97 protein-coding genes, 1 pseudogene and 1 riboswitch (2 of these 99 cut by a window edge) are annotated in these 113,592 nt (G+C 74.1%); of the genes and pseudogenes, 58 read left to right on the top strand and 40 right to left on the bottom strand.

Annotation, left to right across the window (positions count from 1 at the left end; all coding sequences use genetic code 11):
* Both narH and ACH4PY_RS12685 read right to left on the bottom strand, forming a co-directional pair.
* Positions 1-778, bottom strand: the 5' end (the start) of a protein-coding gene (narH, locus tag ACH4PY_RS12690) for a nitrate reductase subunit beta (protein WP_398179926.1). The gene continues 893 nt to the left of window position 1, outside the view; 778 of the gene's 1,671 nt are visible here — the first part of the coding sequence; the start codon lies at positions 776-778; its stop codon lies off the left edge, out of view.
* Complete coding sequence (locus ACH4PY_RS12685) at positions 778-4,509, bottom strand: nitrate reductase subunit alpha (protein WP_398179923.1); 3,732 nt, start codon at positions 4,507-4,509, stop codon at positions 778-780. Before ACH4PY_RS12685 ends, narH begins: the two co-directional genes overlap by 1 nt.
* 186 nt (positions 4,510-4,695) lie before the next feature.
* Between ACH4PY_RS12685 and ACH4PY_RS12680 the strand changes: the two genes are divergently transcribed.
* Positions 4,696-5,688: a tellurite resistance/C4-dicarboxylate transporter family protein gene (locus tag ACH4PY_RS12680; RefSeq protein WP_398179920.1), complete on the top strand. Its 993-nt coding sequence runs from the start codon at positions 4,696-4,698 to the stop codon at positions 5,686-5,688.
* Positions 5,689-5,691: 3 nt separating this feature from the next.
* Here ACH4PY_RS12680 and ACH4PY_RS12675 read toward each other — a convergent pair whose 3' ends face one another.
* Positions 5,692-6,222, bottom strand: coding sequence for a GNAT family N-acetyltransferase (locus tag ACH4PY_RS12675; protein ID WP_398179917.1), 531 nt, complete (start codon positions 6,220-6,222; stop codon positions 5,692-5,694).
* A gap of 31 nt (positions 6,223-6,253) precedes the next feature.
* Positions 6,254-6,643: a VOC family protein gene (locus tag ACH4PY_RS12670; RefSeq protein ID WP_398179914.1), complete on the bottom strand. Its 390-nt coding sequence runs from the start codon at positions 6,641-6,643 to the stop codon at positions 6,254-6,256.
* 61 nt (positions 6,644-6,704) lie between these two features.
* Between ACH4PY_RS12670 and ACH4PY_RS12665 the strand changes: the two genes are divergently transcribed.
* The 4 genes from ACH4PY_RS12665 to ACH4PY_RS12650 all read left to right on the top strand — a co-directional run bounded on the left by ACH4PY_RS12665 (position 6,705) and on the right by ACH4PY_RS12650 (position 10,095).
* A complete protein-coding gene (locus ACH4PY_RS12665) occupies positions 6,705-7,142 on the top strand; it encodes a MarR family winged helix-turn-helix transcriptional regulator (RefSeq protein ID WP_398179911.1) in 438 nt (145 codons plus the stop codon).
* 105 nt (positions 7,143-7,247) lie between these two features.
* Positions 7,248-8,435, top strand: a complete 1,188-nt coding sequence (locus ACH4PY_RS12660; RefSeq protein WP_398179907.1) for an acetyl-CoA C-acyltransferase — start codon at positions 7,248-7,250, stop codon at positions 8,433-8,435.
* Positions 8,436-8,548: 113 nt separating this feature from the next.
* Entirely contained in the window at positions 8,549-9,412 is an 864-nt protein-coding gene (locus ACH4PY_RS12655) for a metallophosphoesterase family protein (RefSeq protein ID WP_398179904.1), read from the top strand.
* A complete protein-coding gene (locus ACH4PY_RS12650; RefSeq protein ID WP_398179901.1) occupies positions 9,409-10,095 on the top strand; it encodes a 4'-phosphopantetheinyl transferase in 687 nt (228 codons plus the stop codon). Before ACH4PY_RS12655 ends, ACH4PY_RS12650 begins: the two co-directional genes overlap by 4 nt.
* Before the next feature lie 34 nt (positions 10,096-10,129).
* Here ACH4PY_RS12650 and ACH4PY_RS12645 read toward each other — a convergent pair whose 3' ends face one another.
* Together ACH4PY_RS12645 and ACH4PY_RS12640 are read right to left on the bottom strand one after the other, a co-directional pair.
* Complete coding sequence (locus ACH4PY_RS12645; RefSeq protein WP_398179898.1) at positions 10,130-11,182, bottom strand: LacI family DNA-binding transcriptional regulator; 1,053 nt, start codon at positions 11,180-11,182, stop codon at positions 10,130-10,132.
* Positions 11,183-11,334: 152 nt separating this feature from the next.
* Complete coding sequence (locus ACH4PY_RS12640) at positions 11,335-14,418, bottom strand: discoidin domain-containing protein (protein WP_398179895.1); 3,084 nt, start codon at positions 14,416-14,418, stop codon at positions 11,335-11,337.
* A 444-nt stretch (positions 14,419-14,862) separates the two neighbouring features.
* On the opposite strand from ACH4PY_RS12640, the gene ACH4PY_RS12635 reads away from it, so the two are divergent.
* From ACH4PY_RS12635 to ACH4PY_RS12570, 14 genes are all read left to right on the top strand, one after another.
* Entirely contained in the window at positions 14,863-17,634 is a 2,772-nt protein-coding gene (locus tag ACH4PY_RS12635) for a glycoside hydrolase family 3 C-terminal domain-containing protein (protein WP_398179892.1), read from the top strand.
* A gap of 205 nt (positions 17,635-17,839) precedes the next feature.
* Positions 17,840-18,355: a hypothetical protein gene (locus tag ACH4PY_RS12630; protein WP_398179888.1), complete on the top strand. Its 516-nt coding sequence runs from the start codon at positions 17,840-17,842 to the stop codon at positions 18,353-18,355.
* On the top strand, positions 18,355-19,746 hold the full coding sequence (locus ACH4PY_RS12625; protein WP_398180822.1) for a hypothetical protein: 1,392 nt from the start codon (positions 18,355-18,357) through the stop codon (positions 19,744-19,746). The genes ACH4PY_RS12630 and ACH4PY_RS12625 overlap by 1 nt, the downstream gene beginning before the upstream one ends.
* Positions 19,743-21,203 (top strand): VWA domain-containing protein, encoded by a 1,461-nt coding sequence (locus ACH4PY_RS12620; protein ID WP_398179885.1) that lies wholly within the window; start codon positions 19,743-19,745, stop codon positions 21,201-21,203. Before ACH4PY_RS12625 ends, ACH4PY_RS12620 begins: the two co-directional genes overlap by 4 nt.
* An 82-nt stretch (positions 21,204-21,285) precedes the next feature.
* Positions 21,286-22,431, top strand: a complete 1,146-nt coding sequence (locus ACH4PY_RS12615) for an AAA family ATPase (RefSeq protein ID WP_398179882.1) — start codon at positions 21,286-21,288, stop codon at positions 22,429-22,431.
* Positions 22,428-25,232, top strand: a complete 2,805-nt coding sequence (locus tag ACH4PY_RS12610) for a DUF5682 family protein (protein WP_398179880.1) — start codon at positions 22,428-22,430, stop codon at positions 25,230-25,232. Before ACH4PY_RS12615 ends, ACH4PY_RS12610 begins: the two co-directional genes overlap by 4 nt.
* A gap of 261 nt (positions 25,233-25,493) precedes the next feature.
* The gene (locus ACH4PY_RS12605; protein ID WP_398179877.1) at positions 25,494-26,705 is read left to right on the top strand and encodes an ROK family protein; all 1,212 of its coding nucleotides are present in this window, start codon (positions 25,494-25,496) and stop codon (positions 26,703-26,705) included.
* A gap of 246 nt (positions 26,706-26,951) precedes the next feature.
* A complete protein-coding gene (locus tag ACH4PY_RS12600; RefSeq protein ID WP_398179874.1) occupies positions 26,952-28,388 on the top strand; it encodes an aldehyde dehydrogenase family protein in 1,437 nt (478 codons plus the stop codon).
* Between the two features lie 9 nt (positions 28,389-28,397).
* Positions 28,398-29,741, top strand: a complete 1,344-nt coding sequence (locus ACH4PY_RS12595; protein ID WP_398179870.1) for an ABC transporter substrate-binding protein — start codon at positions 28,398-28,400, stop codon at positions 29,739-29,741.
* Positions 29,741-30,637, top strand: coding sequence for a carbohydrate ABC transporter permease (locus ACH4PY_RS12590; protein WP_398179867.1), 897 nt, complete (start codon positions 29,741-29,743; stop codon positions 30,635-30,637). The genes ACH4PY_RS12595 and ACH4PY_RS12590 overlap by 1 nt, the downstream gene beginning before the upstream one ends.
* The gene (locus ACH4PY_RS12585; RefSeq protein WP_398179864.1) at positions 30,634-31,536 is read left to right on the top strand and encodes a carbohydrate ABC transporter permease; all 903 of its coding nucleotides are present in this window, start codon (positions 30,634-30,636) and stop codon (positions 31,534-31,536) included. Before ACH4PY_RS12590 ends, ACH4PY_RS12585 begins: the two co-directional genes overlap by 4 nt.
* A gap of 211 nt (positions 31,537-31,747) precedes the next feature.
* Complete coding sequence (locus ACH4PY_RS12580) at positions 31,748-32,947, top strand: glycoside hydrolase family 6 protein (protein ID WP_398179861.1); 1,200 nt, start codon at positions 31,748-31,750, stop codon at positions 32,945-32,947.
* Positions 32,948-33,189: 242 nt separating this feature from the next.
* Positions 33,190-33,720, top strand: coding sequence for a hypothetical protein (locus ACH4PY_RS12575; RefSeq protein ID WP_398179858.1), 531 nt, complete (start codon positions 33,190-33,192; stop codon positions 33,718-33,720).
* Between the two features lie 152 nt (positions 33,721-33,872).
* On the top strand, positions 33,873-34,817 hold the full coding sequence (locus tag ACH4PY_RS12570; protein ID WP_398179855.1) for a carbohydrate kinase family protein: 945 nt from the start codon (positions 33,873-33,875) through the stop codon (positions 34,815-34,817).
* A gap of 117 nt (positions 34,818-34,934) precedes the next feature.
* Here ACH4PY_RS12570 and ACH4PY_RS12565 read toward each other — a convergent pair whose 3' ends face one another.
* The 4 genes from ACH4PY_RS12565 to ACH4PY_RS12550 all read right to left on the bottom strand — a co-directional run bounded on the left by ACH4PY_RS12565 (position 34,935) and on the right by ACH4PY_RS12550 (position 38,308).
* The gene (locus ACH4PY_RS12565) at positions 34,935-35,786 is read right to left on the bottom strand and encodes a DUF6227 family protein (protein ID WP_398179852.1); all 852 of its coding nucleotides are present in this window, start codon (positions 35,784-35,786) and stop codon (positions 34,935-34,937) included.
* Between the two features lie 246 nt (positions 35,787-36,032).
* Complete coding sequence (locus ACH4PY_RS12560) at positions 36,033-36,218, bottom strand: hypothetical protein (RefSeq protein WP_398179850.1); 186 nt, start codon at positions 36,216-36,218, stop codon at positions 36,033-36,035.
* Positions 36,215-37,324, bottom strand: a complete 1,110-nt coding sequence (locus tag ACH4PY_RS12555) for an AraC family transcriptional regulator ligand-binding domain-containing protein (RefSeq protein ID WP_398179848.1) — start codon at positions 37,322-37,324, stop codon at positions 36,215-36,217. The genes ACH4PY_RS12560 and ACH4PY_RS12555 overlap by 4 nt, the downstream gene beginning before the upstream one ends.
* 294 nt (positions 37,325-37,618) lie before the next feature.
* Entirely contained in the window at positions 37,619-38,308 is a 690-nt protein-coding gene (locus ACH4PY_RS12550; protein ID WP_398179846.1) for a TetR family transcriptional regulator, read from the bottom strand.
* Positions 38,309-38,411: 103 nt separating this feature from the next.
* Between ACH4PY_RS12550 and ACH4PY_RS12545 the strand changes: the two genes are divergently transcribed.
* Positions 38,412-38,564 (top strand): hypothetical protein, encoded by a 153-nt coding sequence (locus ACH4PY_RS12545; RefSeq protein ID WP_398179843.1) that lies wholly within the window; start codon positions 38,412-38,414, stop codon positions 38,562-38,564.
* 73 nt (positions 38,565-38,637) lie between these two features.
* Positions 38,638-38,919 (top strand): DUF4190 domain-containing protein, encoded by a 282-nt coding sequence (locus ACH4PY_RS12540; RefSeq protein ID WP_398179841.1) that lies wholly within the window; start codon positions 38,638-38,640, stop codon positions 38,917-38,919.
* A 103-nt stretch (positions 38,920-39,022) separates the two neighbouring features.
* On the opposite strand, the gene ACH4PY_RS12535 is transcribed toward ACH4PY_RS12540, so the two are convergent.
* A complete protein-coding gene (locus ACH4PY_RS12535; protein WP_398179838.1) occupies positions 39,023-40,474 on the bottom strand; it encodes a glycine hydroxymethyltransferase in 1,452 nt (483 codons plus the stop codon).
* A gap of 21 nt (positions 40,475-40,495) precedes the next feature.
* Positions 40,496-40,598, bottom strand: a riboswitch (ZMP/ZTP riboswitch).
* Between the two features lie 134 nt (positions 40,599-40,732).
* On the opposite strand from ACH4PY_RS12535, the gene ACH4PY_RS12530 reads away from it, so the two are divergent.
* The 10 genes from ACH4PY_RS12530 to ACH4PY_RS12485 all read left to right on the top strand — a co-directional run bounded on the left by ACH4PY_RS12530 (position 40,733) and on the right by ACH4PY_RS12485 (position 52,002).
* Positions 40,733-41,731, top strand: a complete 999-nt coding sequence (locus ACH4PY_RS12530) for an enoyl-CoA hydratase/isomerase family protein (protein WP_398179835.1) — start codon at positions 40,733-40,735, stop codon at positions 41,729-41,731.
* A gap of 89 nt (positions 41,732-41,820) precedes the next feature.
* A complete protein-coding gene (locus tag ACH4PY_RS12525) occupies positions 41,821-42,561 on the top strand; it encodes a class I SAM-dependent methyltransferase (RefSeq protein WP_398179832.1) in 741 nt (246 codons plus the stop codon).
* A 185-nt stretch (positions 42,562-42,746) separates the two neighbouring features.
* A complete protein-coding gene (locus ACH4PY_RS12520; protein WP_398179829.1) occupies positions 42,747-43,772 on the top strand; it encodes a LacI family DNA-binding transcriptional regulator in 1,026 nt (341 codons plus the stop codon).
* Between the two features lie 257 nt (positions 43,773-44,029).
* Positions 44,030-45,949 carry a ricin-type beta-trefoil lectin domain protein gene (locus tag ACH4PY_RS12515; RefSeq protein WP_398179826.1) on the top strand — a complete coding sequence of 640 codons (1,920 nt, stop codon included), beginning with the start codon at positions 44,030-44,032 and terminating at the stop codon, positions 45,947-45,949.
* A 370-nt stretch (positions 45,950-46,319) separates the two neighbouring features.
* Positions 46,320-47,297: a YbhN family protein gene (locus tag ACH4PY_RS12510; RefSeq protein ID WP_398179823.1), complete on the top strand. Its 978-nt coding sequence runs from the start codon at positions 46,320-46,322 to the stop codon at positions 47,295-47,297.
* A 232-nt stretch (positions 47,298-47,529) separates the two neighbouring features.
* Positions 47,530-48,849, top strand: coding sequence for a ricin-type beta-trefoil lectin domain protein (locus tag ACH4PY_RS12505; protein ID WP_398179820.1), 1,320 nt, complete (start codon positions 47,530-47,532; stop codon positions 48,847-48,849).
* 172 nt (positions 48,850-49,021) lie between these two features.
* On the top strand, positions 49,022-49,798 hold the full coding sequence (locus ACH4PY_RS12500) for a response regulator transcription factor (RefSeq protein WP_398179817.1): 777 nt from the start codon (positions 49,022-49,024) through the stop codon (positions 49,796-49,798).
* Positions 49,795-51,285, top strand: a complete 1,491-nt coding sequence (locus ACH4PY_RS12495) for a sensor histidine kinase (RefSeq protein ID WP_398179814.1) — start codon at positions 49,795-49,797, stop codon at positions 51,283-51,285. Before ACH4PY_RS12500 ends, ACH4PY_RS12495 begins: the two co-directional genes overlap by 4 nt.
* A gap of 55 nt (positions 51,286-51,340) precedes the next feature.
* A complete protein-coding gene (locus ACH4PY_RS12490; RefSeq protein WP_398179812.1) occupies positions 51,341-51,790 on the top strand; it encodes a hypothetical protein in 450 nt (149 codons plus the stop codon).
* Positions 51,787-52,002 carry a hypothetical protein gene (locus tag ACH4PY_RS12485; RefSeq protein WP_398179809.1) on the top strand — a complete coding sequence of 72 codons (216 nt, stop codon included), beginning with the start codon at positions 51,787-51,789 and terminating at the stop codon, positions 52,000-52,002. Before ACH4PY_RS12490 ends, ACH4PY_RS12485 begins: the two co-directional genes overlap by 4 nt.
* A gap of 25 nt (positions 52,003-52,027) precedes the next feature.
* Here the strand turns inward: ACH4PY_RS12485 and ACH4PY_RS12480 are convergent, their stop codons facing one another.
* Positions 52,028-53,728: a bifunctional 3'-5' exonuclease/DNA polymerase gene (locus tag ACH4PY_RS12480; protein WP_398179806.1), complete on the bottom strand. Its 1,701-nt coding sequence runs from the start codon at positions 53,726-53,728 to the stop codon at positions 52,028-52,030.
* A gap of 118 nt (positions 53,729-53,846) precedes the next feature.
* Positions 53,847-54,221 (bottom strand): thioredoxin, encoded by a 375-nt coding sequence (gene trxA, locus ACH4PY_RS12475; protein WP_398179803.1) that lies wholly within the window; start codon positions 54,219-54,221, stop codon positions 53,847-53,849.
* A gap of 120 nt (positions 54,222-54,341) precedes the next feature.
* On the opposite strand from trxA, the gene ACH4PY_RS12470 reads away from it, so the two are divergent.
* Positions 54,342-54,551 carry a hypothetical protein gene (locus ACH4PY_RS12470; protein WP_398179800.1) on the top strand — a complete coding sequence of 70 codons (210 nt, stop codon included), beginning with the start codon at positions 54,342-54,344 and terminating at the stop codon, positions 54,549-54,551.
* 266 nt (positions 54,552-54,817) lie between these two features.
* On the opposite strand, the gene ACH4PY_RS12465 is transcribed toward ACH4PY_RS12470, so the two are convergent.
* On the bottom strand, positions 54,818-56,143 hold the full coding sequence (locus ACH4PY_RS12465; RefSeq protein WP_398179797.1) for a citrate/2-methylcitrate synthase: 1,326 nt from the start codon (positions 56,141-56,143) through the stop codon (positions 54,818-54,820).
* Between the two features lie 112 nt (positions 56,144-56,255).
* Between ACH4PY_RS12465 and ACH4PY_RS12460 the strand changes: the two genes are divergently transcribed.
* The 5 genes from ACH4PY_RS12460 (at position 56,256) to ACH4PY_RS12440 (ending at position 60,564) form a co-directional block, all read left to right on the top strand.
* Entirely contained in the window at positions 56,256-57,425 is a 1,170-nt protein-coding gene (locus ACH4PY_RS12460) for a citrate synthase (protein WP_398179794.1), read from the top strand.
* Positions 57,426-57,502: 77 nt separating this feature from the next.
* Positions 57,503-58,456 (top strand): zinc-binding alcohol dehydrogenase family protein, encoded by a 954-nt coding sequence (locus ACH4PY_RS12455; protein ID WP_398179791.1) that lies wholly within the window; start codon positions 57,503-57,505, stop codon positions 58,454-58,456.
* 128 nt (positions 58,457-58,584) lie between these two features.
* The gene (gene htpX / locus ACH4PY_RS12450; protein WP_398179788.1) at positions 58,585-59,484 is read left to right on the top strand and encodes a zinc metalloprotease HtpX; all 900 of its coding nucleotides are present in this window, start codon (positions 58,585-58,587) and stop codon (positions 59,482-59,484) included.
* Positions 59,484-60,050 (top strand): hypothetical protein, encoded by a 567-nt coding sequence (locus tag ACH4PY_RS12445; RefSeq protein WP_398179785.1) that lies wholly within the window; start codon positions 59,484-59,486, stop codon positions 60,048-60,050. The genes htpX and ACH4PY_RS12445 overlap by 1 nt, the downstream gene beginning before the upstream one ends.
* Before the next feature lie 73 nt (positions 60,051-60,123).
* Entirely contained in the window at positions 60,124-60,564 is a 441-nt protein-coding gene (locus ACH4PY_RS12440; RefSeq protein WP_398179782.1) for a nitroreductase family deazaflavin-dependent oxidoreductase, read from the top strand.
* A gap of 87 nt (positions 60,565-60,651) precedes the next feature.
* Here ACH4PY_RS12440 and ACH4PY_RS12435 read toward each other — a convergent pair whose 3' ends face one another.
* Positions 60,652-62,109 (bottom strand): MFS transporter, encoded by a 1,458-nt coding sequence (locus ACH4PY_RS12435; RefSeq protein WP_398179779.1) that lies wholly within the window; start codon positions 62,107-62,109, stop codon positions 60,652-60,654.
* A 45-nt stretch (positions 62,110-62,154) separates the two neighbouring features.
* Positions 62,155-62,520: a nuclear transport factor 2 family protein gene (locus ACH4PY_RS12430; RefSeq protein ID WP_398179776.1), complete on the bottom strand. Its 366-nt coding sequence runs from the start codon at positions 62,518-62,520 to the stop codon at positions 62,155-62,157.
* 349 nt (positions 62,521-62,869) lie between these two features.
* On the opposite strand from ACH4PY_RS12430, the gene ACH4PY_RS12425 reads away from it, so the two are divergent.
* The 3 genes from ACH4PY_RS12425 (at position 62,870) to ACH4PY_RS12415 (ending at position 67,608) form a co-directional block, all read left to right on the top strand.
* Positions 62,870-64,069, top strand: a complete 1,200-nt coding sequence (locus ACH4PY_RS12425) for a CaiB/BaiF CoA transferase family protein (RefSeq protein ID WP_398179773.1) — start codon at positions 62,870-62,872, stop codon at positions 64,067-64,069.
* A gap of 94 nt (positions 64,070-64,163) precedes the next feature.
* A complete protein-coding gene (locus ACH4PY_RS12420; protein WP_398179770.1) occupies positions 64,164-65,378 on the top strand; it encodes an acetyl-CoA C-acetyltransferase in 1,215 nt (404 codons plus the stop codon).
* Between the two features lie 46 nt (positions 65,379-65,424).
* Positions 65,425-67,608: a 3-hydroxyacyl-CoA dehydrogenase NAD-binding domain-containing protein gene (locus tag ACH4PY_RS12415; RefSeq protein WP_398179767.1), complete on the top strand. Its 2,184-nt coding sequence runs from the start codon at positions 65,425-65,427 to the stop codon at positions 67,606-67,608.
* A 30-nt stretch (positions 67,609-67,638) separates the two neighbouring features.
* On the opposite strand, the gene ACH4PY_RS12410 is transcribed toward ACH4PY_RS12415, so the two are convergent.
* The gene (locus ACH4PY_RS12410; protein ID WP_398179764.1) at positions 67,639-68,424 is read right to left on the bottom strand and encodes a MerR family transcriptional regulator; all 786 of its coding nucleotides are present in this window, start codon (positions 68,422-68,424) and stop codon (positions 67,639-67,641) included.
* 167 nt (positions 68,425-68,591) lie between these two features.
* Here ACH4PY_RS12410 and ACH4PY_RS12405 point away from each other — a divergent pair, with 167 nt between their 5' ends.
* The gene (locus ACH4PY_RS12405; protein ID WP_398179761.1) at positions 68,592-70,016 is read left to right on the top strand and encodes a M1 family metallopeptidase; all 1,425 of its coding nucleotides are present in this window, start codon (positions 68,592-68,594) and stop codon (positions 70,014-70,016) included.
* A gap of 19 nt (positions 70,017-70,035) precedes the next feature.
* Here the strand turns inward: ACH4PY_RS12405 and ACH4PY_RS12400 are convergent, their stop codons facing one another.
* Positions 70,036-71,079, bottom strand: a complete 1,044-nt coding sequence (locus ACH4PY_RS12400) for an acyl-CoA desaturase (protein WP_398179758.1) — start codon at positions 71,077-71,079, stop codon at positions 70,036-70,038.
* Between the two features lie 357 nt (positions 71,080-71,436).
* Here ACH4PY_RS12400 and ACH4PY_RS12395 point away from each other — a divergent pair, with 357 nt between their 5' ends.
* The 3 genes from ACH4PY_RS12395 to ACH4PY_RS12385 all read left to right on the top strand — a co-directional run bounded on the left by ACH4PY_RS12395 (position 71,437) and on the right by ACH4PY_RS12385 (position 74,822).
* Positions 71,437-73,842, top strand: a complete 2,406-nt coding sequence (locus ACH4PY_RS12395) for a Tex family protein (protein ID WP_398179755.1) — start codon at positions 71,437-71,439, stop codon at positions 73,840-73,842.
* Positions 73,843-73,995: 153 nt separating this feature from the next.
* A complete protein-coding gene (locus ACH4PY_RS12390; RefSeq protein WP_398179750.1) occupies positions 73,996-74,178 on the top strand; it encodes a hypothetical protein in 183 nt (60 codons plus the stop codon).
* 80 nt (positions 74,179-74,258) lie between these two features.
* Positions 74,259-74,822 carry an NADAR family protein gene (locus ACH4PY_RS12385; protein WP_398179747.1) on the top strand — a complete coding sequence of 188 codons (564 nt, stop codon included), beginning with the start codon at positions 74,259-74,261 and terminating at the stop codon, positions 74,820-74,822.
* Positions 74,823-74,879: 57 nt separating this feature from the next.
* On the opposite strand, the gene ACH4PY_RS12380 is transcribed toward ACH4PY_RS12385, so the two are convergent.
* Positions 74,880-77,816 (bottom strand): carbohydrate binding domain-containing protein, encoded by a 2,937-nt coding sequence (locus ACH4PY_RS12380; RefSeq protein WP_398180820.1) that lies wholly within the window; start codon positions 77,814-77,816, stop codon positions 74,880-74,882.
* A 314-nt stretch (positions 77,817-78,130) separates the two neighbouring features.
* On the opposite strand from ACH4PY_RS12380, the gene ACH4PY_RS12375 reads away from it, so the two are divergent.
* Entirely contained in the window at positions 78,131-79,510 is a 1,380-nt protein-coding gene (locus ACH4PY_RS12375; protein WP_398179744.1) for an FAD-dependent oxidoreductase, read from the top strand.
* A 159-nt stretch (positions 79,511-79,669) separates the two neighbouring features.
* Here the strand turns inward: ACH4PY_RS12375 and ACH4PY_RS12370 are convergent, their stop codons facing one another.
* Complete coding sequence (locus ACH4PY_RS12370) at positions 79,670-80,671, bottom strand: hypothetical protein (protein WP_398179741.1); 1,002 nt, start codon at positions 80,669-80,671, stop codon at positions 79,670-79,672.
* A gap of 121 nt (positions 80,672-80,792) precedes the next feature.
* Here ACH4PY_RS12370 and ACH4PY_RS12365 point away from each other — a divergent pair, with 121 nt between their 5' ends.
* The 4 genes from ACH4PY_RS12365 to ACH4PY_RS12350 all read left to right on the top strand — a co-directional run bounded on the left by ACH4PY_RS12365 (position 80,793) and on the right by ACH4PY_RS12350 (position 83,456).
* Positions 80,793-81,167: a deoxyxylulose-5-phosphate synthase gene (locus ACH4PY_RS12365; protein WP_398179738.1), complete on the top strand. Its 375-nt coding sequence runs from the start codon at positions 80,793-80,795 to the stop codon at positions 81,165-81,167.
* A gap of 87 nt (positions 81,168-81,254) precedes the next feature.
* The gene (locus ACH4PY_RS12360; protein ID WP_398179735.1) at positions 81,255-81,590 is read left to right on the top strand and encodes a YnfA family protein; all 336 of its coding nucleotides are present in this window, start codon (positions 81,255-81,257) and stop codon (positions 81,588-81,590) included.
* Between the two features lie 119 nt (positions 81,591-81,709).
* Positions 81,710-82,111, top strand: coding sequence for a roadblock/LC7 domain-containing protein (locus tag ACH4PY_RS12355; protein WP_398179732.1), 402 nt, complete (start codon positions 81,710-81,712; stop codon positions 82,109-82,111).
* 328 nt (positions 82,112-82,439) lie between these two features.
* Positions 82,440-83,456 (top strand): DUF6397 family protein, encoded by a 1,017-nt coding sequence (locus ACH4PY_RS12350; RefSeq protein WP_398179729.1) that lies wholly within the window; start codon positions 82,440-82,442, stop codon positions 83,454-83,456.
* A 22-nt stretch (positions 83,457-83,478) separates the two neighbouring features.
* On the opposite strand, the gene ACH4PY_RS12345 is transcribed toward ACH4PY_RS12350, so the two are convergent.
* Positions 83,479-85,992: a DEAD/DEAH box helicase gene (locus tag ACH4PY_RS12345; RefSeq protein ID WP_398179726.1), complete on the bottom strand. Its 2,514-nt coding sequence runs from the start codon at positions 85,990-85,992 to the stop codon at positions 83,479-83,481.
* 136 nt (positions 85,993-86,128) lie between these two features.
* On the opposite strand from ACH4PY_RS12345, the gene ACH4PY_RS12340 reads away from it, so the two are divergent.
* Positions 86,129-86,932, top strand: coding sequence for a metal-dependent hydrolase (locus ACH4PY_RS12340; RefSeq protein WP_398179723.1), 804 nt, complete (start codon positions 86,129-86,131; stop codon positions 86,930-86,932).
* Between the two features lie 56 nt (positions 86,933-86,988).
* Here ACH4PY_RS12340 and ACH4PY_RS12335 read toward each other — a convergent pair whose 3' ends face one another.
* Positions 86,989-88,770 carry an ABC transporter ATP-binding protein gene (locus tag ACH4PY_RS12335; protein ID WP_398179719.1) on the bottom strand — a complete coding sequence of 594 codons (1,782 nt, stop codon included), beginning with the start codon at positions 88,768-88,770 and terminating at the stop codon, positions 86,989-86,991.
* Complete coding sequence (locus ACH4PY_RS12330; RefSeq protein WP_398179716.1) at positions 88,767-90,599, bottom strand: ABC transporter transmembrane domain-containing protein; 1,833 nt, start codon at positions 90,597-90,599, stop codon at positions 88,767-88,769. The genes ACH4PY_RS12335 and ACH4PY_RS12330 overlap by 4 nt, the downstream gene beginning before the upstream one ends.
* A gap of 397 nt (positions 90,600-90,996) precedes the next feature.
* Between ACH4PY_RS12330 and mscL the strand changes: the two genes are divergently transcribed.
* Positions 90,997-91,440 carry a large conductance mechanosensitive channel protein MscL gene (gene mscL, locus ACH4PY_RS12325; RefSeq protein ID WP_398179713.1) on the top strand — a complete coding sequence of 148 codons (444 nt, stop codon included), beginning with the start codon at positions 90,997-90,999 and terminating at the stop codon, positions 91,438-91,440.
* 110 nt (positions 91,441-91,550) lie between these two features.
* On the opposite strand, the gene ACH4PY_RS12320 is transcribed toward mscL, so the two are convergent.
* Complete coding sequence (locus tag ACH4PY_RS12320) at positions 91,551-92,126, bottom strand: MarR family winged helix-turn-helix transcriptional regulator (RefSeq protein WP_398179710.1); 576 nt, start codon at positions 92,124-92,126, stop codon at positions 91,551-91,553.
* A 97-nt stretch (positions 92,127-92,223) separates the two neighbouring features.
* Between ACH4PY_RS12320 and ACH4PY_RS12315 the strand changes: the two genes are divergently transcribed.
* Positions 92,224-94,038, top strand: coding sequence for an ABC transporter ATP-binding protein (locus ACH4PY_RS12315; protein WP_398179707.1), 1,815 nt, complete (start codon positions 92,224-92,226; stop codon positions 94,036-94,038).
* Between the two features lie 60 nt (positions 94,039-94,098).
* Here the strand turns inward: ACH4PY_RS12315 and ACH4PY_RS12310 are convergent, their stop codons facing one another.
* From ACH4PY_RS12310 to ACH4PY_RS12290, 5 genes are all read right to left on the bottom strand, one after another.
* Positions 94,099-94,758 carry a lactate utilization protein C gene (locus ACH4PY_RS12310; protein ID WP_398179704.1) on the bottom strand — a complete coding sequence of 220 codons (660 nt, stop codon included), beginning with the start codon at positions 94,756-94,758 and terminating at the stop codon, positions 94,099-94,101.
* On the bottom strand, positions 94,755-96,278 hold the full coding sequence (locus tag ACH4PY_RS12305; RefSeq protein WP_398179701.1) for a lactate utilization protein B: 1,524 nt from the start codon (positions 96,276-96,278) through the stop codon (positions 94,755-94,757). The genes ACH4PY_RS12310 and ACH4PY_RS12305 overlap by 4 nt, the downstream gene beginning before the upstream one ends.
* The gene (locus ACH4PY_RS12300; RefSeq protein WP_398179698.1) at positions 96,275-97,096 is read right to left on the bottom strand and encodes a (Fe-S)-binding protein; all 822 of its coding nucleotides are present in this window, start codon (positions 97,094-97,096) and stop codon (positions 96,275-96,277) included. Before ACH4PY_RS12300 ends, ACH4PY_RS12305 begins: the two co-directional genes overlap by 4 nt.
* Positions 97,097-97,243: 147 nt before the next feature.
* On the bottom strand, positions 97,244-98,350 hold the full coding sequence (locus tag ACH4PY_RS12295; RefSeq protein ID WP_398179695.1) for an NAD(P)-binding domain-containing protein: 1,107 nt from the start codon (positions 98,348-98,350) through the stop codon (positions 97,244-97,246).
* A gap of 66 nt (positions 98,351-98,416) precedes the next feature.
* Positions 98,417-99,229, bottom strand: a complete 813-nt coding sequence (locus tag ACH4PY_RS12290) for a glycoside hydrolase family 3 N-terminal domain-containing protein (RefSeq protein WP_398179692.1) — start codon at positions 99,227-99,229, stop codon at positions 98,417-98,419.
* A gap of 218 nt (positions 99,230-99,447) precedes the next feature.
* On the opposite strand from ACH4PY_RS12290, the gene ACH4PY_RS12285 reads away from it, so the two are divergent.
* On the top strand, positions 99,448-99,870 hold the full coding sequence (locus tag ACH4PY_RS12285; protein ID WP_398179689.1) for a YjbQ family protein: 423 nt from the start codon (positions 99,448-99,450) through the stop codon (positions 99,868-99,870).
* Between the two features lie 43 nt (positions 99,871-99,913).
* On the opposite strand, the gene ACH4PY_RS12280 is transcribed toward ACH4PY_RS12285, so the two are convergent.
* Entirely contained in the window at positions 99,914-100,990 is a 1,077-nt protein-coding gene (locus tag ACH4PY_RS12280; RefSeq protein WP_398179686.1) for an ATP-dependent DNA ligase, read from the bottom strand.
* Positions 100,991-101,057: 67 nt separating this feature from the next.
* On the opposite strand from ACH4PY_RS12280, the gene ligD reads away from it, so the two are divergent.
* The 3 genes from ligD to ACH4PY_RS12265 all read left to right on the top strand — a co-directional run bounded on the left by ligD (position 101,058) and on the right by ACH4PY_RS12265 (position 103,825).
* Positions 101,058-102,071: a non-homologous end-joining DNA ligase gene (gene ligD, locus ACH4PY_RS12275; RefSeq protein ID WP_398179682.1), complete on the top strand. Its 1,014-nt coding sequence runs from the start codon at positions 101,058-101,060 to the stop codon at positions 102,069-102,071.
* Positions 102,072-102,164: 93 nt separating this feature from the next.
* Complete coding sequence (locus ACH4PY_RS12270; protein ID WP_398179679.1) at positions 102,165-103,148, top strand: GlxA family transcriptional regulator; 984 nt, start codon at positions 102,165-102,167, stop codon at positions 103,146-103,148.
* A 59-nt stretch (positions 103,149-103,207) separates the two neighbouring features.
* Positions 103,208-103,825 (top strand): DJ-1/PfpI family protein, encoded by a 618-nt coding sequence (locus ACH4PY_RS12265; protein WP_398179676.1) that lies wholly within the window; start codon positions 103,208-103,210, stop codon positions 103,823-103,825.
* Here ACH4PY_RS12265 and ACH4PY_RS12260 read toward each other — a convergent pair.
* Positions 103,807-104,349 (bottom strand): Lrp/AsnC family transcriptional regulator, encoded by a 543-nt coding sequence (locus ACH4PY_RS12260; RefSeq protein WP_398180818.1) that lies wholly within the window; start codon positions 104,347-104,349, stop codon positions 103,807-103,809. The two genes, ACH4PY_RS12265 and ACH4PY_RS12260, sit on opposite strands and share 19 nt — an antisense overlap.
* Positions 104,350-104,610: 261 nt before the next feature.
* Between ACH4PY_RS12260 and ACH4PY_RS12255 the strand changes: the two genes are divergently transcribed.
* A complete protein-coding gene (locus tag ACH4PY_RS12255; RefSeq protein WP_398179673.1) occupies positions 104,611-105,651 on the top strand; it encodes a lactonase family protein in 1,041 nt (346 codons plus the stop codon).
* Positions 105,652-105,742: 91 nt separating this feature from the next.
* Here ACH4PY_RS12255 and ACH4PY_RS12250 read toward each other — a convergent pair whose 3' ends face one another.
* From ACH4PY_RS12250 to ACH4PY_RS12215, 8 genes and pseudogenes are all read right to left on the bottom strand, one after another.
* A complete protein-coding gene (locus ACH4PY_RS12250; RefSeq protein ID WP_398179670.1) occupies positions 105,743-106,636 on the bottom strand; it encodes a sirohydrochlorin chelatase in 894 nt (297 codons plus the stop codon).
* A 166-nt stretch (positions 106,637-106,802) separates the two neighbouring features.
* Positions 106,803-107,771 carry an N-acetylglucosamine kinase gene (locus tag ACH4PY_RS12245; protein WP_398179667.1) on the bottom strand — a complete coding sequence of 323 codons (969 nt, stop codon included), beginning with the start codon at positions 107,769-107,771 and terminating at the stop codon, positions 106,803-106,805.
* 7 nt (positions 107,772-107,778) lie between these two features.
* Positions 107,779-108,615 (bottom strand): phospholipid scramblase-related protein, encoded by an 837-nt coding sequence (locus ACH4PY_RS12240; protein WP_398179664.1) that lies wholly within the window; start codon positions 108,613-108,615, stop codon positions 107,779-107,781.
* Positions 108,616-108,641: 26 nt separating this feature from the next.
* On the bottom strand, positions 108,642-109,319 hold the full coding sequence (locus ACH4PY_RS12235) for a uracil-DNA glycosylase (RefSeq protein WP_398179661.1): 678 nt from the start codon (positions 109,317-109,319) through the stop codon (positions 108,642-108,644).
* A 96-nt stretch (positions 109,320-109,415) separates the two neighbouring features.
* Positions 109,416-109,635 (bottom strand): annotated as a pseudogene (locus tag ACH4PY_RS12230) (exo-alpha-sialidase); the annotation flags it as partial.
* 190 nt (positions 109,636-109,825) lie between these two features.
* A complete protein-coding gene (locus ACH4PY_RS12225; RefSeq protein WP_398179658.1) occupies positions 109,826-110,494 on the bottom strand; it encodes a TetR/AcrR family transcriptional regulator in 669 nt (222 codons plus the stop codon).
* A gap of 146 nt (positions 110,495-110,640) precedes the next feature.
* Positions 110,641-111,579: a M56 family metallopeptidase gene (locus tag ACH4PY_RS12220; RefSeq protein WP_398179655.1), complete on the bottom strand. Its 939-nt coding sequence runs from the start codon at positions 111,577-111,579 to the stop codon at positions 110,641-110,643.
* Between the two features lie 127 nt (positions 111,580-111,706).
* On the bottom strand, positions 111,707-112,258 hold the full coding sequence (locus tag ACH4PY_RS12215) for a DUF5134 domain-containing protein (RefSeq protein ID WP_398179652.1): 552 nt from the start codon (positions 112,256-112,258) through the stop codon (positions 111,707-111,709).
* 244 nt (positions 112,259-112,502) lie between these two features.
* Between ACH4PY_RS12215 and ACH4PY_RS12210 the strand changes: the two genes are divergently transcribed.
* Positions 112,503-113,036, top strand: coding sequence for a GNAT family N-acetyltransferase (locus tag ACH4PY_RS12210; protein WP_398179649.1), 534 nt, complete (start codon positions 112,503-112,505; stop codon positions 113,034-113,036).
* 15 nt (positions 113,037-113,051) lie between these two features.
* Here ACH4PY_RS12210 and ACH4PY_RS12205 read toward each other — a convergent pair whose 3' ends face one another.
* A protein-coding gene (locus ACH4PY_RS12205) for a glycerophosphodiester phosphodiesterase (RefSeq protein WP_398179646.1) crosses the window boundary here: on the bottom strand, positions 113,052-113,592 show its 3' portion. Its footprint extends 128 nt past the window's final position; only the last 541 of its 669 coding nucleotides appear in the window; the start codon falls outside the window, past its right edge; it ends in the stop codon at positions 113,052-113,054.

Genomic DNA, 113,592 nt, shown 5'->3' with positions numbered 1-113,592 from the left:
GCCCCACCTCGATCCGCGGGTAGCAGAAGGTACACTTCTCGGCCTTGCCGGTGCGGTGGTTGAAGTAGACCTTCTTGTACGGGCAGCCCGTCACGCACTGCCGCCAGCCGCGGCAGCCGTCCTGGTCGACCAGCACGATGCCGTCCTCGGCGCGCTTGTAGATCGCCCCCGAGGGGCAGGACGCGACGCACGAGGGGTTGAGGCAGTGCTCGCAGATCCGCGGCAGGTAGAACATGAAGGTCTCTTCGAAGGTGAAGCGCACCTTCTCCGCGATCTGCCGCGCCCGCTCGCCGCTCCCGCCGACCAGCGGGTCGGCGTCCCGGTGCTCGACCGACCCGCCGAGGTCGTCGTCCCAGTTGGCGCTCCACCCGATCTCCATCGGCCGGCCGGTGAGCAGCGAGCGCGGGGCGGCCACCGGGAAGTCGTCGCCGAGCGGGGCGTTGACCAGGTTGCGGTAGTCGTACGTCCACGGCTCGTAGTAGTCCTTGATGCCGGGCAGCACCGGGTTGGCGAAGATGTTCGCCATCCGCGCCAGCCGGCTGCCGGCCCGCAGCGCGAGGCCGCCGCGCCGGTTGAGCTTCCAGCCGCCGCGCCAGGTGTCCTGGTCCTGCCAGCGCCGCGGGTAGCCCTGGCCCGGGCGCGTCTCGACGTTGTTGAACCAGACGTACTCCATGCCCCGGCGGTTGGTCCACGTCTGCTTGCAGGTGACCGAGCAGGTGTGGCACCCGATGCACTTGTCGAGGTTCATCACCATCGCGACCTGCGCCATGACCCGCATCAGTACGTCACCTCCGCGGTGCGGCGGCGGATCACGGTGATCTCGTCGCGCTGGTTGCCCGTCGGGCCCAGGTAGTTGAAGGCCCAGCTCAGCTGGGCGTAGCCGCCGATGAGATGGCTGGGTTTGAGGATCAGCCGGGTCAGCGAGTTGTGGACGCCGCCGCGCCGACCGGTGCTCTGCGCCTTCGGCACCGCGACGGTGCGCTCCTGCGCGTGGTGCATGTAGACGGTGCCGGCCGGCATCCGGTGCGAGACGACCGCGCGCGCCGCGACGACCCCGTTGCGGTTGACCGCCTCGATCCAGTCGTTGTCGCGCACCCCGATCGCGTCCGCGTCCTGCGGCGCCATCCAGATCACCTGGCCGCCGCGGGACAGCGACAGCATCAGCAGGTTGTCCTGGTACTCCGAGTGGATGGACCACTTGTTGTGCGGCGTCAGGTACCGCACCGTCACCTCCTGCTGCCCGCCGGGGCCGAGCCGCGGCTCGCCGAACAGCCGGTGCATGTCCAGCGGCGGCCGGTAGACGGGCAGCGCCTCGCCGAGCTCGTGCATCCAGTCGTGGTCGAGGAAGAACTGCTGCCGCCCGGTCAGCGTGTGCCAGGGCTTGAGCAGTTCGACGTTCTGCGTGAAGGGGCTGTAGCGGCGGCCGCCCGCCTCGCTGCCCGACCACTCCGCCGAGGTGATCACCGGGGTCGGCGCCGCCTGGGTGTCGGCGTACGTGATGCGCCGCGACTCGCTGTCCTCGGCCAGGTGGGCCATCTCCTGCCCGGTCTTCGCGCCCAGCGAGCGCAGGCTCTGCACGGCGAGCCGCCCGTTGGTCGTGCCCGACAGCGCGAGGACCGCGTTGGCCGCCCTCGCCGCGGTGTCCAGTCGCGGGCGGCCCGCCGCGGGGCCGTCGGCGGCGGCGCCGTTGAGCATCCGCAGGCTCTCGACCTCGGCGTCCGGACGCAGCGTCACGCCCTTCGCGGGCAGGCCCAGCTTCTCCACGAGCGGCCCGAGGGCCGCCATCTTCGCGCCGACCGCGGTGTAGTCGCGCTCCACCACCGTCAGGCCCGGCATCGTCACGCCCGGCACGGGCTCGCACTCGCCGCTCCGCCAGTCCCGCACGAGCCCGCCGGGCTGGGCGGTCTCGCCGGGCGTGTCGTGCTGGAGCGCGGTCGCCACCAGGTCGCGCCGGGTGCCCAGATGGTCCACCGCCAGCTCGCTGAAGCGCGTTGCGATCGCCTGGAAGGCGTCGAAGTCGGTACGCGCCTGCCAGGGCGGGTCGATGGCGGGGGAGAAGGCGTGCACGTAGGGGTGCATGTCCGTGCTGGACAGGTCGTGCTTCTCGTACCAGGTCGCGGCGGGCAGCGTCACGTCCGACAGCAGCGTCGAGGACGTCATGCGGAAGTCCAGCGACAGCAGCAGGTCGAGCTTCCCCTCGGGCGCCTGCTCGTGCCACACCACGTCACGCGGCCGGACCTCCGGCGGCGCCTCGGTGGCGTTGAGGGACGAGTGGGTGCCCAGCAGGTGCTTGGCGAAGTACTCCGCGCCCTTGCCCGACGAGCCCAGCAGGTTGGCCCGCCACAGCGTCAGCACCCGCGGCCAGTTGCGCGGCGCGTCCGGGTCCTCGCACGCGAACGCCAGCGTCCCCGCGCGCAGTTCGGCGACCGCCGCCGCGACCGGGTCGTCGCCCTCGGCCAGCTCCAGCGGGTTGCGGTCGAAGGTCGGGTAGGACGGCATCCACCCCATCCGGGCCGACTGCGCCAGGCAGTCCGCGCCCGTCATGCCCGCGAAGCGCCCCTCGCCCAGCGGCGAGGCCAGCACGTCGGCGCGGAAGTGGTCGTAGCGCCACTGGTCGGTGTTCAGGAACCAGTAGGCGGTGCCGATCATCTGGCGCGGCGGGCGGCTCCAGTCCAGCGCGCCGGCCAGCGTGGCCCAGCCGGTGAGCGGACGGCACTTCTCCTGGCCCACGTAGTGCGCCCAGCCGCCGCCGTTGCGGCCCTGGCAGCCGGTCAGCTGGAGCAGCGCGAGGAAGGTTCGGTAGATCGTCTCGGAGTGGAACCAGTGGTTGGTGCCCGCGCCCATCAGGATCATGCAGCGCCCCCGCGAGCGCTCGGCGGTCTGCGCGAACTCCCGGGCGATGCGCACGCACGCCGCCGCCGGCACCGAGGTGTGCGCCTGCTGCCAGCCCGGCGTGCCGGGCGTGTCGCCGTCCTCGTACGACGAGGGCCAGCGGCCCGGCAGCCCGTCGCGGCCCACCCCGTACTGCGCCAGCAACAGGTCGAACACGGTGGTGACGAGCCGCCCGCCGGGCAGCCGTACCGCGGGCACCCCGCGCCGCACCACCGCGCCGCGGCCCTGGCCGTGCGTGCCGCCGTCGGTGTCGAAGCGCGGCAGCGCCACCTCGGCCGGCTCCCAGCCCGCCGTGCCCAGCAGCGTCAGCGCGGGGCGGATGTCCCCGAGGTCCAGATTCCACCGCCCCTGCCCCGACTCCGCCCAGCGGAAGCCCACCGACCCGTCGGGCACCGTGGGCACGCCCGACGCGGTGTCCCACACCGCCGTCTTCCACTGCGCCGCGTCCTGCCCGGCCTCGTCCCCACCCAGATCCGCCGCCCGCACGAACTTGTCCGGTACGTACGCCCCTTCGCGCTCGGCCAGCGTCACCAGGAACGGCAGATCGGTGTAGCGGCGCACGTAGTCGGCGAAGAAGGGCACCTCGCGCTCGACGAAGAACTCCCGCAGCAGCACGTGCCCCATGCCGATCGCGAGCGCCGCGTCCGTGCCCGGGTGCGGGTGCAGCCACTCGTCGGCGAACTTGGTGTTGTCGGCGTAGTCCGGGGAGACCACCACGACCTTCTGCCCCCGGTAGCGGGCCTCGGCCATCCAGTGCGCGTCCGGGGTGCGCGTGACGGGCACGTTCGTGCCCCACATCAGCAGATAGGCCGCGTCCCACCAGTCGCCCGACTCCGGCACGTCCGTCTGGTCACCGAAGACCTGCGGCGAGGCCACCGGCAGATCCGCGTACCAGTCGTAGAACGACAGCATCGGGGCGCCGATCAGCGACATGAAGCGGGCACCGGCGGCGTGCGAGACCATCGACATCGCCGGGATCGGCGAGAAGCCCGCGATCCGGTCCGGGCCGTGCTCCCCGATGGTGTGCACATGCGCGGCCGCGACGATCTCCACCGCCTCGTCCCAGCTCGCCCGCACCAGACCGCCCTTGCCGCGCGCCTGCTGGTAGCGGCGCCGCCGCTCCGGGTCGGCCTGGATGTCGGCCCACGCCAGCACCGGGTCGCCGAGCCGCTCCCGCGCCTCCCGGTACATCTCCAGCAGCACCGCGCGGACGTACGGGTAGCGCACCCGGGTGGGGGAGTAGGTGTACCAGGAGAAGGCAGCGCCGCGCGGGCAGCCGCGCGGCTCGTACTCCGGGCGGTCCGGGCCGACCGTCGGATAGTCGGTCGCCTGCGTCTCCCACGTGATGATGCCGTCCTTGACGTACACCTTCCAGCGGCACGAGCCGGTGCAGTTGACGCCGTGGGTGGAGTTGACGACGGTGTCGTGGCTCCACCGGTCGCGGTAGAAGCGATCGCCCTCGCGGCCGCCCTTGAGGTGCTCGCTGTGCAGGTCGGACGCGGTCTCCCCGCGCCGGAAGAACCTCCCCGCGGCGAGGAGCGCGGCGCCGGCCTCACGCGGGGTGCCGCCGCCGGGCGGATCGGTGTCGGTGTCGGTGTCCCTGGTGCTGGCGCGCATGGCGTTCCTTCCCGGCCGACGACTTCGGAAGCTAGCAACACCGGACAAACGGGCCGCCGAGGGCGGGTGCCGACATGCCGTACGTCCACCGTTCGGCGGGCGCGGGCCGCGCCGGTCCGCACGGCCCGCGGGCGCCGGGCGGCGTGGCGGGACCGGTGCCACGCCGGGGTGTGCTGCGATGCGGAGGTGACCACACCCCGGGCCCGTACCGCCGCCGCCTTCCCCGGCGTCCGCGCCGTCGGCTGGCTCGCGACGGTGCCGCCCGGGGCGGGGGCCGCCGTCATGGCGACCGGGATCGTCTCGGTCGGGCTGCACCTGCTCGGCCACGACGTGCTGTCGGACATCCTGCTCGCCGTCGCCGCCGCGCTGTGGGTGCTGCTCGCCCTCGCCTTCGCCGTCCGGCTGCTCGCCGACCGCTCCGACTGGATCGCGGCCTCCGCCAACCCGCCCGCGCTCACCGCCGTCGCCGCCACCTGCGTCCTCGGCACCCGGCTGTCGCTGCTGGGCTCGCAGCGCACCGCCCTCGCGCTGCTCGCGCTCAGCGCCCTCGCCTGGCCGTGGCTGCTGCTGTCGGTGCTGCTGCACCTGAAACGGCCCGCACCCGGCGCGGCCTTCCTCATCTGCGTCGCGACCGAGGCCCTCGCCGTGCTCGCCGCGACCCTCGCCCTGGCCGGGCAGGGCGACTGGCTCGCCTGGGCCGCCCTCGTCGCCTGCCTGCTCGGCGTCGTGCTCTACGTCGAGGCGCTGTCCCGCTTCGACTTCGGCCAGGTCCTCACCGGCAGCGGCGACCACTGGATCGCCGCGGGAGCGCTGGCCATCTCCGCCCTCGCCGCCTCCAAACTCACCGCCTCACCGCAGTGGACCGGTGCCGGGCACAGCGCCCTGCGCGTCCTCACCTTCGTGCTGCTCGGCCTGGACCTCGCGTGGTACGCCGTGCTCGCCGTCTGCGAGGTGCTCCGCCCCCGGCCGCGCTACGACCTGAGGCGCTGGTCGACCGTCTTCCCGCTCGGCATGAGCGCGGTGGCCGCGCTGTCCACCGCGCAGGCCGGGCACGTCCGGCAGTTGCACGGGGTCGGCACCGTGCTGCTGTGGATCGCCTTCGCCGTCTGGCTGCTGGTGGCCGCGGGCTTCGCCGCCCATGTGCTGCGCGGGCGCGGGGCGGGACAGCCGCGCTTTTGAGCGTCAAAGGGCGATCCAGTAGCGCCGCTTGGTGCCCACGGCGGTCGGGCGGACGTCCTCCAGGACGCCGCCGTTGCGCTCGATGGTGCGGGCCGACGCGGTGTTGCCCTCGTCGCAGGTCACCAGGACGCGTTCCAGCCCGAGCGCGCGGGCCTGCGGCAGCACCGCGCCCAGCGCCCACGTCGCCACGCCGCGCCTGCGGAACGAGGGCCGGACGCTGTAGCCGATGTGGCCGCCCGCGTCGAGCAGGAAGTCGTTCAGACGGTGCCGCAGATCGATCGCCCCCACGTACGTGCCGCCCTCGGCGATCCACCAGTGGGTGGCGTGGACGCGCCCCTCGCCGACCGGGACGGAGGTGTCCGCCTGCCGCCGCAGCCTGCCGACCCACTCCGCGAAGACCCCGAGGTCGGCGAGATCGCCCTCGGGGACGAGGTGCGCGCCCACACCGTCCTGGTGCGCACCCCTGGGCCACTCGGCGCGGGCGGCGAGCCACGAGGCGTGCAACGCGAGTGCAGGCGTGACCAGTTCGGGCATGGGCGGACGGTAGCACCGCGGGCGGCCGGCATCAGTACGACTGGAGCTCCCACAGATTGCCCTCCGGGTCCCGGACGTGGGCGGTACGCGTCGTCGGACCCCACTCCGGGCGCGCCGCCGGACCCGCGACGCAGGCGGCACCGTGCCGCAGACACAGCTCGTACCCCGCCGTGACGTCCGCGACCCGGCTGACCAGCATGCTCGCGCCGCCGCCCGCGCTCCCGCCCTGGGCGAGCGCGCCGAGCGCGTCGCGCTCGATGAGGGCGAGGACGCCCTCGGTGCCCACGTCCCAGCTCGCGTACGGGCCGTCCGCCGAGCCGCGGGCCAGCCGGGCACCGACGAGCGGGGGGAGCACGGCGTCGTAGAAGCGGAAGGCGGCGCCGAAGTCGGCGACCAGCAGGCGGGGGTGGAGTGCGTCCATCGTGGCCTCGCTCGAATAGTGGGTGCGGACCTATTATTGGGGTGAGCCTACAATAGGTCGCATGGCCGCCGCCGGGACGCCCCCCACCCTCACCGCCCTGACCACCTACCTGCTGTCGAAGACCGGCAAGGCCGCGCGCGGCCGGCTCACCGCGCGACTCGCCGGGCAGGGGCGGCGACTGTGGCACATGGCGGTGCTCGCCGCCCTCGCCGACTTCGGCCCGCACACCCAGCGCGAGCTGGCGGAACGCCTCACGATCGACCCCAGCGACATGGTGAAGGTGCTCGACGACCTCACCGCCGCGGACCACGTCACCCGTACGCGCGACCCCGCCGACCGCCGCCGCGTCCGCGTCACCCTCACCCCGTCCGGCGCCGCCGCCCTCGCCGCCCAGGTCGCCGAGGCCGAGTCCGTCCAGTCCGCCCTCCTCGCCCCTCTGACCCCCGAGGAGGCTGCGACCCTGCACGCCCTGCTGCTCCGCGTCCACGAGGCGACCTGACCGGTCCGCCGCGGATCACTGGGCCGGAGGGGCGTCGCCCGGCGCCGCGAAGGTGCCCGCCCCCGGAGGCCCCCGCGGAGCGACTAGCACTGCTAGTTTGAAGCCATGCGCCCCATCCATTTCGTCGCCGCCCGCCGCACCGCGATCGGCAGACTCCGCGGCAGCCTGTCCGGCGTGCGGCCGGACGACCTGGCCGCGACCGTCATCCGCGGCCTCGTCGCCGACGTGCCCGCGCTCGACCCCGCCCGGATCGACGACGTCTACTGGGGAGCCGCCAACCAGGCGGGCGAGGACAACCGCAACGTCGCCCGCATGGCGGCGCTGCTCGCCGGCCTGCCCGACTCCGTACCCGGCGCGACCGTCAACCGGCTGTGCGCCTCCGGCATGGAGGCCGTCACCGCGGCGGCCCGCGCCATCGCCGCGGGGGAGGCGGACATCGTGGTGGCGGGCGGCTCGGAGTCGATGAGCCGCGCCCCCTTCGTACTGCCCCGGCCGGACGAGGCCCTGCCGCGTACGCTCCAGACGTACGACACCCGGCTCGGCTGGCGGCTCACCAACCCGGTGATGCGCGACCTGCACGGGGTGCTGGCGATGGGCGAGACCGCCGAGGAGGTCGCCGCCCGCTACGGCGTCGCCCGCGCCGACCAGGACGCCTTCGCGCTGCGCTCGCACCGTGCCGCCGCCGCGGCCCGCGCCGCCGGGCGGTTCGACGCCGAGATCCTCCCCGTGACGCGGCCCGACGGCGTCACCGTCGCCCGCGACGAGTGCGTCCGCGAGGACACCACCGCCGACAAACTCGCCGCCCTCGCCCCCGTCTTCCGCTCCGGCGGCACCGTGACCGCGGGCAACTCCTCGCCCATGAACGACGGCGCAGCCGCGCTGCTGCTGGTCAGCGACACCGCGCTGCGCGACCTCGGGGTCGAGCCGCTCGGCCGCTACGCCGCCGGTGCCAGCGCGGGCGTGCACCCCGACGTGATGGGCATGGGCCCGGTGCCCGCGACCGGGAAGGCACTCGCCCGGCTCGGCCGGGACGTGGCAGGCCTGGACGCCGTGGAGGTCAACGAGGCCTTCGCCGCCCAGGCGCTGGCCTGCGTCCGCGAACTCGGCCTGGACCCCGACCTGGTCAACCCCGACGGCGGCGCCGTCGCGCTCGGCCACCCGCTCGGCGCGTCCGGCGCCCGCATCCTCACCACCCTGCTGCACCGCATGGCCCGTACCGGCGCCCGGCGCGGCCTGGCCACCATGTGCGTCGGCGTCGGCCAGGGCAGCGCCGTGCTCGTCGACCGCGACTGACCCCGGACCGGCGGCGCGCCGAACCGCCCGAAGATCGGTAGGGGTTGGCCGCGGCGTCCGGCTCTGGGAGAATCGGGTGCGCTGTTGTCGGCACCACGGGGGACGGAGTCGCCATGACAGGCTCTGACGGGGCGCATCTGCTCGCGATCAGCGACCTGCACGTCGGATACGAGGCCAACCGGCAGATCGTGGAGCGCCTCCGGCCCGAGCACGAGGACGACTGGCTGCTGGTCGCCGGTGACGTCGCCGAGCTGACCCCGGACATCACCTGGGCGCTGACCACGCTGACGAACCACTTCGCCAAGGTCATCTGGCTGCCCGGCAACCACGAGCTGTGGACCCACCCGCAGGATCCGGTCCAGCTGCGCGGCGAGCGCCGCTACCGCCACCTCGTCGACCAGGCCCGCGCGCTCGGCGTGATCACCCCCGAGGACCCCTACCCGGTGTGGGAGGGCCCGCAGGGACCGGTCGCGATCGTGCCGATGTTCCTGCTGTACGACTACACCTGGCGGGACGGCACACCCGGCGCCCGCACCAAGGACGAGGCGCTCGCGCAGGCCCGCGAGGCCGGCATCGTCTGCACCGACGAGATGTTCCTGCAGCCCGACCCGCTGCCCGGCCGCGACGACTGGTGCCGGGCCCGCGTCGCCGAGACCGCCCGCCGGCTCGACGCCCTGGACCCGTCGCTGCCCACCGTGCTCGCCAACCACTGGCCGCTGCACCGCGAGCCCACCCAGATCCTCACCTACCCGTCGTTCGCCCTGTGGTGCGGCACCGAGCAGACCGAGGACTGGCACACCCGCTACCGCGCCACCGAGGTCGTCTACGGGCACCTGCACATCCCGCGCGTCATCTGGCGCGACGGCGTCCGCTTCACCGAGGTCTCGCTCGGCTACCCGCGCGAGTGGGGCCGCCGGGAGAGCGGTCCCGCCGGCCCACGCCGTATCCTCGCCGGGCGGCAGGCGGCCCACCGGTGATCGAACTCGTCCTGCCCGACGCCGTCTTCCACCGCGCCGCCTACGCGGGCGAGCTGGACCACGCGCCGCTGCACCCCGAGGAGACCCCCGCCGTCACCCGCGCCGTCGACAAGCGGCGCCGCGAGTACGCCGCGGGCCGGGCCTGCGCGCGCGACGCCCTCGGACAGCTCGGCATCCCGCCGGGCCCGATCCTGCGCGACCCGCAGCGCGGCGCCCCGCAGTGGCCGGACGGTGTCGTCGGCAGCATCACCCATTGCGACGGCTACCGGGCCGCGGCCGTGGCCCGTACCAGCGACATGCTCGCCCTCGGCATCGACGCCGAGCCGCACGACGTGCTGCCCGAAGGGGTGCTGGACGCCGTCCTCGCGACCGGCGCCGAACGCGCCCGGCTCGCCGAACTCGCCTCTGCGGCCCCCGGGATCCACTTCGACCGGCTGCTCTTCAGCGCCAAGGAGACGGTCTACAAGGCCTGGTATCCCTACCACCACCGCATGCTCGGCTTCGACGAGGCCGAACTTCTGCTCGCCGCCGACCCCGGCACGCCCGACCGCGGCAGCTACACCGCCCGCGTCCTCGTCCCCGGACCGCTGCTCGCCGAGGGCGTCGGCCCCGACGTCTTCACCGGCCGCTGGGCCGTCCGCGACGGCCTGCTCGTCACGGCCATCGCCGTCCCGGCCGGCTGACCGGCGGGTCCGTCACCCCTGCGGCAACCCGCCGTCAGCCCGAGTCGCGCTCCACCAGCGTCGTCCGGAAGATGACCGAGCGGGTGTCCTGCCGCGGGTCGTCGATGCGGGCGAGCAGCAGACGGGCCATCTCCGCCGCCATGTCCTCGACCGGCTGACGGATCGTGGTCAGCAGCGGGCGGGACGCCAGCGCCGCGCTGCTGTCGTCGAAGCCGATCACGGCGACGTCGTCGGGCACCCGGCGGCCCAGGTCGCGCAGCACCAGCAGGGCGCCCTGCGCCATCAGGTCGTTGGCGACGAAGACCCCGTCCGTGTCCGGGTGGCGCTCCAGCAGTTCGCGCATCGCCCGCTCCCCGCCGACCTGCGTGAAGCTGCCCTCCACGCTGGGCACGTACGCGTAGCCGTGCTCGGCCATCGCCTCCCGGAAACCCGCCAGCCGGTCCTGGCCCGCGGGGGAGTCGAAGGGGCCGGCGATCGTGGTGATCCGGCGGCAGCCGCGCGCCAGCAGCCGTTCGGCCGCGAGCCGCGCGCCCGCCTGCTGCGCCACGTCCACGTAGCTGATCGGGATCGGCGTGGACGGGCGCGCGAACAGCACCGTCGGCAGGCCCGACTCCGTCAGCAGGAAGGGCAGCGAGTCGCCGGGCGCTATCGACACCAGCGCGACGCCGTCGATGTGCTCCTGGCGCAGGTTGGCCGCGAGCGTGTGCCGCGCGTCCTCGGAGTCGGCCAGCATCAGCACCGGGTGCACCCCGCGCGGGCGCAGCACCGTCAGCAGGCCGCCGACCACCCGGCCGAAGAACGGGTCGCTGAACACCTGGCCGAGGAAGGGGTCGTCGGCGGTGCGGTGCGCCGGGACGGAGAAGACCAGGGCGACGGAGTCGGTGCGCCGGGTGACCAGGGTGCGGGCGGCGCGGTTGGGCACGTAGCCGGTCGCCGCGACCGCCTCCTGGACGATCCGCTGGATCTCCGGGTCGACGTTGCGCGTCCCGTTGACCACGCGCGACACCGTCGCCCGCGACACCCCGGCGGAGCGCGCGACGTCTTCCAGGGTGGGCTGGCGCGGCCCCGGCGGACGGCTGCTCGTCATGGGTGCAGTTATACCATGGGCCGGAGAGCGCTCTCCGGCCTTCGGCGCAGGCCACAGCACGGATCGGCACCCCGTGCCGGAACGGGGGAGCGGGGTGCGGCGACCCCCCACAGGCCCGCCGCACCCCGCCCCGGCTCAGCCGGGTCCGCCGCTCAGGCGTACACCCCGAACTCGTACAGCGAATCGCCGTAGGCCGTGCCGCGCTGAGTGATCGTCACCCGCACGTACCGGCCGGTGCCGCTGACGTCCAGGGTGTCCACCCCGCCCGCCCCGGTCGACGTCGAGCGCACGGTCGTCCAGGTGCTCCCGTCGTTCGACACCTGCACCTGGTAGGCCTTCCCGTAGGCCGCCTCCCAGGCCAGTTGCACGTGCTTGACCGCGGTCGGCGCGCCCAGGTCGACCTGGATCCACTGCGGGTCGCTCCACTCGCTCGCCCACCGGGTCGTCATGTTCCCGTCGGTGGCCATCGCGGGCGTGCACGGGCAGCCGCCCGTCGGGTCGGACTGGTAGGACGAGGCGGTCGTGGGCTTGCCCTGGGCCACGTTCGTGCCGTCCACCTTCGGCGCCACCACCCGGAAGGACTTGGTCTCCACCCCGAGGTTGCCGTGCCCGTCGTAGGCGTAGACGTACACCTTCCACACCCCGAGCGTGGTGGGCGCGGTCACCGTGAACTGCCCGTCGCCGGTCTGCGTGAAGCCCACCTGGCGCAGGCCCGTCGTGCTGTCCACGTACTTGGTGGAGTACATCAGGTTGTAGCGGACGAGGTCCCCGTCCGGGTCCGTCGCCTTCGCCGACACCGTGAACGTGCCGCCCGCGGGCACCGACGCGCTGTTCGACAGCGTCATCGAGCCGATCGACGGCGGGGTGTTCGCCTGCGGCGAGCCGCCGTAGTCCTTGGCGACCGAGTAGTACGCGGGCCGCTTCCAGCCCTCCGGGCGGAGGTTGAACCAGATGCCGCCGAAGTCGTTCTCCTCGCCGTAGTTGAACATCGTCGCGCCGAGCCCGACACCGGTGTGCCCGACGATGCAGTTCCACGCCGAGGTGTACGCGTCGCGCTTCTGCGCGTCCGTCGGCTCGGTCGGCACCCCGTTCGCGTCGTTCGGCACCTCCCACTCGCCCGCCTCACCGGACTCCGTCACGATGTACGGCTTGGTGTAACCGCCCGACACCCAGTCCTGCCTGACGTTGCAGACCGCCCCGTAGGAGTTGACCGCGTACAGGTCCAGCGACGGCGTGTACTGCTTGTAGTACGGCCACGCGCCCGTCCACGCGTCGGTCGACGTCACCGGGTGGTTCGGGTCGATCGCGTGGATCGCCTGCGCCACCTGCTCCACGAACTGCGCGTAGGCGATGCGCTGCTGCTCGATCGCCGCGCCCGAGTAGTGGTCCTGGGTGGTGAGGATGACCTCGTTGCCGACGTCCCACATGAGCACGCCGGGGTGGTTCTTGTAGGTGCTGACCCAGTTCTTGATGTCGTTGAGGGTGTTGGTCTTGTACGCGGTGTCGTTGACGTAGTCCGCGCCCTGGTTGAGCCAGAAGCCGTTGACGACCTTCATCCCGTACGCCGCCGCCGAGTCCAGCAGCGGCTTGCTGCTCGCGTCGGTGCCCCAGGTGCGCAGCGTGTTGACGCCCATCGACTTCAGGTCGCGCATGTGCGCGTCCGCGGTCGTCGCGGACGGACCCCATGTCACACCCTTGACCTGCCACGGCTTGCCGTCCACCGTGAGCTGCCAGTTGCCCTGGGAGCCCGTGACGTGCACGTTGCTCGCGCCGGTCGGCACCGGCGGGTCGGTCAGCGGGGACGGCGCGCTGCCGGTGGTCTGCGACACCGTGACGCTGTCGATGCTCAGCGCGCCACCGGAGGAGGTGTCGTCGGCGGGCGAGGTGCAGCCGCACACCGCGTTCGGGTAGGAGCCGCCGATGCGCAGGCTGAAGTCCAGGTAGACGCCGTGGTGCACGGCCGCGTCCCATGTGGACACGCCGACCTGCGACTCGCTGACCTGCCAGACCTGGTTGCCGTCGAGGTACCAGCGGATCTGCTCGTCGGAGGTCGTGCGGTCGATGATCTCGGAGTAGGTGTGGTAGCCGCTCTGGCAGCCCGTGCAGGTGGCGAGACCGCTGGTCAGGCCGTTGTACTCGGCGCAGTTGCCGCCCGGGGCCGTCCCGCAGTGCAGGGTGGCCGAGAGCTGGCTGCGGCCGTTGACGTCCTCCATGATGTCGCTCTCGCCGACCGCCGGCCACACGTTGACGTTGCCGCGGTAGCTCGCGCCCATCGCGCGGAAGGACGGCCAGTAGCCCAGCGCCTTGGCGACGTCGGGCTGCTTGAGGGTCGCCGCGATCTGCAGCCGGCCGCCGGCCGGGGCCTGGAAGTCGGTGCGCTTGGTCTCGATACGGCCCGACGTCCAGGAGCTGCCCGACTTCAGGGCGGTCAGGTTGAGGTGGCCGCTGCCGTCGAGGCCGACGTTGGCGGGGGAGTCGGTGGCCGTCTCGACCTCGCCGGTGCCCCAGCCGGCCGGGCCGCCGGGGTAGGCGGTGCCGGTGTCGGTGATCCAGTTGCCCGCGTCGGGCTTGCTGCCGGCCGCGCCGTCGAAGCCGTCGCTCCACAGGGTGGTCCAGTTGCCCGGGGGCGGGGTGCCGGTGCTGCCGCCGTTCGCGCCGCCGTCGCCACCGCCGGTGGCGCCGCCGGACGTGCTGCCGCCGTTGCCGCCGCCGGTGCCCGCGGTGCCGTAGACCTGGAACTCCCACAGCGAGTAGCCGTAACCGTTGCTGCGCGCGGTGCCGTTCATCCGGACGTAGCGGCCGGTGCCGGAGGCGGTGACGGTCTCGGTGCCGCCGGGGGCGGCGCTCGTGGCGTAGATCTGCGTCCAGTGGGCGGCGTCGTCCGAGACCTGGATCTGGTAGGCCTTCGCCGGGTTCTCCCAGGTGAGAACGACCTTGCTGACGGTGGACGAGGCGCCGAGGTCGACCTGGAGCCACTGCGGGTCGGCCCAGGCGCTGGCCCAGCGGGTGCCGGGGTCGCCGTCCACGGCGGCGGTGGCCGGGTAGCCGGCGCCCTCGGTGGAGGAGGCGGTGGCGGGCTTGCTCTGGGAGAGCAGGGCGTCGGCGGCGTGCGCGGGGGCGGCCGGGACGGCGAGCGCGTAGAGCGCGAGGCCGGTGGCCACCAGCAGCAGGAAGGCGGCACGCAGCGGCGGAGGCAGGGCTCCGGCCCGCGAGCGTGCCGAGGGTGACGCTCTCATGACGGACTCCAGCGGTGGGGGGTGGGGAGGGAGGAGAGGGGGCGGCCCCGAGGGCGGGCCGGTGGGGGAGGCCCCGTGAGGGGGTGAACCGGGGTGCGGAGATGGGGGAACGGGATCTGGGAGAGCGCTCTCTCAGTGGCCCCGATGGTTGCCTCAACGTTTCCGGGGTGTCAAGGGATACGACGTGAACGGCCGCTCGTGGGGCGGGTGGTGGGGCCGTGGTGTGTTGGGGCCCGCGGGGCCTTGCGGGCGTGGTCGGCGGGGTGCGGCGGGACTTGACACCCGGTCCGTGGGCGGCCAAGGTAACGGCTGCGGGAGAGCGCTCTCCCGCACCCTCTCGTCACCCGGACCGCTCGTCCCCAGCCTGCCGCTCACCGCGGCCTTCCTGCCGATGGGCCGTCACGCCGCGGGCGGCGCCGCACGGAAGGCCATGAAGGGATGACCATGATCACCCCAGGGCCCGTGCCCGCGCCGCCCGCCACCGCACCCGCGACCGCCGCCGCACCGGCCGCGGCCGTACCCGCGGCCGCGATCACCGACGAGCGGCTCGACGCCCTCGTCGCCCGGCTCGACCTGCCCGCGAAGATCCGGCTGCTGTCCGGCGCCGCGACCTTCCGCACCGCGCCGGAACCCGCCGTCGGCCTGCGCGCCATGGGCTTCTCCGACGGCCCGGCCGGCGTCCGCGGCGAGCGCTGGGACGAGCGCGACACCGCCCTCGCGCTGCCCTCCCCGACCGCGCTCGCCGCCGCCTGGGACGAAGCGCTGGTCGCCGAGCTGGGCGGCCTGCTCGCCGCCGAGGCCCGCCGCAAGGGGATCGACGTGCTGCTCGCGCCCACCCTCAACCTGCACCGCACCCCCGCCGCGGGCCGCCACTTCGAGTGCTTCGCCGAGGACCCGCTCCTGGTCGGCCGCACCGCCGCCGCCTACATCCGCGGCGTCCAGGACGGCGGGGTCGCCGCCACCGCGAAGCACTACGTGGCCAACGACTCCGAGACCGACCGCCTCACCCTGGACGCCCGCGTCGACGAGCGCACCCTGCACGAGGTCTACCTCGCCCCCTTCGAGGCCGCGGTGCGCGCCGGGGTGTGGGTCGTGATGTCCGCCTACAACCGCGTCAACGGCGTCACGATGTCGCAGAGCCCGCTGCTCGCCGAACCCCTCAAGGGCGCCTGGGGCTTCGACGGCGTCGTCGTCTCCGACTGGGGCGCGGTGCGCAGTACGGAGCCCGCTGCCCTCGCCCCGCAGGACCTCGCGATGCCCGGCCCGCACCCGCTGTGGGGGGAGCCGCTGCTCGCGGCCGTACGCGCGGGCCGGGTGCCGGAGGAGCTGGTGGACGAGAAGGTGCGGCGGCTGCTGCGGCTCGCCGCCCGGGTGGGTGCGCTGGACGGCGTCGCGCCACCGCCGCCCGCCCCGGCGCCCGCCGAACCGCGCGCCCTGCTCCGCCGGGCGGTGGCCGCGGGCTGCGTACTGCTGCGCAACGAGGGCGGGTTGCTGCCGCTGGTTCTGGCGGCGGCGCCCGGGTCGGTGGGGTCCGGGGCGGTGGGGTCCGTGGCTCCGGGCGTGGAGGGGGCGTCCTGGTCGGCGGGGTCCGTGGCTCCGGGCGTGGAGGGGGCGTCCGGGTCGGTGGGGTCCGGGGCGGTGGGGTCCGTGGCTCCGGGCGTGCGGGGGGCGCCCGGATCGGCGGGGTCCGCGGCTCCCGGTGTGGAGGGGGCGTCCGGGGGTGCCGGTGCCGGTGCCGTGTCCGGCGGCCTGGCCCGGCTCGCGGTGATCGGGCCGAACGCGGCCGCCGCGCGGGTGCAGGGCGGGGGCAGCGCGGGCGTCTTCCCGGAGGCGGTCGTGTCACCGCTGGACGGCATCCGGGAAGCGCTCTCCGGCAGCGGTACCGAGGTCGTGTACGCCGAGGGCGTGCGGCTGGGCACCCGGCCGACACCGCTGCACCCCGGCAACGCGCGCGACCCGCGCACCGGCGAACCCGGGGTGCTGGTGCGCTACCTGGCCGCCGACGGCACCGAGGTGTGCGCCGAACACCGGCTCAGCGGCCGCGTCCTGGAGCCGGGCGACGCGCCGGAGCTGGCCCGTACCGCGGCTTTCGTCGAGGTCAGCGCTCACTTCACACCCGCCGCCCCGGGGGAGTGGCGGCTGTCGGTGGTGGGCCTGGGCGCGGTCACCCTGCACGTGGACGGCGAACCGCTGATCGACACCGTGGTGCGGCCGGAGTCCGACGACCCGACGTATGTGCACGTGGCGCCGTCCTTCCGCACCGCGGTGCGCAAGGCGGTCGCGGGCGAGGCGCTGCACCTGGTCGCCACCCGGGAGCTGCTGCCGGAGCAGGGCCTGGCGGTGGCGCTGGCGGCCGACGCGCCGCGTCCCGCGGAGGGCGCGGCCTTCGCCGAGGCCGTTGCATGCGCGCGCGCTGCGGACGTCGCGGTCGTCGTGGTCGGCACCACGGACGAGATCGAGAGCGAGGGCGCCGACCGCACCTCGCTCGCGCTGCCGGGCCGCCAGGACGAGCTGGTCGCGGCGGTGGCCGCCGCCAACCCGCGCACGGTGGTGATCGTCAACGCGGGCGGCCCGGTCGAACTGCCGTGGCGGGAGAGCGCTCCCGCGCTGCTGCTGTGCTGGTTCCCGGGGCAGGAGGCCGGGCACGGGCTCGCCGACGTGCTCTTCGGCCGCGCCGAGCCCGGCGGGCGGCTCCCCACCACCTGGGCCGCCCGCGCCGAGGGCGCGCCGCTGCCCGCCACCACCCCCGAGGAGGGCGTGCTGCGCTACACGGAGGGGCCGTACGTCGGCCACCGCGCCTGGCGCCGCGCGGGCGCCGAACCGGCGTACTGGTTCGGCCACGGCCTGGGCTACACCACCTGGTCCTACGAGGCGCTGGAGGTGCGCCCGGAGCCGCCGGACGCGGCCGGATCCGTGGGGGCGACGGCCCTGGTGACGGTGCGCAACACCGGAAGCCGCGGCGGACGCGAGGTCGTCCAGGTGTATCTGACGACCGGTCCGGACGACCACGACGACGGCGGCCCGCGGCTCGCCGGTTATGCCGCCGTGCACGCCGCGCCCGGTGAATCCGCCGTCGCCGAGGTGCGGATCGAGCCGCGCGCGCTGCTGCGCCGGTCGCCCGCCGACGCCCGCTGGGTGCCGCGTCCCGGCCCGTACGTGCTGCACGCGGGTCCCTCCGCCGCCCGGCAGCCGCTCTCCGCGCCGCTGGCCCCTTGACGGCCCGTCACCCCGGGGGCCACCCGGACCGGGGCGCCTCCCGCCCCTGACAGCGGGGGGCGCCCCACCCCACGCCCGTCCCCACCGGGGCCGACGGCGGCGCCCCCCTGCTCAAGATCGGCATTGTCAGACCCTCCCCCTACCGTCTGTGGTGTCGCGCCGGTCCGGCGCGCAACATCCCGGCGTGTGCAGAGGAGATGACGCGTTGTCCGAGTGGGAGCCCGACTGGGGGAAATCCAGCACGGTGCGGGTGGTGGCGCCCGCGAGTCCGCGCAAGCTCGCCAAGGTGCCGTTCGTCGAGCTGGCCGACGGGCGGTTGCAGGGAGTGGTGTCGAGCGGCTCGGACATCGCGCGGGTCTACGTCTCGTCGGTCGCCGCGGGCTCCTTCGCCTTCACCTGCAGCACGAACAACAACCGCCCCTGCGGCGGTGCGCGCGGCATGTTCTGCAACCACATCCGGGCGCTCGTCGGCGAGGCCGTCCTCCAGTACGGCGCGCAGCGTGTCGCCCGCTACATGCGCCTCGACCCCGTGGCGGCGGGCGCGGAGGCCGACGCGGTCCTCACCCCGATGGAGCAGGCCCGCCCGCAGCAGGCCGACTCGTCGGCGGCCGCCTCCGTCTTCAGCCGCTTCCTGCGCCAGCTCAGCTACCTGGAGCTGGCGCCGACCACCGCGCCGCTGCCCGAGATGCAGTGGTTCCCGCCGACCAGGGCGGTGGCGTGATGCGGGTGGACGTGCTCGCGGAGCGGATCGACGGGCTCGACGAGGCGCTGGCCGCCGTCGACGCCTTCGACGGGGCGCTGGCCGCGGGCCTGATGCGGCCGCAGCCCGCGCAGGCGGCCGGGCTCGCGGCGCTGGCCGGTGCGCTCGCCGGGTCGCCGCTGGCCGGGAAGGTCACCGAGGCCGCGGAGAAGGCCGCGGCGGGTACGGCCGGTGAGGACCACTTCGTGGCGCTCGCCGCGGGCCGCACCGCCCTGCTCGGCTCGGTGCACGACGCGCTGGCCGCGCGCGTCGCCGAGGCGACGGGCCGGTCCGCCGCCGAGCCGGTCCGCCCGGAGCCGGGCGCGCCGCAGACGCTGAACGTCCTGGCGGCGGCCCGCGCCTGGCTGTCGGACCTGGCCCGCTGCGGCTGGAGCGGCATGGACCACGAGGTCGTCTCGGGCGCCGCGCCGGTCGTCGCAGCGCTGCTGCCCGACCCCGCGCTGCGCCGCCTGGCCGCGCTGCTCGACGGATTCGCCGACGAGCTGGCGGCGTGCTGCCCCGGCGCCGCCCTGGAGCGCGTCCCGGCCCGCCGCTGGGCCGACCTGTGGTCGCGCGCGCTGCTGCTGACGCTGCCCGGCGCCACGGGGGCGCCCGCGGGGGGCCGGGCGACGGGCCGGCTGCTGCCGCTGGGTGTCGATCTGCACGAGCACGCCACAGCCGTGCAGGCCCAGGTGCACGCGGTGTTCGAGCCCGCCGACGGGTCCGCGGCGCTGCTGGTGCGGGCGAGCGTGTCGGCGCCCAAGCCGGAGACGGTGGTGGGCGCGGGCCTGTGGCAGCTGCTGCGCCCGCACATGTCGCTGCTGGCGGCGGCGGGCGAGGGCCGTTGCGTTGACGTCACGGGGATGCCGCTTTCGGCCGAGGGTGATCTGGTCTGGGACGACGCGTGCGCCCGCCCGGGGGAGCCGGCCGACGCGTTCAGCACGGCCAGGGTCGCGCTGCCCGCCGCGGCCGATACGGCGACGGCGCCGCTCGACCGGCACCCCGCGCGTATCGCCGTCCCGGTCTTCGTGGAGGGCTACACGGCCGCGCGGGACGACGAGCGGGGCCTGCTTTTCACCTTCGCGGGCGGCCAGCTGCCGGTCGACACCGACCGCGTCCCGGTCGCCGGCCCGCTGACACCGGAAGCGGTGGCGGCGTCCGCCGCGTGCATCGGCCTGCTGCGCTGGGACGCGGGAGCCTTCCGCCTCCAGCCGCTCGCCGTCGAGAGCGTCGTCCGCAAGAAGCCCGTCGCGCTGCACGCAGGTGCCTGGGCGGGCGGTACGGCCGACAAGGCGGGGGTCAAGGCGGAGAAGGCCGCCACCGACGCCGCCGCGGCGCTGCGCGAGCGCGCGGGAAGGCTGCTGCGGAAATGACCGACCAGCACACCGCCCCCGCCCCAGTCCCCGAGCCCGCTCACGACGCCCGGCGGCAGGTCGTCTACTGGCGGCTGCTCGCCCGGCTCTTCGACCAGGAGGAGCAGCCGGCCCTGGAGTCCGCGAGCCTGGCCGTCGTCGAGGACATCGGCCTGCCCGCCGCCCTCCTCGACCCGCAGGTCTCCGTCGACACCCTGGTGCAGCGCCATCCCGCACTGGCCGCCGAGTTCGACGGCCTGATGGTCCCGCGGGCACCCGAACAGGAGGACGCGGACACCGGCAGGGAGGAGGACGCCCCCGACGACGGCCGGGACCGCGCCGCCGAGGTGCGCCGCGCCGCCCTGGTCTCCAAGGTGCTGCTCAACGTCTTCGCGACCGGCGGCGGCGCCGTCACCGCGGGGCAGCTCGCCCGCTGGCAGGCCGATGCCGGCTGGCTGGAGCGCGCCCTCGGCTGCCGCCCCGGCGAGCTGCGCGGCGGCCGGGCGACGGGCTCCGCGGCGGGCCCCGGTGTGAGCCCGACCGGTACGGGCGGCGGGCACGGCACGCCCGACCTGAGCCGCCTCGTCCCGTCGATCGGACCGGACCTGGCGGCGATCGAGGCCGATCTGGTCAAGCGGATGCGGCTGCGCGAGGTGCTGGCCGATCCGCGGCTGGCCGCGCAGCTCACCCCGAGCATGTCGCTCATCGAGCAGCTGCTGCGCGACAAGAACAACCTGTCGGGCGTGGCGCTGGCCAACGCCAAGGCCCTGATCCGCCGTTTCGTCGACGAGGTCGCCGAGGTGCTGCGCACCCAGGTGGAGAAGGCCACCGTCGGTGCGATCGACCGGTCGATCCCGCCGAAGCGGGTCTTCCGCAACCTGGATCTGGACCGCACGATATGGAAGAACCTCACCAACTGGAGCCCGGAGGACGAGAAGCTCTACGTCGACCGGCTCTACTACCGGCACACCGCCCGCCGCACCACACCGCAGCGGCTGATCGTGGTCGTCGACCAGTCGGGCTCGATGGTCGACTCGATGGTCAACTGCACCATCCTGGCCTCGATCTTCGCGGGCCTGCCCAAGGTCGACGTGCACCTGATCGCGTACGACACGCAGGCCCTCGACCTCACCCCGTGGGTGCACGACCCGTTCGAGACGCTGCTGCGCACCAACCTCGGCGGCGGCACGGACGGCACGGTCGCCATGGCGCTCGCCCAGCCGCTGATCGCCGAGCCGCGCAACACCGTGGTGGTGTGGATCTCCGACTTCTACGAATGGCGCGGCGAAGTGCTCTTCGAGAGCATGGCCGCCGTCCACCGCTCGGGCGCCCGGTTCATCCCGGTCGGCTCGGTGACCAGCGCCGGCCGCGGGAGCGTCAACCCGTGGTTCCGCGAGCGCTTCAAGGACCTGGGCACGCCGGTGCTGTCCGGCCACATACGCAAGCTCGTCCACGAGCTGAAGTCGTTCCTCACCTGACCGTCCAGGTCCGGCCCGTCCCCTCCCGCCGCGTCCACGGCACCCTCATGCGTTCCCTCCTTTTTCCGAGAAAGGCCCTGACATGTCCGACCTGCTGCGCGCGCCCGCGGAGATCAAGTACGCCGAGGAGCTGGACTGGCTGGAGTCCGTCGACGACGGCCCCAAGCCCTTCAGCTGGCGGCTGTCGCCCAAGATGGTGCGGCTGTTCGTCCTCGGCTCCGAGCGCTCCGACGGCCTGGACCGGGAGATCGCCCCGAAGTGGTTCGGCGACCGCAGCTTCGTGGAACGCTCGATCGTCACCCTCGCCTCCGACCGCGGCCTGCTGCTGATCGGCGACCCGGGCACGGGCAAGAGCTGGCTCGCCGAGCTGCTGTCCGCGGCGATCTGCCGCAACTCCACGCTCGTCGTCCAGGGCACCGCGGGCACCACCGAGGACCACATCAAGTACTCGTGGAACGTCTCGCAGGTCATCGCGAGCGGTCAGTCGCGCGACTCGATGATTCCCTCGCCGATCATGACCGCGATGGAGGCCGGCGCGATCGGCCGCTTCGAGGAGCTGACCCGCGCCACCAGCGACGTGCAGGACGCGTTGATCTCCATCCTGTCGGAGAAGTACATCTCGGTGCCCGAACTGGGCGGCGACACCGCGCAGGCCGGGGCGGACGGCACCGCCGACAACATCGTCTTCGCCAAGCCGGGCTTCTCGGTCATCGCCACCGCCAACAGCCGCGACCGCGGTGTCAACGACCTGTCGTCGGCCCTGAAGCGGCGCTTCAACTTCGTCCGCATCCCGGTGGTGACCGACAAGAAGAGCGAGGCGGAGATCGTCCGCTTCCGCACCGAGGAACTGCTCCGGCGTCACTCCATCGACCTGGACGTGCCGCCCACGCTGCTGGACGTGCTGCTCCAGAGCTTCGCCGACCTGCGTGCCTCGGCCGCAGCCGCGGGCAGCGACGACGAGAAGTTGGAGTCGGCGCTGTCCACCGCCGAGCAGATCGGCGTGCTGGAGGACGCCATCTTGCACAGCACCTTCTTCGGCGAACGCAGCCTGACCGCCCGCACCCTGGCCGCCTCCCTCGTCGGCTCGCTGGCCCGGCGCGAACCGGAGGATCTGGCGATCCTCAACAAGTACCTGCACGGCGTGGTCGAGCCGCGCAGCAAGGACCAGGGCGGCTCGTGGCCGGAATTCCTCGACGGCGGCCGCGACGCGATAGCCACCCTGTCGTGAGCGCCGCGCAGGAGGCAGCGCCCTTCGACGCGCTGCGCGGCCAGCTCCAGCAGGCCGCCGCTGAGTTCGCGGACGGGCCGGACGCCCTGGAGGGCATCCTGCTCGGCATCGTCGACGACGTCGGCCGCGCGGTGCGCGAGCCGCTGGAGATCTTCCCGGTGTGCCACCACTCGCCCGCCTCCGCGGTCGCCATGGCTCGCAGGCTGCGCGAGAAGCAGCCCAAGGTGGTCTATCTGGAGCTGTGCGAGGACATGGCGCCGCTGCTCACCGAGCTGCGCAACTGCCGCCTGCCGGTGGCGGTGCAGGCCTTCGCCAGCGAGGTCGACGGCTTCCCCGCCGAGTGGGCGCCGCTGTCGGTCGTCGCCCCGATCACCGAGGCGTCCGCCGAGTACCAGGCGATCGCGTACGCGCTGGACACCCCCGGCGTGGAGCTGGTGCTCGTCGACCGGTCGTGCGACCACGTCTTCCAGTGGCAGCCGGACGGCCCGCGCCCCGCCGCCGGGCCCGCCGGCGACCCGGACGCGCCCGCCCCCGAGGAGGAGGCGGCGCTGCACGGGGACGCCGTCGGTGTCGAGGTCGGCGACCTGCGGCCGCGCTTCGCCGAACTGGAGGAGCACCTGCTGCACCACGGGCGGGTACGGCACTGGTCGGAGTGGTGGCACCAGTACGTCGAGGTGCCGCTCGGCGACAGCGACCACGACACGTACCGCCAGGTGATGCTGCTCATCGGCAGCCTCTTCCGGCGCCTCGCGCCCGGCGACCCGGGCCGTGTGCGGGTGGACGAGGACCGTGAGCGCTACATGTGGACGCGGATGCGCGAGCACCTGGCGGCCACCGGCACCGACCCCGCCGACTGCCTCTACGTCTGCGGCGCCTTCCACGCCGCCAGCCGCGTACCGGAGTTCGGCGTGCACGGCAGCGACACCTTCGAGATCACCCCGCCCAGCGCGAGCACCTGGCAGTACGGCCTGATCCCGTCCAGCCACGCGGCGATCGAGGCGCAGTTCGGGCTGGCCGGCGGTTCGGTGTCGATCGCCGCGACGCAGTGGGCGAAGAACGTCAAGCGCAGCCGGGTACGGCCCTTCCGGCTCGCCGGACAGACCGGCGGCAGCAAGGCTGCGAAGTCCGCGAAGTCCGCAGGAACCGCCAAGTCCGTCGTCCCCGTGCCCGATCCGGCCGCGGCCGACCGGCTCAGCGGCTTCCTGCGGCGCCCGCCGGTCCTCGACGGGCTGGACGAGGAGGAGCTGCTCGGCTGGAGCGTCGACGTCGTCCGCGCTGCCCGCCGCAACGGCTACCTCGCCTCCACCGCCGACGCCATCGCCGTCTTCGAGACCTCGATCCTGCTGGCCGGGATGCGCGACCGGGCCAGGCCGACGCCGTACGACTTCCAGGACGCGGCCGTCACCTGCATCGAGAAGGACTCCGTGCCCGGCCGCCGGGACGTGCGCCGGATCGTCGAGATCATGATGGGCGGCGACCGGATCGGTCAGGTCGGCTACGACGCCCTGCCGCCGCTCGCCCGCGACGTCCACGACCGGCTCGCCCCGCTCGGCCTGAAGCTCCAGCAGCGCGGCGTGCAGCGCGCGCTGCTGGACATGGCGTCGAAGCCGGAGCTCAAGGCCTGCTCCGACGTGCTGTGGATGCTGCGCCACCTGATGCCGCCCGGCACCGCCCGCCCCATCATGGGCGAGCGGCGGCTCGGCGAGCAGCCCATCCAGGAGTCCTGGGACCTCGCCCTCGGCACCCACCAGCGGGCCCTGATCGAGCTGGGCTACGAGGGCGTGAGCATTGAACAGGTGCTGGAACAGCGGCTGCGGCGCGAGGCCTACGGGCCGCAGGCGACGACCGCCCGTGTGCTCCAGGCCGTCGAGGACGCCACGCTCCACCTGCGCGGCCGCCGCCTCGCCGACGAACTGGGCAACCGGGCCCTGGAGGTGCTGGCCACCGAGCGCACCGTGGACGGCGCGCCCGAGGTGCTGCGCCGGGTCCGCCGGCTGCTCGCGTACTACCGCACCAGCGAGCCGACGCTGCCCGGCTGGATCGAGTCCTTCGTCAAGACCGGCTACGCGCACTACTGCACGCTGCTGCCGACCGCGTTCACCGACGAGGACGCGACCGTGCGGCAGGTCGCCGCGACGCTCGGCTTCCTGTTCGGCATGGAGGGCCTGGCGCTGTCGCTCGGCTGCGACCGCACCCAGCTGGAGCTGGCCGTCGCGCAGTCCCACCCGGAGGAGCCGGCCAGGGTCGCGCTGCTGTGGGCGGCGCAGCTCCACCTCGGCCGGCTGACCCGGGCCGAGCTGCGCGCCCGCTGCTCCGGGCTGCTGGGCAACCCGCTGGTGGTGCCCGCCTACCCGCGCTACCTGAGCGGTTTCCTGCACGCCCTGGAGCCCGTTCCACAGCTCGCGGACTTCGTGGTGGAGCTGGTGTCGGACGCCTTCGCGGTGCTGCCCGACCCGGTGCTGCTGCCGTGGCTGCCGACGCTGATCGGAACGCTGCGCTCCGGTGGCGCGGAACTGGCCCCGCTGCTGATCCGGGAGGCCGGGCGGATCTTCCCCGGCAGGCTCGCGGCCCTCGACGCATGGGTGCCGCCGTGGCTGGCGGAGCCCGCCCCCGCGCTCCTGCCCGCGGGCGCGCCCGGCGCCGCGCTGCTCGCCGCCCATCCGGCGGCGTGCGACGCGCTCGCGCAGCTGCTGGGCTGCGAGGACGGCTGGGCGGCGGCCGCTCCCGGCGCGGACGGCGCGGCCCTCGTCGCCCGCCACCCGGCGACGGCCGGGGCGCTCGCCGGGCTCCTCGGGGTCTGAGCCGCCGGGAGACGGGTCCGGGCCGCCCCGCCGCGGGGGTGTCCCGGCCCGTTCCCGTCACACCGGACCGGCGCCGAAATCCGGGAGAGCGCTCCCCGAGCGGCGGCGCCGCAGCCGCGATCTGGCACTATGTGCCATGTCGTAGCGATTCCCTGGGGCGCCGTGCAGTCCGGACGCGCCCCCGGTCCCGCCGGGCGGGTCCCGCGGTGGGACCGGCAAGGCGCGCGGATGGCCGGGACCGACAGCTTGAGGGGGAGCCCGGTGACACGTGAGGTGGGCCGGACGACGCGGGACCTGCGGCGCATCAACCGCACGTCGGTGCTGACCAGGCTCTATCTGCACGGCCCGGCCAGCCGCTTCGACCTGATGAAGGCCACCGGGCTCAGCTCCGCCACGGTCAGCAACGTCGTGACCGACCTGGTCGCCGACGGCCTGGTCGCCGAGGCCGGGCTGCTGGACTCCGACGGCGGCCGGCCCCGTACGCTCCTCGAAGTCCGCCCCGGGTACGCGCAGGTCGTCGGCGTCGACATCGGCGAGACGCACGTCCAGGTCGGGCTGTTCGACTGGACGCTGGACACCGTCGCCACCGCCACCTACCCGATGGACGAGGGCCGCCCCGACCCGGGCGTGCTCGCCGAGCTGGTGCGGGCCGGCGTCGAGGAGGTCACCGCGAAGGCGGGCGCCGACCCCGCGACACTGCTCGGCGTCGGTGTCGGGGTGCCGGGCGCGGTGCTGCCGGACGGCCTGGTGCACGCGCCGACCCTCGGCTGGTCCGACGTGCCCTTCGGCGCGCTGCTGCGCCCGCACGTCGCCGCCCCGCTGCACGTCGACAACTGCGCGCGCACGCTGGGCCAGGCCGAGATGTGGCGCGGTGCGGGCCGGGGGGCGCAGCGGGCCATCGTCGGCCTGCTCGCGGTGGGCGTCGGCGCCGCGGTCGCCACCGGCTCGCCCGGCGGGGTGACGAGTACCACCAGCGAGTGGGGCCACACCGTCGTCGAGTCCGGCGGCGCGCCCTGCCGGTGCGGATCGCGCGGCTGCCTGGAGGCATACGTCGGCGCGGACGCGATCCTGGAGCGCTACGGGCGGCTCGCGGGCCTCCCGGAGCCGTCCGCCGCCCGCCCCGGAACCGGCGGCGGCGCGGACACCGAGGCACGGCTCGCCGCTCTGGTCGCCGACGCGGCCCGGCCGGGCCCCGCGGCCGACACCCTGCGCGGCACCGCCGAATACCTCGGCATCGGCGTCGCCAACCTCGTCAACCTGCTCGGCCCCGACCGGGTCATCCTCTCCGGCTGGGTCAGCGCGGCCATGGGCCCCGCGGTGCTGCCCGCGGTGCGCGACGCGATGCGCCGCCACACCCTGGACTACCTCGCCGGGCGCACGGTGCTGGAGCTCGGGCGGCTGGGCCCGGAGCAGGTCGCGCTGGGGGCCGCGACGCTGCCGGTGCACGAACTCCTCACCGCCGGCGGGCGCTGACCCGTGACGAGCCCGGCCCGGCCGGTCAACCCATCGACGCCGCAGCGCTTCTGACGTCCCGTCACCCGGGCTGAAGGGTTCCCGGGGCGTGCCGCTCGCGCCCGTTCGCGCGCACCGGGCGGCAACATCGCGGAAATTTCTGTGTCACGACCGTTGACCCCCCATTCGCTTCTACTTAGTTTAAGTCGCAGAAAAAGCGGGCGGACGATGCTCCGCCACCCTCCCCGTACGCACCCTGGAGCCCGTATGCCCTCCCAACCCGGCGACGGCCGGCTGTACATCGACGGCGCCTTCGTGCCCGCCGCCTCCGGAGCGACCGCAGTCGTCGAGGAGAAGGCCACCGGCCGCCCCCTCGGCAGCTACGCCCGCGGCGGCGCCGCCGACATCGACCGCGCGGTGGCCGCCGCGCGGGCCGCGCAGCCCGGCTGGGCCGCGCTGTCCGCACCGGACCGGGCAGCGTACCTGCGCGCCATGTGCGGCTACCTGGAGGCGCACTTCGCCGACCTGGTCGAACTCAGCATGCGCGAGACCGGCGGGGTGCGGGCCAAGGCCGAGGACGAGGTCGGCACGAGCATCAAGCAGCTCACGCTGTCCGCGGTCCAGGCGAGCGAGAACGCCGGCGACATCCTGCCGCCGTACAAGGCGGGCAAGCTGTCGCTGTCGCGCGCGGTGCCGCTGGGGGTCCTCGGGCTCATCACACCGTGGAACTACCCGATGAACCTGGCGATGCGCGCCCTCGCCCCGGGCCTGGCCTTCGGCAACACCGTGGTGCTCAAGCCCGCCGAGCTGACCCCGGTGATCGGCGGCCAGGTGCTCGCGGCCGCCGCCGACCACGCGGGGCTGCCGCCCGGCGTCCTCAACGTCGTCACCGGCGACGGCCCGGACGCCGGCTGGCCGCTGGCCCGCCACCAGGGCGTGGACATGCTGGACTTCACCGGCTCGCGCGAGGTCGGCCTGGCGATCGAGCGCGCCGCCGCGGGCGAGCTGCGCGACATCCGGCTCGAACTCGGCGGCAGCAACGCCTTCGTGGTCCTCGACGACGCCGACATCGACCTCGCGGCGGGCTGCGCGATGATCGCCTCGCTGGAGTTCCAGGGCCAGACCTGCATCAGCGCCAGCCGCCACATCGTGCTGCGCGAGGTCGCCGACGCCTATCTCGACGCGCTGACCCGGCGGGCCGCCGCCCTCACCGTCGGCGACCCGTTCACCCCCGGCACCGCGCTCGGCCCGCTCATCAGCGAGGCGCAGCGCGACCGGGTGCACCGCGGCATCGTCGAACCGACGCTCGCGGCGGGCGCCCGGCTGCTGACCGGCGGCACGTACGACGGGCTGTTCTACCGGCCCACCGTGCTCGCCGACGTCACCGCGGACATGCCCGCCTTCCGCGAGGAGATCTTCGGCCCGGTCATCCCGGTGACCGTCGTCGACACCGAGGCGGAGGCGGTGGCCCTCACCAACGGCCTGCCCATGCTGATGAACTCGGTCTTCACCCGCGACCTGGTACGCGGCCTGTCCGTCGCGGAGCAGCTGCACGCCGGTGAGGTGCACGTCAACGACGCGCACGCCCGGCACGGCGCGGACAACCAGATGCCCGGCTTCACCCGGCGCCAGTGGATCGGCCTCCAGCGCACCCCACTGACCCTTCCCGACTGGGCCGCCGCGCCCGCCACCACAGAGAGCTGAGGACACCCCATGAGCGTGACACCGAGAAGACGGCGCGCGGGCGCGAGCGCGGCCGCGGCCCTCGCGGCCGGGCTGCTGCTGGCCACGGCCGCGTGCGGGGGCGGCGGCTCCGGCGACAAGGCGGACGGCAGGCCCGGGGGGACGGACGGCGGCAAGGGCAAGGTCACCCTGACCTTCTGGGACTGGGACCCCAACATCGACAAGGTCGTGGCGAAGTGGAACACCACCCACCCCGACATCCAGGTCAAGCTCTCCAACCCGGCGGGCGGTGACCAGCTCGTGGCGAAGATGATCACCGCCCACGAGGCGAAGAACGGCCCCGACATCGCCAAAGTCGAATACCAGTCGCTGCCCGCGCTGGTGTCCAAGGGCGTGGTCGCCGACATCACCGACTACACCAAGGACACCGTCACCAAGTTCGACGACGCGACGCTGCGGAGCACCGTCTTCCAGGGCAAGGTCTACGGCGTCCCGCAGGACGTCGCCCCGCTCATGCTCTTCTACCGCACCGACCTCTTCCAGAAGTACGGCCTGAGCGTCCCGAAGACCTGGGCGGACTTCGCGACGACGGCCAAGGCGCTGCGCGCGAAGGACCCGAAGGCGTACCTCACCAACTTCGACGCCGCGGACCCGGGCTGGTTCACCGGGCTCGCCCAGCAGGCCGGCGCGCAGTGGTGGTCGGCGAGCGGCGACATCTGGAAGGTGAACATCAACGACGCGCCCACCAAGAAGGTCGCCGGCTACTGGCAGCAGCTCGTCGGCGACGGCAGCGTCGCCAAGAACCCCTCGTTCTCCCCGCAGTGGAACAAGCAGATGAACGACGGCACGCTGCTCACCTGGATCTCCGGCGCCTGGGCCCCCGCCCAGCTCGGCGGCATCGCCCCCGCGACCAAGGGCAAGTGGGCCGTGGCCCAGCTGCCCGCCTGGACCGCGGGCGACCCGGCCACCGGCATCTGGGGCGGCTCGGCGACCACCGTCACCGCCGACTCCGAGCACCCGAAGGAGGCCGCCGCCTTCGCGTCCTGGCTCAACACCGACGACGCGGCCGTGACCGAGCAGGTCAAGCAGATCAACGTCTACCCCGCCGCGACCGCGGGCCGCTCCCTGCCGGTGCTCCAGGCCGCGCCCGCGTTCTTCCCCAACCAGCCCGACTTCTACGCCGAGGTGAAGAAGGTCGCCCCCGCCGCCCGCAGCTTCCCGATGTGGGGCCCGGACGTCACCGTCACCTTCACCGGCTACACCGACGGCTTCGGCAAGGCCCTGCAGTCCGGCGGCGACTTCGGCGCCGCGCTCGACGGCATGCAGAGCGCGACCCTGGCGGACATGAAGAAGCTCGGATTCACGGTCGGCTGATGGCACGCCACGTTCCTCCCGCGCGCCGGACCAGCGGGTTTCCCTACCTGCTGGTCCTGCCCGCCGTGCTGCTCTTCGCCGGCTTCGTCGTGGCCCCCGGCGGCTACGCGCTCCTGCTCAGCTTCCAGCGCCGCAAGGTCAACGGCGGCCTGCTGGGCGGCGGCACGCACACCGTCTGGGCCGGGCTCGCCAACTACCGCGACGTCCTGGGCGACTCCGAGCTGTGGTCCGGCGTGGTGCGGATGCTCGCGCTCGGCGCGATCACCGTGCCCGCGACCGTCGGGCTGGCGCTGCTCTTCGCGGTGCTGCTCGACCTGGAGGGCACCCGGCTGCGCCGCGCCACCCGGCTGACGATCTTCCTGCCGTACGCGGTGCCCGGCGTCATCGCCTCGCTCATGTGGGGCTTCCTCTACCTGCCCGCCACCAGCCCGATCGGCGGCGACCGCGCCGACTTCTTCGGCCAGGTCGCGGTCTACTTCTCGGTCGCCAACGTCTCGGTGTGGGGCGCGGTCGGCTTCAACATGATCGTCATCTACACCGCGCTGCGCGCCCTGCCCGCCGAGCTGTACGAGTCCGCGCGCCTCGACGGCGCCTCGGAGTGGCAGATCGTACGGCGCATCAAGGTGCCGATGGTGATGCCCGCCGTCGTGATGTGCACGCTGTTCACCGTCCTCGCCGCACTCCAGGTCTTCAACGAGCCCAACACCCTCAAGCCGCTGTCCAACGCGGTGTCGTCCACCTGGGTGCCGCTCATGAAGATCTACGACGACGCGTTCGGGAACTCCGACATCTACTCGGCCGCCGCCACCTCCGTCGTCCTGACCACCGCCGCCCTCGCGGTGTCCTTCGTCACCGCCCGCCTCATCCACACCCGGGTCCAGCAGGAGTCCGCATGACCGCCCCCTCCCTGGCCCCCGCCGCCCGCGGCCGTACCGCCGCCGCCCCGGGCGCGGCCCGGCGCCCGCGGCGGATCGCGGTGCTGCCGACCGCCGGGCTCGTGCTCGGCGCGCTCTACTGCGTCGTGCCGACCCTGTGGATCCTGGTCGCGGCCACCAAGTCGAGCACCAAGCTGTTCTCGACCGACACCTACACCCCCTCGCTCGACCTCGGCCTGGTGCACAACATCCGTGACCTGTCGGACTACCAGGGCGGCATCTTCTGGCACTGGATGTTCAACAGCTTCCTCTACGCCACCGTCGGCGGGGTGCTGGCGTCGCTGGTATCGGCGGCCACCGGTTACGCGCTGGCCAAGTACACCTTCCGCGGGCGGACCGCGCTGTTCAACACCATCCTCGCCGGGGTGCTGCTCCCGCAGATCGTGCTCGCGGTGCCGCAGTACCTGCTGCTGTCCAAGGTGGGGATGACCGACAGCCTGGTCGGGGTGCTGCTGCCGCAGCTGTTCAACCCGTACGGCATCTACCTGTGCAAGATCTACGCGGAGTCCGCCGTGCCGGACTCGCTGCTGGAGGCCGGGCGGATCGACGGGGCGGGGGAGGGGCGGCTGTTCGTCTCGGTCGGCCTGCGGCTCATGGGACCGGGACTGGTGACGGTCTTCCTGCTCCAGTTCATCGCGATCTGGAACAACTTCCTGCTGCCGTTCGTGATGCTCACCTCCGACGACAAGTTCCCGCTCACCGTCGGGCTCTACAGCCTGCTGCGGCACGGCGCGGCGGAGGCGTCGCTCTACTCACTGGTGATCACCGGGACCCTGCTGTCCGTGCTGCCGGTGATCGCCCTGTTCCTGTCCCTCCAGCGCTTCTGGCGGATCGACCTGGTGACGGGGGCCCTCAAGTAGGGGACCGCGGCTCGCGCCTGTGCCCGGCCCCGACCCTGTGCGGGCTTCGAGGTCTTCACTTCTTGAAGCCCGCACAGGGGATTGACGCCGGTAGTGCTGCGAGGAGTTAATTCCTTCAACCGCCGGTGGGAGCGCTCCCATCCCATGCCGGGCAGCGCTCCTCGGCGGTCACCGTGTCCTGTGCCCGAGGAGTACCGAGGAGCCCGTCCGCATGACCGCACGCGCCCGCGCCCGTACCCGTACGCTCACCGTCGCCGCCGCGACCGCCGCACTCGCCGCCGTCACGGCCGCGGTGCCCGCGCACGCCACCGCGCCCGGCCACCCCGCAGCCGCCCCCACCACGCTGTTCACCCCGCCGGCCAACGCGGACGCGAACGCGCAGATCCTGGACCTCGCCAAGCACCTGAAGCTCAAGGACGCCGCCGGGCTGCTGGCGATGACCCTCACCCCGCAGGCCGTGTGGTTCGACGGCGGCACCGATCCCGCCGCCACCCGCGCCGCCGTCGACAAGACCGTGAGCGCGGCCGCCCGCCGCCACCAGCTGCCCGTCCTCGCGCTGTACAACATCCCCGGCCGCGACTGCGCCCAGTACTCCGCGGGCGGCGCCGCGAACACCGCCGACTACCAGGCCTGGATCGACGCGGTGAAGGCCGGTATCGGCAACCGTCCCGCCGACGTGGTCCTGGAGCCCGACTCGCTCGCGCTCGTCCCCTCCGACTGCGGGATGGACGACGCCCAGGGCACCAAGACCGCCGAGCGCTACGACCAGATCCACTACGCCGTGGACGCCCTCGAACCGCTGGCCGGCACCAAGGTCTACCTCGACGCCGGGCACAGCGGCTGGCACAGCATCAACGACATCGTCCCGCGGCTCGTCGCGGGCGGCGTGGACGACGCCACCGGCTTCTACCTCAACATCTCCAACTACCGCTCCGACAGCGAGATCGCCTGGTACGGCAAGCTCGTCTCGTCCTGCCTCGCCTATGTCTCCGGCGGCGGCGACGCGGCGGCCTGCCCCAACCAGTGGTGGCCCGTCAACGACGCCCAGACCTGGATCGACGCCAACGTCCACACCGCGCCCGCCGCCATGAAGCACTACGTCGCCGACACCAGCCGCAACGGCCAGGGCCCGTGGACGCCCCCGGCCGGCGTCTACTCCGACGCCCAGGACTGGTGCAACCCGCCCGGCCGCGGTCTCGGCGCCCGCCCGACCCTCAAGACCGGCGACCCGCTCCAGGACGCCAAGCTCTGGGTCAAGATCCCGGGTGAGTCCGACGGCCAGTGCACCCGCGGCACGGCGGGCCCCAACGACCCCGAGCGCGGCTACCAGGACCCGGCGGCCGGCAAGTGGTTCCCGCAGCAGGCGCTGGAACTGCTGCACAACGCGAACCCGGCGGTGCTGCCGCACTGAGCCGGGACGGGGCCGGGTCCGTGGCGGGCCCGGCTCCCGCTGCGGCTCCGCGCCGCACCTTTGGCGGACCCGCGCCGGCCCCGGACCGCCCCCGGGCCGCGCGCCGCGGCTCCTCCGCCCTCAGCCTCGGGCGAGGACCGCGCAACGAGCCCGCCCGCCGGCACCGCGCCGGCGGGCGGGCTCTCCGCCTTCCCGGCGTGGGGCCGCCGGTGCGGTGGTGGGCGATGGGGCAGAGTGGCCGCATGCTGCCCGAGGTGCCCTCGCCGGACGACCCGCACGTGCGCCACATGCGCCGCGTGCTGCTGGCCGTCATCACCGGAAGCTTTCTCTTCCTCATCCCCTGGATCGGCTATCTCTACGTGAGCCTGCCCACTCACCGGACGGTGAGCAACTGGCGCTACGCCTGGGTGGGTTTCGACGGCGCGCTCATCGTGCTGCTCGGCATCACCGCGGTGTGCGCGTGGCGCCGGCTGCAGATCTTCATCCCCTGGGCCGTCGCCACGGCGACGCTGCTGTGCTGCGACGCGTGGTTCGACATCGTGCTGGACTGGAACAGCGGCGATCTGGCGGTCTCGATCATCACCGCCGCCGTGGCCGAACTCCCGCTCGCCGCACTGCTGCTGCACGCCGCCCGGCGGATGATCCGGCTGACCCTGACCGTCGCCTGGGCCCGGGCCGGGCGCGAGGGCCCGGTGCCGCCGCTGTCCCGGATGTCGGTGCTGGTGCTGACGGAGGACGCGGAGCCGGAGCGCCGGTCCGAGCACCGGTCGTAGCCCGAGGGCCTGGCTCCGGCGGGGCCTAGGGAGTTGTCCACAGGGCGGGGCGCGGGCCTGGCCGGGGCTTGGGTGGCTCGGTAAGATCTTTCTGTAAGTTTCAGCACGGCCGGTCAGGTTGAGGCCGGCCGGGAAGCGGGGGGAGCACAGCCATGGCGGTCGCAGCGGAGGGCGCGGCGTACGACGTACTGGTCGTCGGCGGTACGGGCGTCGACACGATCGTGCTGGTGGACGAACTGGGGGTGCCGGAGGGCGACTCGCGCTCCGTCCCGCCGATCAGGGACTACGTGGCGCACTCGGGCAACGGGGTGGCGCTCGGCTTCCACGCCCTGGGCCTGGCCACGGCTTTCATCGACTTCCTCGGCGAGGACGTGCAGGGCCGGATGATCCTGGAGCGGTATGCCGCGACCGGGCTCGACTTCCACCATCTGCCCGCCCCGGCCGGCACCCCGCGCAGTGTCAACCTGGTCGACCGCGAGGGCCGCCGCTTCTCCTTCTACGACGGCCGCCATCCGCTCGACCTGCGGCTGCCGCGGGAGTTCTACCTGCCCCACGTCGAGCGGGCGCGGCACGTGCACATATCCCGCTCCGCGCACGCCGAGCCGGTCTTCGCTGACGCGGTACGCCTGGGCCGCACCGTCTCCACCGACCTGCACGCCTGGGACGGCGAGGAGGCCTCCGCGCTGCCCTGGGCGCTGGGAGCCGATCTGGTCTTCCTCAGCGCCGCGGCCGTGGGGGAGCGGATACCCGAGGTCATGCGGCGGATCCTCGCCGAGGGCCGCGCCTCCCTCGTGGTGGCGACCGACGGCGCGGCGGGCTGTCACGTCCTGGAGCGGGGCGAGCCGGTGCCGCGACGCTTCCCCGCCGTGGCACCGGAGCGGCCCGTCGTGGACAGCAACGGCGCGGGCGACGCCTTCCTGACGGCCTTTCTGCACCGCCGCTTCTCCGGCGCGCCCCTGGAGGAGTGCGTGCTCGCGGGCGCGGTCTCCGGAGCCTTCGCGTGCGGCAGTCCGGGCACGCACGAGGAGCTGATCGGCGCCCCGGAGCTGGCCGCGGCCGTCGCGCGGGCCGCGCGGGCCCGCACGGCGGCGGGCTGACCGGCTCCGCAGGGGCGGCGGTCCGGCGGACCGGCGGTCCCGCCGGGTGGGCGGCGCGGGATCCGGGACGCCGGTACGGCGGCGGGAGTCCGCCGGGAGGTCCTTTCGGGAAGGCGGTCAGCCCGCCTCGATACGGCGGACGGCGGTGTCGAGGGCCGCGTCCTGCGAGGTGTAGACCTCGCACACCGGGTTGCCGGTCGGCGTCCTGGTGTGGTCGATCTCCCACAGGCTCAGCTCGGTGCCGTCCAGCAGCAGGAAGGCGTGCTCGTAGAGCGACCAGGACACCTGCCGGCCGGCCACCAGGGTGCTCCGGCGGGTGACGATGCTGATGTCGTGCGCGATGGCCGCGCGCAGCCGGGCCCGCAGCTCGTCGCCGGGCGCGCTCGGGTTCGCGGCGCGGCGCAGCAGCCGCCGGGCGTGCTCCGCCGAGTCGCCCTCGGTGTACGTGCGCCGCAGCGTCTGCTCCGGTCCCGTGGCGGCGAGCAGGGCGTCCACGTCGTCGGTGTCGCCCGTGGCCGGAACACCGGTGCGGGTGCCGTCCGCCGGGCCGGTGTCCCGCGGTGCTCCGCCGAGGGCGGCGTAGGGCACCTCGGGCGGGCCGCTCGGACCGCCGAAGGCCAGGTCGACCTCCCACTCGGCGAGCGCCAGGTCCTCGGGCTGTGTGAAGAGCGTGCGGTGCGGCAGCCCGTCGGGCCGGGTGTCGTGCTCCAGCTCCCACACCAGCCGCACGTCGCCGTCCGGCATGAGGAAGCTGTGCCGGAAGGTCCGCCGGTTCATCCGGCGCGGCGGGCCCTTGGCGTGGCGGCAGGACTGCAGGCCGCAGTGGTGCATCAACGCGGCCCGTAACGCGTCCAGTTCGTGCGCCGCCTCGATTCCGCCGACCGCTCGGGCGAGCAGTCCTGCGAGCTGGTCCGCGGGTGTGCCGCCCGCGCGCTCGGGTTCCGCCGTGTCCGCGACCTCGCCGTCCATACGGTCCTCCCGGCCTCCGCCGTACCGCAACCCCGGCGACTCAGGGTAGTAGGACCGTCGCCGATTGCGCCCGCGAACGCCGACATTTCCGGGCGTGCGGCCGATTTTCGCGCTTCTCGCGATACGTTCCGGCCCCGCGCGCCCCGTACGCAACCCGCCGCGCTCCTGCCGCAACGGCCCCTCGCGTCAGAGGTGTCAGGGCGCACGGTCGCGGCGTCTGCGGCGGTCTGCGGCGGTCTGCGGCGGTCAGTCCGCGGGGTGGGGGGCGCCGTCCGGCTCCGGTCCGGGGAAGGGAGTGCCGCAGCGGGCGCAGCGGGGGGCCTTCATGTCCTCGCGCATCGCGCCGCATTCGTCGCAGACCCGCTCCAGCCAGCAGACCGGGTCACCGCGCTCGGTGCGCTCGTGCTGTCCGTGCTCGCCGTCCGCCGTCATGGCTGCCGCGTCCCTTCTTCCGTCGCCGGTCCGCCGGTGCCTTCCGTGGCCCTGGGCCCGTCGCCGTCCGCCGGGTTCCCGTCCTCGCGGACGCCCCAGCGGCTCCGCGCCCGCCGCAGCGAGCGGGCCTCGGCGTAGCCGAGCCGGGCCGCGGCCTGCTGCGCCGACCAGTTTCCGGTACGCCGCAGGCCCAGGGAGAACTCCTGTCGCACGGCGTCCAGTTCCGCCCGCCAGGTGGTGCCGGACTCGGCCAGCCGGCGTTGCAGGGTGCGCGGGCTGACCGCGAGCTGCCGGGCGGCGGTGGCCAGCGACGGGCGGTCGTCGGCGAACTGCGTGAGGATCGCCCGCCGCAGGTCGGGCAGCGGTCCCGTGGGCCGGGGCGGCGGGACGGCCGCAGCGGTGCGCCGGATGATGGCCGCGAGCGCCGGGTCCGCGCCGGGCAGCGGGGTGTCCAGGGCCCGGCGGGTCAGGGTGATGCTGTCGGCGCCGGTGCCGAAGTGGAGGCTCCCGCCGCCGAACAGCTCCGTGTGGCCGCCGGTCCTGCGCGGCGCCCGGTGGGCGAAGGAGACACGCGCGGGGGTGACCGCGCCGCCGGTGCTGTGCCGGATCACCTGGGTGAAGGCCCCGAGGACGAACTCCGCCACCGGTCCGCGCAGTTCGCTGTCCGGCAGCAGCGCGCCGTAGGTGATGGTCACCTCCTCGTCCGACTCCTCGGTGTCCAGCGCGGAGCCGTCGCTCAGCAGGTGCAGGTAGGTGCCCGTGACCGCCAGCCCCTCGCCCAGCGTGGGCGCGGTGCTGAAGAGGTAGTCGAAGAGGTCGAACTGGCCGTGCCGGTAGGCCGCGGCGGTCAGCAGGCCCGCGTCCTGCCGTCCGGTACGGCCGAGCACCTCGGTCCACAGCCGGTACAGGTGCATCGACGGCACGCGCGCGGTCACCGGGCCGTCGAGCACGCCGGGCGGCAGCCCCGCCGCGCGCAGCAGCGAACGGGCCTGCGTGTCACCGGTCGCGGCGGCGCGGGCAATCAGCCGGGGAAGGGCGACGCTCTCGGTCGGCCCGGCGTTCTGCGCGGCCACGGCGGGCGGCGGGGACGTCAGGGGCGGCGGCATTCCGGGCACCTCGCGAGTCTGCGGCGTGGGGGTGTGCGGACGTCGGGCGGGCCGGAGGGGAGCGGTACGCGCGGCGCCGCCGGACTTCCGGAAGCCTAACCTCCTGCTGGCGCGTCGCGTTCGACTCCTGGCGCGTTCTGTCCTCCCCGGCCGCGGGAGCCGTGACGATGATCAGACGAACTGGTGTCTCCGGGCACCGGGTACGCCCGCGCCAGGGAGGGGGCGGGCGTGCCGGGGGGAGGGCCGCCGGCGCGGACGGGCCACCGTCCGCGCCGGTGAACCGTACCGCCGGTCTCAGCCGACGCCGTCGCCGCCCGCGCGTTCGCGCGGCCAGTGGCGGCGGCCGAGGCTGACGATCCGCATCCGCAAGGCGGCCGTCTCGGCGATCGAGGCCCGGACCGCCGTGTCGTCCGGCGGCGCCTCCATGACGGCCGCCGCGGTCAGCACCATGTGGTCCACGTACAGCCCGGCCAGCACCCGCAGTTCGGCGGGCCGCCAGCCCGCGGAGTCCGGCTGGGCGGCGAGCCCGTCGGCCACCTCGCCGGTGAAGCGCTCCAGTTCGGCGGCGATGGCCTCGCGCACCGGGCGCACCCCGCCGTAGCGCTCGCGCGCGATGAAGCGGACGTGCGCGCGGTGCTCGTCGGCGTACGCGACGGTGAGCGCCACCGCGCGGTCGATGAGGTCCGCCGGGTCGCCGGGGTCCGCCCCGTCCCCGGTCGCCGCGTGGTCCGTACCGTCCGCCATGACCTCCCGGACGACCGCGTGCAGGCTGCCCAGCGCCTCGCCGACCAGCGCCACGCCCAGCGCGGCCATGCCCGGGAAGTGCCGGTAGAAGGCGGCGGGTGCGACGCCGACCTCCCGGGTGACCTCGCGCAGGCCGAGGCTGCTGAGGCTCTGCCGGTCCAGCAGTCGCAGCCCCGCGTCCAGCAGCGCCTGCCGGGTCTGCTCCTTCTGGGCCTGCCGGACCCCTGGTGTGTGACTCATGTCATTCAGTAAACAACCGTTCTCCGACTCCCGCTACTACTAGACTCGTCAGTCAGTGAACAACTGTTTTCCGAATCTCCGACCGACTGGAGGTGCCGCCGGTATGGCCCTTGTCGTCTTCCTGCTCGGCATCGGCGTCATCATGGGCGCCGCCGCTCATATGCCGCTCACCGTCTTCGGCGTCGCGTCCGCGGCCGTCGCCGCGTGGCTGCTCGCCTTCGCCGTACGCGAGGCCGTCGCGCGCCGCCGCGGCTGACACCCGCCCCGGCGCCGTCCCCGCGCCGCCCGCCCCCACCCGACCACCGCCCACGGAAACGGAAGAGGACACCGTGAACTCCGCAGCCCATCCGGTCCCGGCCGGCGCTCCGGCCGCGACCACCCGCGACGCCGACGGCATGGCCGTCGCGTCCTTCCTGCTCGGCCTGCCCGGCCTGCTCGTGCTGAACCTCGTGCTCGGCCCCGCCGCGATCGTGCTGGCCCTCGTCGCGCTCCGCCGCGGCACCCGCCGCCGCGGCCGCGCCCTGCTCGGCCTCGCCCTCGGCGTGGCCGGCGTCGCCGTCCAGGTCGCGCTGACGATCGCCGGCCACGGGGTGCTCTGGTCGTTCGAGTGAGCCCCGCCCGCCGGGCGGCAAGGACAGGAAAAGGGTGAGGGCCCGGCCGGACGGCCGGGCCCTCACCCTTCCTCGCGGGGCGCGCACCGGCGCGCCCGTCACGTCAGCTCAGGTCGATGCCGGGGTAGAGCGGGAAGCCGGACAGCAGGTCCGCCGCGCGCTTGGCGACCTCGTCGGCAACCGCGGCGTCCAGCACGTGGTGCGCCTTCGACAGCCCGCCCTTGGGCGCGGCCGCGGCCGTCGTCCCGGACAGCACGGTGTGGATCAGCCCGGCGATCTCGTCCATCTCCGGCGCGCCGAGCCCGCGGGTGGTGAGCGCCGGGGTGCCGATGCGGATGCCGGAGGTGTACCAGGCGCCGTTCGGGTCCTGCGGGACGGAGTTGCGGTTGGTGACGATGCCCGCGTCCAGCAGCGCCGCCTCCGCCTGCCGGCCCGTCAGCCCGTAGCCCGACACGTCGATGAGCACCAGGTGGTTGTCGGTGCCGCCGGTCACGAGCTTCGCACCGCGGTTCAGCAGGCCCTCGGCGAGCGACCGCGCGTTGTCGACGATCCGGTGCGCATAGGCCCCGAACTCGGGCCGGGAGGCCTCCGCGAGCGCCACCGCCTTCGCCGCCATGACGTGCGGCAGCGGCCCGCCCAGCACCATCGGGCAGCCCCGGTCGACGTGCTCGGCGAGCGAGTCGTCGCACAGCACCATGCCGCCGCGCGGGCCGCGCAGCGACTTGTGAGTCGTGGTGGTCACGATGTTCGCGTGCGGCACCGGGTCGAAGTCGCCGGTCAGCACCTTGCCCGCGACCAGGCCCGCGAAGTGCGCCATGTCGACCATGAGCGTCGCGCCGACCTCGTCGGCGATCTCCCGCATGATGCGGAAGTTGACCAGCCGCGGATAGGCGGAGTAGCCCGCGACGATGATGAGCGGGCGGAACTCGCGCGCGGTCTCGCGCAGCGCGTCGTAGTCCAGCAGGCCGGTCTGCGGGTCCGTGCCGTAACTGCGCTGGTCGAACATCTTGCCGGAGATGTTCGGCCGGAAGCCGTGGGTGAGGTGGCCGCCGGCGTCCAGCGACATGCCGAGCATCCGCTGGTTGCCGAACTCGGCGCGCAACTGCGCCCAGTCCTGCTCCGACAGGTCGTTGACCTGCCGCACCCCGGCCCTGGCCAGGCCCGGGGTCTCGACCTTCTGGGAGAGCACCGCCCAGAAGGCCACCAGGTTCGCGTCGATCCCGGAGTGCGGCTGTACATACGCGTGCGAGGCGCCGAAGACGCTGCGGGCGTGCTCGGCGGCGAGCGCCTCGACGGTGTCGACGTTGCGGCAGCCCGCGTAGAAACGGCGGCCGATGGTGCCCTCGGCGTACTTGTCGCTGAACCAGTTGCCCATCGCCAGCAGCACGGCGGGCGACGCGTAGTTCTCGCTGGCGATCAGCTTGAGCATCTCGCGCTGGTCGGTCAGCTCACCGGCGATGGCGTCCGCGACACGCGGCTCGACACCCCGGATCACGTCCAGGGCACTGCGGAAGGCGATCGACTCGGTGCTGTACGGCTGTTCGGGCGCGGCCACGGCGGTCCTCCGGTTGGTCAACGGGACGGCCCAGGCGCACGGCACTTCGATCTTCCGGATCTTTCCGGTCGAGCCGCTCCCCGATGGTTGACCCCATCCCAGCGCGCCAGTCACGGCTCCGCCCCGAGCCTACCAACCCCGCCCGGCGGGCACACCGGGGGAGCGCGCCGCCCGCGCCGTCCGGGGCGGGCGGCACCGCAGCTCAGGGCGGAGGGCGGGCGGTGTTTGATGGGGGCAGGCGACGGCGGAAGGAGCCGCATGGCAGGCAGCAACGGGCCCGCACCGGTGCAGACCCGGGTCGGGGCGGACGGCACGGCGGTGATCGAGCTGGACCGCCCGGCCGCCCTCAACGCGCTCGACCTCACGATGGTGCGGCTCATGACGGACGCGCTGGTGCGGTGGCGGGACGACCCGGCCGTCCGCTCCGTCCTGGTCGTCAGTACCTCGCCCAGGGCGTTCTGCGCGGGCGGCGACATCGTGGCGGTGCGGGCTGCGGGCGCGTCGGGCGACGAGGACGCCGTGCGGGGCTACTTCACCGCCGAGTACGGCCTCAACGCGCTGATCGCGCGCTACCCGAAGCCGTACACCGCGCTCGTCGACGGCTACGCGATGGGCGGCGGGCTCGGCATCTCGGTGCACGGGTCCGCCCGGGTGGTCACCGAGCGCGCGTCGCTGGCGATGCCGGAGACGGCCATCGGCTTCTTCCCCGACATCGGCGCGAGCCACTTCCTGCCGCGGCTGCCGGGCGCCTACGGCTGGTACCTGGGCCTGACCGGCGCGCGGATCGGCGGACCGGACGCGGTGGCCTGCGGGCTCGCGACGCACCATGTGCCCGCAGCCGAGCTGCCCGCCCTGCGGGCCGCGCTGACCGCGGACGGCACGCCCCCGGACGCGGTCCTGCGCAGCTTCGCACGTCCCGTCCCGGAGCGCCCCGCGCACGCCGCCGCCGTGGCCCGCTGCTTCGCCGAGCCGGACCCGGCGCGCGTGCGGGCCCGGCTGGTGGCCGAGACCGAGGACGCGCGGTGGGCGGCGGACACGCTCGCGCTGCTCGACGCCGCCTCGCCCGCGAGCCTCGCGGCCACCGCGGGCCTGCTGCGGGCGGGTGCGGGATCGACGCTGGAGGAGTGCCTGGCCCGTGAACTGGAACTGGCGTGCCGTACGGCGGGCAGCGCCGACTTCCAGGAGGGGGTGCGTGCGGCCCTGGTGGACAAGGACCGGAGGCCGGTCTGGTCGACCCCTGCGCAGTCCACATTGTAAGATGGCGGTGTCACTATACGGACAGCGGGCGTAGTGTCGCTGTCGAACCCGCCGCGCCGCGGCGGGACATGGCCACGGGAGAGCCGAGCATGCCTCGCGAATGGGACGCCAAGACCTACGACTCGCTGCCCCTGCCCCACCTGGGCTGGGGCCGCCGCACGCTGGGGCGGCTGGAGCTGCGGGGCGACGAGCGGGTGCTCGACGCGGGCTGCGGCACCGGCCGCGACACCGAGGGTCTGCTCGACCGGCTGCCGCAGGGGCAGGTGGTCGCCGTGGACGGATCCGTCCGCATGCTGGACCAGTTGCGTGAGCGGCTGTCCGGCCGGCTGGACCGGGTCGAGGTCGTGCACGCCGACCTGACGAAGCCGCTGCCCTTCGACGGCGAGGTGGACGCCGTCTTCAGCGTCGCCGCCTTCCACTGGATCGAGGACCACGCCGCCCTCTTCTCCTCGCTGGCCGGGCGGATGCGGCCGGGCGCCCGGCTGGTCACCGAGTGCGGCGGCCAGGGCAACATCGCGGCGGTCAACGCCGCGGTCGCCGAGGTGACCGGCGAGGCGCGCGACGTCTGGGAGTTCGCCGGCGTCGAGGACACCCGGCAGCGGCTGGCCGAAGCGGGCTTCACCGACATCGAGGTGCTGCTGCGGCCCGACCCGGCCCGCTTCGAGCCGGGTGAGCAGCTGGAGGCCTTCCTCGCCACCGTCGTGCTGGGCCCCTATCTGGACGCGATGGCCGAGGACGACCGCGAGCCGTTCGTGAAGGCGGTGGCCGCGCGCCTGGCGGAGCCGGTCGTCGACTACGTGCGGCTGGAGATCGCCGCGACCCGCGGCTGACGCCGGGGCCACCGCACGGTGCCGCCCGGCGTGCGGTGGGACGGGGGTCCGGCAGCCGTGCCGGGCCGCCGTCCGCGTTGTTAAGGTATGGGCGCCGATCACCCGATCACCCGTCAGTCCGCCCGTCGGCCCGTCATCCGGGACCGGCGCGCGGGCCCGCGGGCCGTCCGCCGTATCGAGGCCCCATGAGCCCCAAGAAGCGTCCCACCATCGCCGACATCGCCGAGGCCGCCGGTGTGTCCAAGGGCGCCGTGTCCTACGCGCTCAACGGCAAGGCGGGGGTCTCGGAGCAGACCAGGGCCAGGATCCTGGAGATCGCGGCGCGGATGGGCTGGCACCCCAGCAGCGCGGCCCGTGCGCTGTCCGACGGGCGCAGCGGCGCGGTCGGCCTCGTGGTGGACCGCCCGGCGTGGGTGCTGGGCATCGAGCCGTTCTTCATGCAGCTCATCTCCGGAGTCGAGGCGGGTCTCGCGGCCACCGGCACCGCGCTGCTGCTCCAGGTCACCGACGACGCCCGCGCCGAGGAGGCGGCCTACCGCCGCTGGTGGGGCGAGCGCCGGGTGGACGGGGTGCTGCTGGTCGATCTGCGCGAGCAGGACGCCCGGCTCGGCCTGGTCGCGGAGCTGGGCCTGCCCGCGGTGGTGATCGGGCACGCGGCGGAGTCCTCCGGGGTGCCGTCGGTGTGGATCAACGACGGCGCGGCCGTACGCGAGACCCTCGCGTACCTCGGAGCGCTGGGCCACCGCCGGATCGCCCGGGTCGCCGGCCCCGCCGACTTCGTGCACACCCGCGAGCGCAGCGAGGCCTTCGAGTCCGCCGCCGCGGAACTGGGCCTGGAGGGCGTGCCCTGCGTCTACACCGACTACTCCGGCGAGGCGGGCGCCCGTGCGACCCGGCGGCTGCTGTCGGGCTCGGCGCGCCCCACCGCGATCGTCTACGACAACGACGTCATGGCCGTCGCCGCGCTGAGCGTCACGCAGGAGATGGGCGTGCGCGTCCCCGGTGAGCTGTCCCTCGTCGCGTGGGACGACAGCGAGCTGTGCCGTCTGGTGCACCCGGCGCTGACCGCGGTCAGCCGGCGCGTGATGGAGTACGGCGAGCGGGCCGCCGCCGCGCTGCTCTCGCTCATCGACGGCGGCCCCGTCCCGGACATCCAGCTGCCCGCGCCCGCCCTCGTCCCGCGCGGCAGCACCGCGCCCCGGGGGGCGTGACCCCCGTCCCGCAGCGCCGTCCGCGCCCGCACCGCACCGGTGCGGGCGCCTTCGTGTGCGCTGCCCGAGTCGCCTGCGTTACATGGTGTTTCATGGCGCGGACCCCGTCGCGATCCCTTGACGGGCGGGAGGCGCGCTAGTTAAATCACGTCGCGATATAAGGCGTGAAACAAGTGATGAAACAAGCGTGCGGACCCCCTCACTGCACGCTTGACCCTGTCAGGCCCATGCCATCGTGCCGAGAAAGGCAACGACTCATGAGCGCAGCAACCCGGCCCCACACGGGCAGATCCACCGCATCCCGGCTGCGGCGCACCGCCGTCGGGATCCTCACCGCCGCCGCGGCGGCCGTCGTCCCGGTGCTCGCGGTCCCCACGTCCGCGCACGCCGCGGGCGAGAGCGTGCAGGTCTACCTCACCACCACCAACGACTCCGGCGGCCGCAACGTCGTCAAGGGTCTGGAGCAGCAGTCCGCGGTGTCCTTCGCCGCCGGCACCGGCGGCTCCGGGCAGAACGTCACGGTGGACGAGGGCACCACCTACCAGCAGTTCACCGGCGGCGGCGCGTCCTTCACCGACACCGCCGCATGGCTGATGAACAGCAGCGGGGCGCTGTCGTCGGCGACCCGCAACACGGTCATGCAGAAGCTCTTCGACCCGGTCAACGGCATCGGTCTGGGCTTCCTGCGCAACCCGATGGGCGCCTCCGACCTGGCCCGCAACAGCTACACCTACGACGACATGCCGGCCGGCCAGACCGACCCGACGCTCGCTCACTTCTCGATCGCCCACGACCTCGCTGACGTGGTCCCGCTCACCAAGCAGGCCCGCCAGCTCAATCCGAACGTCAAGGTCATGGGCACCCCCTGGACCCCGCCGCCGTGGATGAAGGACAACGGCGCCTACAGCCAGGGCTGGCTCCAGTCGCAGTACTACGCGGCCTACGCGCAGTACTTCGTCAAGTACCTCCAGGCCTACCAGGCGCAGGGCGTGCCGGTGGACTACGTCACCGTGCAGAACGAGCCCACCTGCTGCTCCGGCTACCCGTCGGCGCAGTGGAACGGCTCGGGTCTGGCGTACTTCACCAAGACGAACCTGCTGCCCGCGCTGCACGCGGCGGGCCTGCCCACCAAGGTCCTGGCGCTGGACTGGAACTGGGACACCTACGACAGCTACGCCGCGCCCACCGTCACCGACGCGTCGATCCGCGACGACCCCAACTTCGGCGGCATCGCGTGGCACGGCTACGGCGGCAACGTCTCCGAGCAGACCACGGTGCACAACCAGTACCCGAACCTGCCCGCCTTCGACACCGAGCACTCCGGGGGCACCTGGATCGGCAACCAGCAGAAGGAGGACATGGAGAACCTGATCGACTACACCCGCAACTGGGGCCAGAGCTGGGTCAAGTGGAGCCTCGCGGTCGATCAGAACATGGGCCCGCACAACGGCGGCTGCGGCACCTGCACCGGCCTGGTCACCGTGCACAACGGTGACAGCCGCAGCGGGCAGGTGGACTACACGATCGAGTACTACACGATGGGCCACCTCACGAAGTTCGTGAAGCCCGGCGCGACCCGTATCTCCTCCACCGACAACTCCACGATCCGCAACGTGGCCTGGCGCAACCCCGACGGCTCCAAGGCGCTCATCGCCTACAACGAGTCGTCCTCGGCGCAGACCCTGCGGGTCAACTGGGGCAACGAGAACTTCTCCTACTCGCTGCCCGGCGGCGCCTCCGCCACCTTCACCTGGGCGGGCACGCCCGGCACCGGCGGCGGCACCGGAACCGGCCACACCGGCACGATCACCGGCTACGGCGGCAAGTGCGTCGACGTGGCCGGTGCGAGCAGCGCCAACGGCGCGGCGGTCCAGCTCTACGACTGCAACGGCACCGGCGCCCAGCAGTGGACCGCCTCCGGCTCCGCCCTCCAGGCGCTCGGCAAGTGCATGGACGTCAGCTCGGCCGGCACCGCCAACGGCACCCAGGTCCAGTTGTACGACTGCAACGGCACCGGTTCCCAGGTGTGGACCCGCGGGGCGAACAACTCGCTGGTCAACCCGCAGTCCGGCAGATGCCTGGACGCCACGGGACCGAGTTCCGCCAACGGCACCCGGCTGCAGATCTGGGACTGCACCGGCGCTGCCAACCAGCAGTGGAACGCGCCCGCCGCGTGATCCGCTGAACCCCTGAACGGCCGGCTGCGGACCTCTCACCGCGGCCGGCCGCGCTGAAGGAAGAGAGTCGGACCGCCGGGTCCGCGCGACACGCGCGGGCCCGGCGGTCCGGCGTGTGCGGGGCACGCCGGAATAGGAACGGGGTCCACCGGGCATTCCAGCCGTCAACAGGTGTTTGTCAGACGTTGACCCGGCCGGCCGCGTGGGGGTGGGGCACGGCCACCCGCGCCGCCTAGTCTGAAGGAGGGTCCGATCCGCTCCGGTTGTGCGCATCCGTACGGTCCTGCCCGCTTGCTCCGTCCGCTCTGCTCCGCCCAGCCCTCACGCCGCGCCCCACGCTGCCGTGTCCCCACGCGCCGAGGAGTCCACCGTGTCCATCGCCCGCAACGAGGGGGCCGTCCGGCAGCGTGTGTCGCTGCGGACGGCGGTGATGCTGCTGCCGGTGGTCGCGGTCGCGGCGCTGGTGAGCAGCAAATGGACGGTGATCGGCTCCAGCGCGGGCCGGCTGGGTGAGGCGGACGCCGGATGGCTGGCCGTGGCGTGCCTGGCGGCCTTCATGACGTGGGTGTGCTCGGCCACCGCGCAGCAGGGCGCGGTCGTCGAGATGCTCCCGCCCGCGACGCTGCTGGCCACGCAGTTCGCCGCGTCCGCCGCCAACCACGTGCTGCCCGCGGGGGTCGGCGGCAACGCCGTCAACCTGCGCTTCCTGATGCGCCGCGGGCTGACCCCGACCCGGGCGCTCGCCGCGCTCGCGGTACGCGCCTGCGCCGCGGTCGCCGGCCGGGTGACGCTGCTGCTCACGGTGCTGCTGCTGTTCCCCGACGCCCTCCAGCTGCACCGGGTCACCGGGGGCGGTCCGCGGATGCCCGACCACCCGCTGGTGCTGGGCTGCCTGGCGGTGGCGGTCCTGGGCGGCGGGGTGCTGCTGACCCGCTGCGTGGGGCGGCTGCGCGACCGGCTGCGCGAGGTGCTCGGCTCGGTGCTGCACGACGTGCGGGTGCTGCACGGCAACCGGGCCCGGGTGGCGGCGCTGTGGGGCGGTTCGCTCGCCTTCCCGGCGATGCACGCGGCGGTCGTGGTCGCGGTGGTGCGCGCGGTGCACGCGCCCGTCCCGGTGAGCGGGGCGGTGGTGGCCTACCTGTTCGCGAGCACCGCGGCGGGCTGGCTCCCGACCCCGGCCGGGCTGGGCTCGCTGGACGCCGCGCTGGCCCTCGCGCTGGTCACCGCGGGTGCGTCGGGTGTCACGGCGACCTCCGCGGTGCTCGGCTACCGGCTGGTCACGACCTGGCTGCCGCTGGTCCCGGGCATGCTGGTGCTGGCGGTGCTGGTGCGCCGGGGGGAACTCTGAGCGGCACGGGCGAAGTTATTGGTACGGACCTTCGTCACAAGTATTGACGTGTACTTCGCCCCGCCAGTTAAATCACGTCCTGAACTAAGACGTGAGCGAAGCAATCCGGGGCGGCCGCCGCCGTCCCGTGGCCGCTCGGAGTCCGACAGTCCATCTGTCAGGGGCATGACCTGCTGCGCCCGTGCGCCGCCCGTCGTGCCCGCGTCCCGCCGCCCCTACCGAGGAGTCCGGCATGTCGGCAACACCCCCCACCCGACGTATCAGACGGATCCACCCCCTCCCGCTGCTCGCCGCGGCCGCGCTGCTGGCCGCCGCCCTCTTCCAGGCCGCCGCCCCGGCCGACGCCCGTACCGCCGCCGCTCCGGCGGTGGCCCCCGCGGCCGCCACCGCGACCTTCACCGACGACTTCAACGGCCCCGCGGGCAGCGCCGTCGACAGCTCCAAGTGGGGCTACGAGACCGGTGACAACGTCAACAACCACGAGCGCGAGTACTACACGAGCGGTACCCACAACGCCGCGCTCGACGGCAACGGCGACCTCGTCATCACCGCCCGCAAGGAGAATCCGGCCAACTACCAGTGCTGGTACGGCACCTGCCAGTACACCTCGGCCCGGCTGTCGACCCCGCAGAAGTTCACCCAGGCCTACGGCCACTTCGAGACCCGTATGAAGCTGCCGCGCGGCCAGGGCATGTGGCCCGCCTTCTGGATGCTCGGCAACGACATCGGCTCGGTCGGCTGGCCCAACAGCGGTGAGATCGACATCATGGAGAACGTCGGCTTCGAGCCCGGCAGCGTCCACGGCACCATCCACGGCCCCGGCTACTCCGGCTCGGCCGGCATCGGCGCGGGCTACACGCTGCCCGGCGGCCAGAGCTTCTCCGACGCCTTCCACACCTTCGCCGTCGACTGGGCCCCGGGCTCCATCACCTGGTCGGTCGACGGTCACGCCTACGAGACCCGCACCCCGGCCGACCTGAACGGCAACCGCTGGGTCTTCGACCACCCGTTCTACATCATCATGAACCTCGCGGTCGGCGGCTACTGGCCCGGCGACCCCGACGGCAGCACCACCTTCCCGCAGCAACTGGTCGTCGACTACGTCCACGTGACCACCTCCGACACCTCGGGCGGCAGCACCGGGGGTACCGGGGGCACCGGCGGCACGGGCGGCCACCCCATCACCGGCATCGCCGGGAAGTGCGTCGACGTCGCGGGCGCGAGCACCGCCAACGGCGCCGCGGTCCAGCTCTACGACTGCAACGGCACCACCGCGCAGAACTGGACGGTCGGCTCGGACGGCACGCTCCGCGCGCTCGGCAAGTGCCTGGACGTCACCGCGGCCGGCACCGCCGACGGCACCAAGGTGCAGCTCTACGACTGCAACGGCACCGCCGCGCAGAAGTGGACCGTCACCGCCGCCCACGACATCGTCAACCCGGCGGCGAACAAGTGCCTGGACGCCACCGGCAACAGCTCCGCCAACGGCACCCGGTTGCAGATCTGGACCTGCACCGGCGCCTCCAACCAGAAGTGGACCGTTACCGGCTGACCACCGCTCCGTCCCGCCCCCTCCGGGCCGCACCGGGCCCGGCCATGGCACTCCGCTCCCCGGCCGTGTAGGCATGGTTCCCGCGATGCACCATGCCTGCGTCCCGCACCACGCGTGACGTGACGGCAGGGGAGCGGAGGCAGGTCGCAATGAACGGGCGGAGGCACACCGGATGACGGACACCACAGGCGGCACGGCCCCGGGCGCGGGCGGCGGACGAGTGCTGGTGGTGGACGACGACGCCGTCATCCGCCGCTCCCTCGGCCGCGCACTGCGGCTGCGCGGCTTCACCGTCGCCGAGGCGGACGGCGGCGCCGCCGCCCTCGCCCGGCTGACCGGCGACGACCCGCCCGACGTGCTGGTGCTGGACATCTCGATGCCCGACATCGACGGCATCGAGGTCTGCCGCACCCTGCGCTCGGCCGGCAACGACCTGCCGGTGCTCGCCCTGTCCGCGCTCGACGAGGTCGCCGACCGGGTCGCCGGGCTCCAGGCCGGCGCCGACGACTACCTCGTCAAACCCTTCGCGCTGGACGAACTGGTGCTCCGGCTGCACGCGCTGCTGCGCCGCCGCCCGCCCCGCCCCGGCGGTCCGGTCCGCGCCTGCGGCCTGACCGTCGACCCCGACGCCCGCACCGCCACCCGCGACGGCAGCCCGCTGGACCTGACCCGCCGCGAGTTCGAGCTGCTGGAGACCCTCGTGCGCAACGCGGGCCTCGTCTTGACCCGCGACCAGCTGCTGGACCGGGTGTGGGGTTACGACTTCGACGTGCGCAGCGACGCCGTGGACACCTTCGTGAGCTACCTGCGCCGCAAGCTGGAGGCCGGCGGGCGCCCGCGCATCCTGCACACCGTGCGCGGCGTCGGCTTCGTGCTGCGCCCGGCCGAAGGCGCCGGACCCGCGGCCGGTGCGGGGGCGGGACCCGCACCCGCCGGGAGCGGCACATGAGGCTGACCACCAGGATCGCGCTGGCCGTCGCCGTCGTCGTCCCGCTGCTCGTGCTCGCCTCCGGATGGGTCATGGTCCGCCTCGTCACCCGGGACGTGCACGCCGCCACCGACACCCACCTGCGCGAAAGCGCCGCAGCCGCACGCCCCGAAGCCCTCTCGCTGCTGCGGGCGATGGCCAACGACCGCCCCGCGAGCGTCGAACAGGCCCGGCAGCGGAAGCTGTTCACCTCCGCGCTCGACGTCGGCATCCGGGTCGCCGGACCCGAGGGCACCGTCAGCGGCGGCCCGCAGCCCGCCGCCTCCGCCGCGCTCCCGGCGCCCGCCGACGCCGTCCGGCCCGTCACCGTGACCGCGGACGGCAGCGGCTGGCGCGCCCTGGCCGTCCCGCTCAGCAGCGTGCGGCCCGCCGCGCGCGGCACCCTGTGGCTCTTCTCCGCCGACACCGCGGGGCGCCGGCAGATCGCGCAGGTACGCCGCCGGGTGCTCACCGTCGCGCTGCTCACCGCGCCGGTCGCCGGACTCGCCGCCTGGCTCGCCGCCGTACGGCTCGCCCGCCCGCTGGCGGCGCTGCGCCGCCGCGCCGCCGGCATCGACCCGCGCACCGGCGCCGCCCGCCTGGACCACACCCCCACCGGCGTGCCCGAGGTCGACGACCTGGCCCGTACCCTGCGGACCCTGCTCGCCCGCTACGACGAACAGGCCGCCCGCACCGCCGAAGCACTCGCCACCGCCCGCTCCTTCTCCGCCGCCGCCTCCCACGAACTGCGCACCCCGCTCATGGGCATGCGCATCAACCTCGACGTGCTGGCGGGCGACCCCGCACCCGGCGCCGCCGAACGCACCGAGATCCTCGCCGACCTGCGGGACGGGCACGACCGGCTGCTCGGACTGCTGGTGATGCTGCGCACCCTCGCCGCGGGCGACCTCGTCGAGGCCGACGCCTTCGGGCCCGCCGACCTCGCCGACATCCTCGACGCCGCCGTACGCGACCTGCGCCGCGACCACCCCGCCGCGCGGGTGAGCGTCCACGCGGACGGGCCCTGCACCGTGCAGGGCTGGCCGCCGGGGCTGCGCAGCGCGGTGGACAACCTGCTCCGCAACGCGGTCGTGCACGGCGCCGGGGAGGTCGAGGCCGCCCTGACCCGCGCCCCGGACGGCGCCTCGGTGCGCCTCACCGTCGCCGACCACGGCCCCGGGGTGCCGCCCGACGCCCGCAGCGGGGTCTTCGCCCGCTTCCGCCGCCGCCCCGGCAGCCCCGGATCGGGCCTCGGGCTCGCCCTGGTGGGCCAGCAGGCCGCCCTGCACGGCGGCGCCGCGACCGTCACCGACCGGCCCGACGGCGGGCCCGGCGCGTACTTCGTCCTCGACCTGCCGACCGCCGTGCCCGAACTGCCGCGGCAGCGCGACTGGCTGGGCGGCGAGGACGCGGGAAGCTCCGGCGGGGCCGTCCGGGCGCCACAAGATTTCCACAAGGAGCGCTCCTAGCCTCCCCGGCGGGACGGGCGCCGCGCCCGCGGCGCCGCCACCGAGGAGGTCACCCATGCGCACCACCCGTACGGTCGTGCCCGCCGTCGCAGCCGTCGCGGCTCTGCTCGCCGCGGCGGGCTCCGCGACCGCCGACACCGGCAGCACGCCGTCGCCCTCGTCCACCGCGAAGTCCGCGGCCAAGGCGCCCCAGGGCGACGGCGCCCGCGCCCTGTGCCGCCGGCTGCCCACCGTGGACGCCCGCATCGACCGCGCCCTGGCCCGGCTCAACGGCCCGGCCACCGAACGCGGCTCGGTCGCGCGGCTGCAGCAGCGCGTCACCAACGCGCAGGCCAAGGGCGACACCGCCGTGGCCACCTACCTCAAGGGACGGCTCACCTTCCGCACCTCCCTGGTCACCACCCTCGGCCAGCGCTCCACCGACCTGGACGCCGTCCGCACCTGGTGCGGCACCCAGCACTTCCCGGTGAAGAAGCCGAAGTCGGACAAGGGCACCGGCAAGTGACCCGGCGTCAGGCCCTGGCCCTACTTCCGGCCGGTGCGCTGGCCGCGGCCCTGCTGCTCACCGGCTGCGGCAGCCACGACGGCGCCTCCGGCAGCACGGGTGCCACCTCCCCGGCCCCGGCCGCCTCCGACCTGGCCCACATGCAAAAGCTCGTGGACGACGCGGACTCCGCGGCCGCGGCGGCGGAATCCGACGCGGCCTCGGACAACTGACGCGCGCCGCCCCTCGCCGGGAGTGCTACTTGGCGTCCGCGTAGCACTCCACGGCATGCGTCTCCAGCGGGAAGGGCACCGGCGTGCCGCCGAAGACCAGCCTGCGGGCCTCGTCCGCGGACGAGGCCACCGCGGCCTCGACCGCGGGCGCCAGCTCCGCCGGGGTGTGCACCACCACCTCGTCGTGCTGGAAGAAGACCAGCCGCGGCGGGGCGCCGATGCGGGCCAGCTCGCGGCGCAGCGCCGCCAGCATCGCGAGCGCCCAGTCCGCGGCGCTGGCCTGGATCACGAAATTCCGTGTGAAGCGGCCCCAGGAGCGCGCCGCCCTGCGGTCCGGCGAGGCGCCGTCCGCGGGGTCCGCCGACTCGTCGAGGAAACGGTCGGCGGACGGCGCGGGCGACGTCCGCCCGAGCTGCGAGCGCACGATCCCGCCCGCCTCACCGGTCCGGGCCGCGGACTCCACCAGTGCGAGCGCGGCCGGGAAGCGCCGCCGCATCACCGCCAGCAGCTGGCCCGCCTCCCCGCTGGTCTGCCCGTACATCGCCGCCAGCAGCGCGATCTTGGCCCGCGGCCGGTCGCCCGCGAAGGCGTCGCGGGCGAGCGTCGCGTACAGGTCGCCGCCCGCCGCCGCCCGCGCCAGGCCCGGATCGCCGGACATCGCGGCGAGCACCCGCGGCTCCAGCTGCCCCGCGTCCGCCACGACCAGCCGGTGCCCCGGATCGGCGACCACCGCCGCCCGCAGCGGCCGCGGGATCTGCAGCGCGCCGCCGCCCCGGGTCGCCCACCGGCCGGACACCACACCGCCGACCACGTACTCGGGGCGGAAACGCCCGTCGCGCACCCACGCCTCGCGCCAGGCCCAGCCGTGCGCGGCATGGATCCGGGACAGCTCCTTGTAGCGCAGCAGCAGCTCGGCCGCCGGGTGCGCCACCTTGCGCAGCTCGTGCGAGCGGGTCGAGGCGAGCGGCACGCCCACCCGGGCGAAGGCGGGCAGCAGCTGCGCGGGCGAATCCGGGTTGACCGGGCGCCCGCCCAGCGCGTCCTGGATCTGCTGCGCGAGCCCGGCCAGCAGCGCGGGCCGCACACCGGCGGCCGGGCGCGGCCCCAGCAGGCCGGTGAGCAGTTCGTCGTGCGCCGCCGCGCTCCACGGCAGCCCGTCCCGCCCCATCTCGACGGCCGCCAGCGCGCCCGCCGACTCCGCCGCGCACAGCAGCCGCATCCGCTCCGGGTGCTCGCCCTCGGCGACCCGGCGCTGCTGGGCGGCGTGCACCTCCACCAGCGCGGCCAGCGCGTCCGTACCCGGCGGCAGGTGCAGCCGGTCGGCCGTGAAGAGCACCGGCTGGCCCTCCGCGCCGTGCTCCGGGGCGTCCGGCGGCTCCGGCAGCCCGCGCAGCCGCGCCCACGCGGCGCCCAGCGACCGCGGCCTGCCCCACCTGCCCTCCGCGCCGAGCAGCAGCGTCTCGACCAGCCGTACGTCGTGGCACCGCGCCAGCCGGACCCCGCCGCGGTCCAGCAGATCCGGATAGACCTCATCCGTCCCCGCCCACACCCAGCGCGGCGCGGCCGCCGCCTCGATCTCGCCGACCGCCGCCGCCAGATCCCCGACCGTCCGCACCTCCCCGACCGGTGCGCCCTGCTCGTCCACCCGGCGCAGCCGGCCGCCGCCGCCCACCGGGTCGGCCACGACGGCCACCCGCGCTGCCCTGGCGTCCACGGCTCCACTCACACCGCGAGCGTAGGTCCCGCCACTGACAATCCAGCCGGTCCCGGCCGTTCGGGGCGCGTGCGGGCACAACAACGAGCCCGGCGGCGCGAAGGCGCCTGCCGGGCTCGGCGGCGGACGGTCAGCCCTTCTGCTCGGCCTGGGCCTCCTGCACGGACTTGTGGACCTCGGCCATGTCGAGCGCGCGGGCCTGCGAGATGACGTCCTCCAGCGCGGGCTCGGGCAGGGCGCCCGGCTGCGCGAAGACGGCGACCTTCTCGCGGATGATCATGAGAGTCGGGATCGACTGGATCCCGAAGGCCTGCGCCAACTCGGGCTGCGCCTCGGTGTCCACCTTGGCGAAGACCAGGTCGTCGTGCTTGTCCGACGACTTGTCGTACACCGGGGCGAACATCCGGCACGGGCCGCACCAGGCGGCCCAGAAGTCGATGAGGACGAAGTCGTTCGAAGACACGACCTCGTCGAAGTTCTCCTTGGTCAGCTCCACAGTGCTCATGCCCCCCACAACGGGTGGCAGCGCCGGGAAATTCCGCCTGCGCGACCGGGTTCTTCACCCGTTCGGGTGATGCCGCTCGCCGCGACGGGCCGAGCGGCGGGACCGCTCGTTGGCCCCGGTATGGCACCGACGCAGACGAAGTGGACCCGCCAGCCGGACCCCTCGACGGCCCCTCCTCCCGCCGGAACGGTTCTGCACCCCTCGGCGGAGCCCCCCGTCTTCGCGGCCCTCGCCGCCCAGTGGCGCTCCGCCGGCCGCATGGTCCCCGGCCAGACCGACCCCGAATGGTCCGCCCTGGTCACCCACGTCCCCCACGTGACCCGCACCTGAGGCCCGCGAAGTCCCGCCTGGCGGACGGCGCCCGGCACGCACCCCCGCCGCGTCGTCGGGCTCGTCCGAGCAGGCCACCTACGAGGACGGTCCTCCGCCGTGCGATCGCACGCACCGGGCACCGTCCGCCCCGCCCTCCGGGCGGACGCCGGGACTTCGCGGATCCGCCCTAGCCCTCCGGGGGCTGCTCTCCGCGCACCAGGCACGCGGTCCGCGGCGAGGCCGCCGCTCCGCGTGGGCCGCCGGGGCGCCGCGCCCGGGGGGGGTCAGTCCGCCGGGCGGGGCAGTGGCTGGGGCGGCGGGGGGCCCGCGTACGTGCCGGTGGGGCGCAGGCGGAGCGGTGGCTCGGCGTACTCCTCCAGGGCGTGCGCGATCCAGCCCGCGGTGCGGCTGACGGCGAAGACCGCCTCACCGGCCTCCGCGGGCATGCCGGAGGCCACGGAGAGCACCGCGAGGGCCAGATCGACGTTGGCGTGCAGCGGCCTGTGCCGGGCCACCGTGTCGACCGTGTCGCGCGCCGCGGCCAGCGCGTCCGCCGCCTCCGGCACCTCCGCGAGCCGGGCGAGGAGCAGCCGCGCCCGCGGGTCCTCGCCGCGGTAGAGGCGGTGGCCGAGGCCGGGCACCCGCTGTCCGCCGCGCAGGTACTCGGCGACCACCGGCCCCGCACTGCCGCGGTCCAGCACCTCACGGAGCATGCGGTGCGCCAGCCCGCTGGCCTGCCCGTGCAGCGGACCGTCGAGCGCGCCGAGCCCCGCGGAGACCACCGCGTACGGGTGCGCCCGCGCCGAGGCCGCGACGCGCACGGCGAGAGTCGAGGCGGCCAGGCCGTGGTCGACGAGCAGCGCCAGCGCGGTGTCCAGCGCGCGCAGCGCCGCCGGGTCGGGCTCCCGTGCGGTCAGCCGTGCCCAGAGCCGTCCGGCGGTCGTCCCGCCGTCGGCGGCGGGTGCGCCGCCGGCCGCCGGCAGCGCGTCGACCAGGGTCGGGATGAGCCCCCGCGCGGACGCCAGGACCGCCTCCGGCGCGAGGTCGAAGCGCAGCGGGTCCGCGCAGCCCGCAGCGACGACCGCGACCCGCATACGGTCCATGGGACCGCTCCCGGCGGGCAGCGCTGCCGCCGCCGCGCGGGCGGCGGCCAGCGGCTCCGGGGGAGCGGTGAAGCGCGTGCCGGGCCGCACCCGGCCGGTCCACAGCCACTCCGCGACCTCCTCGAAGGCGTACGCCCCGGCGAGCGCGACCGCGTCCACCCCGCGGAAGGAGTACGTCGTGGTGGCGGTGTCGATGTGTGTGACGCCGCTGCGGATCCGCCCCCAGCCGCCGTCCGCGCCGCCGGAGTCCGCCCCCGGCTCGCCCGTGCCCGCGGCCTCCGTGCCGCCGGGCCCGGAGCGGCCGCGGGCGGCCAGCGCGGCCACCTCGGCGGGGTCGAAGGTGCTGCCCCGCCCGCCCGGCACCCGCCTGCTGCCGAGCAGCCCGCGGCTCACGTACGCGTACAGCGTCTCGGGCTTGACCCCGAGCCGCCGCGCGGCCTCCCGCGTGCCGATCCGCTCTCCGGTGCCGCCCTCGCCCACGCCGGTGTCCGCCGTCCCCTCAGCCATGGACGCCACCGTACCCACTTTCCGTCAACCCTCGTCCGCATTGATTCAATCAATATTGACAGAATTTCAATCAATCATGGACAGTCGAATCAAGAGCCGAGGAGGAGAACCCATGCGCACAACCGAATCGCCCGCCCCGTCCGCCCTGCTGGAGGCCCCGCGCGGGCTGAAGGGCGTGATCGTCACCGACACCGTGCTCGGCGACGTACGCGGCGCCGAGGGCTTCTACCACTACCGGGAGTACTCCGCGGTCGAACTGGCCGCGAGCCGCGGCTTCGAGGACGTCTGGCACCTGATGGTGCACGGGTCGCTGCCCACGCCCGCCGAGCGCGCCCGCTTCACCGCGCAGACCGCCGCGCTGCGCCACCTGTCGCCCGAGGTCAGTGCGGCGCTGCCGGCCGTGGCACGGGCCACCGGCGCCTCCGGCCCGCTCGCCGGGCTGCGGACGGCGCTGTCCCTGACGGGCGCGGCGGCCGGCTTCCGGCCGGTGTACGACCTGGACCCGGCCGCCCGGCAGGCCGACGCGCTGGCCGCGTGCGCCGCGGTGCCCACGCTGCTGACCGCCCTGCACCGGCTGGGCCAGGGGCTGGAGCCGGTCGAGCCGCGCGACGACCTGCCCCACGCCGCGAACTACCTCTACATGCTCACCGGCGAGGAGCCCGACCCTGTGCGGGCACGGGCGGTCGAGCAGTATCTGATCTCCACCGTCGACCACGGCTTCAACGCCTCCACCTTCACCGCCCGGGTCATCGCCTCGACCGGCGCCGACCTGGCGGCCTGCCTGGTCGGCGCGGTGGGCGCGCTGTCCGGGCCGCTGCACGGCGGGGCGCCGAGCCGCGCGCTGGACACCCTGGACGCGATCGGCACGCCGGACCGTATCGACGGCTGGCTGCGCGAGCACATCACCGCGGGGGAGCGGATCATGGGCTTCGGCCACCCCGTCTACCGCACCGAGGACCCGCGCTCGCGGCTGCTCAAGGGCATAGCCCGGGGGATCGGCGGCGAGCTGGTCGATTTCGCGGTGCAGGTCGAGGAGCGGGCCGAGGCACTGCTCGCCGAGCTGAAGCCGGGGCGGGAGCTGCACATCAACGTGGAGTTCTACGCGGGAGTGGTGATGGACCTGTGCGGGCTGCCGCGGGAGATGTTCACCCCGACCTTCGCCGCCGCGCGGGTCGTCGGCTGGAGTGCGAACATCCTTGAGCAGGCGGCCGACAGCAAGATCATCCGACCGTCCGCCCGCTACGTGGGCACACCGCCGCCCCGTCCCGTCCCGGCGGCCTGAGCGCACGTACCGACTGGTCGGTAATATGGTCGCGCCGGGAGGTGCCCGGTGCGAGGCCCACCCGGGAGGAGTCGCCCGTGCGCGCGATCCAGATCACCGAGTTCGGCGGACCGGAGGTCCTGAAGGAGGCCGAACTGCCCGACCCCGTCCCGGGGGAGGGGCAGCTGCTGCTGGACGTCGCATCGGCCGGCGTGAACTACGCCGACACGCACACCGTGGAGAATTCCTACCTCTCGCGCAGCACGCTCCCCCTGGTGCCGGGCGCCGAGGTCGTCGGCCGCACCGCCGACGGCCGTCGGGTGGTGGCCCTCACCGACAACGGCGGCTACGCCCAGAAGGCCGTCGTCCACGAGGGCATGGCGCACGAGGTGCCCGACGGCGTCACCGACGCGCAGGCGCTCGCGCTGATCATCCAGGGCGTCACCGCCTGGCACCTGCTGCGCACCTCGGCACGGATGGCCGCGGGCGAGAGCGTCGTCGTCCACGCCGCGGCGGGCGGCACCGGCTCGCTCGCCGTCCAGCTCGCCCGGCACTTCGGGGCCGGCCGGATCATCGCCACCGCGTCCACCCCGGACAAGCGCGACCTCGCCCTGGAACTGGGCGCCGACGTCGCCGTCGACGGCGCCCCCGAGGGGCTCACCGAACGGCTGACCGAGGCCAACGGCGGGCGCAAGGTGGACATCGTGCTGGAGATGACCGGCGGCCCCGTCTTCGACGCCTCGCTGGCCGCGCTCGCCCCGTTCGGCCGCCTGGTCGCCTACGGCATGGCGTCCCGTGTCCCGCCGACACCGGTGGAGCCCGCGCAGCTCATGGGCCGCTCGCGGGCCGTCGTCGGCTTCTGGCTGGCGCACTGCGTCGGCCGGCCGGGGATGTACCACGAGCCGCTCGGCGAACTGCTGGCCATGACCGCGGACGGCAGGCTGCGCCCGCAGGTCGGCGGCGTCTACGGCCTGTCGGAGGCGGCGCGCGCGCACACCGACCTGCGGGCGCGGCGTACGGTGGGGAAGCTGGTGCTCGACGTGACCCGATGAGTGGAACCAGGGGGTCGTCCCGCACGTTGCACCGGTGCAAGAGTGGAAATTGCAGGCACAATCACCACCAGTGCAGCACGTCGGGCCGCCGCCCGCGACCCGCGCCCCGCACAGTTCGGGAGGGGCTCATGCCACGCAACCGCTTCGCACCCGACCGGGGCCTGACGACCCGGATGGTCGTCACCATGTTCCTGATCGGGCTGCTGTACGTCGTCTTCGTCGGCGCGCTGCTGGCGCTGCTGCGCGGCTCCTGGCCGATCATCCTGGTCGTCGCGGGGCTGCTGTTCGTCGCCCAGTTCTGGTTCAGCGACCGCATCGCCTCCTTCAGCATGGGCGCCCGTGAGGTCACCCCCGAGCAGCAGCCGGAGCTGCACGGGGTGGTCGACCGGATCTGCGCGCTGGCGGATCTGCCCAAGCCCAAGGTCGCCGTCGCCCGGTCCGACGTGCCGAACGCGTTCGCGACCGGCCGCAACCAGAAGAACACGGTGGTGTGCGTGACCACCGGCCTGCTGCGGAGGCTGGAGCCCGAGGAACTGGAGGGCGTCGTGGCTCACGAGCTGTCCCACGTCGCCCACAAGGACGTCATGGTGATGACGGTCGCGTCGTTCCTCGGCGTCCTGGCCGGTGTCATCACCAGGATCGGCCTGTGGGGCGGCTTCCGGCGCAGCCGGGATCCCGGCACCACCGCGCTGGTCGTCCTGGTGCCGCTGGTCAGCGCCGCGGTCTACGTCGTGAGCTTCCTGCTCACCCGGATGCTGTCGCGCTACCGCGAGCTGTCCGCCGACCGCAGCGCCGCGCTGCTGACCGGCCGCCCCTCCGCGCTGGCCTCGGCGCTCACCAAGGTCAGCGGCGAGCTGGCCGCGATCCCCACCAGGGACCTGCGCGCCACCGAGCCCTTCAACGCCTTCTACTTCGCCCCCGCGCTCACCACCAGCGCCACCGTCTCCAAGCTGCTCGCCACCCACCCCAGCCTGGAGCAGCGCCTCGCCCAACTCGCCGCCGTCACCGTCGAACTGGACCGCCGCTGATGGGACTGCTCGATGTGCTCCTCGGCCGCAGCAAGCCCGTCAAGCCGGATCTCGACCAGCTCTTCGGGCTGGCCTCGGCCGCGCTGACCCTGGAGGCGGCGAGCGAGCTGCGCCCGACCGGACGCGGCGCGGTGTGCTTCGCCCCCGTCGAGGGCGGGGCCTTCACCGAGATCCAGCAGGATCTGCACGCCCTGCTGCCGCTGGAGTCCAGCCGTGACTCCTACGGCTACACCTGGCTGGAGTCCCGGCACACCCCCGACGAGACCAACGACCTGGTCACGGATCTGCACGCGGTCAATTCCGCGCTGGAGTCCGGAGGGTTCGGCCCGCAGCTGCTGTGCTCGCTCGTCTCCTTCCACGACCCCGGCGGCCCCGAGGACCGCCGGATGGCCCTCGTGTATCTCTACAAACGAGGCTCCTTCTACCCCTTCGCCCCACTGCCCGGGGAGAAGCGCGACCACGCTCTGGAACTCCAGGTCAAGGCCCTGGTCGCGAACGACCTGCGGCTGGAGCAGGACCTGGCGCGGTGGTTCCCGGTCTGGGGTGCCCCGGGCCTGAGCGGCTGAGCGCCGCGCCGCCGCGCCGTCCGCATGCCTAAGGTGGGGCTGTTGCCGGACAGATTCGTCAGGAGGCGCACCGATGACCACGTACGACCCCGCCACTGTGAAGATCAGCCCCGAATCGTGGGTGGCGGACCAGGCCAGGCGGTACGAGGAGTCCAACGGCACCGAGGCCACCGACATGAAGGGCTCGCCCTGCCTGCTGCTGGACTACCAGGGCTGGCGCAGCGGCGAGTGGCGGCGCACGGTGCTCATCTACGGCCGCTCCGGCGAGGATTATCTGATCGTCGCCTCCAAGGGCGGCGCCCCCGAGCACCCGCTGTGGTTCAAGAGCCTGATCACCAACCCCGAGGTGCACGTCCGGGTGCTCGGTGAGCGCTTCCCGGCCCGTGCCGAGGTGCTGACGCCCGAGGAGAAGGCCGAGGTCTGGCCGGATCTGGTGGAGGTCTACCCGCCGTACGAGGACTACCAGCAGAGCACCAGCCGCGAGATCCCCGTCATCCGCCTCACCCGCGTCTGACGGTTCCGGCCGGAACCGGACACCGGTAAGGGGCGCCCATCCAGGATGGGCGCCCCTTACATCAGTAGATCCGTTGTGCCGCTCGGCCTACCGGTCGGCGTGCTTGCCGCGTACCGCCATCCAGGTGGTCAGTGCGGCCAGGGCCAGTTCGAGGGCCAGCAGGAAGACCAGCGCGAGGCCGAAGGCGTGCGGGTAGCGGCCCGGCGCCCCGGCGCCCACCGCGCCGTAGAAGACGATGCCGATCAGCGCGATCCCCAGCGCGCCGCTGACCTGCTGGATGGTGGCGACGACTCCCGAGGCGGCGCCCACCAGGTGAGCGGGGACGGTGCCGAGCGCGGTGTGGGTCAGCGGGGCGATGACCAGCCCCATCCCGACGCCGTCGAGGAAGAGTCCGGGCACCAGCTCCCACAGGCTGCCCGTGGTCCCCGAGGCGTGCACCGCGGCCCACAGGGCGCCCAGCCCCGCGGCCATGGCCAGTGCCCCGGCGGGCACGGTCCGGCTGCCCAGACGTTCGGCGATGCGGTGCGCGGTGGTCGAGGTGAGCAGGTAGCCCGCGCCGATCGCCACGAAGACCACACCCGAGGTCAGCGCCTGCAGGCCGCGCCCGGCCTGCAGGTACAGCGCCAGGACGAGGAAGAACGAGCCCTGTCCCGACCAGAAGACCAGCTGCGCCACGGCGCCGGCGGCGAAGCCGCGCTGCCGGAAGAGCGCGATGTCCAGGACCGGGTCGCCGCCCGCCGCGCCCACCCGGCGCTGGTGTGCCACGAAGGCCGCGAAGAGCACCACGGAGCCGGCCAGGCACGCCCACGTCCACGCGGGCCAGCCCAGGGCGCGTCCCTGGATGAGCGGCAGCACCAGGGCGACCGTGGCGGCCGTGGACAGCGCCACTCCGGTGATGTCCAGCCGCGGGCGGCGCGGCGCCCGCGACTCGGCCAGCGCCCGCGGCGCCACCGCGAGTGCCACCAGCCCGATGGGCACGTTGATCAGGAAGCAGGCCCGCCAGCCGAGCCCGAGCACGTCCGCCTTGATCAGCAGTCCGCCGATGAGCTGTCCGAAGACCGCGCCCACGCCCATCGTCATGCCGTACATCCCGAACGCGCGGGCCTGTTCCCTGCCCTTCCACTCGGTCTGCAGGATGGCGAGCACCTGCGGGCCCATCAGGGCCGCGGACAGCCCCTGGCAGACCCGCGCCGCCACCAGGCTCCCGGAGGTCGGCGCCAGGCCGCAGGCGGCCGAGGTGGCGGTGAAGAACGCGAGCCCCAGCATGAACATCCGCCGCCGGCCGTGGATGTCGCCCAGCCGGCCCGCGGTGATCAGCCCGGTGGCCACGGCCAGGGCGAACCCGGCCACCACCCACTGGATGGCCGCGGTACCGGCGTGCAGGTCGCCCTGCACGGCCGGTATCGCCACGTTGACGATGAAGAGGTCCAGCGAGGTCATGAAGGTCGCTGCCAGCAGGACCGGCAGACCGAGCCCCGGCCGCCCGGCGGCCGGTGCCGCGTCCGCGGAAGCGGACGGGGAGAGCGTGGAGGTGGCCGAGGCCATGGCTGAACTCCTGTCACGAAGAGGATCGGTGGGGGGCGGGGCCGGTCAGGCGCCGGCCGGGACCTTGTCGAGGAAGCCGTGGACGCGCTCGATCAGGCCGTCCTCGCCGGTGGCGATGACGTCGAAGCCGACCACCAGCGACTCGCCCCCGGCCGGGCCCAGCTCCCAGGTGAAGCGGGCGATGTGGTGGTGGGCGTCGACCGGGCCGAGGGTGAAGACCAGGCCCGCGAACTGCGCCTGCACCGCGCCGATCACCGCGTCCAGCGCGTCCGGGCCGGTGACGTCGGCCAGCGGGTCGGTGTAGCGGGCGTCGGCGGCGAAGACCGCGCCGATCGCGGCGCGCCGGGCGGCCGGGTCGGTCTCGTTCCAGGCGGCGATGTACTGCTCGGCAAGCTGCTGGATGTCGCTCATGACGGGGTGTCTCCCTGCTGTCGCCGGCGCCTTGTTGCGCCGTGTCCTTGCAGGTCATGAAGTTACGGACCGCGCTGTACAGCCGAATCGGTCATCGTTAGGTAATCGCCGACCGGTCACCGGTGTACATGTCCGCCGACCCCTGCCGGACGGGAAGCGGCGCAGGTCAGCGTGGGTGCCGGCGTACCGCTCGGGGAGTGCCGTGCGGCGGGCGGTGCGCTGTCGCGGACGGTTCGGGGGTTGCCGCATGGCCGGGTGCGGGGAAGGGCGGGTGAAGGGCGTCGCCGCGCTAAGCGCCCGCTCAGCCGGACCCTTGCGAAAACTGGAACACGTTTCTACGATCGCGGGTGTGACATCGTCAGTGTCAAACCCGCCCGCACGCCCCGTCCCGCCCGGACCCGGCCCGCTGGCCGGGGTGCGGGTGGTCGAGCTGGCGGGCATCGGCCCCGGCCCCTTCGCGGCGATGCTGCTCGCTGACCTCGGCGCCGACGTCGTCCGCGTCGACCGCCCCGGCGGCCCGGGGCTGGGTGTCGCCCCGGCGGACGACCTGACCAACCGCAACAAGCGCTCGGTGCTGCTCGACCTCAAGACGCCCGAGGGCACCGCGGCCGCCCTCGACCTGGCCGAACGCGCCGACATCCTCGTCGAGGGCTACCGCCCCGGCGTCGCCGAACGCCTCGGTGTGGGCCCCGCGCAGTGCCTGGCGCGCAACCCGCGGCTGGTCTACGGGCGGATGACCGGCTGGGGCCAGGACGGACCGCTCGCCGCCACCGCCGGCCACGACATCGGCTACATCGCGATCACCGGCGCCCTGGCCCTGAACGGCCCCGCCGACCAAGCCCCCACCGCTCCCGCGAACCTGCTCGGCGACTACGCGGGCGGCGCGCTCTACCTCGTCACCGGCGTCCTCGCCGCCCTGCACCACGCCCGCACCCACGGTGCGGGCCAGGTCGTGGACGCCGCGATCGTGGACGGCACCGCCCACCTCGGCACCCTGCTGCACGGCATGCTCGCCGCCGGCCTCTGGCAGGACCGCAGAGGGTCCAACCTGCTGGACGGCGGCGCACCCTTCTACGGCGTCTACGCCACCTCCGACGGCGCACACATGGCCGTCGGCGCCCTCGAACAGCGCTTCTACGACACCTTCGCCACCCTGCTCGGCCTGACCCCGCAGCAGGCCGAGCTCCGCGACGACCCGGCCCGCTGGCCCGAACTGCGCACCGCCGTCGCCGACCGCTTCCGCACCCGCACCCGCGAGGAGTGGACGGCGGTCTTCACCGGCACCGACGCCTGCGCCGCGCCCGTCCTGTCGCTCACCGAGGCCCCGCGGCACCCCCACCTGGCCGCCCGCGGCACCTTCACCGAGGCGGGCGGCACCGTCCAGCCCGCGCCCGCGCCGCGCTTCTCCGCGACACCCGCCGCGCTGCGCCGCCCGCCGGCCCTCCCGGGCGCGCACACTGCGGAGGTGGCCCGCGACTGGGACGTCCCCGCCCTGACCGACCGCCGACGCGGCGCCGCCCCGCCCGGCCCCGCCGCCGACCGCCCATGACGTACGACCGCGTGCGGGCCGCGCCCCGCCGCCCGCGACCGCATCAGGAACCGACCCCGCCGCCCGCGCCGAACCCGCACAGAAAGGCCCGACGTTGAGCACCGACGCCTACGTCTACGACGCCGTCCGCACCCCCCGAGGGCGCGGCAAGGCCAACGGATCGCTGCACGGCACCAAGCCGATCGACCTGGTCGTCGGCCTCATCCGGGAACTGCGCGAGCGGCATCCCGGTCTCGACCCGGCCGCGATCGACGACATCGTGCTCGGCGTCGTCAGCCCGGTCGGCGACCAGGGCTCCGACATCGCGCGTGTCGCCGCCGTCGCCGCGGGCCTGCCGGACACCGTGGCCGGCGTGCAGGAGAACCGCTTCTGCGCCTCCGGCCTCGAAGCGGTCAACATGGCCGCCGCGAAGGTCCGTAGCGGCTGGGAGGACCTGGTGCTCGCCGGCGGCGTCGAGTCGATGTCGCGCGTCCCGATGGCCAGCGACGGCGGCGCCTGGATGATGGACCCGATGACCAACTTCGAGGTCGGGTTCGTCCCGCAGGGCATCGGCGCCGACCTCATCGCGACCCTCGGCGGCTTCACCCGCCACGACGTCGACGCCTATGCCTCGCTGTCCCAGGAGCGCGCCGCCGAGGCCTGGAAGGAAGGCCGCTTCGCCCGCTCCGTGGTGCCCGTGCGCGACCGCAACGGCCTGGTCGTCCTCGACCGCGACGAGCACCTGCGCCCCGGCACCTCACCCGAGTCGCTGGCCGCGCTCAAGCCCTCCTTCGCCGACATCGGCGAACTGGGCGGTTTCGACGCCGTGGCGCTGCAGAAGTACCACTGGGTCGAGAAGATCGACCACGTCCACCACGCGGGCAACTCCTCCGGCATCGTGGACGGCGCCGCGCTCGTCGCCATCGGCAGCCGGGAGATCGGCGAGCGCTACGGGCTGGAGCCCCGCGCCCGTATCGTGTCGGCCGCCGTGTCCGGGTCCGAGCCCACGATCATGCTCACCGGTCCCGCGCCCGCCAGCCGCAAGGCCCTCGCCAAGGCCGGTCTGACCATCGACGACATCGACCTGATCGAGATGAACGAGGCCTTCGCCGCCGTGGTGCTGCGCTTCGCCGCGGACATGGGTGTCGGGCTCGACAAGGTCAACGTCAACGGCGGCGCCATCGCCCTGGGGCACCCGCTCGGCGCGACCGGCGCGATGCTGCTCGGCACCGTCGTCGACGAACTGGAGCGCCGCGACCAGCGCTACGGCCTGGTGACCCTCTGCGTCGGCGGCGGCATGGGCATCGCCACCGTCGTCGAACGCCTCTGACCTGCCCCGCCCACGCCCCCACCCCGCCGCTACGGAGCCACCCGACATGAGCGAGCCCACCACCATCCGCTGGGAGCAGGACGCGGACGGCGTCGTCACCCTCGTCCTGGACGACCCGGCGCAGTCGGCCAACACCATGAACGCCGCGTTCACCGCCTCCCTCGAAGCGGTCGTCGACCGCCTGGAGGCCGAGGCCCAGAACGTCCGCGGGGTCGTCGTCACCTCCGCGAAGAAGACCTTCTTCGCGGGCGGCGACCTGCGCGACCTGATCCGCGCCACCCCCGAGGACGCCGCCGACGTCCTGGCCGGCAGCATGCGCGTCAAGCGCGCGCTGCGCCGCCTGGAGACCCTCGGCAGACCCGTCGTCGCCGCGATCAACGGCGCCGCGCTCGGCGGCGGCTACGAGATCGCGCTGGCCTGCCACCACCGCGTCGCCCTCGACACCCCCGGGACCAAGATCGGCCTGCCCGAGGTCACCCTCGGCCTGCTGCCCGGCGGCGGCGGGGTCGTCAGGACCGTGCGCCTGCTCGGCATCGCCGACGCACTCCTCAAGGTGCTGCTCCAGGGCACCCAGTACTCGGCGCCGCGCGCGCTGGCCGCCGGGCTGATCCACGAGGTCGCCGCCGACCGCGACGCGCTGCTCGCCGCCGCCCGCGCGTACATCGACGCCCACCCGCAGGCCCGGCAGCCGTGGGACGAACCCGGCTACAAGATCCCCGGCGGCACCCCGAAGAGCCCGGCCTTCGCCGCCAACCTGCCGGCCTTCCCGGCCAACCTGCGCAAGCAGCTCGCGGGCGCCCCCTACCCGGCGCCGCGCAACATCCTGGCCGCCGCCGTCGAGGGCTCCCAGGTCGACTTCGACACCGCGCAGGTCATCGAGGCCCGCTACTTCACCGAACTCGCCTGCGGCCCGACGTCGAAGAACATGATCCAGGCCTTCTTCTTCGACATGCAGGCCGTCAACTCCGGCGCGGGCCGCCCCGCCGGGATCCCCTCCCGCCCGGTCACCAGGGTCGCCGTCCTCGGCGCGGGCATGATGGGCGCCGGTATCGCGTACGCCTGCGCACGCGCGGGCATCGACGTCGTCCTCAAGGACGTCACCCCCGAGGCGGCCGCCCGCGGCAAGGCCTACTCCGAACGGCTGCTGGACAAGGCGCTCGCCAAGGGCCGCACGACACCGGAGAAGCGCGACGCGCTGCTCGCCCGCATCACGGCGACGGCGGAGCCCGCGGACCTGGCGGGATGCGACGCCGTCATCGAGGCGGTCTTCGAGGACGCGGCGCTCAAGCACAAGGTCTTCCAGGAGATCCAGGACGTCGTCGCGCCCGACGCGCTGCTGTGCTCCAACACCTCCACGCTGCCGATCAGCCGGCTCGCCGAAGGCGTCGAGCGCCGCGCGGACTTCATCGGCCTGCACTTCTTCTCGCCGGTCGACAAGATGCCGCTGGTGGAGATCATCAAGGGCGAGCAGACCGGCGACGAGGCACTGGCCCGCGCCTTCGACCTGGTGCGGCAGATCCGCAAGACGCCGATCGTCGTCAACGACTCGCGCGGCTTCTTCACCTCCCGGGTGATCAGCCACTTCATCAACGAGGGCGTCGCGATGCTCGCCGAGGGCGTCCCGGCCGCGTCCGTCGAGCAGGCCGCGGCGCAGGCCGGCTACCCGGCCAAGGTGCTGTCGCTGCTGGACGAGCTGACCCTGACGCTCTTCGTCCGGATCAGCCGCGAGACCCGCGCCGCGGTCGAGGAGGCCGGCGGCGTGTGGACCCCGCACCCCGCCGAGGCCGTCATCGGCCGCATGGTCGACGACTTCGGCCGCACGGGCCGCAGCGGCGGGGCGGGCTTCTACGACTACGCCGACGGCCGCAGGACCGGGCTCTGGCCCGGCCTGGCCGAGCACTTCGAGAAGCCCGGCACGCAGATCCCGCTGGAGGACCTGAAGGAGCGCATGCTCTTCGCCGAGTCGCTGGACACCGTGCGGCTGCTGGAGGAGGGCGTGCTCACCTCGGTCGCCGACGCCAACGTCGGCTCGGTGCTCGGCATCGGCTTCCCCGCCTGGACCGGCGGCGTCCTGCAGTACGTCAACGGCTACCCGGGTGGCGTGGCCGGCTTCACCGCCCGCGCGCGCGAGCTGGCCGCCACGTACGGCGAGCGCTTCACCCCGCCCGCGCTGCTGGTCTCCACCGCCGAGCGCGGCGGGACGTTCACCGACGGCGACCGGACGCGCTGAACCGCGCCCAGGAACGCGCCGGACGGCCGCTCAGGGCCCTCCGGCGCGTTCCGCGGCGTCCCGGTCCGGGTTGGCGGTCCCGGCGTCCTGAGCGGGCCACGGCGGCCCCGCTGGCGGTACGGGCCAGCCGGCCCACAGCTGTTCCTTCAGCGACCGCTGGAAGGCCGTCACGAGCGCCTGCACCACCAGCGGCTGCATCTGCGCCGACAGCGACCGTGCCGCGGGATCCGGACCTGCCTCCTGGCCCGGCCCGCCCACCGTCTCCCGGAAGATCCGGGAGATCGCGCCCGCCGCCGCCCGCGCGTGCTCCTGGAGCGCCTCCCGGGCCGCGACGATGGCCTCCAGCGGGACGGGCGTGTCCAGCAGCCGCAGCCCCAGGTGCAGGACGCCCGGGTCGGCGACGAAGGCGTCGGGGTCCGCGGTGCGCTCCAGCACGGTCATCGCCACCAGCCGTGCCACGTCCGCCTCACCCAGCGGGCGGCCCGCCCGCCGCTCCAGCTCGCCGCGGTCCAGCCGCGCGCTGCCCTCGGGCAGCCAGGACGCCACGAGCGCCCGGTGGATCGCCAGGTCGTGCTCGCCCACCCCGGCCGGCAACTGCGCCAGGTAGCGCTCCACCGCCGCGAGCGTCAGACCCTGCTGCCGCAGCTCGCCGATGAGCGCCAGCCGGGACAGGTGCCCCGGCCCGTACCTGCCGACCCGGCGCGGGCCGATCTCCGGCGGCGGCAGCAGGCCGCGGGCGCTGTAGAAGCGAACGGTGCGGACGGTCACCCCGGCGCGGGCGGCGAGCTCGTCGACGGTCAGGGCGGTCTGCGGCACCGCATCAGTATTGCCGTGCCGCCGCCCCCGTGAAAGGCGCCCGCAGGCTCCCGCGCGGGGGACTCCGCCCTGGCCACGGCCCGTACACCGTGCCGCCCCGCCCGTCCCGCCGTCCCGCTCGTCCTGCCGCCGCCCGCGGCCGGGCCGCGCCTCGTACGCTGACCTGCGTGCCCCGACCCCGTACCGCCCGCGCCCGGCGGTTCGCCGCCACCTGCCTGGCGACCGCGCTGCTGGCCTGCCTGCCGTCCTGCTCCGGCGGCGGCTCCCCGGACCCCTCGGCGGGCGCCGCCGGGGTCGGCGACCGGCTCTTCCCCGGCGCCGGCAACGGCGGTTACGACGTCACCCACTACGGCCTCGACCTGTCCTACGACCCCGGGACGAACCGGCTGTCCGGCACCGCGGTCGTCAGCGCCACCGCGACGCAGGAGCTCACCCGGCTGAACCTCGACCTCGCGGGCCTGACCGTGAGCCGGGCGAGCGTGGACGGGCGCCCCGCCCGGACCACCCGCTCGGGCACCGAGCTGACCGTGCGCCCGGCCCGTGCGGTGCGCCGCGGCGCACACTTCGCCGTCACCGTCGCCTACGCCGGGGTGCCGCGCCTGCTCACCGATCCCGACGGCTCGCACGAGGGCTGGTTCCGCACCGACGACGGCGCGCTGGCGCTCGGTGAGCCGGTCGGCTCCATGGCGTGGTTCCCCGGCAACGACCACCCCTCCGACAAGGCCGCCTTCGACGTCACCGTGTCCGTGCCGGCCGGTCTGACCGTCGTCTCCAACGGCGAACTCGCGGACACCCGCACGGCGGGCGACCGTACCGCCTTCCACTGGCGCAGCACCGCGCCCATGGCCACCTACCTCGCCACCGTCGGCATCGGGCACTACACCGTCAGCCGCTCGCGCACGCCCGGCGGGGTACCGCTCCTCACGGCCGTCGATCCGCGCGCGGCGGACGCCACGACGACCGCCGCGCTGGCCCGGCTGCCGGAGATCCTGGACTGGGAGACCGGCCGGTTCGGCCCCTACCCCTTCGCCTCCTCCGGCGCGATCGTCGACCATCTGCCCCGCGGCAGCGTGGGATACGCGCTGGAGACGCAGAACCGTCCCGTCTTCCCCGGCGACGGCGACGGCCCCGCGGTCGGCGTCACGACGCTCGTGCACGAGCTGTCGCACCAGTGGTTCGGTGACTCCGTCACCCCGCGCAGCTGGCAGGACATGTGGCTCAACGAGGGTTTCGCCACCTATACCGAGTGGATGTGGCAGCAGCACGACGCGGGCGTGCCCCTCGCCAGGAGCGCCGCCGAGGCCTTCTCCGACCCCGCCACCTGGTCCTTCCCGCCGGCCGCGCCGCCCACGGCCGCCGACGTCTCGGCCCCGCCGGTCTACGCCCGCGGGGCGCTGGTGCTGTACCGGCTCCACCAGACGCTCGGCGACACCGCCTTCGACCGGCTGCTGCGCGGCTGGGCCGCGGCACATATCCACGGCAACGCCTCCACGGCCGACTTCACGGCATACTGTGCGCGTTTCACCGGCCGTGACCTCACCCCGCTGTTCTCGACCTGGCTCTACGGCAAGGCCAGACCCGCCCGGCTGTGAGCGGTCCCGGCCCCGCGGGTCAGCGCAGCGGCTCGCCCACCGCGTGCATATGGCCGAGCGCCTGCGCGTAGGAGTCCAGCAGCCCGGTCTCGGTGTAGCGCACACCGACGTGCGCACAGTGGTCGCGCACCAGCGGGCGGGCGAGCCGCAGGTGCGGGCGCGGCATGCTCGGGAAGAGATGGTGCTCGATCTGGTAGTTCAGCCCGCCGAGCAGGAAGTCCACCACCGGATTCCCGCGGACGTTGCGCGAGGTCAGCACCTGGCGGCGCAGATGCCCCCAGCGGGCGCCCGGTTCGGGCATCTCCATGCCCTTGTGGTTGGGGGCGAACGCGCACCCCAGGTGCAGACCGAAGAGAGCGTGGTGCAGCGCGGCGAAGGCCAGCGCCTGCGGCCACGGCAGGGTGGTCAGCAACAGGGCCGCGTAGCCCGCCAGATGGGCGGTCAGCAGCGAGCCCTCCACCAGCCGGCCGCGGCGGTCCAGCCGCCTCAGGTCCTGGAAGCTCGCGACCTTCAGGGCGAGCCCCTCCAGCAGCAGCATCGGGAAGAACAGCCGCGCCTGGTGCCTGGTCAGGAAGCGCGCGAAGCCCTGCCGTTCGACGGCCTGCGCCCGCGTCCACACCAGGGCGCCCACCTCCACGTCCGGGTCCTTGCCCACGTGGTTGGGGTTGGCATGGTGCCGGTTGTGCTTGTCGCTCCACCACGCGGCGCCCATTCCCAGCAGCAGGTTGCCGTGCACCAGTGCGATGAACCGGTTGGCGCGGCGGCCCGCCGCTATCTGCTGGTGCCCCGCGTCGTGTCCGGTGAAGCCGCTGCGCGCGGAGAACACCGCCGCCGGGAGCGCCAGCGCCAGCACCCACCACGACCCGGTGCGCCCGACCAGGGCCACCGCCGTCCAGACCGCGGCCATGGCCAGCAGGTCGGCCGCGATCGACACCGCGTAACGCCCCCGGCGGCGGCGCAGCAGCCCCGACTCGCGCACCGTGCGCAGCAGCGGGGCGAATTCGCTGGACTCGCAGCCGGGGGCACGCCCGGTCGGTTCGACGGGGGTCAGGACGGTCGCCATGGGCGCTCCTCGGTGACGGGCGGTGTCTGTCCTACGGCCCGGACGGGCCGTACGGCGACGCTACGAACCACCGCCCGCCGCGGACCATGGCACTGTCACCCGGCTTCCCGGGGTGCCCGTCCCCCCGGGAACGCGGGGGATATCCCCACCCCGGTCAGTTGCGAGGGGGACCGTACTGGCCACGGACGATCTCTGCCCGGCCGCATCCCGGCGGCCGCGCCCGGCCCAGTGTCCCATCCCGGCGAGCCGTTCAGAACCGTTCCTGCGCTCCCAAAGACGCGCGGGCCGCCAGGCGGCGCCTTACCGTGTGCCGCTCCGTGGCGGCGTCTACGATGCTGGACAACCGCCAAGCGGCAGGTGTCTTGGCCAGGTCTGAGGAGCACCATCATCAGCGGCAACGTTTCGGTCGAACGCAGGATCGCCGAGGAGCTGGGCGTACGCGAAGGACAGGTACGGGCCGCCGTCGACCTGCTCGACGGCGGGGCCACGGTGCCGTTCATCGCGCGCTACCGCAAGGAGGCGACCGGCACGCTCGACGACGAGCAGCTGCGCAACCTCGAGGAGCGCCTGCGGTATCTGCGCGAGCTGGACGAGCGGCGCGCCGCGGTGCTGGAGTCCATCGACTCCCAGGGCAAGCTCGACGACGCCCTGCGCGAGCAGATCATGGCGGCCGACTCCAAGGCGCGGCTGGAGGACATCTACCTGCCGTACAAGCCCAAGCGGCGCACCAAGGCCCAGATCGCCCGCGAGGCGGGCCTGGAGCCGCTCGCCGACGCGCTGCTGGCCGACCCGGGGCTTGACCCGCAGACGGCCGCCGCACCGTACGCGGACCCCGACAAGGGCGTGGACGACGCGGCGGCGGCGCTGGAGGGCGCCCGCGCCATCCTCACCGAGCGCTTCTCCGAGGACGCCGACCTGGTCGGCGAGCTGCGCACCCGGATGTGGAGCCGCGGCCGGCTGGTCGCCAAGGTGCGCGAGGGCAAGGAGGAGGCGGGCGCGAAGTTCGCCGACTACTTCGACTTCGCCGAGCCCTTCGGCAAGCTGCCCTCGCACCGTGTGCTCGCCATGCTGCGCGGCGAGAAGGAGGAGGTCCTCGACCTCACCCTGGAGCCGGAGGAGCCCGTCGAGGGCCCCAGCAGCTTCGAGCGGCGCATCGCCCAGCGCTTCGGCGTCGCCGACCGCGGCCGTCCCGGCGACCGCTGGCTGCTGGACACCGTCCGCTGGGCCTGGCGCACCCGCATGCTCGTCCGGCTCGGCATCGACCTGCGCGTGCAGCTGCGCCAGGAGGCCGAGGACGAGGCGGTGCGGGTCTTCGCCGCCAACCTGCGCGACCTGCTGCTCGCCGCGCCCGCCGGCACGCGCGCCACGATGGGCCTCGACCCGGGCCTGCGCACCGGCGTCAAGGTCGCCGTCGTGGACGGCACCGGCAAGGTCGTCGCCACCGACACCATCTACCCGCACGCGCCGCGCAACCGCTGGGACGAATCCCTCGCCACCCTGGCCCGGCTCGCCGCCGCGCACGACGTCGACCTGATCGCCATCGGCAACGGCACCGCCTCCCGCGAGACCGACAAGCTGGCGGGCGACCTCATCAAGGCGCACCCGGAGCTGAAGCTCACCAAGGCCGTCGTCTCGGAGGCCGGCGCCTCGGTCTACTCCGCCTCCGCCTACGCGTCCGCCGAGCTGCCCGGCATGGACGTGTCGCTGCGCGGCGCGGTGTCCATCGCCCGCCGTCTCCAGGATCCGCTGGCGGAACTGGTCAAGATCGACCCGAGGTCCATCGGTGTCGGCCAGTACCAGCACGACCTCTCCGAGGTGAAGCTGTCGCGCTCGCTGGACGCCGTGGTCGAGGACTGCGTGAACGGCGTCGGCGTGGACGTCAACACCGCGTCGGTGCCGCTGCTGCGCCGCGTCTCGGGCATCACCGAGGGCCTGGCCGCCAACATCGTCACCCACCGCGACACCCACGGCCCCTTCCGCAGCCGCAAGGCCCTCAAGGACGTCGCCCGGCTCGGCCCGAAGGCGTACGAGCAGTGCGCGGGCTTCCTGCGCATCCTCGGCGGCGAGGACCCGCTGGACGCGTCCGCCGTGCACCCCGAGGCCTACCCGGTGGTCCGCCGGATCGGTGTGAGCGCGGGCACCGCCGTCCCCGACCTGATCGGCAACGGCACCGTGCTGCGGCGGTTGCGCCCGGCGGATTTCGTCGACGAGTCCTTCGGTCTGCCGACCGTCACCGACATCCTCGCCGAGCTGGAGAAGCCGGGGCGCGACCCGCGGCCCGCCTTCAAGACCGCGGCCTTCAAGGAGGGCGTGGAGGAGATGAAGGACCTGCGCCCGGGGATGCTGCTGGAGGGCGTGGTCACCAATGTGGCCGCCTTCGGCGCGTTCGTGGACGTCGGCGTCCACCAGGACGGGCTGGTGCACGTGTCGGCGCTGTCCGACCGGTACGTCTCCGACCCGCGCGAGGTCGTCAAGCCCGGGGACATCGTCCGGGTCAAGGTCCTGGACATCGACCTGCCGCGCAAGCGGATCTCCCTCACGCTGCGGCTGGACGACGAGCCGCGCGCCGGAGCGGGCGCGGGCGGCGGCGGTGAGCGCCGCGGCACCGCGCCGCGGCAGGGCGGCGGCGGGCGGCAGGGCGGCGGCCGTCAGGGGCAGGGCCAGGGCCAGGGCGGCGGGCGCCGCGGAGGCTCCGCGCCCGCCCCGCAGAACGGTGCCATGGCCGACGCGCTGCGCCGGGCGGGCCTGACCGGCGGGCGCTGAGGGACGGGGCGGGCCGGGCGCGCGCCCGGCTCGCCCGGTCTGCCGGAAACGCCGGGAACCAGGACGGTCGAGCGGGCGTTCTGGTGGGTAGGCGGTAACTGACTGAAGGAGCGGCGACCTGCCGCGGGACGCCGTGAACGGAGGCGGGGACAGATGTCGAATCGTGCGAAGGTCGCCATCGGTGGTGTGGCGGTCGGGCTGATCCTGCTCATCGTTCTTCCCTGGTGGGTGTCCTTCCTGATCATCGTCGGGATCCCGGCGGCGGCGTACCTGACGCTGGATTCCTCGCAGCGCCGCAGGCTGCGCCGTGTCTCCCGGCGCCAAATAGGTCGCTGACCCGGACGAGGCCCCGGTAGCGTGGCGGCCCGCCCCGTCCCGGCACGGGCGGGGCGGTCACCTGGGAGGGGTTCGGCCAGATGTCGCTTGTTCCCGCCACCGTGCGGTCCGCCGAGGAGCTGGTCGCGTACACCGCGCGCGGCAACCGCGTGAAATACCTGCACTTCTGGGGGCACCGCCCGCAGCGCGACGGCAGCGTGGGCCCCGGCTGTCTCAGCCAGTGGTGGCCCGCGCCCTTCACCGTGGACGGCACCCGCTACGCCACGGCGGAGCACTGGATGATGGCCGGCAAGGCGCGGCTCTTCGGCGATCCGGAGGCCGGGCAGCGCGTCCTGGCGGCCGGCTCGCCCGGCGCCGCCAAGGCCGCCGGGCGCACGGTGCGCGGATTCGACGAGGCGGTCTGGGTGCGGGAGCGCTTCGCGCTTGTCGCCGAGGGCAGCCGCCACAAGTTCGGGCAGCACCCCGAGCTGCGGAAATACCTGCTGGCGACCGCGGGCCGGGTGCTCGTCGAAGCCAGCCCGGTGGACCGCATCTGGGGCATCGGCCTGGCGGCGGACGACGAACGCGCCGCCGACCCCGCACGCTGGCACGGCCTGAACCTGCTGGGCTTCGCCCTCATGGACGCCCGCGACGCCCTCGCGTGACGCCCCCGGTGCCCGCCCGAGCCCCCGCCGTACGGCAGGCCCGGGCGGGTAGCCGCGCTACTTCAGATACGGTCCGTCCGTGCCGATCTTGCCCGGCGCGGCGTTGCTGCCGCCCAGGTCGAGGACGTAGACGCGCATGTCGCCCTTGCCGGGCGCGGCGACGGACAGCGTCCCGTCGGCGACCGTCCGCACGTCCCCCGTGACGGCATCGACGTAGCGGCCGTTCGGTATCCCGGTGAAGGTGGCCGCGTCCGTCACCGTCACCAGGGCGAAGCTGTCGGTCCCGGAGGCGCTGTCGGTGTAGCGGCGCTTGAACGACATGCCGCCGCCGCTGACTCCGTCCGTGCTGTACTGGCCCATCTGCAGGGCCGGTATCGCCCGGCGGATCCGGTTGAGCCGCTGCAGGTGCTCGACCAGCGGCTGCGCGAGCGTGGTGGCCACCGCACCGGACGCGCTGCCCACCACACCGAAGTCCGGCGCGGTGACGCTGCCCTCCAGATGGTCGCCGTAGTAGGCCCGGCCCGTCGTCGCCAGCGGGCAGCTCGGCCCGCAGTCGATCGTCTTTCCGGCCTGGAACTGGATCTCCGAGCCGTAGTAGAGGGTGGGGATGCCGCGGAACGTCCACATCAGCGCCATGTTCTCGGCCCACGCGTCCTGGCCTCCGGCATAGCGCACGGACGACTTGTTGGGCCCGTAGTCGTGGCTGTCGACGTAGACGACGTTGTAGGTCGCGTCGTTCGTCGAGTCGTCGGAGTCCTTGCCGTTGAAGAAGGCGTTGTGCGCGTCACCGAAATTCATGTGCATGCGCATATCGATGATGTTCATGCCGGAGAACCGGCTGTGGTCCGGCGTGTGGTAGGTGTTGCCGTCGAGGAAGGCGTTGGCGGACGTCGGCTGGTTGCCGGTGCCGAGCTGCTCCTCGTAGGTGTACTGCTCGATCGCGGCGGTGGCGTCGTCGGGGCTGTACTCCTTGCGCTCCTTCCATGTGTAGAACTGCGCCGAATGGTTGACCGAGCCGCGGTTCCACTTGTCGTTGACGAAGGCGCCGACCTCGCCGAAGACGAAGAAGTTCTGCGCCTTGTCCTGGCCCCAGTCCTGGAGCACGCGCTGCTGGATGGCGGGCAGGAACCGGCGGTTCCAGGTGACGCGCGGAATGTGCACGGCGGTGTCGATGCGGAATCCGTCCACGCCCATGTCGATGTACTTGTCGTAGGCGCCGATCAGGTAGTTCTGCACCGTCGGGTTCTCGGTGTTGAAATCGGCGAGGTCGTCGGCGAGCCAGCACGACCGGGAGTCCTCGCCCTCCCAGTTGCCGATCCAGCACTGGTGGTAGAGGTCGGCGGGAAAGAGCCCCGAGGTGGGCGTGGGCCACTGGCAGTTGTAGAGGGTGTAGCCCTCGGGGCTGTGCTGGCCGTTGGGCTTGCCCCAGTTCAGGCAGGTGTTTCCGGCCGGTTCCGCGGTCGACCACAGGTCGCCGTTGTAGTACGACTTTCCGGTCTTCGGATCGATTGTCAGACCGTCGTAGCCGAAGCCGTCCTCCTTCTCGTCGTAATACCACGACCACTGGGTGTCCCGGACGCCGTAGACGGTGGGCACGAAGAGGCCCTTGGCACCCCACCGGGAGCTGTGGTTGTAGACGACGTCCTGGTAGATCTTGATGCCCTTGGCGTGCGCGGCGTTGATGAGGTCCTGGTAGGACGCGCCGGCCGACTCCAGCCGAGGGTCGACCCGGTAGAAGTCCCACCCGTGGTAACCGTGGTAGTCGTAGTCGCTGCGGTTGAGGACCACCGGGGTGATCCAGATCGCCGAGAAGCCGAGCGCCTTGACGTAGTCCAGTTTCTGGACCAGACCCTTGAAGTCGCCGCGGAACATCGGGTCGTGGTTGGCGGCGTTGCCGGACGCCACGTCCTGGTTGCCGCCCCGGTCGTTGCTCGTGTCGCCGTCGTAGAAGCGCGCGGTGAGCACGAAGTAGATCGGGTCCTTGCGCGGGTCCGTGCCGATCATCTCGCCGGAGGTGGCGGGCGGCGGGGCGTGGCCGGTGGTCGCGCCGGCCGGGGCGGAGGCCGCCGACACGTTGCCCGCCGCGTCCAGGGCGACGACGGTGTAGGTGTAGGTGGTGGCCTCCTCCAGGCCGGACTCGGAGAAGACCGTGGAGCCCACGCTCGTCACCACCGTGCCCCTGCTGCCGCCGGTACGGGTGACCTGGTAGCCCGTCACCCCGGTGTCGTCGGTGGACGGATCCCACGTCAGCACCACCGCGGTGTCGGTCGCCGCGGCCTTGACCGCGTCCGGCACGCTCGGCGGTGCGGTGTCGGGCACGACCGCCGCGCAGGGATCCGCGGCCCCGGAGGTGACCTTGTGGTCCTTGACCGTGCTCACCCCGGTGCCCAGCGCGTAGTTGGCGCCGTTGTTGTTGTCCCACGTGCCGTTGCCGTTGTTGAACGTCGCCGCGAGGCCCCCGGCGCCTTGCAGATCGACGGATTTCTTCACCCACCCGGTGCAGGCCGGCTCCATGCCGACACCCGGAACGGCCGTCCACGGCTTGCCGTTCGGCGCGTAGTGCAGGTTGACGGTCGTCCACCCGACCGTCGCGGTGGAGTAGAAGACCGTCGCGGACGTCGCCGTCGGCGGGTCGCCGGTACCTCCGGCGCACGGGTCGCTGTGCGCCACCGCGCCGTCCTTGACGGTGATGGTGCCGGTGCCCAGGGCGTAGTTCTTGCCGCCGTTGTTGTCCCAGGTGCCACGGCCGTCGGTGAACGTGGCCTGCCACCCGGTGGCGGCGCCCAGATCGACGGTCTTCTTCACCCAGCCGGTGCAGGCCGCCTCCATGGCCACCCCGGGAACGGTCGTCCAGCTGCCGCCGTCCGGCGCCCAGTGCAGGTTGTAGGCCGCCCAGCCGGTCGACGTGGTGGAGTAGAAGACGGTGGCGCTGTTGCCGGCGGCGGTCGCCGCGGCGGCGCGGGCACCGCTGGTCGCGGGCAGCAGCGCGGCCACGAGCGCGCAGAGCGTGGCGAGCAGCAGCGTCAGCGGGCCGGGTCCGGCCCTGTGGTGATGGCGCGTCAGGAGGGTCACAGGGTGCTCCTCGGAAAGGGCCGCACACGGGCGGCCGGTGTGGGGGGTGCCGTCTCCTCCGCGCGCCACGGAAAGAACGGCCGTATTTCTTGCGCAACTTGCTGCAAGAACCTTCGTGAGGGTACTGGGACATGTGAGTGACGTAAAGAGGTGCGGACGGGCACGGTGCCGCACCGCACGTAGGGTGATCGCGGTGCGGCAGCCGCACCCGCGCGACGGAAGGTGGTCCGGCGGAGATGACGGAGCGTCTGGTGGTCATCGGCGGCGACGCCGCCGGGATGTCGGCCGCGTCGCAGGCACGGCGCCGCAGGGACGCCGCGGACCTGGAGATCGTCGCGTTCGAGCGCGGCCGTCACACCTCCTACTCGGCCTGCGGCATCCCGTACTGGATCGCGGGTGACGCGGCCGGTCCCGGCGCCCTCGTCGCCAGGACCGCAGAGGAGCACCGCGAGCGCGCCATCGATCTGCGGCTCGGCACCGAGGTCGTCACGATCGACCCGGAGCGCGGCCGGGTCCGCAGCCGGGACGCCGCGGGCCGCGAGGAGTGGACCGGCTACGACCACCTGGTCATCGCGACCGGCGCGGAACCGGTGCGCCCGCCCGTGCCGGGCATCGACGCGCCGGGCGTCTTCGGCGTGCAGACGCTCGACGACGGCGAAGCAGTCCTCCGGGGGCTGGAACGCTCCGGGGTACGGCGGGCCGTCGTCGTGGGCGGCGGCTACATCGGTGTCGAGATGGCCGAGGCGATGCTGCGGCACGGGCTCGACGTGACCCTGATCGACCGCAACGAACAGCCCATGACCACTCTGGATCCGGACATGGGCCGACTGGTGCGCACCGCACTCGAAGGCCTCGGGGTGCGGGTGGTCTCCGGCGCCCCGGTCCGCGAGGTGCTCACCGGCGCGGACGGCCGGGTCCGCGCAGTGGCCACGGACACCGGCGAGCATCCGGCCGACCTGGTGGTGCTCGGTCTCGGCGTCCGGCCGCAGACCCGGCTCGCGGCCGCCGCGGGACTGCCGCTCGGCGCCCACGGCGGCCTGCTCACCGACCGCGCCATGCGGGTGCGCGGCAGTGAATGCGTCTGGGCGGGCGGCGACTGCGTCGAAGTGCTCAACCTCGTCTCCGGCGAGTTCCAGCACATCGCGCTCGGCACCCACGCCAACAAGCACGGCCGGATCATCGGCATCAACATCGGCGGCGGTTACGCCACCTTCCCGGGCGTCGTGGGCACCGCGGTGAGCAAGGTCTGCGACGTGGAGATCGCCCGCACCGGCCTGAAGGAGTCCCAGGCACGGGCGGCAGGCCTGCAGTTCGTGACCGCGGTCATCGAGTCCACCAGCCGCGCCGGCTACTACCCGGGCGCGGCCGTCATGACGGTCAAGATGCTGGCCGAGCGCCGCAGCGGGCGGCTGCTGGGCCTGCAGATCGTCGGTGGCGAGGGCGCGGCCAAGCGGGTCGACGTCGGCGCGGTCGCGCTCACCGCGGGCATGACGGTCGAGCAGATCACCGGCCTCGACCTCGGCTACGCCCCGCCCTTCTCCCCGGTGTGGGACCCCGTGCTGGTGGCCGCCCGGAAGGCTGCCGACGCGGTGGCCGCGGACCTCGCCGCCGGCTGAGGCCCACGGCAGGACACGGGCCCGGCCACGCGGGCCGGGACCGGAGGCGACCGCGTACGTGCGCGTGGTGCGGGCATGGTGCCGGGGTGCGTACGTACGCGAGGTGCGGCCGGAGCGCGGGGGTGCGTACGTGCGCGGGGCGCGGCCGGCGGCCCGCCGTCAGGAGGGTGAGCCCGCGAGCTTGTCGAGCGCCTCCAGCAGGTGCGGTAGTGACCGGCCGCGGCCGACCGGCATGACCTCGCCGGGAGCGTCGTCCAGCAGCACGAAGGCGATGTCGTCGGTCCGGGCGACCAGACTCCATCCCGGTCCGTCGGCGCGCAGCGACCCCGCGGTGGTCCGTACCCGGCCGGGCGGCGGGGGAGTGCTGACGTACTCCGCCGCCTCGGCCAGCGCGCGGCGCACCCCGGGGTGGGAGATCTCGGCCGGCGCGGCGGCGTCGGCGGGGCCGGGCGCGGTCTCGGCGTCCGGGCCCGCGGGCGGAGCGTCCGCGTCCGGTGCCGCCTCGCCCGTGCCGGAAGCGGCCGTGCCGCTCGCGGCCTTCTCGCCGTCCGTACCCGCACCCGTGGAATCCGCCGCCTCCTGCGGGGCAGGGGCGGGCGCCGTGTCGGGCGCTGCACCGGGCGACGGGTCGGGCGCCGTGTCGGGTGACACGTCCGCGGGAGCGAGGGACGGCGGGAGCTGGTCGCGCCACTCGTGCCAGTGCACCGCTATCTCGTCGGCGCCCAGCCGCCGTTGCGGCGGCCCCCAGACCGAGACGTCCGGCGGGGTGAGCGCGGGTCCCGCCTCCTCCTCGGCCGGGTCGTGCGGATCCGGGACGTCCGGCACCGCCACGGCCACCGGCAGCGGCCAGCCCGGCAGCGACGCGGCAAGCGTCTCCTCCTGGGGCGCCAGCTCGTACTCCAGGCCGCAGTCCCACGCCGCCAGCGCGCACGCGACGAGGGCGGCGTCCGTGGTGACGACCGTCCAGCGGGCGCCGCGGCCGTCCTGGCCGAACATCAGGCCGTAGCCGTCGGGCAGCGGGTCGAGCCCCAACTGCTCGCACGCGGCGGGGTAGTCGTCACCGAGCACCCCGGGGAAGCGCTCGGCGGTCAGCATCGCGGCCGTCAGCACGAACAGCGCGTCCTCGTCCTCCGCGTAGTCGGCATGCTCGGCCGCGGCCATGTGGCGCCCTCCCTCTCGTTCCGGTTCGCGCACCTTAACCAGCCGGTAACCACTACGTCGAGGGGGTCGGGGGCACCGTAAATCCGTTCGGCGGCCCGTCGCCGTCGCCTATCCTCGCCGCATGGGACGCATCCGCAGCACCCACTACGTCTGCCTGCCGTGCCGGTCCTCGTGGAAAGTGCCGATCGCCCGCGACACGGCGGGGACGTGCCCGCGTTGTGCGGGGCGGCTCGTCAACGCCGGAACGCAGTTCGCCGCCCCCAGGCGCCGGGACAAGGCGGCGTGGCGCGTGCTCGGCGCGGTGCTCGCGTCCGGGCTGCGCTTCCACTCCGCGTGCGAATGCTGCCAGGACGGTCCGGGCTACCGGCCGCGTACGCCGCGCGAGGTGCGCGAGCGGCTGGCCCACGCCGCGGCCACCGGGGTGCCGGTCGCGGTCGCGCTGCAGTGCCGGGACATGACGCACGGTCACGAAACCCCGGGGCGATGCATGCCGTAGCGGCCCCTTCCGCCCGGTCCGTCCGGCCCGCGCGACGAGCCGGCACCTCCCCGCCGTCCGCGGATACCGGCCATGCATCATGGGGGAATGATCACCCTGCGTTCCATGGCCCTCTTCGTCCTCGCCGCCGTGCTGGAGATCGGCGGCGCCTGGCTGATCTGGCAGGGCGTGCGCGAGCACCGGGGCCTGGCCTGGATGGGGGCGGGTGTCGTGGCCCTCGGCCTCTACGGATTCGTCGCGACCCGCCAGCCCGACGCGGAGTTCGGCCGCATCCTGGCCGCGTACGGCGGCGTGTTCGTGGCCGGTTCGCTGCTGTGGGGTGTGGTCGCCGACGGTTACCGCCCGGACCGCTTCGACATCATCGGGGCCGTGATCTGCCTGGTCGGAGTGGGCGTCATCATGTATGCCCCGCGCGGCGGCTGAAACCCGCCGGTCCCCGGCCGAAGCCCGGCCGTTCCGTCCCTGTGGCGCCCCGAGGCGGGGTTGCCGAAGCGCCTCGGGCGCGACAGGCTCTACGGCAGGGGAGACGGGAGGCAGGGGCGATGACGGTGAGCAACAAGCTTGCATGGCTGCTCGATGATCTGACACGGCGCGTGCCGCACGTCCGACACGCCCTCGTCCTGTCCAACGACGGACTGGTGACCGGAGCCAGCGAGAGCCTGGACCGTCCGACGGCGGAGCATCTGGCGGCGGTCTCGTCCGGATTCCACAGCCTTGCCAAGGGGGCCGGCCGGCAGTTCGGCGTCGGCGGGGTCCGGCAGACGATGGTCGAGTTCGACGAGGGCTACCTCTTCGTGACGGCGGCGGGCGACGGGAGTTGCCTCGCGGTGCTCAGCGGCATGGAGGCCGACGTCGGGCGGGTGGCCTACGAGATGACCCTGCTGGTCCACCGGGTGGGCGAGCACCTCGGGGTCGCGGCCCGCCAGTCGAGCTCGCCGTACTGAGTCCCGCCGGGGCCGATCGTGCTGCGGACCATGAGCTGAGCTGCGGGGATGTGAGTTATCCACAGGGCCGGGAACGGGTGTTCGTCTGCGCGCGCTACCGTCGTGACTGTCAGTGATTAAATGACAGCACAGAGGAATGGTGGTTGCGATGGGGACGACAAGGACGGCGGCGGGCCCGGCGCGGGTGACGGACAGGCCGGGGCCGGGGGCGGCGAAAGCGGTCCTCGCGGGCTCGACGGGCTCGGCGGGCTCGGGCGGTGCGCGGAAGGGGCCGGGGGCGAACGGGCCTGCGCGCCGCCCGGCTTCCCGCCCGGAGCGGCGGGCACGGGTGCCGCGTCCGGCGGTGGCGGTGCAGCCGCCGCTGCCGTCCGAGGCGGTGGAGGAGACCGCGCCGCAGACGTTCACCCTCAACCGGGCCCGGGAGGAACTGGGCCTGCCCTTTGCCGAGTTCGAGCTGGCGTTGCAGCTCGGCGAAATCGGCACGGTTGCGGGCGGCGCTGCCGACCGGCCGAGGGTGTCCGCCGCGGAGGTCGCCCGGGTGCGCGGACAGGACGGCGGCACGCAGGCCCTGCTCTCTCGGATCGAGCTGGTCAGCACCACGGCGGCGGCCGAGCTGCTCGGGATCGGCCGGGATCGGATGCTGCGGCTGACGCGCGCGGGATGCGTCCGGCCCGTGCGGTGGTACGTGAACCGGTACAGGGCCCTCGTATGGCTCTACCTCGCCGGTGAGCTGCGGGAGTTCGCGGTGGCCCGGCCCGCGCTGCTGGCCGGGAAGCTGCCGTCGGAGGTGCGCGCGGCGGATGCGGAGGGGGTGGATCTGCGGGCGCGGGGCTGGCGGTCCCGGCAGGTCACCCGGCTGGTGCAGGACGCACCCGGCCCCTGGGAGGAGGCCGCGGTCTGGGCGGCGCTGCTGGGGCCCGAGGTCACCGGCGAGGCGGTGCCGAATCCGCACGAACGCAGGCGCCTGCGCGGGATCCACGCGGCGCTGCCCTACGGCCACCCGGGACCGCTCGCCGGTCCGGCTCTGATCAGACGGCTGACGGTCGCGGACGCCCCGGACGAGGTCGCCGCCGGACTGCTGGCACTGGCCGAGGCCCTCGGCCGTGCCCGGGCGGGGGAGAGGGTGCCGCCGAAGCCGCGGCACGAGCCGTGGGGCGCAGCGCCGCCGGAGCCGGCCGGTGCCCTGGTGACAGGGCGGGGCGTCATGCTCGCGCCGTCGCCGTCGCCGTCGCCGTCGCCGTCGCCGCTGTCCGGGGCCGGCGCGGATGGTTGGGCCGTGGGGGAGCGGCCCCGGCGCAGCCTGCTGCGGCTGCTGCGCGGGCGGCGCCAGGCCGTCGACGGCTGACGCCACCCGCAGGGGAGTTCCTTCAGAGCTCTCCGACCCCGGTCACCCTGATCACCGCGCGGCCCTCCTCGTCGGAGGCCGCGAGGTCGACCTCGGCCGAGATGCCCCAGCCGTGGTCGCCTGCGGGGTCGGCGAAGGTCTGCCGCACGCGCCAGAGCCCGTGCTGCGGCTCCTCCTCGATCATGAGCAGTTTCGGGCCACGGGCGTCCGGACCGGTGCCGAGGTCGTCGTACTCGTCCCAGTAGGCGTCCATGGCGTCGGCCCACGCGTCCGCGTCCCAGCCGGACGCCTCGTCCAGCTCGCCCAGCAGCTCGTACTTCTCCAGGGCGGCCAGCTCCACGCGGCGGAAGAGCGCGTTGCGGACCAGGACGCGGAAGGCCCGGCCGTTCGCGGTGACCGGCTTGACCTGGTCGGCGCGCTCGGCGGCCTCCTCCGCGGTCTCCACCTCGGGGTTGGCCAGCTGCTCCCACTCGTCCAGCAGGCTGGAGTCGACCTGCCGGACCAGCTCGCCGAGCCACGCGGTGAGGTCCTGGAAGTCCTCGGACTTCAGGTCGTCGGGCACGGTGTGGTCCAGCGCCTTGTACGCGCTCGCCAGGTAGCGCAGCACGATGCCCTCGGTCCTGGCCAGCTCGTAGTACGACACGAATTCGGAGAACGTCATCGCGCGCTCGTACATGTCGCGCACCACCGATTTGGGGGACACCGGATGGTCACCGACCCAGGGATGGCTCTTGCGGTATACGCCGTAGGCGTGCAGCAGGAGCTCTTCCAGCGGCTTGGGGTACGACACCTCCTGCAGCCGCTCCATGCGCTCCTCGTACTCCACGCCGTCGGCCTTCATCTCGGCCACCGCGTCGCCCCTGGCCTTGTTCTGCTGGGCCGCCAGGATCTGCCGCGGGTCGTCGAGCGTCGACTCGACCACCGAGACCATGTCGAGCGCATAGGACGGGGAGTCGGGGTCGAGCAGCTCGAAGGCGGCCAGCGCGAACGTGGACAGCGGCTGGTTGAGCGCGAAGTCCTGCTGGAGATCGACGGTCAGCCGGACGATCCTGCCCTCCGCGTCGGGCTCGTCCAGCCGCTCCACCACGCCGCCGTCCAGCAGCGACCGGTAGATGGCGATGGCCCGGCGGATGTGCCGCAGCTGGGAGCGGCGGTCCTCGTGGTTGTCCTCCAGCAGGCTGCGCATCGCGTCGAAGGCGTTGCCCGGCCGCGCGATGACCGACAGCAGCATCGCGTGGGTGACACGGAAGCGCGAGGTCAGCGGTTCCGGTTCGGAGGCGATGAGCTTCTCGAAGGTGTTCTGCGACCAGTTGACGAAGCCCTCGGGAGCCTTCTTGCGCACCACCTTGCGGCGCTTCTTCGGGTCGTCGCCCGCCTTCGCCAGCGCCTTCTCGTTCTCGATGACGTGCTCGGGCGCCTGGGCCACCACGAAGCCCGCGGTGTCGAAGCCGGCCCGGCCCGCCCGCCCGGCGATCTGGTGGAACTCCCGGGCCCGCAGCACCCGCACCCGCTGCCCGTCGTATTTGGTCAACGCGGTGAACAGGACGGTGCGGATGGGCACGTTGACGCCCACGCCGAGGGTGTCCGTCCCGCAGATCACCTTCAGCAGACCCGCCTGCGCCAGCTTCTCCACCAGCCGGCGGTACTTCGGCAGCATCCCCGCGTGGTGCACGCCGATGCCGTGCCGGACGTAGCGCGAGAGGTTGCGGCCGAAGGCGGTGGTGAAGCGGAAGTTGCCGATCAGCTCGGCGATGGCGTCCTTCTCCGCGCGCGAGCACATGTTGATGCTCATCAGCGCCTGGGCCCGCTCCACCGCGGCCGCCTGCGTGAAGTGCACGATGTAGACGGGCGACTGACGGGTCTCCAGCAGTTCGGTGAGCGTCTCGGTCATCGCCGTCGTGCGGTACTCGTAGCTCAGCGGCACCGGGCGGGTCGCCGAGCGCACCACGGAGGTGGGACGCCCGGTCCTGCGGGTGAGGTCCTCCTCGAAGCGGGAGACGTCGCCGAGGGTCGCCGACATCAGCAGGAACTGCGCCTGCGGCAGCTCCAGCAGCGGGATCTGCCACGCCCAGCCGCGGTCCGGCTCGGCGTAGAAGTGGAACTCGTCCATGACCACCTGGCCGACGTCCGCGTCCCGGCCGTCGCGCAGCGCGATCGAGGCCAGCACCTCGGCGGTGCAGCAGATGACGGGCGCGTCCGGATTCACCGAGGCGTCGCCGGTGAGCATGCCGACGTTCTCGGTGCCGAAGAGTTTGCACAGGTCGAAGAACTTCTCCGACACCAGCGCCTTGATCGGCGCGGTGTAGAAGGTGACCTCGTCGCGGGCCAGCGCGGCGAAGTGCGCACCGGCCGCGACCAGGCTCTTTCCGGAACCGGTGGGGGTGGAGAGGATCACGTTCGCCCCCGAGACCACCTCGATCAGCGCCTCCTCCTGGGCGGGGTAGAGCGTGAGGCCCTGCCCTTGCGCCCAGGTCGAGAACGCGTCGAAGAGGGCGTCGGGGCCGGGGTCGGACGGCAGCTGGTCGATAAGGGTCACCCCACCATCTTGCCTGTCCCGGCCGCTCCGGGCGGAACCGGAGGCGTCGCGGAAGATCACCGACGATATGGTGTGCCGTCGAACCACGCGTCAACTCCGCCTGCGGGCGGCACATTTTGGGGGACGGAGCAGCCTGATGATGGGACCTGCGCATTCACTGTCCGGGGCTGCGGCCTGGCTGGCCGTCGGCGCGGTAGCCGCGGGCCTCGACCATCCGATGCCCTGGCCGACGGTGCTCGTCGGCGCCCTGATCTGCGCGGGCGCGGCGCTCGCCCCGGACCTCGACCACCAGGCGGCGACGATCTCCCGGGCCTTCGGCCCGCTGTCGCGGTGGCTGTGCAAGATCGTGGACGCCATCGCGCACGCGACCTACAAGGCGACCCGCAAGGCCGGCGACCCGCGCCGGGCCGGCGGCCACCGCACCCTGACACACACCTGGGTGTGGGCGGTGCTCATCGGCGCGGGCTTCTCCGCCGCCGCCGTGTACGGCGGGCGCTGGGCGGTGCTGGTCATCCTCTTCATCCACATGGTGCTGGCCGTCGAGGGCCTGCTGTGGCGGCAGGCCCGCGGCGCGCACGACGTCCTGGTGTGGCTCCTCGGGGCGACCAGCGCGTGGATGCTCGCCGACATCCTGGACGACCCGGGCAACGGCAAGGACTGGCTCTTCACCCAGCCCGGCCAGCACTACCTGTGGATCGGCCTGCCGATCGTGCTGGGCTCGCTGGTGCACTGCCTCGGCGACGCGCTCACCGTCTCCGGCTGTCCGGTGCTGTGGCCGATACCGATCGGGCGTCGCCGCTGGTATCCGGTCGGTCCGCCGAAGTTCATGCGCTTCCGCGCCGGCAGCTGGGTCGAGATCAAGGTCCTCATGCCGGCCTTCCTCGTGGTCGGCGGCGGCTGCGCCCTGGGAGCCCTGGGGGCCCTGAGCTTCGTCGGCTGACGCCCGCGGCCGCCGGACCGCCCGGTGCCGGGCGATCCGGCGGTGAGCCGGGCACGTCAGCCGTGCCAGGAGCGCCACAGGGCGGCATAGGCGCCGTCCGCGGCGACGAGCTGGTGATGGCTGCCCAGCTCACTGATCCTGCCGTCCTCGACCACCGCGATCACGTCGGCGTCGTGCGCCGTGTGCAGTCGGTGGGCGATGGCGACGACCGTGCGGCCGTCCAGCACCCGCGACAGCGAACGCTCCAGATGGCGCGCGGCGCGCGGGTCCAGCAGCGAGGTGGCCTCGTCCAGCACCAGCGTGTGCGGGTCGGCCAGCACCAGCCGGGCCAGCGCGAGCTGCTGCGCCTGCGCCGGGGTGAGGACCGAGCCGCCGGAGCCGACCTCGGTGTCCAGGCCGCCGGGCAGCCCCGTCGCCCACTCCTCGGCGTCCACCGCCCGCAGCGCCTCCCACAGCTCGCCGTCGGCCGCAGCCGCCCTGGCCAGCAGCAGGTTGTCACGCAGCGTCCCGACGAAGACGTGGTGCTCCTGGTTGACCAGTGCCACGTGCGCGCGGACGCGTTCGGCAGGCATCCGGGCGAGCTGCGCGCCGCCGAGCGTGACCTCGCCGGTGCGCGGGGCGTAGATCCCGGCCAGCAGCCTGCCCAGGGTCGACTTGCCCGCACCCGACGGCCCGACCAGCGCGACCCGGCTGCCCGGCGTCACGCGCAGACTGACGTCGTGCAGCACGTCGCTGCCCGCGCGGTAGCCGAAGCGCACCCGCTCGGCCTCGACCTCGCGGCCGAGCGGGGAGATCCGCTCGTCGCCCGCCTGCTCCTCGATCTCGCGGACGCCGACCAGGCGGGCCAGCGAGACCTGGGCGACCTGCAGCTCGTCGTACCAGCGCAGGATCATGTTGACCGGGTTGATCAGCATCTCGGCGTAGAGGGCACCGGTGGTCAGCTGGCCCGCGGTCACCCAGCCGTGCAGTGCGAAGGTGCCGCCGATCATCAGGACCGAGGTCAGCACCAGCACGTGGGTCGCGTTGATCACCGGGAAGAGGACGGTGCGCAGCCACATCGTGTAGCGCTCCCAGGCCACCCACTGCCCGATCCGGGTCCGCGACAGCTCCTCACGGCGGCTGCCGAGCCCGTGCGCCTCGATGGTGCGGCCCGCGTCGACCGACTCGGTGAGTGCCGCGGCGACGGCGGCATACCCCGCGGCCTCGGAACGGTAGCCCTGCGGGGCCCGCCGGTAGTACCAGCGGGCGCCGACGAGCAGGACCGGGAGGGCCACCAGGACGGCCAGGGCCAGCGGCGGCGAGGTCACGCAGAGCGCGCCCAGCAGCAGGGCCGCCCACACCACGGCGATCGCCAGCTCCGGCACCGCCTCGCGCATCGCGTTGGCCAGCCGGTCGATGTCGGTCGTGATCCGGGAGAGCAGGTCGCCCGTTCCCGCCCGCTCCAGCACGCCGGGCGGCAGCGACACCGAGCGCACCAGGAAGTCCTCGCGCAGGTCGGCCAGCATCCGCTCGCCCAGCATCGCGCCGCGCAGCCGCACCAGGCGGACGAAGAACGCCTGCACCACCAGCGCGGCCAGGAAGAAGGCCACCGCCCGCCCGAGGCGCACGTCCCCTCCCCCGTCGGACAGGTCCTGGACCATCCCGCCCAGCACGTAGGGGCCCACCATCGAGGCCAGCACCGACACCGTGTTGACGCCCACCAGCAGCAGGAAGGCGCGGCGGTGGCGGCGGGCGAGCTCGCGGACGTACGCGCGCACCGTCGCGGGCGAGCCCACTGGAAGGGTGCTGCTCTGCTGCGGTGCGGCCGGATCGTGCTCCGGCGGTCGCACGCCGATCATGCGGACTCCTCCATCGGGACGGTCGGGTGCGCGGGGGCGGGGAGGGCGCCGCGGTCGGCGGTGCCCGCGTCGGGCTCCCGGGTGACCACGGCGCGGTAGCGGGGGTCGGTGCGCAGCAGGTCGTGGTGGCGCCCGGTGGCCACCGCGGTGCCGCCGTCGAGAAGGACCACCCGGTCGGCCCGGTCGAGCACCAGCGGGCTGGAGGTGAGGACGACGGTCGTGCGGCCCGCCCGTACCGCCCCGAGGCCGCGGGCGATCCGCGCCTCGGTGTGCGCGTCCACCGCCGACGTCGGCTCGTCCAGCACCAGCACCCCGGGGTCGGCGACCAGTGAGCGGGCCAGGGCCAGCCGCTGCCGCTGGCCGCCGGACAGCGACCTGCCGCGCTCGGTGATCCTGGCCCGCATCGGATCGGGCTCGGCCTCCGTCTCCGGCAGCGACTGCACCAGGGACTCCAGCACGTCCCCGCACTGGGCCGCCGCCAGTGCCTCGTCCGGTGCGACGCGCCCGGAGGACGGCACCGCGAGCAGTTCGGCGAGGGTGCCCGACAGCAGCACCGGATCCTTGTCCTGCACCAGGACGGCGGCGCGCGCGACCGCCAGCGGCAGCGCGTCGAGCGGCTGCCCGCCCAGCGTCGCGGAGGGCTCGCCGTCCTCCCCCGACGGGCTGTGGCCGCCCAGCCGGTCGGCCAGCCGCCCCGCGGCGTCCGGGTCGCCGCACACCACGGCGGTGAGCAGGCCGTGCGGGGCGCACAGCCCGGTCAGCGGATCGCACAGGTCACCGGTGGGTGCGGTCGCGCCGGTGTCGGGCGTCCCGCCGGAGGGCGCGGCCGCGTTCCTGGAGAGCGCCAGCACCCGGGCCGCGCGCTTCGCCGAAGGCCGGGAGAAGGACCAGGCCATCGCGATCTCCTCGAAGTTGCGCAGTGGCATCAGCAGGAAGCCCACCGCGCCGTACACGGTGACCAGCTCGCCCGCCGTGATCTGCCCGTCGAGCGCCAGCCGGGCGCCGTACCAGGCCACGCCGACCAGCAGCAGTCCGGGCAGCAGTGTCTGCACCGCGCTGATCAGCGCCCACATCCGGGCGCTGTGCACGGCGGCGGCACGTACCTGCTGCGACGCGCGCCGGTAGCGGTCGAGGAAGAGCTCCTCGCCGCCGATGCCGCGCAGCACCCGCAGCCCCGCGACGGTGTCGGACGCCAGCTCGGTGGCCTTGCCCGCCTTCTCCCGCTGGGCGTCGGCGCGCCGCGTCGCCGTGGGCAGCAGCGGCAGCGCGGCGAGGGCCAGAACGGGCACGGAGGCGGCGACGATGCCGCCCAGCTCGGGCCGGTAGACCAGCAGGGCGACGGTCACCCCCACGGTGGCCAGCAGCGCGGAGGTGAAGCGCGCAAGGGCCTCGACGAACCATCCGATTTTTTCCACGTCGCCGGTGCTCACCGCCACCACCTCGCCCGCCGCGACACGCCGGGTGAGCACCGCGCCCAGCTCGACGGTCTTGCGGGCCAGCAGTTGCTGGACGCGGGCGGCGACGCTGATCCAGTTCGTCACCGCGGTGCGGTGCAGCATCGTGTCGCCGAGCGCGGTGAGCGCCCCGAGCAGCAGCATCAGGGCGCCGGCCGCCGCGAGCCGGCGGCCCGAGTGGTCGACGACCGCCTGCACGGCCAGGCCGACGGGCACAGGGAAGGTCGCCACCGCGGCCAGGTGCAGGGTCCCCCAGGCGGTGGCGAGCAGCTGGCCGCGCCACTGCCGTATCTCCAGCCAGAGCAGGAAACGCGTTCCGGAACGGACGTCGGGGACACCGGGATCGGACAGCGGAAGGTCGCGTAGGGACGGCATGATGTCCTGGGGTCGGAGCGGCGGGTGGCGGGCACGGGTGGTTCCACGGCGGACGGTTCCGCGGTCGGGCGGTACCGCCGCGGGCGTGGACGATCCGGCGGGCGGGAATCCGGGGCGGAACGGCGGAAAGCGTCCCGAGTACGGTCCCGAACCGTGCAACCTTCGCGAAGCCGCCGGTGCGGGGTCAACAGGTTTTCCGCCGTCCGGAGGGCTCCGCCGGAACCCCGCCCGCGACCGCTGCCCCGCCCGCCGCAGGCCGCCCACCGGCGGCGAAAGCGCCGGCGGCGGACGCAAGGGGGTGAAGCGGACGGCGGGCCGCCCGGTTCACCCGTACGGGGCAGGAGCGGGCACACTGTGGTCTTCGACCGCTCGTGATCCACAGAGGGGACCCCCACCCATGAAGGGCTTCCGCGCCTTCCTGCTCCGCGGCAACGTCGTCGACCTCGCCGTCGGTATCGTCATCGGCGCCGCCTTCACCGCGCTGGTCAACGGCTTCGTCAAGGCGTTCCTCACGCCCGTCGTGGGCCTGGTCAGCGGCGCGACCGGCGACTTCAGCGCCAGGACCTTCCACGCCTCGGGCGTCACCTTCCCGTACGGGGTCTTCATCGACGCCACGATCAGCTTCGTCATCGTCGCGGCGGTGATCTACTTCCTGGTCGTGCTGCCCATGAACCGTATGCAGGAGCGGTTCTTCCCCAAGGCCGCGAGCGCGCCGATGCGCGAGTGCCCGGAGTGCCTGACCGCCGTTCCGGCGGCCGCCAAGCGGTGCAGCGCCTGCACCGCGCAGATACCGCAGACCGTGGTCCCGGCGCAGGACGGCACGCCGGACCTGGAGAAGTAGCCGCCCGTCCGGCGTCGCCGGACACGCGGTACGGGGGCTGTGGGGGCTCCGGGGGTCCGCAACCCCGGAGCCCCCACAGCCCCCGTGTCATGGGGAGGGGCGGGTCCGCCTCAGCGCGGGGGGCTCGCGCTCTCCGGCTCCTCCTGGTCGAGCACGGCCAGCAGCCGGGTGAGCGCGGCGCGCGCGTCGTCGTCCAGCGGCGCGAGGATCTCCGCGGCCGCCGTGCGGCGCGCCTGCCGCAGCTCCCGCACCGCGCCCCGCCCGCCGTCGGTCAGCTCGATCCTGATCACCCGGCGGTTGGACGGGTCGGGCGCCCGGCGCACCAGTTCGCGCTCCTCCAGCGCGTCCACCAGGGTCGTCACCGCCCTCGGCACCACTTCCAGGCGCTGCGCCAGGTCGGCCATCCGGGGCGGTTCGGCTCCGTGCGCGTCCCAGTGCGACAGGGCCCGCAGCAGCCGCGCCTGCGCCGGGGTGATGCCGAGCGGCTCCAGCCGGTGGCGCTGCGCGCGGTGCAGGCGGCGGCTGAGGCCCAGCAGCTGGTCGGACAGCTTCGCGGTGACGTCGTCGGTCCGGTCGGACGCCGCGGCCGGTGCCGTGCGCGGGGGGATGGGCCCGGTCGCGGGCGACGCCGTGGGCACCGGCTCGTGCGGGGTGTCCGTGGCGGGCTCGGCGGTGCGGGTCTCCATGGAATACAGCGTAGCAGAACAAGGTTCATTGTGAGCATAGGTAACAATGACCTACACTCTCCATCGAGAGTCCTGCTGCCGTCCCCCGAGGAGTCCCTTGCGCCCCGACGATCTCACCGACCGGTGGACCCCACCGAAGAAGAAGTCCGGCAAGCCCACCGACGTCCGCCGCATCGTCCGCCTGTTCCGCCCCTACCGCGGCCGGCTGGCCGTCGTGGGCCTGCTCGTCGCCCTGTCCTCGCTGGTGTCCGTCGCCTCGCCGTTCCTGCTGCGGGCGATCCTGGACACCGCCATCCCGCAGGGCCGTACCGGCCTGCTGAGCCTGCTCGCCCTCGGCATGATCGCCACCGCGGTCGCCAACGGCGTCTTCGGCGTCCTGCAGACCCTGATCTCCACCACCGTCGGCCAGCGCGTCATGCACGATCTGCGCACCGCCGTCTACTCCCGCCTCCAGCGCATGTCGCTGGCCTTCTTCACCCGCACCCGCACCGGTGAGGTGCAGTCGCGCATCGCCAACGACATCGGCGGCATGCAGGCCACCGTCACCTCCACCGCGACCTCGCTGGTCTCCAACGCCACCGCGGTCATCGCCTCGGTCGTGGCCATGGCCGCGCTCGACTGGCGGCTGACGATCGTCTCGCTCGTGCTGCTCCCGGTGTTCGTGTGGATCGCCCGCCGGGTCGGCCGCGAGCGCAAGAAGATCGCCACCGAGCGGCAGAAGCAGATGGCGGCGATGTCCGCGATCGTCACCGAGTCGCTGTCGGTCAGCGGCATCCTGCTCGGCCGCACAATGGGCCGCGCCGACTCCCTGACCCGCGACTTCTCCACCGAGTCCGAACGGCTCGTCGATCTCGAAGTGCGCTCCAACATGCAGGGCCGCTGGCGGATGGCCGTCATCGGCATCGTGATGTCGGCGATGCCCGCGCTGCTGTACTGGGCGGCGGGCCTGACCACCGGCCACGGCGGTCCCGCCGTCTCCATCGGCACCCTGGTCGCCTTCGTCTCGCTCCAGCAGGGCCTTTTCCGGCCCACCATCTCGCTGCTGGCCACCGGCGTGCAGGTGCAGACCTCGCTCGCGCTCTTCCAGCGCATCTTCGAATACCTCGACCTGCCGATCGACATCACCGAGCGGCCCGGCGCGCGCGCCCTGGACGAGGTCCGCGGCGAGGTCGCCTTCGAGGGCGTGGACTTCTCCTACGACCCCGACTCCGGCGCGGGTCCCACGCTGCGCGGCATCGACGTGACCGTGCCCGCGGGCGGCAGCCTCGCCGTGGTGGGCGCGACCGGATCCGGCAAGAGCACCCTGAGCTACCTGGTGCCCCGGCTCTACGACGTCACCGCGGGCCGCGTCGCCCTCGACGGCACGGACGTGCGCGACCTGACCTTCGGCACCCTCGCGGCCGCCGTCGGTGTCGTCTCCCAGGAGACCTACCTCTTCCACGCCTCCGTCGCGGAGAACCTGCGCTTCGCCAAGCCGGACGCCACCGACGACGAGATCCACGCCGCGGCGAAGGCCGCCCAGATCCACGACCACATCACCGGACTCCCGGACGGCTACGACACCATGGTGGGCGAGCGCGGCTACCGCTTCTCCGGTGGTGAGAAGCAGCGGCTGGCCATCGCCCGCACCATCCTGCGCGACCCGCCGGTGCTGATCCTCGACGAGGCGACCAGCGCCCTGGACACCCGCACCGAGCAGGCCGTCCAGGACGCCATCGACACCCTCTCCGCGGGCCGCACCACCATCACCATCGCGCACCGGCTGTCCACGATCCGCGACGCCGACCAGATCGTGGTGCTCGACGCCGGACAGATCGTCGAGCGCGGCACGCACGACGAACTCCTCGCCGCCGGCGGCCGCTACGCCGCCCTGGTCCGGCGCGACACGCAGATGGCGACGGCCGCGCCGTGAGCGCCCTGACCGCGGTGCGGCCGTGACCGCTTCGACCAGCCCCGGCATCGGGGCGGGCCGCTACGGCGTCACCAGCACCACGTCGAGGGTGCGGGGGCCGTGGACGCCCTCCACCCGGCTCAGCTCGATGTCGCTGGTCGCCGAGGGACCGGAGATCCAGGTGAGCGGCCGGGCCGGGTCCAGCCGCGGCAGCGCCTGCGGCACCGAGTCGACGACCTGCTCGGGCACCCGCACCACGCACACATGGTGGTCGGGGATGAGCGTGAGCAGCCGCCGTCCCTGGTCCGGGCCCGCGTCCAGGACGATCGTGCCGGTCTCGGCGACCGCCACCGCGCAGCCGGTCACGACGCTGTCGACCGTGTCCAGCCGGGCGGCCGGCAATGGTGTGCCGTCGTTCAGGACCTCGATACCGGCCGCCTCGACCTCGGGCAGCCACCCGCGTGGGGCCCGCTCCGGGACGACGACGCTGCGCGAGCCGTGCTCGGCCAGCAGCCGGGCGATCGTCGCGGGCAGGCCCGCGGCGTCGGTGCGGTGCACCGCGGCGCGGTAGTCGGTGAGGTTCTCGGCGAGCAGGTCCACCCGCTCGTCCGCGGTCCGCTCCGCGTGCACCGTCAGATAACCGCGCTCCGGGGGTTCCCCGCCCGGGGCGCCGCCGTCGGAGGTGACCGCCAGGGCCTGGCGCACCCGGCGCAGGATCTCGGCGCGGCTGTCCCCGTTCACTGCTGACCGCCCTTCGGTCCGTCGCCGTGCCCCGTCTCCGCCGGGCCTGCGCCCGCCCGCTGTTCGCGCTGCCGCCACCACTCGCGGAAGGACCGGCCCGGCAGCTCGGGCAGTTCGCGGCTCGCCGTCCAGGCCTTCGCCGTCCTGCCGGGCAGCCGCCGCGGGTGCAGCGCCCGGGTGCCCTGCGCGAGCCGCTGGGTGGTGCGCCAGGCCGCCGGGTGGTCCAGGGCCCAGCGCCCGGCACGCATCGCGGCGCGTTCGGCCGCGTGCCCCTTGGCGGGCCTGATCGTGGTACGGGTGCCCGCCCGGGTGACCTCGCCGCCCTCCACGACCCGTTCGCGCAGGCTCACCAGCACCTCGGGGATGTCGATGGCCACCGGGCAGACCTCGTAGCACGCCCCGCACAGGGAGGAGGCGTAGGGGAGCGAGGCGTCCAGCGCGGTGCCCGTGCCGCGCAGCTGCGGGGTGAGGATGGCGCCGATCGGACCGGGGTAGGCCGAGCCGTACGCGTGGCCGCCGGCCCGTTCGTACACCGGGCAGACGTTGAGGCAGGCCGAGCAGCGGATGCAGCGCAGCGCCTGCCGTCCGGTGGCGTCGGCGAGGGTGTCGGTGCGGCCGTTGTCCAGCAGGACGAGGTGGAAGGTACCCGGGCCGTCGCCGTCGGTGGTGCCCGTCCACATCGAGGTGTACGGATTCATGCGCTCGGCGGTGGAGGACCGTGGCAGCGTCTGCAGGAAGATCTCCAGATCCCGCCAGGTGGGCACGATCTTCTCGATGCCGGCGACGGTGATCAGGGTCTCCGGCACGGTCAGGCACATCCGGCCGTTGCCCTCGGACTCCAGGACGACCACCGTGCCGGTCTCGGCGACCATGAAGTTGGCGCCGGACACCGCGACCTTGGCCCGCAGGAACTTCTCCCGCAGGTGCAGCCGTGCCGCCTCCGCGAGCTCGCCCGGACTGTCGCCGAGGCCCTCGGGGGCGGGCCTGCCCCAGCGGCCCATCTGCTCGGTGAAGGTGTCGCGGATCTGCCGCCGGTTCTTGTGGATCGCCGGCACCAGGATGTGCGACGGGCGGTCGTCGGCGAGCTGCACGATCAACTCGGCCAGGTCGGTCTCGTACGCGGTGATGCCCGCCTCGGCCAGTGCCTCGTTGAGCTCGATCTCCTGCGTGGCCATTGACTTGACCTTGACGACCTCGCGCTCGCCGGTCTCCTGGACGAGCCGGGTCACGATCCGGTTGGCGTCGGCGGCGTCGGCGGCCCAGTGCACGGTGCCGCCCGCGGCGGTCACCGTGGACTCCAGCTGGAGCAGGTAGTGGTCCAGGTGCCGCAGGGTGTGGTCCTTGACGGCCGCGCCCGCGGCACGCAGCTCGGCCCAGTCGCCAAGTTCGGCGACCGCGGCGGCGCGCTTGGCGCGGATGGTGTGGGTGGCGTGCCGCAGGTTCGCCCGCAGCTGGGTGTCCCTGGTCGCGGGCGCGGCGGCCCGCGGAAAGGTCGGCAGGCCCAGGTAGGTGGAGTTCATCGGACCTCTTCCGTCCTTCGGTCGGACTTCTCCCGCGCAATGTGCCGCGGCCGCGTCCCGGGCGGCCGGTACGGCTCCTCGCGGGTCGAGGCCAGCACCTCGGCCAGGTGCACGGTGTGCATCGGCGCCTCGTCCCGGCGCAGGATGCCGTCCAGGTGCATCAGGCAGGAGTTGTCCGCCCCGCACAGCAGCCCGGCGCCGGTGCCGAGCGCGTTGGCCGTCTTGTCGCGGCCCATCGCGGCCGAGACGTCCGGGTTCTTGACGGCGAAGGTGCCGCCGAAGCCGCAGCACTCCTCGGAGCCCGGCAGCTCGCGCAGCTCCAGGCCCGCCACGGCGTCGAGCAGCCTGCGCGGCCGGTCGCCCAGCCCCAGCATGCGCAGCCCGTGGCAGGAGGGGTGGTAGGTCACCGTGTGCGGGAAGTACGCGCCCACGTCCGTGACGTCCAGCACGTCGACCAGGAATTCGGTGAGTTCGTAGGTCTTGGCCGCCAGCGCCGCCGCGGCCCGCTCCAGGCCGTCGCCGCGGCCCTCGGCCTTCGCCTTCGCGCCGATCCGCGGGTAGTTGTCGCGCACCATGGCCGCGCAGGAGCCGGAGGGGGTGACGACGCGGTCGTAGCCGTCGAAGGCCGCCGCCATGCGCAGCACCAGGGGCTCGGTCTCGCGCCGGTAGCCGGTGTTGAACTGCGGCTGCCCGCAGCACGACTGGGCGGCGGGGAAGTCCACCGTCACGCCCAGCCGCTCCAGCAGACGGACCGTCGCCTGCCCGGTGCCGGGGTAGAGCAGGTCGTTCACGCAGGTCACGAAAAGCGCTACACGCATGGGTCCTCCGCGCCGCACCGGCGCGGGCCGGGCTGATCTCGATCACGCATGCGCCCATACTGCCGCAGTCTGCCTCCCGGGGGAAGGAGACATCCGATGTTTATTGCGTCGGCGTGGCAGAAGTGGCGAGAAGCGCCCGTTCCCTGCTCAGCGGGCGGGTTGGAGCGCGGGGGGCGCGGCGGAGGGCCCCGGTGCCCGTCCGTCGAGCAGTGCGCGGATCTCGCGCACGGCGGTGCGGCCCGCGCGGTTGGCGCCGATGGTGCTGGCTGAGGGCCCGTACCCGACCAGGTGGATCCGCGGGTCCTTGACGACCCGGGTCCCCGCCACCCGCACGCCGCCGCCCGGCTCCCGCAGCCGCAGCGGCGCGAGGTGGTCGAGCGCGGCACGGAAACCGGTCGCCCACAAGATCACGTCGGCGTCGAGCGTGTCGCCGCCGTCCCAGGCCACCCCGTGCGGTGTGACGCGGTCGAACATCGGCAGGCGGCGCAGTGTGCCGCGGTCCGCGGCCTGCCGCACCGACTCGGTCGCCGCGAGCCCGGTCACGCTCACCACGCTCTGCGGCGGCAGCCCCCGGCGTACCCGCTCCTCGACGCGCGCCACCGCCTCGCGCCCCCAGTCCTCGTCGAACGGCGTGTCGCGGAAGACCGGCGGACGCCGTGTCACCCACGTCGTGCGCGCCACCTCCGCCAGCTCGATCAGCAGCTGGACGGCCGAGGTGCCGCCGCCGACCACGACCACGTGGCGGCCCGCGAACTCCGCGGCCCCCGGGTAGCCGGCCGTGTGCAACTGGCGGCCGAGAAAGGTCTCCTGCCCGGGGTAGTACGGCACGAAGGGCCGGTCCCAGGTGCCCGTCGCGTTGACCAGCGCCCGCGCCGCCCAGGTGCCCGCGTCCGTCTCCACCAGCAGCCGCCCGCCGCCGTCGCGCACCGCGGTGACGTCCACCGGGCGGCGCACCCGCAGGTCGAACCGCTGCTCGTAGGCGGCGAAGTACCCGGCCACCACCTCGGCCGACGGCCGCCGCGGGTCCGCCTCGCCGAGCGGCATGCCCGGCAGCTCGTGCACCCCGTGCGCCTTGCCGTAGGTCAGCGAGGGCCAGCGGTACTGCCAGGCGCCGCCGGCCCCGGGGGAGTGGTCCAGCAGGACGAAGCCGGCGCCCGGCTCCAGCCCGGACCGGCGCAGGAAATACCCGGCCGACAGCCCGGCCTGCCCCGCGCCGACCACCGCCACCTCGACCTCGCGCACCGCATCGTCCATGCAGACGGCAACGGTGCGGGCCCGGCAATGCTTCCCGGGCCCGGCGGCGGCCCCGCTCCCGGGGACCTACTCCGGCATCCGGGGCTCGGACGCCCAGCGGCGCAGCCGGGCCACCCGTTCGGCCGCCTCCTCCAGCCGCTGCTGCGGGAGGTCGCCGTCCGCCACCGCCCGCGCCGCGGCGGCGTGGATCGCGTCCCGCACCCCCGCGCCGCTCGACGGTCCGAGGCGCACCAGGTCCACCCCGGCGATCCAGGCCAGTACCGCGGCGCCCGGTACGCCCCAGCCGTCGACGATGGCCGGCCGGTCGAGCGACTCGCTCAGCACGACCCCGCGGTAGCCCAGCTCGCCGCGCAGCACGCCGGTGACCGCGCGGGCGCTGAGCATCGCGGGCACCTCCTCGTCCCCGGGCGCGGGCGCGTGGCCCGCGGTGATGGCCCGTACGCCCGCCGCGGCGCCCTCCGCGAAGGGCCGCAGGCTGGTCGCGTCGCCCGCGGTGAAGGGGCCGAGGGCGGCGGCGACGCCGTGCGTCTGGAGGTCGGTGACGAAGACCCGGGTGTCGTCGGCCCGCGCGCCCGGGTGCACGGCCAGGTGCAGGTTGGCGCCCGCCGCGACGAGTTCGGCCGCCGCCGCGCAGCCGTCGGTGCGGGCCGGGTGCTCCGGGCGGCGGACCGGCGGCGGGCCCGCATGGCCGGTGAGGGCGTCCGGCAGCGCCGCCTTGAGGGCCTGCGCCGTCGCGCGGGCGGCCGTGCCCTGGGCGTCCACGGCGGCGCCGGGGGCGCCGTTCTCCAGGCTGTGCAGGATCCAGTCGGGCAGTCGGCCGCCGCGTCCCCGTACGGTGGGCAGCAGGCAGGAGTCGACCAGTGCGGTGAGCCGGCGCAACGCGAATGCCCCCCTCCGGGCCGCGGGCTTGGGCCGGACGGTGGTCCGGGTCCGCAGAATGGTACAGACCAATCCCCGGTCCCGGCAACGATCCCCCCGCCGACCAGCCCCTCGGGCGTCCGGCCGCCCCGCACAACGCGCCGGACGCCCCCAACGGCCCGCCGCCGGGCGGCCGTACCCCGGGTGAGCGGACGCGGCGGGCGGTGCACAATGGCCGTATGGGTGATCGCTTCCGTTCCCGTGTGATCGACGTGGCCACCGGCTCGGCAGAGACCGTGCACGACCTGACGCAGGAGTGCGCGGCCTTCCTGCGGGAGGCCGCCGGGGGCCGCGACGGCCTGCTCAACGTCTTCGTGCCGCACGCCACAGCGGGGGTCGCGATCATCGAGACCGGCGCCGGCAGCGACGACGACCTGCTGGCCGCCCTGCGCGACCTGCTCCCCGCCGACGACCGCTGGCGCCACCGGCACGGCACCCCCGGCCACGGCCGCGACCACGTGCTGCCCGCGTTCGTCCCGCCGCACGCCACCCTCCCGGTGCTCGGCGGCGCCCTGGAGCTGGGCACCTGGCAGTCGGTGGTGCTGGTCGACACCAACCGCGACAACCCCCGCCGCCAGGTCCGGCTGAGCTTCCTCGGCTGAAGAGGGCCGCGCACCGGGCGCCCGCGGCCCCGCCCGGAAGCCGTCAGCCCCCGGGCCGCCCGGTGGCCAGGAAGTCCGCCAGGTCGTAGCGCACCGGCTCCTCCAACTGGGCGTACGTGCACTGCTCCGGCTCACGGTCCGGCCGCCAGCGGCGGAACTGCGCGGTGTGCCGGAAGCGGTCCCCCTGCATGTGGTCGTAGGCGACCTCCAGGACGCGCTCGGGGCGCAGCGGCAGCCACGACAGGTCCTTCTTGCCCGTCCAGCGGCTCGGGCCGCCGGGGAGCCGGCTCGTCCCCTGCGCCTCCTCGCTCGTCCAGTCCTGCCACGGGTGCCCGGCCACCGACTCCATGAGCAGCGGCGCCAGTTCCTCCATGAGCTGCGCCCGGCGCCGCATCGGGAAGGACGCGCAGACGCCGACGTGCTGCAGGCGGCCCGCGCCGTCGTACAGGCCGAGCAGCAGCGAGCCCACGACGGGGCCGCTCTTGTGCTGGCGCAGGCCGGCGACCACGCAGTCCGCGGTGCGCTCGTGCTTGACCTTGACCAGGACCCGCTCCCCGGGCCGGTAGGGCAGCTGCGGCGGCTTGGCCACGATGCCGTCCAGGCCCGCGCCCTCGAAGCGGTCGAACCAGTCCCCGGCGAGCGCCGGGTCGGTGGTGGCGGGCGCGGTGAAGACCGGCGCGTCCGCGTCCCGCAGCGCCGCCGTCAGCGCCTCCCGGCGGGCGCTCTGCGGCTCCTCCATGAGCGACCGGTCGTCCAGGGCGAGCAGATCGAAGGCGACGAAGGCCGCGGGCGTCACCTCCGCCAGATGGTGTACCCGTGACTCGGCCGGGTGGATGCGCTCCAGCAGCGCGTCGAAGTCCAGCCGCCCGTCCCGGGCGATGACGATCTCGCCGTCCAGCACGCAGCGCCGCGGGATCCGGCTCCGCAGCGCCTCGACCACCTCGGGGAAGTACCGGGTGAGCGGCTTGGTGGAGCGGCTGCCCAGCTCGATCTCGTCGCCGTCGCGGAAGACGACGGCCCGGAAACCGTCCCATTTCGCCTCGTACTGCATGCCCGGCGGAATGGTCTTCGCGGGCTTGGCGAGCATCGGCTGCACTGGGGGCATCACCGGCAGGTCCATGGTCCGATTGTGCGCGCGGCCGGCGCCCCGGGCGCGGTGGCGGCCCGTCCGGCCTAGCGTGGGAGGCATGGCAGAGACGCTGGAGCTGACCGTCGGCGAGCGCACCGTGCGCGTCTCGCACCCGGACAAGGTCTACTTCCCGCAACGCGGCCTGACCAAGGCCGACCTGGTGCGCTACTACCTGTCCGTGGGCGACGGGATCCTGCGGGCGCTCCGCGACCGCCCCACGACCATGGAGCGCTACGTCGACGGCGTCGAGGGCGAGTCGTTCTTCCAGAAGCGCGCCCCCAAGAACCTCCCGGACTGGATCCCGACCGGCCGGATCGCCTTCCCCAGCGGCCGCTACGCCGACGAGATCTGCCCCACCGAGGTGGCCGCCGTGCTGTGGGCGGCCAACCTCGGCACCTTCACCTTCCACCCCTGGCCGGTCCGCCGCGGCGACACCGAGCACCCCGACGAGCTGCGCATCGACCTCGACCCGCAGCCCGGCACGGACTTCGCCGACGCCGTGCGCGCCGCCCTGCGGCTGCGCGAGGTGCTGGACGGGCTGGGCCTGCGGGGCTGGCCCAAGACCTCCGGCGGGCGCGGGCTGCACGTCTTCGTGCCGATCGCGCCCGAGTGGACGTTCGTCCAGGTGCGCCGCTCGGCCATCGCGGTGGCCCGCGAACTGGAGCGGCGCGACCCCGGGCACATCACCACGGCGTGGTGGAAGGAGGAGCGCGGCGAGAAGATCTTCGTCGACTACAACCAGACGGCGCGCGACCGCACGATCGCCAGCGCGTACTCCGTACGCCCCTTCGCGCACGCCCCGGTGTCCGCGCCGCTGCGCTGGGAGGAGCTGACCGAGGTCGCCCCGGCCGACTTCGACCTGGTCACCATGCCCGCCCGGTACGCCGAGCTGGGCGACCTGCATGCCGACATGGACGAGCACGCCTTTCGCCTCGACGCGGCCCTGGACCTCGCCGACCGCGACGAGCGTGAGCACGGCCTCGGCGACCTCCCGTACCCGCCCGAGCACCCGAAGATGAAGGGCGAGCCCCGGCGCGTCCAGCCGAGCCGGGCGCGCAAGCCCGCAGATTGACACCGCGGGGCGCCCCCCGTGCGGTGTTGTGTGGCGGAAATCGTCACACGGCTGTCCTTGCCGCCACCGGAGCAGCCCGCCCAGGATGGACGCATGACCCGCCGGAATGTCGTCTTCGCCGTCTTCCCCGGCTTCCAGATGCTCGACCTCGCCGGGCCGCACGAGGTCTTCGTGCAGGCCGGGCGGCGGGCCGAGCGTGCCGGGAGGCCGGGAGTCGCGGTGACCACGGTGGCCGCGGCACCCGGCCCGGTCGCCTCCAGCGGCGGCCTCGCGGTCTCCCCGACCCGGACGGCCCGCGAGTTCACCGGCCCGGTGGACACCCTCGTCGCCGTCGGCGGCGCTGGCGTCCACGAGGCCTGCGCGGACGGTGAGTTCGTCGACTGGTTCGCCCGTACCGCGCGCCGGGCCCGGCGCACCGCCTCGGTGTGCAGCGGCGCCTTCCTGCTGGGCGCCGCCGGGCTGCTGGACGGGCGGCGGGCGGTCACCCACTGGTCGTCGTGCGCGCTGCTCGCCGAGCGGTACCCGGCGGCCGTCGTCGACCCCGACCCGATCTTCGTACGGGACGGCGACCTGTGGACGTCCGCGGGTGTCACCGCCGGGATGGACCTCGCCCTCGCCATGGTCGAGGCCGACGACGGGCCCGAGGTGGCGCGGGCCATCGCCCGGCAGCTGGTGATGTTCGTGCAGCGTCCCGGCGGCCAGGCGCAGTTCAGCGCGCAGCTCGCCGCCCAGCGGCCGGTCCGGCAGCCGCTGCGCGAGGTGCTGGACTGGATCGCCGACCACCTCGGCGACGACCTCGGCGTGCCCGCGCTCGCCGCCAGGGCCGGGATGAGCGAACGCAACTTCACCCGCGTCTTCCGCGCCGAGACCGGGCGCACCCCCGCCGCGTACGTCGAGAGCGCCCGCGTCGAGGCGGCCCGCCGGCTGCTGGAGTCCACCGGCACACCGCTGGACGCCGTCGCGCGCAGTTGCGGCTACGGCACCGTGGCCACGCTGCACCGCAGTTTCAAACGCGCCGTACGGGTGACGCCCGGCGAGTACCGGCGGCGCTTCGCGCCCCACACCGTCAGGGGCTGAACCCGCGTCACCCCCGGGACCCCACCCACCGCTGCACCGGCCAGGAAAGGCACCCCGCCATGCGTATCGTCCTCCCGCTCTTCGACGGTTTCACGGCGCTCGACGCCGTCGGCCCCTACGAGGTCCTGCGCAACCTGCCGGACGCCGACGTCGTCTTCGCCGCCGCGGCCCCGGGACCGGTCACCGACGGCGCGGGACGGCTCGTCCTCACCGCCGCCGCGTCGTTCGCCGACATCACCGCCGCCGACGTCCTGGTGGTCCCCGGCGGTCCCGGCGCCCGCGCGGGCACCGGCGACCCGGAGTTGCTCGACTGGATCCGCGCCGTCCACGCCACCACCGCCTGGACCACCTCGGTGTGCACCGGCTCGCTGCTGCTGGGCGCCGCCGGACTGCTCGCCGGACTGCGCGCCACGACCCACTGGAGCGCGACGGAACTGCTGGCGTCCTACGGGGCCGTCCCCACCGGGCAGAGGGTCGTCGAGCAGGGCCGGATCGTCACCGCGGCCGGGGTCTCCGCCGGCATCGACATGGCACTGCGGCTCACCGAGCTGATCGCGGGCCCGGTCGCGGCCCAGGCCTGCCAGCTCGCGATCGAGTACGACCCGCAGCCGCCCTTCGACGCGGGCTCCTGGAGCAAGGCCCCGCAGGCCGCGAAGGACTACCTGGCGGCCCGCTGACCGCCCTCCCCGGGCGGCGCCGCCGTCCCGTCCTCCTCCGGCACGGCCGGGCCCTGCTCGGCCGCCAGCGACTCCACGAGCGGCAGCAGCCGGTGCGCGACCCGCTCGCTCAGGGCTATCTCGGTACGGATCCGCACCACGCCCGGCAGCCGGCCCAGCCGCTGGATGACCGCCTCCAGATGCGCGTTGTCGCGCGCCACCACCCGGGTCAGCAGATCGCCGCCACCACCCGCGACCGAGAACGCTTCGACGATCTCCGGCACCGCGGCCAGCGCCGCGCCCACCTCGTCCAGATGCCCGCGGGCGACCTCCAACCGCACGAAGGCCAGCACCGGATGGCCCAGCGCGGCGGGGGAGACCCGCGGGCCCGCGACGGTGATGACCCCGTCGCGTTCCAGCCGCTCCAGGCGGGCCTGCAAGGTGCCGCGGGCGACGCCCAGGATGCGGGCGTATCCGCGGACGCTCGTACGGGGCTGGTCGAGCATCAGCCGCACTATGCGGGCGTCCAGGGCGTCGAAGGGCATGGTGCGGCCGTACTCCTCGCGGGCGTGGGCGACCGTGGTGATCGCCGGGGATCTCATGATCACCGTACTGACGGCCCCCGGCGGACCGGCTACTTTGAGCCATCACCGCCGCGAACGGCCGCCCGCGCCGCCCAACGGCCCCCGACAGCCGCCGCGTCGGGGTGCCACCGGCAGGCCGCAGACAGCCCCCGCGCGCGACGCGGCCGCCGCGAGGCACTACTCTCGGCCGCCGTACAGACATCAGGCGGAAGAGGTACGGCAGTGGCCGGGCACGCATACATCGGTTCGTTCACCTCAGGGGGCGGGCGCGGCCTCACCACGGCCGCCGTCGACCCGGGGACGGGAGCGCTCACCGCGCTGGGCGCCACCGCCGACGTGGTCAACCCGTCTTTCCTGGTGGTGTCCCCCGATGGGGGGACGCTCTACACGGTCAGCGAGACCGACCCGGACGGCGCAGCCGCCGCCTTCTCGCTCGCCGACCCGGCCGCGCCCGCGCTCATCGGCGCGCCCGTCGCGGTGCACGGCGGCTCGCCCACCCACCTGGCCGTCCACCAGGGCCACCTGCTGACCGCCAACTACTCGGCGCCCGGCAGCGTCAGCGTGCTCGCGATCCGCGCCGACGGCGGGCTCGACGGGCTGCGCTCGGTGCTGGAGCACGAGGGCGACGGCCCCAACCAGCAGCGCCAGGAGGGCCCGCACGCGCACGCCGTGCTGCCCGACCCGGCCGGCCGCTGGGCGGTCAGCGTGGACCTCGGCACCGACTCGCTGCGGGTGTGCGAACTCGACACCGCCACCGGCGAGCTGGAGATCGAGCGCGAACTCGGCCTGCGCTCCGGCATCGGCCCGCGGCACCTCGCCTTCCACCCGGACGGGCGGCACGCGTACGTCATGAACGAGCTGGACTCCGTGGTCACCGTGTGCGGCTGGGACGCCGAACGCGGCAGCCTGCGCCCGCTGTCCGAGACCCGGGTGCTGCCGGACGGGACCGACGGCGAGAACTACCCCTCCGAACTCGTGGTCTCCGCCGACGGGCGCTTCGCCTGGGCCGCCAACCGCGGCCACAACAGCATCGCGGTGCTCGCCGTGCACGACGGCGGCGAGCGGCTCGAACTCCTCGACACCGTCAGCTGCGGCGGCGACTGGCCGCGCCACCTCACCCTCGACCCCGAGGGCACCCGGCTCTACGCGGCCAACGAGCGCTCGGGCGACGTCACCTGGTTCGACGTCGACCCGGCCACCGGCATCCCCAAGCAGGCCGGCTCGCTCGACGTGCCCGCCGCGTCCTGTGTCGTCTTCCGCTGAACCCGCCTTGCCCCGGGCCGCTCGCCGACAGCGCGGGGCGGGCGGCCCCGGCCCGGGACCGCCTGCCCCGCGGACGCGGTGCAGGGCCCGGTCAGCGCATCGGCACGCCGCTGCCCTGCTGCGGCATCGCCAGGCCCAGCGCCGCCGCGTACTGCGTGACGACCAGCTTGCCGACCGCCGGGTAGGGGCCCAGCGCGTCGGCGGCGGAGCAGCCCGCCTCCTCGGCGGCGGTGTGCAGCACCTGCGGGGCGATCTCCGGACCGATCAGGCACGGCGCGAGCGCCAGCGTGCCGGAGCCGGAGGAGCGCAGCTGCTCGGCGGCGGACGCGATGGAGCCGTCCTCGTCGAGCGCGGCCGCGAGTACCGGCACCGCGAGCCGGGCGGCGAGCAGCAGCCCGGTCACCCCGGCGGCCTGCGCGGCCTCCTCGCCGCCGACGGTGGCGAGAATGATGCCGTCCGCGGCGGTCGCCACCGTGAAGAGCCGGGCCCGGTCGGCGCGCGCCAGCCCCGCCTCGGACAGCCGCACGTGCAGCGCCTCGGCGAGCAGCGGGTGCGGGCCCAGCACCTCGGTCAGTTCCACCTGGGCCTTGCTGTCGGCCACGGCCTGCCGCACACGGCGCAGCACCGACGCCTCGGGGCCGGCCAGCAGCGGCACCACGACCGCGGAGACGTCCTCACCGGCGCGCTCGACCGCCACCTGGTCCAGCACGCTGCGCAGCGAGGGGAATTCGGCGTCCTCGGCGTCCGTCCCGTCCACGAAGCCGACCCGCGGGTCGAGCCCGGACAGCTCGGAACGCGCGATGCTGACGACCTCCTCGGCCAGGCTCAGCGCGGCTGTCGACGGAGTGCCGGGAACAGCGAGGACCAGCACCGGGGCGCCCTCGGGCGCGGAGAGCGCCTCGGGCCGGCGGTGCCGTCCGGTCTGGCGCGGGCGCGGCATGCGAACAGGGAGACCGGAGGCGGGACCGCCTGTGGTAGTGCTCATGGCGTGGCATGCTAACGCCTCGCGGCGCTCGGCCGTCCAGCCGGGTGCGGGACGGTGCGGCCTGTCCTGAACTGTCCGTTTCCGTTGCCGCGCAGGCCGTCACCGACCGTCAGAAGGCGGTCATCGTATGCGTCTGAGCAGCGGCGACCGTTCTGCCACCGCCCGGTCAGCGGCTGCTGACGGTCAGCAGCGCACCGTCGCACGGCAACGACGGCGAACCGGCGTGCAGGGCGCCGGCGATCATCAGCGCGCCGTCCAGCGGGTCGCCCGCCGCGGGCACCAGGACGGCGTCGGGCAGCAGCCACTCCGCCTGGTCGCGCAGCGGCGTGAGCAGCGGCTCGCCCATCCGGAAGAGCCCTCCGGCCAGACCCACCGCGACGCTTCCGTCGCCCGGCGGGCGGGCCGCCGCGGCCGACTCAAGGATGTACTGCGCCGCCTGCCGCAGGATGCCGGAGGCCACCGGGTCCTGTGCGGCGCAGCGCGCCACGTCGGGCGCGAAGGACGCCAGCACCGCGGGCCGGTCGGCACGGGGGTAGAGCAGGCCGGGGAGCGTGTCCGGCGGGCCGAACCGCTCCCGCACGCAGGCCAGCAGGGGGTCCGAGCCGCCGGCCCGGCCGTCGTGCGCGCGCATCGCGGCGTCCAGTCCCGCGCGGCCGATCCAGGCACCGCCGCCCGCGTCGCCCAGCAGATGGCCCCAGCCGTCGACGCGCCGCCAGGTGTCCCCGGAGGTGCCCAGCGCGATCAGCCCCGTCCCGGCGGCGACGACCACGCCGGGACGCAGCCCGAGTGCGCCGGCGTAAGCGGTGACCGCGTCCCCGGCCAGCGCCAGGGTGCGCACGCCGAAGGCCTCGCCGAGGGCGGCGGGCAGCACGGCGCGCAGGTCGTCGCCGAGTGTCGCCATCCCGGCCGCGCCGACGCAGGCCGCGGTCACCGACTCGGCACCCGTCTCGCGCAGCAGCCCGGACACCAGCGGCAGCACCCGGTCGAGCAGGCTGGCCGCGTCGATGCCGCGCTCGCCGGTCACCGCGGGGCGGTCGGCCGTGACCGGCGCGGGGCCTCCCGAGCCGTCGGCGCGGGCGACGGCCACCCGCACCCCGGAGCCGCCCGAGTCGACCCCCAGTACCCAGTGCGTCATGCCGGGCTCAGCCGAGCCCGCGGGAGTCCTGCTTGAGGGCGGTGTCCACGGTCAGGGCGGAGGCCACGACCATGCTCAGCAGCGGGTCCTGGAGCGGCCGGTGGATCTGCAGGACGTAGTTGTCCGCGGTCGTGAACAGGGTCTTGGCCAGGCCCTCCCACGTCTTGGTGATCCGGGCGATCTCGGTCTCGGTGTGGTCGACGATGGCGAAGTTCCAGGCGCGCCAGTTCTCCGCCTTGATCGCGCCGATCTGCTGGCCGTTGTACATGAAGCCGAAGCGGATCTTGCCGAAGGCGTTCTGCTGGACGATCTCGCCGAGCGGCTCGCCGTTGGCCCGCTGGACCAGGACCTTGGACTTGATGAACTTCGCCGGCCGGGTCAGCACCAGGTGCGGGGTGCCGTGGGCGTCCCGCACCTCCAGCTTGTGGGTCAGGAACTGGTCGACGCTGGAGACGAAGCGCAGCACCTTCTTCGCCGTGCTCTGGCCGACCTCGACGACCGAGCCCAGCGTGTTGCCGTGCTGGTCGAAGACGCTGTACTCGTTGACCAGCTCGATCAGCTTGGCCTTCTGGTTCACCACCAGGACGGGCTCGGTGAACAGCGTGCCGCCGCCGAACCCCGTCGGGGACACGCCGGCCTGCTGCTGCACCTGGTGCTGGACCTTCGACGGGTCGGGGGTACGGCTGACATTCAGCTCCCAGGCACTGCCGCCGCCCTGCTGCTGGGGCACCTGGCCGGGGTTGGTGTGCTCGGTCCACTGGGCGCCGTCCCAGTAGCGGAGCAGGTTCGGGGTGCCTTGCGGGTCCGCGTACCAGCCCGCCGGGGTATTCGAATGCGTTGTCACCCGGGCAGAGTACCGTTTTCGGCCGCTCAGGGAAGCTGCCAGTTCACCGGCTGTCCGCCCTGCTGCAGCAGCATCTCGTTGGCCCGGCTGAAGGGGCGCGAACCGAAGAATCCGCGGTCGGCGGACATCGGGGACGGGTGGGCGGACTCGATCGCCGGAAGCCGGCCCAGCAGCGGGCGCAGGTTGCGGGCGTCGCGTCCCCACAGGATCGAGACCAGCGGCTTGTCCCGCGCGGCGAGCGCCCTGATCGCCTGCTCGGTGACCTCTTCCCAGCCCTTGCCGCGGTGTGCGGCCGGCCGCCGGGGCGCCGTGGTCAGCGCGCGGTTGAGCAGCAGCACCCCCTGCCGCGTCCACGGCGTGAGGTCGCCGTTGGACGGCCGGGGCACCCCGAGGTCGGCGCCCAACTCGCGGAAGATGTTCTCCAGACTGCCGGGCAGCGGGCGCACGTCGGGCGCGACCGAGAAGCTCAGGCCGACCGCGTGCCCGGGGGTCGGATACGGGTCCTGGCCGACGATGAGGACCTTGACCTCGTCGAGGGGCTGCTGGAAGGCGCGCAGGACGTTCGGTCCGGCCGGCAGGTACGTGCGGCCCGCGGCAATCTCCGCGCGGAGGAAGCCCCCCATCGCCGCGATCCGGTCCGCCACGGGTTCAAGCGCCTTCGCCCAGCCCGCCTCGACAATCTCGTTCAACGGTCGTGCTGTCACAGTCCGTCACTCTACTGGCTCAACAGGCCCGCCACGGACGGGGATCGGCGCCCCGGCGGCTCACGGCCCCCGCCAGTCCGCGCGCTCCCGTGGCCCTTACGCGACGGCCGCCCGCACGCACAGCACGTCCGGCAGATGTGCGGCGACCGGCTCCCAGGTGTCGCCCTGGTCGGCGCTCGCGTACGAAGTAGACCCTGCCCGGATCGGCGTCGTCGGTACACAGGGCGCCGCGCAGCACCACCCCGTGCGACGGGTCCTCCGGAAGGCCGTCGGCGAGCGCCGTCCAGCTCGAGCCGCCGTCCCGCGAGCGGAAGAGCGCACCCGGCCGGGTCCCCGTCCACACCACGTCGGGCGCCGCGGGCCCGGCCGGGTGCAACCCCTTCTGCGTGCCCATCGCGAGCATCACGTCGTCCATGGCGTGTCACCTTCGCTGTGCCCATATGACCGGCATCACAGAGTCTGCACCCCACCACTGACAACGCCCGTACGGCGCCTGTCGCCGCGGCTCAGACCGGCGTTGCCGGGGCGGCGGCGGGACCGGCGGGCCCCAAGGTCCCGGCTGGCTCCGGGGTCCCGGCGGGCTCCGGCGGCGGGAAGCCCCACTCCCACTCCAGGTCGTAGCGCTGGAACAGCTCGGCCCGCAGCCGGTGCACCGGCATCGGCGCCCCCGGCAGCAGCATGGCCACCGTCGCGCCCATCAGCAGCGCGCGCAGCAGCCGGTACTCCTCCTCCGGGTCGTCGGCGCCCCAGCAGGTGACCGTGTCGCGCAGCAACAGGGCCAGCCGCTGCTGCTCCGGGCACTGGATGAAGCCCTCCTCCTGGAGGATCGCCGCCATGTGCGTGCGCATCAGCGTGGTGTGCCGGACGCTGATGCCGAGCATCCCGTCGATGGCGCGCGCCAGCAGCTGCTGACCGTCCGCGGTCCGCGGCTCGAACTCCAGCGCGGCAGCCAGCTCGTCGGCCATCAGCCGGTGCACGGCCGACTGCAGCAGCGCCCGCTTCCCGGAGAAGTAGTACGAGACCAGGCCTCTGGCCGACCCCGCGCGCTGGGTGATGTCGGCCAGCGTGGTCGCTTCGTAGCCGCGCTCCTCCACGAGCTCGACGGTGGCTCGCAACAGCCGTTCCCGGGAACGCCTGCGCATCGCTTCATTGACCGAAGCGCTCCGAGGGGACATGCTTTACTCCTGCGTTGACTGGCTCCGAGCCAATATACTCAGCGCATCCCGCCGGACCAGGGTCCGCACGGGGCAGAGGACGGGCGCCGTCCCGGCGACGCGGGGGATCGCCGGGACGGCGCCCGCCGTCGCTTCCGGGGGCGCCATCAGGTCAGCGCGTTGAGACCGGGGCCGAAGGCGATCAGCAGCGGGACCACCGGGACGAGCAGGGCGTACGCGCTCATCCGCACTCGGCGTCCCAACGGCAGCCGCGGGGCCGGGTCCAGCAGCCGGTGCACCCGGCCGGGCAGCCCGGCGAGCGGCATCGGCGCCGGGCCGAAGACCCCGCGCTCCTCGTTCAGCTCCACCAGGGCCAGGGCCGTGGTGAGCCGGCCCACGCGGCGCGAGGCGGTGTCGTCCGCCGCCAGCTCGACCAGGTGGTGCACCTGGTCGCGGAAGGCGGCGAAGACCGGAACCTGCGGGAAGCCGCCCGCGAGTGCGCCCGAGCAGTGCAGCAGCACGTCGTGGCGGGCGCGCATGTGGCCCTGCTCGTGCGCCAGTACGGCGTCCAGCTGGCGGCCCTTGAGCCGCTGGAGAGCGGTGGTGGTGATGACCAGCTGCGGCTCGGCGCCCGACAGCCACCAGGCGTCCGAACGCGCGTCCTCCAGGACGACCAGCCGCTCGCCCGGCGGCACGTCCTCGCCCGGCAGTCGGGGCGAGCGCACCCGCAGCTCCGCCCGGCGCCGCCGGCGCCTGCCGCGGGCGGCGCGCACCTCACGGGTGAGCATGGCGACCGTCCACAGCCCGCCGAGCGCCAGCATCACGGCCAGCGCCGCGGCGCCGCGCCCGTACTCCGACAGCCCGTACGCGTCGACGACGCCGTGCGGGGCGAAGGCGAAGACATGGCCGCGCACCGCGGCCCACGCCGCGGAGGCCGTCAGCGCCAGTGCCGACAGGCAGCACAGCAGCACGGCGGCGACCACGCACTGCCACACCCACAGGGCCAGCACGGGTTCGCGTTCCGGCCAGTCGGCACGGGACAGCAGGCGCGGCGCCATCGCCGCCGTCAGTGCGCCCAGGACCAGCAGCACGAACGGGACCGTCATGACGATCACCCTAGGAGCGGGCGGCGGGCCGCGGGTGCGGCCCGCACGCGATGTGACGTATCCCTCACGCAACCCCGTCCGTCCCAGGTGCCACACGGCCCCCCGTCGCGCACACAGAGGGTGGGGCTCACATCGTCAGCAGCATCGCGAACATGCCCATCGCCATGGCCACGCGGCACGCCGCCGCCACCTCCGGGGCGTGCCGCAGGCGTATTGCGCCGGAGGGCGGCGCGGCCAGGCGGCCGTCCACGGCGACCAGCCGGGTGCCCGCGTGCAGCACGTAGCCGGCGAAATACGCCAGCAGCAGCCCCGTCACCACCGGGCTGCCCATCGCCGCGCCCGCCATGTGGTCCGCGTGGCCGGAGTGCGCCGGGTGCGCGCCTGCCGTCGCCGCCGCCATGTAGACCATCGCGCCCGCGCACACCGAGTGGTGCATGCGGTGCGTCGTCGCGCGGTGCGCGGAGGGCCGCAGGACGTGCACCGCTATGCCCGCGAAGACGGCGGCGAGCAGCACGGGGCTCCAGCGCGGCGGCTTGTACACCGAGAGCGGCACGGCCATGAGCGCCATGCCCGTGCCGAGCAGGGCCTCCGTCCGCGCTTCGCGGCGCAGCACGCACGACAGCGCGGTCGCCGTGCTGAGCGCCACCAGTAACCACGCGACCACCGGCGGTCCGTGCACCGCGTCCACCCCCCTCGGGCTCCCGCTCCCGCCCCACCCGGCGGCCCACCCCCAGCCTGCCCGCGCCCGGCGGCGCACACCCGAGCGCACGGAGGCGTCCAGGGGTGTGAACCCACCCCTTTCGCGCCGGGGGCGCGTTGCCCTGCCCTGCCTTGCCCTGCCGCGGCGCGGGCGTGGCGCCCTCCCCGGCTCGGGAGAAGGGCCCGGGGTCGCGCGGGGGAGCGGCGGGATAGTGTGCGTGGTCATGGACACCGCCGCTTCGCCGACATTCCGCGCCGCGACCGCGGCAGACGTTCCCGCGCTGGTCGCGCTGATCGAGTCCGCCTACCGGGGGGACGCCAGCCGGGCCGGGTGGACGACGGAGGCGGACATCCTGGGCGGGCAGCGCACCGATCCCGAGGGTGTGCTCGCGGTGATCGAGAACCCGGGCAGCCGGCTGGTCGCGGTGGAGCGCGACGGGGAGCTGGTTGCCTGCTGCCAGCTGGAGCACCGGGGCGCGCACGCGTACTTCGGGATGTTCGCGGTGCGGCCCACGCTCCAGGGCGGCGGTCTCGGCAAGGTCATCATCGCGGAGGCGGAGCGGTTCGCCCGTGACGAGTGGGGCGTCGCCGAGATGCACATGACGGTGATCTCGGTCCGGGAGGACCTGATCGCCTGGTACGAGCGGCGCGGCTACGAGCGCACCGGGCGGACGAGCCCGTTCCCGTACGGCGACGAGCGGTTCGGGCAGCCGACGCGCGACGACCTCGAGTTCGAGCTGCTGACCAAGAAGCTCTGAGGAGTCCCCGAGCCCTCAGGCGGCGGGCTCGGCGGGGAGGTCGGTGACGGCGCCGTCCAGGCCGAGAGCGCGGGCGAGCGCCCAGTCCTGGGCGGTGTTCACCGTCCACGCGATGACCTGGATGTCCGCGGTGTGGCAGCGGCGCACGGTGTCCAGGGACAGGTGGGTCAGGTCGAGGCTGACCATGCGCGCGCCGACCGCCTGGGCGCGGGGCACGACGTCCGGGCCGGACTCGCCGGCCACCAGCACCGTCGGAACGTCCGGCAGCAGCGTGCGGATCTCGGCGAGGGCCGCGTCGTGGAAGGACAGCACGCTGACCCGCCCGGTGGCGCCGCGCCCGCGCAGTGCGGCGGCGAGCGCGCGGGCGGCCGCGATGTCCTTGATCTCGGCCTGGACGGGACCGCCCACGGTGTCGAGCACCTCCTCGAAGACCGGGACCCGTTCTCCGAGTCCGGCGTCCAGCGCGCGGATCTCGGCGAGGGTGAGGTCCCGGACGAGCCCGCTGCCGTCCGTGGTGCGGTCCACCTCGGCGTCGTGCATGACCACGAGCGCCCCG

Source organism: Streptomyces sp. NPDC021224 (assembly GCF_044332905.1).
In the GTDB taxonomy this organism is placed as follows: Bacteria; Actinomycetota; Actinomycetes; order Streptomycetales; family Streptomycetaceae; genus Actinacidiphila.
Note: the sequence above shows the minus strand (reverse complement) of the source record. Positions and strands in the feature narration are given on the sequence as shown.

Coding starts and splice junctions, on each gene's coding strand:
- ACH4PY_RS12330 (WP_398179716.1), bottom strand. CDS start 90,599: ATGCCGTCCCTACGCGACCTTCCGCTGTCCGATCCCGGTGTCCCCGAC.
- ACH4PY_RS12505 (WP_398179820.1), top strand. CDS start 47,530: ATGTCGGCAACACCCCCCACCCGACGTATCAGACGGATCCACCCCCTC.
- ACH4PY_RS12265 (WP_398179676.1), top strand. CDS start 103,208: ATGCGTATCGTCCTCCCGCTCTTCGACGGTTTCACGGCGCTCGACGCC.
- ACH4PY_RS12685 (WP_398179923.1), bottom strand. CDS start 4,509: ATGCGCGCCAGCACCAGGGACACCGACACCGACACCGATCCGCCCGGC.
- ACH4PY_RS12360 (WP_398179735.1), top strand. CDS start 81,255: ATGATCACCCTGCGTTCCATGGCCCTCTTCGTCCTCGCCGCCGTGCTG.
- trxA (WP_398179803.1), bottom strand. CDS start 54,221: ATGAGCACTGTGGAGCTGACCAAGGAGAACTTCGACGAGGTCGTGTCT.
- ACH4PY_RS12390 (WP_398179750.1), top strand. CDS start 73,996: ATGTCGAATCGTGCGAAGGTCGCCATCGGTGGTGTGGCGGTCGGGCTG.
- ACH4PY_RS12365 (WP_398179738.1), top strand. CDS start 80,793: ATGGGACGCATCCGCAGCACCCACTACGTCTGCCTGCCGTGCCGGTCC.
- ACH4PY_RS12355 (WP_398179732.1), top strand. CDS start 81,710: ATGACGGTGAGCAACAAGCTTGCATGGCTGCTCGATGATCTGACACGG.
- ACH4PY_RS12585 (WP_398179864.1), top strand. CDS start 30,634: ATGACCGCCCCCTCCCTGGCCCCCGCCGCCCGCGGCCGTACCGCCGCC.
- ACH4PY_RS12375 (WP_398179744.1), top strand. CDS start 78,131: ATGACGGAGCGTCTGGTGGTCATCGGCGGCGACGCCGCCGGGATGTCG.
- ACH4PY_RS12270 (WP_398179679.1), top strand. CDS start 102,165: ATGACCCGCCGGAATGTCGTCTTCGCCGTCTTCCCCGGCTTCCAGATG.
- ACH4PY_RS12400 (WP_398179758.1), bottom strand. CDS start 71,079: ATGGCGACCGTCCTGACCCCCGTCGAACCGACCGGGCGTGCCCCCGGC.
- ACH4PY_RS12555 (WP_398179848.1), bottom strand. CDS start 37,324: ATGCCGCCGCCCCTGACGTCCCCGCCGCCCGCCGTGGCCGCGCAGAAC.
- ACH4PY_RS12335 (WP_398179719.1), bottom strand. CDS start 88,770: ATGATCGGCGTGCGACCGCCGGAGCACGATCCGGCCGCACCGCAGCAG.
- ACH4PY_RS12675 (WP_398179917.1), bottom strand. CDS start 6,222: ATGCCCGAACTGGTCACGCCTGCACTCGCGTTGCACGCCTCGTGGCTC.
- ACH4PY_RS12580 (WP_398179861.1), top strand. CDS start 31,748: ATGACCGCACGCGCCCGCGCCCGTACCCGTACGCTCACCGTCGCCGCC.
- htpX (WP_398179788.1), top strand. CDS start 58,585: ATGCCACGCAACCGCTTCGCACCCGACCGGGGCCTGACGACCCGGATG.
- ACH4PY_RS12245 (WP_398179667.1), bottom strand. CDS start 107,771: ATGACGCACTGGGTACTGGGGGTCGACTCGGGCGGCTCCGGGGTGCGG.
- ACH4PY_RS12575 (WP_398179858.1), top strand. CDS start 33,190: ATGCTGCCCGAGGTGCCCTCGCCGGACGACCCGCACGTGCGCCACATG.
- ACH4PY_RS12465 (WP_398179797.1), bottom strand. CDS start 56,143: ATGGCTGAGGGGACGGCGGACACCGGCGTGGGCGAGGGCGGCACCGGA.
- ACH4PY_RS12600 (WP_398179874.1), top strand. CDS start 26,952: ATGCCCTCCCAACCCGGCGACGGCCGGCTGTACATCGACGGCGCCTTC.
- ACH4PY_RS12435 (WP_398179779.1), bottom strand. CDS start 62,109: ATGGCCTCGGCCACCTCCACGCTCTCCCCGTCCGCTTCCGCGGACGCG.
- ACH4PY_RS12340 (WP_398179723.1), top strand. CDS start 86,129: ATGATGGGACCTGCGCATTCACTGTCCGGGGCTGCGGCCTGGCTGGCC.
- ACH4PY_RS12460 (WP_398179794.1), top strand. CDS start 56,256: ATGCGCACAACCGAATCGCCCGCCCCGTCCGCCCTGCTGGAGGCCCCG.
- ACH4PY_RS12445 (WP_398179785.1), top strand. CDS start 59,484: ATGGGACTGCTCGATGTGCTCCTCGGCCGCAGCAAGCCCGTCAAGCCG.
- ACH4PY_RS12285 (WP_398179689.1), top strand. CDS start 99,448: ATGGGTGATCGCTTCCGTTCCCGTGTGATCGACGTGGCCACCGGCTCG.
- ACH4PY_RS12660 (WP_398179907.1), top strand. CDS start 7,248: ATGCGCCCCATCCATTTCGTCGCCGCCCGCCGCACCGCGATCGGCAGA.
- ACH4PY_RS12520 (WP_398179829.1), top strand. CDS start 42,747: ATGAGCCCCAAGAAGCGTCCCACCATCGCCGACATCGCCGAGGCCGCC.
- ACH4PY_RS12670 (WP_398179914.1), bottom strand. CDS start 6,643: ATGGACGCACTCCACCCCCGCCTGCTGGTCGCCGACTTCGGCGCCGCC.
- ACH4PY_RS12225 (WP_398179658.1), bottom strand. CDS start 110,494: ATGTCCCCTCGGAGCGCTTCGGTCAATGAAGCGATGCGCAGGCGTTCC.
- ACH4PY_RS12430 (WP_398179776.1), bottom strand. CDS start 62,520: ATGAGCGACATCCAGCAGCTTGCCGAGCAGTACATCGCCGCCTGGAAC.
- ACH4PY_RS12550 (WP_398179846.1), bottom strand. CDS start 38,308: ATGAGTCACACACCAGGGGTCCGGCAGGCCCAGAAGGAGCAGACCCGG.
- ACH4PY_RS12220 (WP_398179655.1), bottom strand. CDS start 111,579: ATGACGGTCCCGTTCGTGCTGCTGGTCCTGGGCGCACTGACGGCGGCG.
- ACH4PY_RS12260 (WP_398180818.1), bottom strand. CDS start 104,349: ATGCCCTTCGACGCCCTGGACGCCCGCATAGTGCGGCTGATGCTCGAC.
- ACH4PY_RS12250 (WP_398179670.1), bottom strand. CDS start 106,636: ATGAGCACTACCACAGGCGGTCCCGCCTCCGGTCTCCCTGTTCGCATG.
- ACH4PY_RS12565 (WP_398179852.1), bottom strand. CDS start 35,786: ATGGACGGCGAGGTCGCGGACACGGCGGAACCCGAGCGCGCGGGCGGC.
- ACH4PY_RS12635 (WP_398179892.1), top strand. CDS start 14,863: ATGATCACCCCAGGGCCCGTGCCCGCGCCGCCCGCCACCGCACCCGCG.
- ACH4PY_RS12665 (WP_398179911.1), top strand. CDS start 6,705: ATGGCCGCCGCCGGGACGCCCCCCACCCTCACCGCCCTGACCACCTAC.
- ACH4PY_RS12525 (WP_398179832.1), top strand. CDS start 41,821: ATGCCTCGCGAATGGGACGCCAAGACCTACGACTCGCTGCCCCTGCCC.
- ACH4PY_RS12210 (WP_398179649.1), top strand. CDS start 112,503: ATGGACACCGCCGCTTCGCCGACATTCCGCGCCGCGACCGCGGCAGAC.
- ACH4PY_RS12640 (WP_398179895.1), bottom strand. CDS start 14,418: ATGAGAGCGTCACCCTCGGCACGCTCGCGGGCCGGAGCCCTGCCTCCG.
- ACH4PY_RS12490 (WP_398179812.1), top strand. CDS start 51,341: ATGCGCACCACCCGTACGGTCGTGCCCGCCGTCGCAGCCGTCGCGGCT.
- ACH4PY_RS12495 (WP_398179814.1), top strand. CDS start 49,795: ATGAGGCTGACCACCAGGATCGCGCTGGCCGTCGCCGTCGTCGTCCCG.
- ACH4PY_RS12645 (WP_398179898.1), bottom strand. CDS start 11,182: ATGACGAGCAGCCGTCCGCCGGGGCCGCGCCAGCCCACCCTGGAAGAC.
- ACH4PY_RS12595 (WP_398179870.1), top strand. CDS start 28,398: ATGAGCGTGACACCGAGAAGACGGCGCGCGGGCGCGAGCGCGGCCGCG.
- ACH4PY_RS12280 (WP_398179686.1), bottom strand. CDS start 100,990: ATGGACCTGCCGGTGATGCCCCCAGTGCAGCCGATGCTCGCCAAGCCC.
- ligD (WP_398179682.1), top strand. CDS start 101,058: ATGGCAGAGACGCTGGAGCTGACCGTCGGCGAGCGCACCGTGCGCGTC.
- ACH4PY_RS12295 (WP_398179695.1), bottom strand. CDS start 98,350: ATGGACGATGCGGTGCGCGAGGTCGAGGTGGCGGTGGTCGGCGCGGGG.
- ACH4PY_RS12515 (WP_398179826.1), top strand. CDS start 44,030: ATGAGCGCAGCAACCCGGCCCCACACGGGCAGATCCACCGCATCCCGG.
- ACH4PY_RS12440 (WP_398179782.1), top strand. CDS start 60,124: ATGACCACGTACGACCCCGCCACTGTGAAGATCAGCCCCGAATCGTGG.
- ACH4PY_RS12620 (WP_398179885.1), top strand. CDS start 19,743: ATGACCGACCAGCACACCGCCCCCGCCCCAGTCCCCGAGCCCGCTCAC.
- ACH4PY_RS12385 (WP_398179747.1), top strand. CDS start 74,259: ATGTCGCTTGTTCCCGCCACCGTGCGGTCCGCCGAGGAGCTGGTCGCG.
- ACH4PY_RS12500 (WP_398179817.1), top strand. CDS start 49,022: ATGACGGACACCACAGGCGGCACGGCCCCGGGCGCGGGCGGCGGACGA.
- ACH4PY_RS12615 (WP_398179882.1), top strand. CDS start 21,286: ATGTCCGACCTGCTGCGCGCGCCCGCGGAGATCAAGTACGCCGAGGAG.
- ACH4PY_RS12370 (WP_398179741.1), bottom strand. CDS start 80,671: ATGGCCGCGGCCGAGCATGCCGACTACGCGGAGGACGAGGACGCGCTG.
- ACH4PY_RS12560 (WP_398179850.1), bottom strand. CDS start 36,218: ATGACGGCGGACGGCGAGCACGGACAGCACGAGCGCACCGAGCGCGGT.
- mscL (WP_398179713.1), top strand. CDS start 90,997: ATGAAGGGCTTCCGCGCCTTCCTGCTCCGCGGCAACGTCGTCGACCTC.
- ACH4PY_RS12415 (WP_398179767.1), top strand. CDS start 65,425: ATGAGCGAGCCCACCACCATCCGCTGGGAGCAGGACGCGGACGGCGTC.
- ACH4PY_RS12590 (WP_398179867.1), top strand. CDS start 29,741: ATGGCACGCCACGTTCCTCCCGCGCGCCGGACCAGCGGGTTTCCCTAC.
- ACH4PY_RS12625 (WP_398180822.1), top strand. CDS start 18,355: ATGCGGGTGGACGTGCTCGCGGAGCGGATCGACGGGCTCGACGAGGCG.
- ACH4PY_RS12570 (WP_398179855.1), top strand. CDS start 33,873: ATGGCGGTCGCAGCGGAGGGCGCGGCGTACGACGTACTGGTCGTCGGC.
- ACH4PY_RS12545 (WP_398179843.1), top strand. CDS start 38,412: ATGGCCCTTGTCGTCTTCCTGCTCGGCATCGGCGTCATCATGGGCGCC.
- ACH4PY_RS12470 (WP_398179800.1), top strand. CDS start 54,342: ATGGCACCGACGCAGACGAAGTGGACCCGCCAGCCGGACCCCTCGACG.
- ACH4PY_RS12320 (WP_398179710.1), bottom strand. CDS start 92,126: ATGGAGACCCGCACCGCCGAGCCCGCCACGGACACCCCGCACGAGCCG.
- ACH4PY_RS12305 (WP_398179701.1), bottom strand. CDS start 96,278: ATGAACTCCACCTACCTGGGCCTGCCGACCTTTCCGCGGGCCGCCGCG.
- ACH4PY_RS12300 (WP_398179698.1), bottom strand. CDS start 97,096: ATGCGTGTAGCGCTTTTCGTGACCTGCGTGAACGACCTGCTCTACCCC.
- ACH4PY_RS12530 (WP_398179835.1), top strand. CDS start 40,733: ATGGCAGGCAGCAACGGGCCCGCACCGGTGCAGACCCGGGTCGGGGCG.
- ACH4PY_RS12655 (WP_398179904.1), top strand. CDS start 8,549: ATGACAGGCTCTGACGGGGCGCATCTGCTCGCGATCAGCGACCTGCAC.